The sequence below is a fragment of the Halomonas caseinilytica genome (assembly GCF_001662305.1).
Taxonomy (GTDB): domain Bacteria; phylum Pseudomonadota; class Gammaproteobacteria; order Pseudomonadales; family Halomonadaceae; genus Halomonas; species Halomonas caseinilytica.
On sequence record NZ_BDEP01000016.1, the window covers coordinates 229,553 to 342,137 of the forward strand.

Consider the following 112,585-nt stretch of genomic DNA (forward strand, 5'->3'; position numbering starts at 1 on the left):
CGCGAGCACCCTGAGGTTCGCTGGCTGTTCGGGCCGGTGACCATTCCCAACCTGATGCCGCCTCTGGCCAAGGAGCTGCTGGTGGGCTATTACCAGCACTACCATGGCGACGGCGACACCCGGATTCGGCCTCGGGCTCCTTTCCGACTGTCGCGAGCCGGACAGCAGGAAGTGGAGCGGTTGCTGCGGGGTGACGATGCCAAGGAGGATTTCCGGCGTCTGCGCCATGCCCTTCATGCAATGGGCGCCGGCGTGCCGGCGCTCTACAAGCAGTATATCGACGTCGTCGAACCCGGCGGGGCGCGCTTTCTGGCTTTCGGCGTGGATGCCGGCTTCGGCTACTGTACCGACGGACTGGTGGTGGTGGACGTCACGCGCTTGAAACCTGAGAAGCGTGCGCGCTATATCGGCGAGATGGCAGGGCGCGATGCAGGGCGAAACGTGGCGGCTGCCGAACCGGCGGTTCCCGTGTCGTCCGCACTCGGTGACTAAGGCGTGTCGAGCAGGGTCATGCGGCCCTTGAGTCGGGCATTGAGAGGCTCGAGATCTCGTTCCATGTCGCTTGGCCAGCCCAGGGTCAGGATCACGCCATCGGCCTGATAGTCGGCGTGCTCGATGGGGATGTCATGCTCGCCGCACCAGGCGCGGGCCCCGGCTTCGCCAGCGAAGTCGACCCTGAGGGTCAGGGGCCTGCGCTCGATGACCTCGCGCCTGGGCAGGGTGTCGAGGGCCTCGCTGACGGCTTGTGCGTAGGCCCGCGCCAGGCCTCCCGTGCCAAGCTTGATGCCGCCGAAGTAGCGGATGACCACGCAGCCGACTTGCCCGAGTCCGGCGCCTTCCAGCACCTGGAACATGGGGCGGCCAGCGGTGCCGCCGGGTTCGCCGTCGTCGGAGAAGCCGATGGCGTTCTGTTCTCCGGGAGGGCCGGCGATGAAGGCGCTGCAATGGTGACTGGCGCCGGAATGGGTGCGACGAGCCTCGGCCAGCAGGGCCTCGAAGGCCGGCGAGTCCGGGATGTGGGCGGTCCAGGTGATGAACCGGCTGCGCTCGATTTCCAGCTCGGTTTCGTGCCAGGCGCCGTCGGCGATGTCGGGGACAGCGTAACGCATCAGGCGGCGAGGTCCGGTTGGCGCACCACACCCATCACCATGCCCAGTACCTGGATATCGCTGTTGTGCAGGTAGATGGGGGCCATCGACTCATTGGCCGGCTGCAGGCGCACGCCGGACTTCTCGATGTAGAACTTCTTCAGGGTAACCTCCTGATCGTTGATCATCACCACCGCGGTCTCACCGTTCTCGGCGCTCTCGCGACGCTCGATGATAATCACATCCCCATCGAAGATGTTGCAATCGATCATGGAGTTGCCGTGCACACGCAGGGCGTAGGTGTTGCGCCTGACCATGCGCGAAGGCACCTCGATGCTGCCGGCGTCGAGGCAGGCTTCGATGGGCATGCCTGCCGAGACACGGCCAAGCAGGGGAATCTCCACCAGATCCTCGGCGTCGATGGGCGACCAGGAGGCAGCCAGGGGCAGGTTGGGCTGACGGAACAGGTACTGTGCTGTGGAAGTTGGCATGGCGCGACGTCTCTCCGTTGGCGATGACTGTCGATTCATACAGTACTTTGCCAGCATAGCAGGAGACAGGAATCTGGCAAGGGCATTCCGAAAGGCCAGTAATCTGCAAAGTGTGCTCATTTTGATGGCACTTTTGTATACTGGATATGCAAATCTTTTGCGTGTACAGTTTCGGCCAGATTCCCCGGTTCGGAGTACGCCTTGAGCCTCTGCCTGGAAGCCCGAAAGCTGGCCTGTGAACGGGATGATCGTTGGCTGTTTCGCGATCTCGAACTGGTCATCCGCGGTGGCGAGGTCCTGCGTGTCGAAGGGCCCAATGGCAGCGGCAAGACCACTCTGCTCAAGATCCTCTCCGGCCAACTGACAGATTACCGGGGGGAGCTCTTCTGGCAGGAGGAGCCGTTGCACAAGGCGCGCCGGGACTTTCTCGCCAATCTGCTCTATCTCGGCCACGCTCCAGGCGTCAAGGCGGCCTTGACGCCACTCGAGAATCTGGCCTGGTATCAGGCCCTGGCGGGTGCCGGGAGCGCCGAGGCGGATCGAATGTCGGCCCTGGAGGCGGTAGGGTTGGCAGGGTTCGAAGATCTTCCAGCCGGCCAGCTTTCTGCCGGCCAGCAGCGTCGGGTGGCGTTGGCGCGCCTCGAGCTGACGCCGCGCCCGCTCTGGATCCTCGACGAGCCCTTCACTGCCATCGACCGCGAGGGTGTTGCCGATCTGGAAGCACGCCTGGCAGCGCATGTGCAGGCAGGAGGAAGCGTGGTGCTGACCACGCATCAGGCGCTGCATGTACCGGTACCGATGCGCCGCATACGGCTGGGCGAGGGGCATGGCCATGTCGCGTCCTGAGGCCCGTTCGGCTATCGTGAGCCCTGATCGGGCACGAGGCGTCGACGCCAGCCTCACGTCGGCGCTGTACGCGACCATGCGGCGAGACCTGATACTGCTGCTGAGGCGTCCTGGTGCCGTGCTCAATCCCCTGGCGTTCTTTGCCCTGGTGATCACCCTGTTCCCGATCGGCATCTCGCCGGATCCGGAACTGCTGGCGATCATCGCGCCGGGCCTGCTATGGGTGGCGGCGTTGCTCGCGGCCTTGTTGTCGCTGGATGGCCTGTTTCGCGAGGATGCTGAAGATGGGGCCCTCGAGCAGTTGCTGCTGGCTCCCCATCCCTTGCCGGCATTGGCGTTGGCCAAGGTGGCGGTGCACTGGCTGACGACCGGTCTGCCATTGGCACTGATGGCCCCAGTGCTGGGCGTCATGCTTTCGCTGCCACTCGGCAGCTACGGGGTGCTGGCGTTGTCGCTGGCGCTGGGCAGCGCCACGCTGAGCGTGATCGGCGCCATCGGCGCGGCCTTGACCGTTGGCGTCTCCCGGGGTGGGGTGCTGCTGTCGTTGCTGGTCCTGCCGCTCTATGTCCCCGTGCTGATCTTCGGTGCCGGCGCCGTTCAGGCAGCGATTGCAGGCAGCGGCGTGGCAGCGCACCTGGCCTTGCTTGGCGCCTTGCTGGCGGCAGCCCTGGTGTTTGCGCCCTGGGCAATCGCGGCGTCGCTGCGTATCAGTCTCAACGGTTGAGGTATCGTCACGTCAATGTGGGCCTTCATTCACAAGCTCGGTTCCCCGAAAGTGTTCTATGCCCTCAGCGCGCGTCTGTCGCCCTGGTTCTGGACGGCGGCCGCCGTGCTGATCGGGACCGGGGGCGTCTGGGGGCTGGCCTTCGCACCGGCCGACTATCAGCAGGGTGACAGCTTTCGCATCATCTATGTTCATGTGCCGGCGGCCTTCCTGGCTCAGTCGATCTTCGTCGTCATGGCTCTGGCCGGACTGGTGTTCATGGTCTGGAAGATCAAGCTGGCTGACATGGCGGCCACGGCGATGGCTCCGCTGGGCGCCGGCATGACCTTCGTGGCGCTGTTGTCCGGTGCGGTGTGGGGAGTGCCGACCTGGGGAACCTGGTGGCAGTGGGATGCCCGCCTGACCTCGATGCTGATCCTGTTCTTCTTGTACATCGGCGTGATCGCCCTGCGCGGGGCCTTCGGCAGTCGCGACGCTGGCTCGCGGGCGGCCTCGGTGCTGACCATGGTCGGGGTGATCAATATTCCGATCATCAAGTACTCGGTGGACTGGTGGTACACCCTGCACCAGCCCGCCACCTTTTCCATTACCTCGCGCCCGGCGATGCCCACCGAGATGTGGTTGCCGTTGTTGATCATGGTGCTGGGCTTCTATAGCTTCTTCATCGCCGTGACCTTGACGCGAACACGCAACGAAATCCTGCGTCGCGAGTCTTCCAAGCGTTGGGTGCGCGACCTGGTCGGGGAGGCTGGCTGATGGCTTTCGATTCGCTCGCCGCCTTTTTATCCATGGGCGGTTACGCACCCTATGTCTGGCCCGCCTACGGCGCCACCCTGCTGTTGCTGCTCGGTGTGGTATGCCACCTGAGCCTGGAGCGTCGACGGCTGTGGCGCGAGCTGCGTCGCCGCGCGAGACGCGAGCGGCACCAGTCGCGAGACGGAGGAACGACGCCATGAGAGCCAGACGCAAGCAGAGGTTGCTCGTCATTCTTGGCCTGGTCGCCCTGGTGGCGATTGCCGTGGGGCTGACGCTCTATGCCTTGCGCAGCAATATCAACCTGTTCTTCAGTCCGGTGCAGATCGTGGCTGGGGAAGCGCCACTGGAACGCCAGATTCGTGCCGGTGGCATGGTCAAGGAAGGTTCCGTGACGCGCGATCCGGAAAGCCTGGACGTGACCTTCAGCGTTACCGATTACGTCGAAGAGGTTCGCGTGCACTACAACGGCATCCTGCCTGATCTGTTCCGCGAGGGGCAGGGCGTGGTGGTGGTCGGTCGGCTGCAACCCGAGGGCTGGGTACGCGCCGACAAGGTGCTGGCCAAGCACGACGAGAACTACATGCCGCCTGAGGTGGCTGAGGCCCTGGAGGAGGCCGGCTATGCGCCGGAGGACTATCAGGACAAGGCCGCCGAGGTGGGAGAACGGCTGGACGCCGAGCGGCGTGCCGGCCAGGAGTGATGCGGAGTCGCCATGCTGATCGAGATGATCCCCGAGATTGGCCATTTCGCCTTGGTCATCGCCCTGCTGATGGCGGTGGTGCAGGCGTTTGTGCCGCTGGCCGGGGCGGCAACGCGTCGGCCGTTGTGGATGGCCTATGCCCGCCCCATGGCGACCGGCCAGTTCGCCTTTTTGATCGTGGCCTACGCCTGCCTGACGGCCAGCTATCTGCTGGATGACTTCAGCGTGGCCACGGTGGCCAACAACTCGAACTCGATGCTGCCCTGGTACTACAAGTTCAGCGCTGTCTGGGGCAACCACGAGGGTTCGGTGCTGTTGTGGAGCCTGATCCTCGGCGCCTGGACCTATGCCGTCTCGCATTTTTCCCGGGAGCTGCCCCGGGACATGCTGGCCCGGGTACTGGGCGTGATGGGGCTGATCAGCACGGGTTTCTTGACGTTCGTGCTGGTGACTTCCAACCCCTTCGCGCGGCTGTTGCCCAATGTGCCGACCGATGGTGCCGACCTGAACCCGCTGCTGCAGGATATCGGCCTGATCATCCACCCGCCGATGCTCTACATGGGGTATGTCGGCTTCTCGGTGGTCTTCTCCTTCGCCATCGCGGCCCTGATGGGCGGCCGTCTGGACGCGGCTTGGACACGCTGGGCGCGACCCTGGACCAATGTGGCCTGGGCCTTTCTCACCGTAGGAATCGCACTGGGTAGCTGGTGGGCCTACTACGAGCTCGGCTGGGGCGGCTGGTGGTTCTGGGACCCGGTGGAGAATGCCTCGCTGCTGCCCTGGCTGGCTGGCACTGCGCTCATCCACTCCCTGGCGGTGACCGAGAAGCGGGGTGCCTTCAAGAGCTGGACGGTGCTGCTGGCCATTTCGACCTTCTCGCTGTCGTTGCTGGGCACCTTCCTGGTGCGTTCAGGCGTGCTCACCTCGGTGCATGCCTTCGCCAACGATCCATCGCGGGGGCTCTTCATCCTGGTGCTGCTGGGTATCACCGTGGGGGCGTCCTTGCTGCTGTTCGCGTTGCGCGCTCCAAGAGTCGGCCATCGGGTGGGCTTTACCTGGCTGTCTCGCGATGCCTTGTTGCTGATCAACAACATCCTGCTGGTGGTCATGACGATCACGGTACTGCTGGGGACCCTCTACCCGTTGCTGCTCGATGCCTTCGGGCTCGGCAAGATCAGCGTGGGGCCGCCTTACTTCAATGCCCTCTTCGTGCCGCTGACGGTGCTTCTCTGCATCTTCATGGGCCTGGGGCCGCTGGCGCAGTGGAAGCGCATGAGCGTTCGCGTCCTCTGGCGTCGCACCTGGCTGGCCGGTGGCATGGCCCTGGTCATTGCCGGAGCCGTTCCACTGCTGTACGACGGCGAGTGGAATCTGCAGGTTTCGCTGGGGCTGGTGGCGGCGTTGTGGATCGTACTGCCGATGCTGCGTGGGCTGCTGGACAAGACGCGCCGCGGGCCCTCGCGGATGGCTGCCCTGCGCAAGCTGTCGCTGGCCTACTGGGGCATGCTGCTGGCGCATCTGGGCGTGGCCGTGACCATTGTCGGGGTCAGCGTGGTGGCCAACTACTCCATCGAGCGCAATGTCCGCATGGGCGTCGGCGATACGGCCAGTCTGGCCGGCTATACCTTTACCTTGACCGAGCTCGCCGAGCGCCGCGGACCCAATTTCGTCGCCGATACGGCGCGCCTCGAGGTGCAACGAGGCGATAATGACCGGCATTTCGTGATGATGCCGGAGAAGCGCCTGTATCTCGCCACCGGCATGCCGATGACCGATGTAGCCCTGCGCCCGGGGCCACTGCGTGACCTCTACGTGGCCATGGGCGAGAAGCTGGAAGATGGTAGCTGGGCCTTGCGGCTCCAGTACAAGCCCCTGGTACGCTGGCTGTGGTTGGGTGGCCTGTTGATGGCGATCGGCGGGCTGCTGGCGGTGATCGATCGTCGCTATCGTCGTGCGGTGACGGCCCGTGACCCGGAGCGTGCTGCCCTCGAGGACTCGCGGGAGGTCAGTGCATGAAGCGTCGAGTGCTACTGTTGTTGCCGTTGTTGGGATTTCTCGTGCTGGGCGCTGTCTTGTATCGCGGTTTGTCGATGGACCCATCGAACCGTGATTCGGCCATGGTGGCCCGGGATTTCCCCGAATTCGAATTGACCACCCTGGCCGACCCCGAGCGCCGGGTGGATGCCTCGTTGCTGAAGGGGGAGGTGACCCTGGTCAATGTCTGGGGAGAATGGTGCCCGACCTGCAAGCAGGAAATGCCCCAGCTGCTCGAGCTGGCCGAGCGTGGCGTACGGCTGGTGGGGGTCGACTACAAGGATACCCGAGCCAAGGGGCGCGCCTTTCTGGACGAGTTCGGCGATCCCTTCGAGGTCAACATCTTCGATCCGGAAGGTAGCCTGGGCTTCGATCTCGGCGTCTATGGCGCGCCGGAGACCTTCCTGGTCGACGCCGAGGGGGTGATCCGCTATCACCATACTGGCTATATCGCTCCTGACGATGTCTCCCGCGTGATCATGCCGGAGGTGGAAAAATGGCGCGACTGAATGTCTGGCTGTTGATCCTGCTGGCGGCGCTGTCGCTGCCGACCCTGGCCGCCGTCGAGGTGCGCCAGTTCGACGACCCGGTCATGGAGCAGCGCTATCGCGACCTCACCGCGACGCTGCGTTGCCCCAAGTGCCAGAATCAGTCGATCGGCGATTCCGATTCTCCCATCGCCGGCGACATGCGAGAGCGCGTCTACCAGCAGTTGCAGCAGGGGCGGTCGGACAAGGAAATTCTCGACTTCATGGTGCACCGCTTCGGTGACTATGTGCTTTATAATCCACGCCTGGAGGGACGTACCCTCTTGCTGTGGGGCTTGCCCGCAGCCCTGGTGCTGCTCGGCGTCGTGCTGGTGCTCATGCTGGTGCGGGCCCGGCGCCACGTTGCGGCGCGCGGGCTCAGCGAGGCGGAGCGTGCCCGACTCGATGCCCTGGTTCACCGCCAGGGCGTGGATCGAGACACCCATCAAGACACCGTTCACGATAAGAGGAACGAATGACCCAGCTCTGGTTCGCCTTCGCCCTGCTGTTGCTGCCGGCCTTGTGGTTGTTGATCCTTCCGCTCCGTCGGGCGGAGGGGGTGCGGGCAGCCCAGCAGGTCGCCGAGGCGAACGAACTCGATGTCGAGCAGAATCTCGCGATCTATCGTCGCCGCCTGGCATCGCTGGAAGCGGCGAGGGAGCGGGGAGACATCGGCGACGAGCGCTTCGAGGAAGACCGGCTGGAGCTGGAGCGCAGTCTGCTCGAGGATACCGAACGGGCGAACCGCCGCCCCTTGAAGTCGGCCTTGTCGGGCCGTCTGCTGGTGCCGATCGCGATGATCTTCCTGGTGGTGGCCAGCGTGTTCTGGTACCGCCAACAAGGGGCCGAGGGCGACCTGGCGTTGCGTGCCGCGCAGCAGCAGGTCCTGCAGCAACCCGATGCCTCGGTGAGCGAGCTGGTCGAGGCACTCGAGCAACAGGCTGCACGCCAGCCGGAGAATGCCAATGTCTGGCGCTCGCTGTTCCCCCTCTATCGTGACACCGGACGGGTCGCGGAGGCCGAGTCGGCCCTGCACCGCTTGATCGAACTGGAAGGCCGGCAGCCCGCGCTGCTGGCCGAGCTGGCGCAGTTGCGCTACTTCGCCGAGGGCCGCACGCTGGGCGAGGATACCCAGGCACTGGTCGACGAGGTGCTCGCCGAGGCGCCCGACCAGCCCACGATATTGGGCATGCTGGGTATCGAGGCGTTCGAGAACGGCGAGTACCGGCTGGCCATCGATCGCTGGCGCCGGGCCATTGCCGGCATGAGCGACAACCGTTCCGCCGAGGCCCTGCGCCAGGGCATCGAGACCGCCCAGCGTCGGCTGGCGGCTGCCGGGGAAGCGAGCGACGAGGAACGACGCAACATGACATCGGGGAAGAACGAGTCGCCCGATGCCGTCATCGACAAGGTAGTCGAATAATTCATGCGCCTGACATCCATTCGCCTGGCTGGCTTCAAGTCCTTCGTCGATCCCATCAGCGTTCCCTTCGATGGCAACATGACGGCCATCGTCGGGCCCAACGGCTGTGGCAAGTCCAACATCATCGATGCCGTGCGCTGGGTCATGGGGGAATCCTCGGCCAAGACCCTGCGTGGCGAGTCGATGGCCGACGTCATCTTCAATGGCTCCACCGGCCGTAAGCCGGTGGGCCAGGCCTCCATCGAGCTGATGTTCGACAACCGTGACGGCTCCATGGGCGGTCCCTACGCCCAGTATGCCGAGATCTCGGTGAAGCGTCAGGTCACCCGTGAGGGGCAGTCCAGCTACTTCTTCAATGGTCAGAAGTGTCGGCGTCGGGACATCGCTGACCTGTTTCTCGGCACCGGCCTGGGGCCGCGCTCCTATGCCATCATCGGGCAGGGCATGATCTCGCGGTTGATCGAATCGCGTCCGGAGGAATTGCGCGCGACCCTCGAGGAAGCGGCCGGCATCTCCAAATACAAGGAGCGTCGTCGCGAGACCGAGAATCGCATGCGTCGTACCCAGGAGAATCTCGAGCGCCTGGAGGACATCCGCGAAGAACTGGACAAGCAGCTGGAGAAGCTCAAGCGCCAGGCCGACGCGGCGCGACGCTACCAGACGCTCAAGCAGGAAGAGTACCAGCTCAAGGGAGAGCTGGCGCTGCTGCGCGGCCGTGCCCTGAAAGCCAGTCAGGACGAGGAGCAAGCACGGGTCGGTGAGCTCGAGACCGCCGTGGAGCGTGAAGTGCTGGGCCTTCGCCAATGCGAGACGCGTCTGGAAGAGGCCCGGGCGGAACATGATCGCCTGGCGTCCGAACTCGAGGGATACCAGGCGCGCTTTCATGAAACCACCACCGCGATCGCTCGTCTGGAGCAGGATCTCGAACATACCCGCGCCCGAGACCAGCAACTGGCCCGCGACCTGGAAAGCGCCCGCCGTGAACTGCATGACCTGAAGCAGGTGGGCGAGGACGACGGTGAACGTCTGGCCCGGCTCGACGAGCGTCTCGAGACCCTGGGGCCCGAGCAGGAAGAGGTGGCCGAGCAGCTTGCCGAGTTGGAAGCCGCCCTTGAGGAAGCCGAACCCCTTGCCGAGGAGGCCGATGCTGCCTGGGAAGCCTTCGGCGAGCGCTGGCAGGAGGATAGCCGTGAGGCCGAGCGCGCCCAGGACCGCCTGCGCGAGCAGGAGTCGCGGCTCGAGCGCATCGAGGAGGACGCGCGCAAGCGCCGCCAGCAGCGCGAGGAACTTCCCGACATTGCAGCACTCGAAGCCCAGCGAAGCGAGGTCACGGAACGCCTGGCCGAGCTCGAGGAGCGGCTGGCGTCCAGCGAGGAGCGACGCGAGACCTGGCAGGAGAGCCGCGATGCCGCCCGTGAGCGGGTTCGCGACGCCGAAGAGGCACGGGAGCTCGAACGCCAGCGGCGCAGTACCTTGCAGGGCGAGCTGGCTTCCCTCGAGGCCCTGATTCAGGCAGCGCTCGCCGATCATGATGAGCACCTGGATGCCCACCTGGCCGAGCATGGCCTGGAAGGCAGCGCTCGGCTCGGCGAGCGGCTCGATGTCACGCCGGGCTGGGAAGATGCGGTCTCCTGGGTGCTGGCGCCCTGGCTCAAGGCGCGCGTGGCCTCGCCGGACGATGGCGCCCGTGTTCTCGCCCCCGAACTGAACGCCGAACTGGGGTTGCTGTCAGGAGAGGAGCGTTTGGCGCCGCCCGGCAGCCTCGCCGCCGAGGTGTCGGGGGCCGGGGCGGCAACCCAGTGGCTGGCGACGATTCGCTGCGCTGCCTCGCGGGAGGAAGCCTGGGCCGGCCAGGCATCTCTGGCGCCCGGCGAGAGCCTGATCACTGCCGATGGCCTCTGGGTGGGCGACGGCTGGGCCCGGCATCGAGGCGGTGAGGAGGGCCCCGATGCCTTGCTGGTCAGCCGCCGTCGCGAGGCCGAGGTACGCGAGGAGCTGGCGGCGGTGGAAGCACGGCTCGACGCGCTGGAGGCTCGGCTCGCCGAGGCCAACGAGGAGGTCGAGCGGGCCGAATCCGGTCTGGAGGAGGTCCGTATCGAGCAGCGTGACCTGGATCAGCAGCGTCAGCAGCTGGCCGTCCAGGACAGCGGGCTGGCCAGTCGTCTCGAACATCTCCAGGGCCGAGCCGCCGAGCTTGCCGAGGAAGTCGAGGGGCTGGAGGCGTCCGCCGAGGAAACGCGCCTGGCCATCGAGGAAACGCGGGAACACTGGCAGGCCGCGATGGCTCGGCTCGAGGAAGGTGCCGAAACGCGCGAGCGTCTGGAGCGGGAGCGCCGCGAGGCGCGCGAACGGCTGACATCGTTGCGGTCGCGACAGCGTCCTCTCGCCGAGCAGTCCCAGCGCCTGGCGCTGGAGCATCAACGCCTGACCACCGAACGTGCGGGTCTGGCGGAACAGCAGGGACGTTCCGGCGAGGCCCGCCAGCGTCTCGAGCAGCGCTGCGCCGAACTGGAAGAGGAACGCGAAGGACTGCATGAGCCCGATGAGGAACGCCGTGAACGGCTCGACGAGTTGTTGCATCGTCGCGAGCGCGAGGAGCGAGAGCTCAACGAGGCCCGCTCTCGTGCGGCCTCCCTGGTCGAACGGCTACGCGAGGATGAACAGGCGCGCCAGACCCATGAACGCCAGCTCGAGGGCATTCGCGAACGCCTGCAGGAATCGCGCATGCAGGTCCAGGCCCTGGCCCTCAAGGCCGAGGCCCAGGACGAGCAGCTAGGTGAGTTGGGACACGATGCCGCTGCCCTGGCCGAGTCGCTGGACCCGAATGCCACCGAATCCGCCTGGCAGACGCGGCTGGAGGAGGTCGGCGAGCGTATCCGCCGGCTCGGCGCGATCAACCTCGCGGCCATCGAGGAATACGACCAGCAGGCCGAGCGGCGCGATTATCTCGAGGCCCAGCATGTTGAACTCAGCGAGGCGCTGGAGACCCTGGATCGGGCGATCCGGCGTATCGATCAGGAAACCCGGACGCGTTTTCGCGATACCTTCGAGCGAGTCAATACGGGTCTGCAGACACTTTTTCCCAAGATCTTCGGCGGCGGGACCGCATGGTTGACCTTGACCGGCGACGATTTGCTGGAGACCGGGGTCGCCATCATGGCCAGGCCACCGGGCAAGAAGAACAGCACCATTCATCTGCTCTCCGGGGGAGAAAAGGCACTGACTGCGTTGGCCATGGTTTTTGCTATCTTCCAACTCAATCCGGCACCCTTCTGCATGCTGGATGAAGTGGATGCACCATTGGATGATGCCAATGTGGGACGCTATGCCAAGCTGGTTAAGGAAATGTCGGAGTCGGTCCAGTTCATCTATATCACCCACAACAAGATTGCCATGGAAGCGTCGGAGCGACTGATGGGGGTGACCATGCAGGAGCCCGGGGTCTCACGTCTGGTTTCGGTGGGCGTCGAGGAGGCGGCGGCCCTTGCCGAGGCGTGATGAGGCTTGAACGATAATGGTGAAAGGGTTTACAAGGAAGGTAACAATGTTGCATTGCAGGTACGTACAGGGATTGATGAAGGGCGATTGCGCAGGGCCTTGTCGACACTCGGTGAAAAAAATCCGAGCTTGACAAACAAAAAAAGTGGTCCTTTTTCGGGCAATCGCGCTATGCTGTTGTCGAACAACCTTCAGGCATGGCGCCTTAGCAAAAGGCATGACGACCCATGGAACTTAGAGAGTGGCTGATCATTCTTGGGCTAGCATTGGTGACCCTCATCGTGATCGATGGGGTGCGCCGCCTCCAGCGCCAACGTCAGGTGCCGCGTCTTGACCGGGCCGGTTCAGAGCCGGCGGACGGTATGACGGCGGATTCCGATGAAGACCCAGAGGCGGCGGCGCGCGAGGCCGAGCTGAGCTGGGAACTGCCCAACGGAGGGGCGCGTGTCGTCAGGCCGGCTGAGCAGGCGGCGGTGCAGCCCAAGCCGAAATTGCAACGACAGGATCACCCGGGCCCCTCCAGGGTGCTTTCCGAGTTCCGGCGTCAGCGTCGGGATGACGATGACGTGGCCCCGGAGGTCGGAGACGTGTCGGCTCGCCCGGCATCGAGCGTTGCTGCCGATCCCGGCCCCCGTGACGCCGAACCGCAAGCGGAGGCACACGAGGAGGTTGCCACGCCGCATGCCGATGTGGCGGCGAAGCGTGAAGCGCGCAGCGACGATGGGGCGCGGCGCGAGCCCGCGCTTGGCCTCGAGGATGGAGCCAGGGATGAGCGGACTTCGGAGAACGATCGCCAGCCGGCTGAAAGCATGTCCGAGCCTCTGGCGGCCGATCCCGACGATCACGAGACCTATCACGACGATGACGAACGATATCGTCTGGTCGATCTCGAGGGCATGGGCGATTCGCTGAAGAGCGGTTCGCGGCGAGTGGGCGCTTCCATGCATCGGTTCGGTTCCTCCTTGCAGAAGACCCTCGCCGAACGTCGCGACCAGAAGCGCCAGGAGAGAGAGCGCAAGGAACAGGAACGCGCGGAACGCAAGCAGCGTGAGCAGGCCGAACGCGAGGAACAGGCGCGTCGCGAGCGCGAGGAGGCCGAGGCCAGTGCGGCTCGCGAGGCAGAACGTCGTCGCTTCGAGGCCGAAACCGCCGAACATCATGATCCCTTGTTCGGTGATGACGCCGCAGCCTCACGCTATCACGACGAGGACGCACCAGCCTCGACCGAAACGGCGGAAGTGCCGCAGGACGATGATGTGGTCAAGGCGCATCCGGTGCTGGAAAAGGCCATGCGCCACGACGTGAGCGCCGAGCATGCCCGCCAGGCCCTGAGTCACGCCGAGGAGATCATCGTCATCAGCGTGATGTCGCGCGAGGAGCGGGGATTCTCCGGGGCGGCCCTGCTGGACCTGATGCTGGCCTGCGGTCTGCGTTACGGCCGCGACATGGGCATCTTCCATCGCTTCGAGACCGAGGATGCCGAGAGTCCGCTGCAATTCTCCATGGTCAATGTGGTCAAGCCGGGGACCTTCCCCATCCATTCCATGGATGACTTTCACACGCCGGGCGTTACCCTGTTGATGCCTCTGCCGAGCGCCACCGACACCTCAGCGGCCTTCGAGGCGATGGTCGAGACGGCCATGGTCATCGTCCGTCACCTGGGCGGCGAATTGAAGGACGAGAACATGAGCGTGATGACGGCGCAGACGGTGGAATTCGCCCGACAGCGTGTGCAGGAGTTCGAACGCCGCAATCGACTGCATCGTTATCAGGTAAACTAACGACCGGGCTGCGCCCGGAGCTGCAAGCTTGACGCTTGGAGCTGGAAGAAGACCACCTCCGTAGCCTTGCTACGGAGGTGGTTTGGTTTACGCTGCCTTTCGAGCTTCGAGCTTCGAGCTTCGAGCTTCGAGCTTCGAGCTTCGAGCTTCGAGCTTCGAGCTTCGAGCTTCGAGCTTCGAGCTTCGAGCTTCGAGCTTCGAGCTTCGAGCTTCGAATCCCTCGCCAAGGACCGAGAAACGGAATGTCATGACCCAGCCCGATCCCACGATTCAGGACGAGGCGAAGCGCCTGCGCGCCGAACTCGATGATGCCAATCACCGCTATTATGTGCTCGACGAACCCCGCCTGACCGATGCCGACTATGACCGCAAACTGCGGCGTCTGCAGGAGATCGAGGCAGAGCATCCCGAGCTGGTGACGCCCGACTCGCCCACTCAGCGGGTCGGCGCCGCCCCTGCCGATGGGTTTCCCGAGATCGAGCACGCCGTGCCGATGCTGTCTCTGGATAACGCCTTCGACGAGGAGGAACTGGCTGCCTTCGTCAAGCGTGTCGCCGACCGACTCGAGGTCGATGGCGAGTCGCTCGCCTTCTGTTGCGAGCCCAAGCTGGACGGCGCGGCCGTGTCCCTGGTCTATGAGCATGGCGCGCTCGTTGCTGGCGTGACCCGCGGCGACGGCCGCACCGGCGAGGGCATCACCTCGAACCTCAAGACCCTGAAGTCGATACCGCTGAAGCTGCGTGGCCGGGAGTGGCCGGACTTGCTGGAAGTGCGTGGTGAGGTGACGATGCGCCACGCCGACTTCGAGGCCATGAACGACAAGGCCCGGGAAGAAGGCGGCAAGGTCTTCGCCAATCCGCGCAATGCCGCGGCGGGTAGCCTGCGCCAGCTCGACCCGCGCATCACCGACAAGCGCCCCCTGGAGTTCAGCGCCTACCAGGCGGCCCGCATCGAGCCGGATGCCGGCGATGCCAGCCATAGTGCCCTGATGGCCCGTCTGAGAGAGTTCGGGTTTCGCACCAGTGCCGAGCTCCAGGTCGTCCTCGGGGCCGAGGGCGTGATCGAGTACTGTAGGACGCTTGGCGAGAAGCGTGATTCGCTGGGGTATGACATCGACGGTGTGGTGATCAAGGTCGATGACCTGCGCCTGCAGCGTGAGCTGGGCTTCGTGGCGCGGGCGCCGCGCTGGGCCATCGCCTTCAAGTTTCCCGCCCAGGAGCAGACGACGCGCCTCAACGACGTGGAGTTCCAGGTCGGCCGAACCGGTGCCATCACGCCCGTGGCAAGGCTCGAGCCGGTCTCGGTGGCCGGGGTCACGGTCTCCAATGCAACCCTGCACAATGCCGACGAGATCGACCGGCTCGGAGTCATGATCGGCGATACCGTGGCGATCCGGCGTGCCGGTGACGTCATTCCTCAGGTGGTGCGCGTACAGGAAGAATATCGACCCGACGATGCCCGGCAGATCGTTTTCCCCGAGCGGTGTCCGGTCTGCGATTCCCAGATAGAGCGGCTCGAGGACGAGGCCGTGGCGCGCTGTTCTGGTGGGCTGTACTGTGCCGCACAGCGCAAGGAGGCCCTCAAGCATTTCGCCAGCCGTCGCGCCCTGGACATCGAGGGCCTGGGTGAAAAGCTGATCGACCAGCTCGTCGAACTCGACTGGATACAGACACCGGCCGACCTGTTCGCGCTCGAGGCGGAGCGCCTGGCGACGCTGCCGCGCATGGGCGAGAAATCCTCGCAGAATCTGGTGGCGGCCCTGGAGAAGGCCAAGGCGACGACGCTGCCGCGTTTCATCTTCGCCCTGGGAATACGTGAGGTGGGTGAAGCCACCGCGGCCAACCTGGCGCGCCACTTCGGCACCCTGGAGGCGCTGATGGAGGCCGGGCGCGATGCCCTGGAGAAGGTGGAGGACGTTGGTCCCATCGTCGCGGCCCATGTGCATACCTTCTTCCAGCAGCCCCATAACCGCGAGACGATCCAGTCGCTGATCGATGTCGGACTGCGCTGGGAGGAAACCGAGGTCGAGGCCGGTCCGACGCCGCTGGAAGGCCAGACCTGGGTGCTCACCGGCACCATGGAGAGCATGACCCGAGACGAAGGCAAGGCCCGCCTGCAGGCGTTGGGTGCCAAGGTGGCCGGTAGTGTCTCGAAGAAGACCGCTTGTCTGGTGGCCGGCGAAGCCGCCGGCAGCAAGCTGACCCGAGCCGAACAACTCGGCGTGGAGGTCATCGACGAGTCGACGTTCCTCGAACGCCTGGAGGCCTGGGAGAAGGGAGATGCACAGAATGGGTGATCGCTTCATCGAAGTGCCGTACCGGATGCTGCCGGCCGACACCCTGGATGCCCTGCTGGAGGCTTTCGTGACCCGCCAGGGGTACGACACCAGTGACACCGAACAGGGCATGACCGGCTGGACGACCCAGCTCAAGCGTCAGTTGGAAGAGGGTGAACTATTGATCGCCCACGACCTTGAGACCGAGACCACCGAGGTCATGACGCTGGCGCAGTGGCGTGCCTTCGGGCGTGATCTGGCCGACGGCGAGGAAGAGGGCTAGGCGTCTCTGCGCCTGTGCAGGGCGAGGCTTGGCCGCTGCGGGAGCGCGTTGTCTTCAGCCACCGCGAATCAAATCGCGGATCAGTCGTCGTCCCGGGTGCAGGTGATCGACCAGCGGCGCTTCCAGGGGCATCGGCTCGTCACAGATGCGCGAGGCGATGACCTCGGCGCACAAGGGCGCGCTGGCCAGTCCTCGGGAGCCATGGGCGGTGCTGATCCACAACCCAGGATGATGCTGTCCGGCAATGTCGGGAATACGGGTGGCGTCCTTGGCCAGCACCGCATAGGCCTCGCGCCAGGCGGCGGCGTCTGGAACGGGGCCGGCGTAGGGTGTCTTGTCGGGGCTTGCCGCACGCACCGCGGCGCGCCCTTCGAGCGTTGTGGCGTCGAGCGAGGCGCCCGATGCTTCCAGGGCCGCGGCATAGCCGGGAAGGGTGCGGGTCAGCTCGTCGCGATTGGTCCGGTGGTCGGCGTCGCTCACCCGGGCATCCGTCTCGTTGGGCCTGAAGGTGGCGCCGAAGGTCAACTGTCCCTCCAGAGGAGGCGCCACATAGCCGCCCGCGCAGATCACTCGGTTCGGCGCGGGGGCGCCTTCGGGCAGCGTCAGGCTGGAGACTTGTCCACGCACCGGCTGGAGCGGCAATTCGGCGGTCTGGGCGAAGCCATTGGCCAGGCTTGCCGTGGCGATCACCACCTGGTCGGCCTCGAGTTCGCTCGCTCCTTCGTCGACCGTCATCGACAGTCGCCACCCTTCGGGCGTGGCGGTGATGTCGTGCACCTCGCCACGCTGGAGGGTCACACCGGGCGTGGCAGCGAGGCGTCGACACAGCGCATCCGGACGTACCCAGCCGGCAAGTGGGTATTCGAGTCCGTCGCTTTCGACCGGGATACCGGCGAGCTGGCTGGCCTGAGCGGACGAGATGGCGCGGACCACACTCTCGGGCAGTGGATGGTTGTCGAGAAAGCGTGCCTGGCGCTTTGCCTCGCGTGGGCCGGTGGCGAGTTGCAACACACCGCAGGGATGCCACAGGGTGCCATCCGGGTCCAGTGCATCGAGCCAACGTCGGCTGTGCAGCAGGCCGGCCAGATAGCAGCGACTCTGGTCGTTGGTCTCGGCGGCAAGCTTGACGTAAAGCATGCCCTGGCGATTGCCGGAGGCACCGGCACCGGGGGCTTCACGGTCGATCAGCGTGACCGGCACGCCGCGCCGAGCCAGGGCGGCGGCCACGCTGGTGCCGGCGATACCGCCACCGATGACCGCGACCCGCTGCCCCGGGCCGGGAGCGGGAGGCGTGAACCAGGGCGTGGCGCGGCGCCGTTCGTCCGCCGGGGGATCGAGGATCTCGCCGGCGAGCATTTCGCGCTTGCGGCCGAAGCCGGGCACCTTGCGCCAGGCGAAGCCGGCGGCCGCGAGACCGCGCTTGACCACGCCGGCACAGGTGAAGGTGGCAAAGGTCGCGCCGGGACGCGAGCGCGCCGCCATGGCGGCAAACAGCGTCGGTTGCCACATGTCGGGGTTACGAGCCGGCGCGAAGCCATCCAGGAACCAGGCGTCGACACGGCCGTCGAGGCATCGCAGACGCTCGGTCGTGTCGCCGAAGTGCAGATCCAGGGTCACGCGCTTGTCGAGCCACAGGCGATGCACGCCGCTCACCGGCTCGGGCCATTGTGCCAGCAGAGCCGCCGCGCGGCCGGCCAGGTCCGGCCAGGCCTCGAGGGCACGGGCCAGGTCCCGGCGCTCGAGCGGGTAGAGTTCCGTGGAGACCAGATGCAACCTGGCATGGTCGGGTGCGTGGGCATCGAAACAGGCCCAGGCGCAGAGCATGTTCAAGCCGGTGCCGAAGCCGGTCTCGCCGATGACGAAGGGACGACCCTCCGGCCAGGCCCGAAAACGCTCGGGCAAGCGATTGGCCTCGAGGAAGACGTGCTCGGTCTCGGCACGCCCGTCGTGGCGGGAGAAGTAGACATCGTCGAACGCGCTGGAATGCGGTGCACTCATCCCGCCGTCGTCGGACCGCCAGTCGAGGTGGGCCCGGGGCAGGCCGGCAAGCGGCGGCAACGGATCGTGGGCGGGCAAGGCGTAACTCCGCATCTGTTGGTCAAAGTTTGATCGATGTCAGCGTAGCGGCATGAGGACCGGCCCGGAGAGATGCGTCCGCGGCGTTTCAACAATGTTATCCACAGCAACTGTGGGAAACCCGCGGTGGATAACTCAGGGTCGGGATCAGGGCAGTACGCGCTTGAAGGGCTTCACGGTCACCTTGGCGTAGACACCGGCAATGACGAAGGGGTCGGCGTCGGCCCAGGCCTGCGCGCTTGCCAGGTCGTCGAATTCGGCAACCACCAGGCTCCCGCTGAAGCCCGCGTCGCCCGGCGATTCGCTGTCGATGGCAGGGTGCGGGCCGGCCAGTACCAGGCGGCCTTCGTCGCGCAGTGCCTCCAGGCGGGCCAGGTGATCGGGACGTGCGGCCAGGCGCCGCTCCAGACTGTTGTTCACATCTTCACTGATGATGGCGTAGAGCATCACGAATGGTCCTCGGTAAAGCGGCTGGCGCCGCGTGAACGAGAGGGCTCGGCATTGACCCCCATGGGTCGCGCGAGCACCATGGACGTTATTCTGACAAAGACACCTGCCGGCGTCATGCCAATGAATGCACTTCCCGAGCGTTTCGAGGGCGAGGCGCTCGCCATCGACCTTCACATGCACTCCACCGCCTCCGATGGTGCCCTGTCGCCCGAGGCGCTCGTCGAGGCGTGCGCGGCGCGTGGCTTGACCCACATGGCGCTGACCGATCATGACACCGTCGCTGGTGTCGAGCGGGCGCGGGTTGCGGGCGAGCGTCACGGTGTGGTGGTGCTGCCTGCCACCGAGCTGTCCTGCCAGTGGCGGGGCATCAACATTCATGTGGTGGGGTTGCTGCCGTCGGGCGCCCAGGGCGAGCTGGCATCGGGGCTGGAGCGCCAGGCCGAGGCGCGTGAACGCCGCGCCATGCAGATCGCCGAGCGGATGGAGCGGGTCGGCCTCGAGGATGCGCTCGCTCGCGCTAGGGAAGAGGCCGGTTCGGATCGTCCCCTGGGGCGTCCGGACTTCGCGCGGGCCTTGGTGGCGGCGGAGCTGGTGCCCGACATGGCCACCGCCTTTCGACGCCACCTGGGCAATGGCAAGGCTGGCGATATCAAGGCCCACTGGCCTTCTCTCGCCACGGTGGTGGCCTGGGTGCTCGATGCCGGTGGCGTGGCGGCGCTGGCGCACCCGTTGCGCTACGGCCTGACTCGTCGCAAGCGCGGACAACTGCTCGACGACTTCCATGCCGCTGGAGGTCAGGCGGTGGAGCTGGTCAGTGGCTTCCAGAACCCTGATGTCACGCGTGACCTGGCGCGCCAGCTGGCCGAGCGAGACCTGCTGGCCTCGCTCGGCAGCGATTTTCATTTCCCCGGCGGCCACCTGGCGCCGGGGAGCATGACGCCGGTACCGCGAACGTCGGTGGCGCCGGTCTGGACTCATCCAGGTATTGCGGCCGTATTCGGCCACTCCGTGCCGGCGGCCTGAGCCGGCGAATGTCCTCGACAATGCCAATGAACAGGGAGCGCCCATGAGCCAGTTCTTCCAGATTCATCCGGAAACCCCCCAGAAGCGACTCATTGATCAGGCGGTCCGTATCATCCGCGATGGCGGTGTGGTCGCCTATCCTACCGACTCCGGTTATGCCCTGGGCTGCCATCTCGGCGACAAGAAGGCCATCGAGCGCATCAAGTGGTTGCGCTCCCTGGACGACAAGCACAACTTCACCCTAGTGTGCTCGGATCTGTCCGAGATCGGTACCTACGCCAAGGTGGACAATGCCGTCTTTCGTCTGCTCAAGGCGCATACGCCCGGTGCCTATACCTTCATCCTCCAGGCCACCAGTGAAGTGCCTCGGCTGTTGCTGCATCCCAAGCGACGTTCCATCGGCGTGCGGGTGCCGGACCATCCGATTCCCCGGGCGTTGCTCGATGAGCTGGGCGAGCCCCTGATGAGCGTGACGCTGATTCCGGTGGGCGAGGAACTGCCGATGACCGATGCCGAGGAAATCCGCGAGCGCTTCGGTGCACACCTGGATCTGGTCATCGATGGTGGTGCCTGCCACCTGGAGCCGACCAGTGTCGTCGATCTGCGCGAGCTCCCGCCCCGGGTGGTACGCGAGGGGCGAGGGGATATCGCACCCTTCACAGAATGATCCGCCTCTGGCCCGACCCCGTGTCGGGCCTGTCACGATGCTTGGCGACGCGCTCCGCCCTTGAAGCGCAACACGATCAAGCCGATACCGGCGATCACCAGGCCGCCCCCGATCAGCTTGTGGGGGCCCAGCGTGTCGCCAAGTATCAAGACGCCGAGCCCCACGGCCAGCACCGGGACCAGCAGCGTCAATGGCACCACACGATTGACGGGGTGGCGACGCAGCAGGCCATACCAGGCGCCATAGGCGACGATCGAGGACATCACTGCTGTGTAGAAGACGGCTCCCCAACCGACCCAGCCGGCCGCGCCGAGGGCGGCCAACTGATCCCGCTCGAACCACCAGGAGCCCAGTGCGACCTGGGGAATGGCGAACAACGCTACCCAACCGGCCAGGGCCAGGGGGGACACATTGGGACCGCGCTTGATCAGTAACTGAGAGATGGCCCAGCCGAGCGCGCTGGTGAGCAGCAGGGCGGTAGGCAGGGGAGCGGGCAGTGTCGGGCCGCCGGCCAGTACCACCATCCCGCCGAAGGAGAGGATCAGGCCGATGAGGCGCCGCAGTCCCAGGCGTTCCTTGAGTACGATCACCGCCAGCAGGGTGGCGAAGGGCGTGCCCATCTGCACCAGCAAGGCGCCGGTACCCGCTTCGGCCTGGCCGAGCCCGATGAACAGCAGGGCGAAGTGCAGCGTGCCGAAGGTCAACGACAGCAAGGCCAGAAAAGGGAGCTGGTGGCGGGCGACCGGGTGGAAGGGCACGAGCAGCAAGGCCACCAGGGCAAAGCGCAGGGTGGTCAGCAGCAAGGGCGGCATGTCGGTCACCCCGACCTTGATGACGATGATGTTCAGCGCCCAGATGACGATGACACCCAGGCCGATGGACAGGTCACGTAGCGGCACGAGACTTCCTTGGTCGATGGTTAGCAGGAAGTCGTCAGCATATCAGACCCGGTGCCGGGCGTGAGGTGAAGGAACCGCCTCGCTGAGCCCCCATGGCGGCCCTGGGCCGCCATGAAGCCTCCCGCCGATGCTTTCCGAGGCAGGCCGGGCCTTGCACGAAAGGTCGACGAGCGCCGGCACGTGTCGCCCAGAGCCTAGAAGGTCCAGCGGATCATGGCCTGCGGGAAGGACTCGTCGGTGTCCGCCAGGCCGAACTTGTTTTCCCAATGCTGGTACTCCATGCCGATGCCGAGATGCTCGGTGGCATGCCAGACCAGTTGTGGCTGGGTCAGCAACTGGGCTTCCAGGTCGCCTTCCTCGGTGATGTAGTCAACGAACCCCTCGAAGGTGAAGTCTGCACCGCCCAGTGTGAAGGGCAGGTTCCAGACTGCCGTGTACTGCTCGGAACTGCCGCGGGCGGCACTGCTCTCGTCGTTGCGATACATGGCGTAGAGCTTGAAGAACTGGAAGCCCGGGATCTCCAGGTCGGCGGACAGCCCTGCCATGTGGATGGTCTTGCGTACCGAGGAGTTACGGTCGATATCCAGCTGCCCGGTGACGTAGAGATCGCTGACTGGTCCAGCGGAGAGATCGCGGCCGGTAAGCTCGCCGATATTGCCGCGCAGGTTCCACTCTGCGTGCACGCTGCCAAAGTCGTTCTCGCCTTCGCTGCCGTGATCGAGGTTGGTGACATCGGCGAAGAAGAAGCTGTCGCCGTAGGTCCAGCCCGTGGCATTGGCCAGTGTCAGGATGGCGTGTTCCTCGTTGTCGATGGGAAAGCCGGCCCCTGCCTGGTCCTCGTAATTCCAGCCGTACAGGGCTTCCACCTTGGTGGTGCTGAAAAGGGCCGCATTGGCGCTCTGGGCCACGCATAGCGACGTGGCGGCGGCCAGGGCGAGTCGGGTCTTGTTGAGCATCATGGTTCTCCATTGTCGGCTGTTGTCGTTGGAGTGGGCCGATGCCTCGGGCGCCCAGCCGTCGGGCAATCCGGCACTGTCGGTGGCAAGGTGCGCCACGGAGCGGCTGAGAGACGCGGTCGAAGCTTGTTATTGTTTTCATCGCTTGTGAACAAGCGAGGCGATGGTGTGTGACAGTGCTTGTATACAGTTATAAGTTTTAGAGGATTCCTTATCAACGATTTTTGTGTACATAAGTGTTCATCGAAATATGCCGACGCCGCTTGAGGGCCCCCTTGTGGGGAGCCGTGTCTTGCATGCATATTGAAAGGCCGTGAACAACGGAGAACCCCGAGATCAGGGAGCATCGAGCAGGACCGATGACCCGGCCGATGCAACGAGCTGCTGACAGGCCAGGGAGCGTGGCGATGCTCTGGACGGACGGCTCGGGGTTTCCGTCGTGTCTTTTGATAATCAATAACCACGACGCGGACACCAAGGACTCGCCATGCCAACGACCCGCCCCCTCGCAAGATTCGCCGCCACCCTGGCCGGCGCCGCCCTCCTGACGTCGGCGTTGACCGTCCAGGCCCGGGAGCTTTCCGTTTCCACCGTCTTGTCCGATGCCTTCCCGTGGGGACAGGCTGCGCAGAAATGGGCCGAGCTGGTGGAAGAACGCTCTGACGGCGAGTTGACGCTGCGCGTCTATCCCAATGCCCAGCTGGTCAGCGGTGACCAGACTCAGGAATTCTCGGCCATGCGCTCCGGCTTGATCGACCTGGCAGTCGGCTCGACCATCAACTGGTCGCCCCAGGTGCCGGCGCTCAACCTGTTCTCGTTGCCCTTTTTGTTGCCTGATGAGGAAGCCGTCGATGCGGTGACCGGTGGTGAGGCCGGGCAGATGATCTTCTCCGCCATCGAGGACAAGGGTGTTGTGCCGCTGGCCTGGGGGGAGAACGGCTTCCGCCAGCTTTCCAACTCCAGCGGTGCCATCGACGAGCCAGTCGACCTCGAGGGCCTCAAGATTCGCGTGGTGGGCTCGCCACTGTTCCAGGACACCTTTTCTGCCCTGGGCGCCAACCCGACCCAGATGAGCTGGGCCGATGCCAAGCCGGCACTGACCACCGGTGCGGTGGATGGTCAGGAAAACCCTCTGTCGGTGTTCGATGTGGCACGCATCGACCAGGTGGGGCAGACGCACCTGACCCTGTGGAACTACATGAACGACCCGCTGGTGTTCGCCGCCAACCGACAGGTGTGGGGCTCGCTCTCCGAGTCGCAGCGCGAGATGCTGCGCGAGACGGCCGTCGAGGCCGGTGCCTGGGAGATCGCCAAGACGCGCGAGGAAGAAGCGGCGCGGCTGGAGGCGATCCGCGAGCGCGGGGTGAAAGTCGCTGAGCTTTCCGAGGCACAGCATCAGGCCTTCGTCGAGGCCACCGAGAGGGTTCATGAAAAATGGGTGCCGCGAATCGGCGAGGCCATCGTGGAGGCGGCCCGCCGCGACATCGACGCGGAGTGATGCCTTGAATGCGTCCGGTCGTGGTACCGGGCGTTCCCTTATCCGTCAAGAATACCTGTCATGAAACGTCCGGACGCAAGACTCGAGCGTGTGCTCGCGACCCTGGCCATCCTGATCATCGGCCTGATCAGCCTGGCCAACGTGGTGGTGCGCTATGTCACCGATGCTTCCTTTGCCTTCACCGAGGAATTTTCGGTCTTCCTGCTGGTGCTGTTGACCTTCGCCGGTGCGTCGGTGGCGCTGCGTCGCCACCGCCATATTCGCATCGGTCTGCTGGAGCGGGCCTTGCCGGACGCCGTGCGTCCTGCCCTGATCCTCTTCCAGGGCCTTTGTGGCCTCGTCGTATTGGGGCTGATCGTCTGGTTTGGTGCCAAGCTGGCCTGGCAGGAGTACCAGTGGGAAACTCGCTCGCCTGGTCTCGGGCTGCCCCAGTGGTGGTATCTGGTCTGGCTGCCGCTGCTTGCCATACTGATGCTGTGGCGCCAGTGCCAGCAGACCCTCGACCGCCTGCGTGGGGAGCTCGATGATGAGTCCTGACCTCTGGATGCTGCTGGCCTTCGCCGGCCTGCTGATCGCCGGGGTGCCGGTGGCTTTCTCGCTGGGCCTGTCCGGAGCGGTGGGCATCGTCGCCGGGTTGTCTCCTTCGATGCTGGCGACCCTGGGCACCAATACCTACAACAGTGTCGCCAAGTATCCCTTGATCGCCATCCCGCTGTTCATCCTCACTGGCTTGATCTTCGAACGTGCGGGAGTGGCGGCACGACTGGTGCGCTTTGCCCAGGCGCTGATCGGCCCTCGTCATGGCGGGCTGGCACTGGTGGCGGTGCTGGTGTGCATGATCATGGGCGGCATGAGCGGCTCGGGGCCTGCCGATGCGGCGGCCGTTGCCATGGTGATGCTGCCCAGCATGACGCGGGCCGGCTACCCGCGCCCCTTTTCGGCGACGCTGATCGCCGCCTCGGCATCCACGGCGATCCTGATCCCGCCTTCGGTGGCGCTGATCCTGTACTCCATCGTGGTGCCGGGGGTGGATCTGCGGGCATTGTTCGCTGCCGGTCTCTTCCCGGGGATGCTGGCCGGTGCGGCACTGTTGGTGCCGGCCTGGTGGCTGGCGCGCCGCTATCGCTGGGAGGCACCGGAAGACGCCGAGCGTCCCCCGCTCGGCGAGAGCTTTCGTCAGGCCATTCCGGCGCTTTTCGCACCGGTGCTGATCCTCGGCGGGTTGCGCAGTGGCCTGTTCACGCCCACCGAGGCGGCGGTGGTGGCCGTCACCTATGGCGTGGTGGTGGGGCTCTGGCTGACCCGCGAACTCGGTTGGCGCGACCTGTGGGAGCTATTCGGCGAAGCCGCCGTGATCTCCGGCGTGGTGATGCTGATCATTGCCCTGGCCGGCATCTTTGCCTGGGCCGGCACCACCCTGGGCACCTTCCGGCACCTGGCGGAGTGGGTGATCGGTCTTTCCGACAACGGGACGCTATTGCTGGTGCTGATCATGCTGGCGGTGCTGGTGGCCGGTATGTTGTTCGATGCCATCTCGATCTATCTGATCCTGATGCCGATCCTGATACCGGTCATGCAGCATTTCGACTGGAATCCGGTGTGGTTCGGCATCCTGCTGGCGATGAACATTGCCATTGGCCAGTTCACGCCGCCCGTGGCGGTCAATCTGATGGTCACTACCGAGGTGGCCCGCGTACGCCTGGAACAGACCGTTGGCTGGGCGATGGTCTTCGTGGTGGCCATGGCGAGCGCCCTGGCGCTGGTGGCCATCTTCCCCGGCATCGCACTGTGGTTGCCCGAGGTGCTCGGCTATAACGTCTAGCCCCGGCTCCGCTCCTGGCCTCCATTCCCGGGTTTCGTGGCCTGTGCTGCGAAGCGCGTGTCCGCTTGCCGCTAGTTGCTGACCAGGGTGTCGAGCCACTGCTGGTGCAACGCGCGGCTGGCGTTGTCGAACAGCACGAAGCGAACCCGCCGAACGGCCGGGCAGTCTGGTAGGGTGGCCAATACCGTGGACAGGGCGATGCGTGCCGCTTCGGAGGCCGGATAACCGAAGGCGCCGGTGGACAGCGCCGGAAAGGCCAGTCGCCCGATATCGTACTGTTGGGCCAGGTGAAGGGCGTTGCGGTAAGCGTCGGCCAACAGGGTATCGGAGGGTTCGTCGATGCCGTAGACCGGCCCCAGGCAGTGGATGACATAGTGGTTGGGCAGCGCGAAGGCCTCGGTGATCACCGCCTGGCCGGGCTGGATAGGCGCCAAGGGGCGGCAGGCTTCGGCGAGCGCCGGGCCGGCGGCGCGATGCAGGGCGCCTGCCACGCCGCCGCCACTGCGCAGGGCAGCGTTGGCGGCGTTGACCACCGCCTCCATGTCGTCCTGGCGCGCAATGTCCCCTTGTGTGCATTCGATGAGCGGGTCGGGAGCCTGCATGTCGATTTCCTCGTCCGGGGCTATGCTTTATCAGTCTGGGATCAGTGAGACATGACGGCAACCGCCGTGCCGAGACACGCTGTTGCGCCGTCGGCCGTCAGACATGAAAATTAACGAACGCTAAACGTTGTGGCCGGCTAGACTGTCACGGCAAAGACAGCCAAGATGCCGCACCATGTTGCTGCAGTTTCCGCTAAAGTAGGAAGGGGCGGTCAATCCGCCGACGATCGTCGACAGGAGATCGCCGATCGAACGCTTCGACCATAACGTCACAATGAGGTGTGTCCATGAAACGCCATGTTTTCTCCGCCGCCACTTTTTCCGGCGCCTTGCTCGGGGCTGCGATGTTCGCATCGCCGGCCATGGCGCAGGAAGAAGAGCAGTTCATCACCATCGGTACCGGTGGTCAGACCGGCGTCTATTACGTGGTCGGTCAGTCGGTGTGTCGCTTGGTGAACCGGCTGGAAGACGCCAACATCAAGTGCAACGCTCCCTCCACCGGCGGCTCGGTGGCCAACATCAATGGCATCCGCAGCGGTGAGCTGAACATGGGGGTCGCCCAGTCCGACGTTCAGTACCAGGCTTACAATGGCACCGGCAACTTCGAGGGCGATGCCTACGAAGACCTGCGGGCGGTGTTCCGCGTCCATGGCGAGCCGCTGACCCTGCTGGCCCGCGCCGATTCCGGCGTCGAAACCCTCGACGACCTGGAAGGCAAGCGTGTCAACATCGGCAATCCGGGGTCCGGGCAGCGCAACACCATGGAAGTGGTGATGGATGCCAAGGGCTGGACCGAAGATACCTTCTCCCTGGCTTCCGAGCTGGATGCCGCCGAGATGGCTTCCGCTCTCGCCGACAACAACATCGATGTCATGGCATATGTGGTCGGCCATCCCAACGGGGCCATTCAGGAAGCCACCACCACCGTCGATTCCCGCCTGGTCCCGCTCAATGACGAGACCATCCAGGGACTGGTCGAAGAGTATCCCTATTATTCCATGTCGACCATTCCGGGCGGCCTGTACAAGGGCAATCCGGATGACGTCGAGACCTTCGGTGTGGCGGCTACCTTCGTGTCCTCCACCGACACCGATCCCGACGTCGTCTATCAGACTGTCAAGGCAGTGTTCGACAACTTCGATCGCTTCAAGCAACTGCACCCGGCCTTCGCCAACCTCAACCCCGAGGACATGGTTTCCGAAGGGCTGTCTGCACCGCTGCACGAAGGGGCGGCGCGCTACTATCGCGAGCAGGGCTGGATCGAGTGATCGGGACTGGATGAGATCGCGTATCTCATGGAAGAATGCGCGGCCCCTTGTCGAGGGGCCGCGCTTTACGTTGGTGGTGCCGGTCGGTCGCCGGCGACGCACGGGAAGTGTCAACCGATTCAGAGCAGGACATACATATGACTGAGGATAACAAGAGAGGGCCAGGCGCCGAGGTCGATCTCGAGGATATGGTTGCCTCGAGTGACTCGGGTGCCCGCAAGCCAGCGGGAATGCCGGGCAAGCTGCTGGTGGGCATTGCTGCGGCATGGTCGCTCTTTCAACTGTGGATCGCCTCTCCGCTGCCGTTCATCCTGGGCTTCGGGGTCTTCAACGCCACCGAGGCGCGTTCGATTCACCTGGCCTTTGCCTTGCTCCTGGCGTACATGGCTTACCCGGCGTTGAAGCGCTCGCCGCGTAACCGTATTCCATTGATGGATTGGGGGCTGGCCATTCTGGCGGCGGCTGCCGCGGCCTATACGTTCGTGTTCTACGATCAACTGTCCCAGCGACCCGGGGCGCCGATCCTGCAGGACGTCATCGTCGGGGTGATCGGTCTGCTGCTGTTGCTCGAGGCCACGCGACGCGCCCTGGGGCCGCCGCTGACGATCATTGCCAGCATCTTCATCATCTATTCCCTGGCGGGCCCCTGGATGCCCGGCATCCTGGCTCACCGCGGCGTGAGCCTCGATGGCTTGATCAACCACCAGTGGTTGACCGGCCAGGGGGTGTTCGGCATCGCTCTGGGGGTGTCGACGAGTTTCGTGTTCCTGTTCGTGCTGTTCGGTGCCTTGCTGGATAAGGCCGGCGCCGGCAACTATTTCATCAAGGTGGCCTTCTCGCTGCTGGGGCACTACAAGGGTGGCCCGGCCAAGGCCGCTGTGGTGGCGTCCGGCATGACCGGCCTGATATCCGGGTCGTCGATCGCCAATACCGTGACGACCGGTACCTTCACTATCCCGATGATGAGGCGGGTCGGGTTTTCCGCGGAGAAAGCCGGCGCCGTCGAGGTGTCCTCGTCGGTCAATGGCCAGATCATGCCTCCCGTGATGGGGGCGGCGGCCTTCCTGATGGTCGAGTATGTGGGCATTTCCTATGTCGAGGTCATCAAGCACGCTTTCCTGCCGGCGTTGATCTCCTATATCGCCCTGATCTACATCGTGCACCTCGAGGCGCTCAAGGCGAACATGCAGGGGCTGGAGAGCAGCAATCCGGCCAAGCCGCTGGCGCGCAAGGTGATCGGCTTCCTTGGTGGCCTGTTGCTGATGATGGTGACCGCGCTGGTGGTCTATTACGGGCTGGGATGGCTCAAGCCGGTGCTCGGGGATGCCACGCCCTGGGTCGTGGCCCTGGCCTTGGCGGCGATCTACGTGGCCCTGCTCAAGCTGGCCTCGGGCTATCCCGAGCTTGAGCTCGACGACCCCAACGAACCGATCTACAAGCTGCCGCAGACACGCCCCACGGTGATGGTCGGCCTGCAGTACATCCTGCCGGTGATCGTGCTGATCTGGTGCTTGATGGTGGAGCGTCTGTCGCCGGGGCTGTCGGCCTTCTGGGCCACCGTCTTCATGATCTTCATCATGCTGACCCAGCGTCCCATCACAGCATTGTTCCGCCATCGCAGCAATGTCGGTGCCGATATCCGCGAAGGCTTTCTGGACCTGTGGAACGGCCTGGTGACCGGCGCTCGCAACATGATCGGCATCGGTATCGCGACGGCTACCGCCGGTATCATCGTCGGGGCCGTCTCCCAGACCGGCGTGGGCCTGGTGCTGGCCGATGTGGTCGAGATCCTGTCGATGGGCAACCTGCTGCTGATCCTGCTGTTCACCGCAGTGCTCAGCTTGATCCTCGGCATGGGGCTTCCCACCACGGCCAACTATATCGTGGTATCGGCCCTGCTGGCGCCGGTGATCGTGACGCTCGGCGAGCAGAATGGCCTGCTGGTGCCGCTGATCGCGGTGCATCTGTTCGTCTTCTACTTCGGCATCATGGCCGATGTCACACCGCCGGTGGGGCTGGCGTCGTTCGCCGCTGCGGCGGTGTCGGGGGGCGACCCCATCCGCACCGGCTTCCAGGCTTTCTACTACAGCCTGCGTACCGCTGCGCTGCCTTTCCTGTTCATCTTCAACACCGACCTGCTGTTGATCGATGTCTCGCCCCTTCAGGGCGTGTTGATCTTCGTGGTGGCGACGGTGGCGATGCTGATCTTCGCGGCGGCGACTCAGGGCTTCATGATCACCCGCAATCGCTGGTACGAGTCGATCCTGCTGCTGCTGGTGGCGTTCACGCTGTTCCGTCCCGGTTTCTGGATGGACATGATCCATGACCCGTACCGTTCTATCCCGCCGACGCAATTCGTCGAGGCGCTGGGCAATGTCGACGAGGACAGCACCTTGCGCTTGCAGATTCGAGGGGAGGGGCCCTACGGCGACCCGTTGACGACCTACATGACCCTGCCGGTGCCGGATGGCGACAGTGGCGAGGAGCGGATGACCAACCTCGGACTCGAGCTGCGCACGGAGGGTGACCGAGCCGTGGTCGACATGGTGACCTTCGGTAGCCAGGCGAAGGAGCTCGGCTTCGACTTCGATCAGGAGATCATCGAGGTACAGGCACCCGTAGAGCGTTGGACGAAGGAATGGATGTGGATACCGGCGTTCCTGGTCTTTGCCCTGGTGGTATTGCTGCAGCGTCGGCGCCGGGATCGCGGTCGCGACCCGGTAGCGGCCTGAGGAGGTAAGCCATGTACAACAAGATCCTGTTGCCGGTGGACCTCAACGAGGAGGCCTCCTGGTCCAAGGCGCTGCCCACGGCACTGACGTTGTGCCGTAGTTTCGGTGCGTCCCTGCATGTGGTCACCGTACTGCCTGATGTCCAGATGCCCTTGGTCGGCGGGTTCTTCCCCGCGGGATTCGCCGACAAGGCGCGCAAGGCGGTAAGCGATGCACAGCATGCGTTCATCCGTGACCATGTGCCGGAGGATGTTCAGGTCCAGAGCGTGATCGTCGAGGGCTCGCCCTGGGAGGCGATCATCAAGGCATCCAAGAAAGTCGAGGCCGATCTGATCGTCATGGCCTCACACACCAAGCGAAAGTTTGCCGATTATGTCCTCGGTCCCAATGCTGAGCATGTGGTGCATCACAGCAAGGTGTCGGTGATGATCGTGCGCTGACCGGTGCGCAGGCCGGCCGCCGTGCCCCGGACGCTGCGGGCGTCCCGGGGCATTGTGTGACGAGACTGTCACTGCATGTGGCACGTGAATCGCGTAGGCTTGTCGACATGATCGGCAATCGAGATGTCTCCCATGTCTGTGCTTGCGATGATCGTTGGCCTGGTGGTGGCGACCATGGGTACCGCCGTCCAGGCAATGCCCTTGCCATCGCCAAGCGGTGAGGTGGTCCTCACGATCCGGGGCGATATCGAGCATCCCAATGTCGGCGATGAAGCTCGCTTCGATCGTGCCATGCTCGATCGCCTGCCATCTCGCACCATCGTCACGAGAACGCCCTGGCAACCCGGCACGGGCCGCTTCGAGGGCCCGCTCTTCTCGGCCCTGCTGGAGGCTGTGGGGGCCAACGGCGATGAAGTGAGAGTCAGGGCCTTGAACGGTTTCGAGGCCGACATCCCGGTCAGCGATTTCGAACGCTACGACGTCATCCTGGCCATGCGTCGTAATGGCGAGCCGATGACGATCCGCAACTTCGGGCCCTTGTTCGTGGTGTATCCCTTCGAGGAGCATCCCGAACTCATGACCGAAGCCATCCGCTTTCGCTCGGTATGGCAGGTGCATCACATCTTCGTGTATTGATCCCCGTGGGAGAAATCGGTGCTGCAGCAATACCCTCTGCGTCTCAAGCTCGGCGCCATTTCCGCGCTGGTGCTGTTTGCCGGCGCCTTGCTGGTGGTGGGGCTGGTGGCCTGGCGACAGGACAGCCTGATCTGGCGCGTGGGCGAGGATGCCACCTGGCATGCCTACAAGCTGGATCGCGATGTCGTGCAACTGCGCAATTTCCTGGCGGTGCAGGAACCCGGCGAGGGCGCGCTCGAGGATGTCCGGCTGCGCTTCGAGCTCCTCTATAGCCGACTCACGCTGCTGAAGGGCGGCGAGATCGCCGATCTCATCGCGGCCATTCCGCTGGCCGAGCAATTGTCCGGCAAGATCGAGCAACATCTCGAAGCGCTCGATGCCATCCTGAGCGAGGCCGATACCCTGGATGCCGCGACACGCGCCAGGATGAGCCGTCAACTGGTGGCCCTGAGCGAACCTACCGAACGCTTGATCGTGACCATCAATGGCCATCTGGCAGAGGCCTCGACCCGCGAGCGCGGGCGCCTGAAATGGCTGTATGGCCTACTGCTGGTGTTGATTCTGGCGATGAGCGTGTCGGCGATGATGGTGGTGACCTTCCTGATTCGCGAATCCCGCGACAATGCCGCCGCTCGTCGTGCCCTGGAAGCGCTCAGCGACGAGCTGGAGGTCACGGCGCGCCGGGCCGAATCGGCCAGCCAGGCCAAGTCGGAATTTCTCGCCACCGTCAGCCACGAGATCCGCACCCCCCTCAATGGCGTGATCGGCATGAGCGAATTGCTGGTGGAGCATCGCTTGCCGGAGGGCGCCCGACACTATGCCGACACCATCCACGACAGTGCTCAACGTCTGCTCGAGCTGATCAACGACATCCTGGATTTCTCCAAGATCGAGGCGGGGCGGCTGGACCTGGAAACCCGCTCGTTGTCGCTTGCCGAACTGGTGAATGGGGCGCTGTCGCTCTTCGCGCCCCGTGCCGAAGCCCAGGGGGTTCGGCTGGTGGCATGGATCGATCCTGCCTTGCCGACGCATGTCGTCAGCGATCCCGGTCGCCTGCGCCAGATCCTGTTGAACCTGCTGTCGAATGCCATCAAGTTCACCGCGCAAGGCGAGGTGCGCGTGGAGGCGTTCGTCACCGACGAGGGCGAGCTGGGCATCGATGTCATCGATTCGGGTTGCGGTATCGATGAGCAGCGCCAGTCGAAGCTGTTCGAGCCCTTTCAGCAGGGTGATCCCTCCACTGCCCGGCGCTTCGGCGGCACGGGGCTGGGGCTGGCGATCTGCAAGCGGTTGACGGAGGCCATGGGCGGACGTATCGGCATGGAAAGTCAGTTGCATGTCGGCAGTCGCTGCTGGGTTCGCTTGCCGCTGGTGGTGGGCGCCGAGGATACGGCCCTTCCGGAGAGTGGTGCCCGCCGAGAGGATGACGACCTTTTGAGTGGTGCCAGGTTGCTGGTCGTGGAGGACAACCCCGTCAATCAACAGGTGGCCACCGCCATGTTGAACAAGCTGGGGTGTCGTGTCGGCCTGGCCAGTTCCGGCCACGAGGCGCTGGAGCGTCTCGAGACGGAGCGTTTCGATCTCGTCTTCATGGATGTCCAGATGCCCGACATGGATGGCCTGGAGGTGACGCGCCAGATTCGCGAGCGTGGTGGCTGGATGGCGGAGGTGCCGATCGTCGCCATGACGGCCGGCGGCCCCGGTGGCGACCAGGCCCGATGTCTGGCCGCTGGAATGAATGGCTATCTGGTCAAGCCGTTGTTCCAGGATGCCCTGCAGGCGATGTTGCGCCGCCATCTTCATCGGGGCACGGATGAGGTGGGGACAACGAGCGTTTCGCCGGGGGCGGAGCAGTGGCTGGATGAGGAGGTCATCGGTGCCCTGAGGGAAAGCCTCGGCGATGATGATCTGGCGGCCCTGCTGGCGCGCTACCGTGATCAGTCCCGTGAGCATCTGGCGGCATTGCGGGACGCCGTGACGCGCCGCGATGGCGAGGCGATGCGACAACAGGCCCATCAACTCAAGGGGGAGTCTGCCAGTCTGGGAGCGGTGAAGGTCGCCGAAGCGGCCTTGCGCCTGGAACGTGCCGGCAAGGAGGCCGCCCTGGATAACGCGGAAGCCGAAGTACGGCACCTGGAGACGCTTCTGGCGCGCACCCTGCAAGCGTTCGACGACTTGCTGCCGCGATGATGAATCACGGGTCGGGTGGCTGGCGCGTCAGGCGCGGGCTCCTCGCCGCCGGCTCGGGGATGCGGTGCGTCGATGCAGGGTTCGGCTGATGACATGATGGCCGGGGCGGTAGTCGCCGCTGGCCGCCGACTCGGCGCAGGCCAGGGTGGTGGCGGCGATGCGGGCATGGTCCTGGACCGCCGAGTCCACCGCCAGGGGCAGAAAGTCCAGCAGTCGGTTATCGCCGAAGGTCGCCAGGCGAAGATCATCGGGCAGCCGGCCCTCTGCCAGCAGGACGTCGAAGACACCATCCAGCAGCGTGTAGGATGCGGTGATGAGCACGTCGGGCAGTCCATGTCGATCGAGCAGTTCGCGCATCAGCTCGGCGCCGGCGGCGCGATCGTAACGTTTCGCGCTGTGCAGGCTGGCCGCCACATCGTGCCGGGCCAGGGCGTCCTGAAAGCCAGCGCGGCGTTCGCGGCTGATCGAGAGCTCGGGTACCGCATCGAACCAGGCAACGCGCTCTACCGGAGCGTCCAGCGCCGCGAGAGTGAGCCGCTCGGCGGCATCCCGGTCATTGCTGACCACGCTGGTGAAATGCGCCGGGTCCAGGCCTCTGTCCATGGCCACCACCGGTAATCCGCTTTCCATCAGATCCCGGTAGAAGGGTGCCTCCATCGGCAGGCAACTGGCGGTGATCAGCGCATCGCATCCCTGGGCCCTCAGTGCCAGGGCCAGTTCGCGTTCACCGGCCATGTCGTCATCCGAGCCGGCGATCAGCAGGTGATAGCCGCGTTGTCGGGCGCCTTGTTCCAGCAACTTGGCCAGGCGCGCGTAGCTGGCATTTTCCAAGTCAGGAACGATCAGTCCGAGCAGCCGGCTGGAGCCGCGACGCAAGGCGGCGGCCTGGGCATCGACCCGGTAGTGGTAGCGACCCACCACGGCCATGACACGGTCGACAGTGTCCTGACTGATGCGGCGTTCCCGGGCCTTGCCGTTGATGACATAGCTGGCGGTGGTACGAGAAACCCCGGCCAGTCGGGCGATTTCAGCGAGCGTCATGGGTCCATCCGATGCAAGTGAGGCGGTGATGTCGACGATGCCGCGCTTGGTTTCTGCCAAAGTCGTAGACGTTTTAGCTTGCCATACAGTATGAATCGATCCAGCATTGATATCATCAAGGTGACACGATTCAGCATAAAAGCTATCCCTGTCGCGTCACCATCGAACAGGAGAGACGCATGCTGACGCTACGCGAGAGCGACATTCTGCTCGGCTGCCGGGCCGAGGACTGGCGTTCGGCCCTGGACCTGGCCGCCGAATCCCTCGCTGGGGCGGGACTGACCGAACCGGCATACCGGGAGGGACTGCTTTCCCGGGAGACGCAATCTTCCACCTATCTGGGCAATGCCATCGCGATTCCCCATGGCACGCCCGAGAGTCGTACCCATGTGCTGCGCACCGGCGTCAGGGTGCTGCAGTTCCCTCAGGGGGTTGAATGGCATGACGGTCAGCGGGTGCATGTACTGGTGACCATCGCCGCCCAGAACGACGAGCATCTGGACATCCTGCGCCAGTTGACGCACGTGCTGGACCGCGACGATGTCGCCGATCGTCTGGCCCGTGCCGATGATGCCGAAGAGGTGGTGACACTGTTGTCGCGAGTTCCCGCCAAGGCACGGCTCGACACCGAAACCCTGTGCCTGGGGGTGCCCGCCCGCGACATCCGGGAACTGGCGCTGGCGGGAGCGGCTCGGTTGCGCCAGGCCGGCTGCGTCGAAGATGGCTTCATCGCCGAGATGGCGGGGATGGCTCCGCGACGTCTGGGCCAGGGAACCTGGCTGGCCATGGCCGAGCGCAATGTCTCGGTGCCGGCCTTGTCGTTGGCGACTCCTGCCACGCCCTTCGAGGTGCAAGGCGAGAGCGTGAATGGCGTGTTCTGTCTGGCGGCGCGCGATGACGCTCACCTGGAACTGCTGGAGCGACTTGCCGCCTTGCTGGAAGAGGGTGGCATCGAGACGCTGCGGCATGGTGATGCCGAGACGGTGCTGGCCCGACTGGCGGGTGAAGGGGCTGCGGCGCATACCCAGCGCGTGCGGGTGCTCAATGCCCATGGCCTGCATGCGCGTCCGGCCAAGCAGCTCGTTCAGGTGGCACGGGAGCAGGCCGTGCCGATCCGGGTTCGGTTGGCGGAAGGCGGTGCCGAGCCGGTGTCGGCCACCAGCCTGACCAAGGTCATCGGGCTCGGCGCACGCCGCGGCCAGTGGCTGGTGTTTTCCGCCGAGGGTGAGGGCGCCGAACAGGCGCTGTCGACCATCGGTGAGGCCGTCGTCGACGGGCTTGGCGAAGCCGTGGAACCCTTCGACGACAGCCACGAATCCGTGCCGGCGGCTGCGACGACCGACGAGGAAGGCGCGCCTCAGCCCTTGCCGGAAGACACCGCTTATCAGGCGGTGGCCGCCTCGCCGGGCCTGGCCATTGCGCCTGTGTTCGTGATGCGCATGCCGCGCTTCGATTACCCACAGCGTGCCGATGATCCCGCCGCCGAGACGCAGCGACTCGAAGCGGCGGTCCGCGAGGGTGGCGAGCAGCTCGCGGCACTGGCGCGCAGCGCGCGGGGCGGAGAGGTCGCCGAGATTCTCTCCATGCATGAGGAAATGCTCGACGACCCGGAATTGCTGCAGGCTGCCCGTGAAGGCATCCAGGAAGGGTATTCCGCCGAGGCTGCCTGGTGGGATGCCATCGACGCAGCCGCTCGGGCCCAGGAGATGCTGGCCGACCGGCTGCTCGCCGAGCGGGCCGCCGACCTGCGCGACGTGGGGCGGCGCGTGCTGGGGAGACTTTGCGACGTGGCCTTGCCCGAGCCGCCGGCACATCCCTATATCCTGGTGATGGACGATATCGGCCCCTCGGACGTGGCGCGCCTCGACACCGAGCGCGTGCGCGGCCTGTTGACCGCCAGGGGCGGTGCCACGGCCCACAGCGCCATCCTCGCTCGGGCCCTGGGCATTCCCGCCGTGGTGGGCGCCGGCGAGCGAATCCTGTCACTGGAAAACGAGACCCCCCTGATTCTCGATGGCGAGCGGGGCCGGATCGTGCCCGCGCCGGGCGAGGCGCGTCGTCAGCGTGCCGAGCGGCAGCTGGCCGATCGCGAACGCCGCGAGCACGAGGCTTGGGAAGCCCGTTTCGCGCCGGCCACCACCCGCGATGGGCATCGTGTCGAGGTGGCGGCCAACCTGGGCAATACGGCCCATGCCGCCGATGCAGTGTCGCGAGGCGCCGAAGGCGTCGGCCTGCTGCGGACCGAGTTCCTGTTCATGGCCCACGCCGAGGCACCGGATCTCGAGACCCAGATGGCGGAGTACCGCGAGGCGCTGGATGCGCTGGATGGGCGTCCTCTGGTGGCGCGCACGCTGGACGTGGGGGGCGACAAGCCCTTGCCGTACTGGCCGGTGCCCCAGGAAGACAACCCCTTCCTCGGCTTGCGCGGCATTCGCCTGGCGCTGACGCGCCCCGACGTCCTGGCCACGCAGCTGGAAGCCCTGCTGAGGGCGGCCGTCGGCAGGCCGTTGCGCATCATGCTGCCGATGGTCAAGGATGTGGCCGAGCTGCGTACGGCCCGGGGAATGCTCGATCGACTGCTCGCCGACATTCCGGGCGACGAGCGTGCCACCGATGTGCAACTGGGCGTGATGATCGAAGTGCCCTCCAGCGCCTTGCTGGCGGCCAGCCTGGCTGTGGAGGCGGATTTCTTCTCGGTGGGTACCAATGACCTGACCCAGTACGCCCTGGCCATCGACCGTGGCCATCCCGAACTTTCTGCCCAGGCCGACGGCTTGCATCCGGCCGTGCTTAGGCTGATCCAGATGACCGTCGAGGCCGCCCATGCCCAAGGCAAGTGGGTCGGGGTCTGCGGGGAACTGGCCTCGGATGCCATGGCGGTGCCGGTGCTGGTGGGACTCGGGGTTGACGAGCTATCGGTGAGTGCCCGCCAGGTGCCGATGGTCAAGGCGCGATTGCGCGAGTTCGACCTGGCAAGTGCCCAGGAGCAAGCGCGGCGAGCGCTATCCCGGGCGACCGCCGACGAGGTGCGTGACGCCCTGGAGGAGGCATGATGGCAGCGGTTCTGGTCTTGAGCCTCAATCCAGCACTCGACCTGTCGGTCGACCTCGAACGCCTGTCGCCCGGTCGCGTCAACCGAACCCGCGCGACGCATCTGGAGGCCGCCGGCAAGGGGGTCAACGTGGCCAGGGTGCTGGTGGCGCTGGGACACGAGGTGGCCGTGTCGGGCTTTCTCGGTGCCGACAACGACGGTGCTTTCCGCCGTACCTTCGAGACCCTGGGCATCGAGGATGCCTGTCTGCGCGTACCCGGCGAGACCCGCACCAACGTCAAGCTGGCCGAGGACGACGGACGTGTCACCGATATCAATGGTCCTGGCGTGACCATCGACGCCAATGCCTGGCAGCGGTTGATCGACGAGCTGGAGCGGCGGCTCGCGGCATCGCGCCATTGCCCCGGGGCGGTCGTGATCGCCGGCAGCCTGCCGCCCGGCGTGACGCCTGATCGGCTCGGCGAGCTGGTGGCCCGAGGGCGTGCAGCGGGCTTGCCGGTATGGGTGGATACCAGTGGCCCGGCGCTCGATGCCGCCATCGTGGCAGGGGCCACGGCGGTCAAGCCCAATGAACATGAACTTGCCGCCTGGGCCGGCCAAGCGGCGCTGGATGACGCGGGGCGGCGCGCGGCGGCACGCCGGCTGCGCGATGCCGGCGTCGAGGAGGCGGTGGTTTCCGCCGGTGCCGAAGGGGTGCTGTGGCTTGGCCGTCGTGGTGCCTGGGAGGCCAGGCCGCCTCGAGTGGAAGCGGTCAATACCGTGGGGGCCGGCGACACCTTGGTCGCGGCGTTGTTGCACGGTGTGCTCGAGGAAACATCGTCCGAGGATACGCTGCGCCTGGCCACGGCCCTGTCTGCCGAAGCCGTGCGGCATATCGGCGTGGGACGCCCGGGTGCCGATGATTTTTCCGAACTCCAACGACAGACTCGCGTGTATCGCCTGGACGCCGGCGATGCCGCAGAGGGAGCGCTTGCATGAATGTGATCCTGATCACCGCCTGCCCGAGTGGCATGGCCACGACCTACCTTGCCGCGCGTCGCCTTCAGAGCGCCGCCGAACGCCTGGGCTGGAAGGTGACGGTCGAGGCGCACGGCGAGGCGCGAGCCGTCACGCCGGTCGACGAAGCGACCCTGGAAGCCGCCGAGCTGGTCGTGGTGGCGGCCGATCGAATCCCCGACGCTGCGCGCTTTGCCGGCAAGCGTGTCTTCCAGGGATCGATCGACCAGGCATTGCCTGATCCCGAGACCTTCCTAGCGCGCGCCGAGCGTGATGCCGACGTCTTCACGCCCGAGGAGGAGGCGGACGAGACGCCAGCGAGTGAGGCCGGGGGGCAGCGCATCGTCGCCGTGACCGCCTGCCCGACGGGCGTGGCGCATACCTTCATGGCGGCCGAGGCACTCGCTGAGGCGGGACGCTCGATGGGGCACGAGATCCGGGTGGAAACCCAGGGCTCGGTAGGGGCTCAGGATGCCCTTACCGCCGATGAGATCGCCGCCGCCGAGGTGGTTATCCTGGCCTGCGACATCGAGGTGGATCCCACGCGTTTTGCCGGCAAGCGGACCTATCGCACCTCGACCGGCAATGCGCTCAAGAAGCCGCGGCCGACCATCGAGGCGGCCCTGGCGGATGCCGAGGTGGAACGCGAGGGGGCGGCCTCCAGCGGCGGCGACGCCAAGAAGAGCATCAAGGAGAAGGGCGTCTACAAGCACCTGCTGACCGGCGTCTCCTTCATGCTGCCGATGGTGGTAGCCGGCGGTCTGCTGATCGCTCTGTCGTTCGTGTTCGGCATCGAGGCCTTCAAGGAAGAGGGCACGTTGCCCGCCGCTCTGATGCAGATCGGCGGGGAGACGGCATTCGCGCTGATGATTCCAGTACTGGCCGGCTATATCGCCTATTCCATCGCCGACCGGCCCGGCATTGCACCGGGGATGATCGGGGGCATGCTGGCATCCAGCATCGGGGCCGGCTTCATCGGCGGCATCCTGGCGGGTTTCCTGGCCGGCTACACGGCCTGGGCGGTGACCCGGTACATCAAGCTGCCGGCCAGCGTCGAGTCGCTCAAGCCGATCCTGATCATCCCGCTGCTGGCCAGCTTGGTCACCGGTCTGGTGATGATCTATGTGGTGGGCGAGCCGGTAGCTGCCATTCTTGCCGCCCTGACGGCCTTTCTCGAGGACATGGGCTCGGCCAATGCGGTGCTGCTGGGTGCCTTGCTCGGCGCCATGATGTGCTTCGACCTGGGCGGGCCGGTCAACAAGGCATCCTATACCTTCGGTGTGGGGCTTCTGGCCTCGGAGAGCTATGCGCCGATGGCGGCGATCATGGCCGCCGGCATGGTGCCGGCCATCGGCATGGGCATCGCCAGCTTCGTTGCCGGCGGCAAATTTTCCGAGCCGGAGCGAGAGGCCGGCAAGGCATCTTTCGTGCTCGGCCTGTGCTTCATCACCGAAGGCGCCATACCCTTCGCCGCCAAGGACCCGCTGAGGGTGATTCCCGCCAGCATGGTCGGAGGAGCCCTGACCGGCGCGCTGGCGATGCTCTTCGGTGCCAAGCTGATGGCGCCTCATGGCGGCATCTTCGTGCTGATGATTCCCAATGCCATCACCCCGGTATTGCCCTACCTGCTGGCCATCGTGGCCGGTTCGCTGGTCACCGGGCTGGGCTATGCGCTGATCAAGCGCGGCGACAAGGCGGTGTCGGTAGCCGCGGAAGGCTGACGCGGGGGCCGTCGGTACTGGAGGGAATCCCCCGGCTGGTGTATTTTCTGCTTCCCTGTCACGGAGGCCCCTACCCGGGCCGACGTCTTGTCGGCGACCCCCTACCCCGGTCGCCGAATCGCGAGGAGATACACGATGTCCACCGCCCCCGTTACCCTGATGGTAGCGCGCCGCGTGGCACGCGGGCGCTACCGATCCTTCACGGCCTGGCTCGATGAGGGCCGCGAACTCGCCGCCGATTTCCCGGGTTATCTGGGCTCCGGCATCCTGGCGCCGCCACCCGGCGACGACGAATATCAGGTCATCTTCCGCTTCCGGGATGCCGAGACCCTGGCGGCCTGGGAGCACTCCGCGTCCCGGCGTGCCTGGCTGGCACGCGGCCGGCGACTGTTCGAATCCCCTCATGAGCATCGTGCCACCGGGCTGGATAGCTGGTTTCACGAGGCTCCGGGGCAGAAGACGCCGCCACGCTGGAAGCAGGCCGTGGCGATCTGGCTGGCCTTCTTTCCCGTCTCCCTGGGGCATCAGGCCATGTTCGGCGAGACGCTGGCCGCCTTGCCGCTGGTCTTGAGGGTGCTGGTCGGCACCTTGATGCTCACGCCGGTGATGGTGTTCGTGTTCATTCCACTGTCGACTCGCCTGCTGGCGCCCTGGCTGCATGGCAGAGGGGCCCCCCTGGCGCGTCTTTGGCGCCTGTGGCACCAGCGTAGGGCGTAGGCGCTACGTCCGTTTCGACGCTTCCAGGGGCTGTCCTGCCAAAGGCGTATGTTCCACTGGCGCCACATGACCAAGACTGAGGGTTGCCATTCATCACTGCCAACCTGCGGAGTCATGCCATGATCTACGCCAACCCCGGAACCCCTGGTGCCCTGGTCGAGTTCGCCACGCGCTACGGCAACTATATCGGGGGTGAGTTCGTGCCGCCGGTGAAGGGGCGCTATTTCGACAACGTCAGCCCGGTCAACGGCCAGGTGATCTGCGAGATCCCTCGTTCCGATGTCGAGGACATCGACAAGGCCCTGGATGCGGCCCACGCCGCGGCTCCCGCCTGGGGGAAGACGGCCGTCGCCGAGCGTGCCAACCTGCTGCTGAAGATCGCCCAGCGTATCGAGGACAACCTCGAGATGCTGGCCGTCGCCGAGACCTGGGACAACGGCAAGGCGGTGCGCGAGACGCTCAACGCCGATCTTCCCCTGGCCGTCGATCACTTCCGCTATTTCGCGGGCTGTATTCGCGCTCAGGAAGGAGCCACGGCCGATATCGACGCCAACACCGTGGCCTATCATTTCCATGAGCCGCTGGGCGTGGTCGGGCAGATCATTCCATGGAACTTCCCGCTGTTGATGGCCACCTGGAAGCTGGCCCCGGCACTGGCCGCCGGCAACTGCGTGGTCCTCAAGCCCGCCGAACAGACGCCAGCCTCGATCCTGGTGCTGATGGAGCTGATCGGCGATCTGCTGCCGGCCGGCGTGATCAACGTGGTCAACGGCTACGGTGCCGAGGCCGGCGAGGCGCTGGCGACCAGCAAGCGCATCGCCAAGATTGCCTTCACCGGCTCGACCCCGGTGGGCTCGCACATCCTCGAATGCGCCGCGGCGAACATCATTCCGTCCACCGTGGAACTGGGGGGCAAGTCGCCGAACATCTACTTCGCCGACATCATGAATGCCGAGCCCGAGTTCATCGACAAGGCCGTCGAAGGACTGGTGCTGGCCTTCCTCAATCAGGGCGAGGTCTGTACCTGCCCGAGCCGGGCGTTGATCCAGGAGTCGATGTACGACGATTTCATGGGCAGGGTGGTCGAGCGGACCCGGGCGATCAAGCGCGGCAACCCGCTGGATACCGAGGTCCAGGTGGGCGCCCAGGCCAGCCAGGAGCAGTTCGACAAGATCATGTCCTACATGGACATCGCCCGTGAGGAAGGCGCCGAATTCCTCACCGGCGGTGAGCGTGAAAGCTTCGACCCGGCCTATGATGGGGGCTTCTACATCCAGCCGACCCTGCTCAAGGGCAACAACCGGATGCGCGTCTTCCAGGAGGAAATCTTCGGCCCGGTGGTGGGGGTGACCACCTTCAAGGATGAGGCCGAGGCGCTGGCCATTGCCAACGATACCGAGTTCGGCCTGGGTGCCGGGATATGGAGTCGCGACATCAACGTGGCCTTCCGCATGGGGCGTGGCATCCAGGCCGGACGAGTGTGGACCAACTGCTACCACCAGTACCCGGCGCATGCCGCCTTCGGGGGCTACAAGAAATCTGGCGTCGGACGCGAGACTCACAAGGTGGCGCTGGAACACTACCAGCAGACCAAGAACCTGCTGGTCAGCTATGACACCAATCCCATGGGCTTCTTCTGATCGCCAAGGAAAGGCAATCGATAGCGAGGGGCGCGACACCGGTCGCGCCCCTCGTATTTGCGTGCTCGCTCAGGCGTTGAAGGCGCTGAGGTCGAGGGGATGGCTATGGCCGAGCCACATCGCGCCCTGGGTATGGTCGAACAGGTCATCGTCGGTGCCCAGGTGCACGAAGACGTCCAGGTCGCCGCGATTGAGCGCCAGCCAGGGCACGAGTTCGGCGAAGACCGCCGGGGCGAAGGACAGCTGACAGCTCCATAACGGATGGGGTCCCACCGGGCGCTCGTGAAAGCGCCCCACCTGGATGTCGAAGCGCTCGGCGGCCGCCTCAGCGACCCGCTGCGCCTCGGCCAGGCCGGCGGCATCACGGTAGTAGAGATGGGCATGGTAGTAGCGAATATGGGGGGTATCGAGGGAGCTGGAGTCGGGCATGGGAGCCTCCTGGGCTGAGATACTCCCCAGCCTACCCGACCCGGACCTCATCTTCACTGGGGCATGAACGACGACGGCGACCCAAGGGTCGCCGTCGTGACGAGCGTCAGTCTCAGGCCGGCGAGGCCTCTTCGGGCGGCTCGCCCACCGAGCCGGGCATGGCCTGTACGTTGCCGGTCTTGCCGGCCAGCGCCAGGAAGTGCAGATGGCGTTCGTACTCGGCGAGCACATCACCGATCACCTGACCTCGGGTATAGCCATTGAGGTCCTTGTCCGCGCCGCCTTCCGTCAGATAGACATCGAGGCGCACATAGTAGTCGTCATCCACCGGCAAGAAGCTCGGTGTGCGCAAGCGGTGGGCCCGAACCTGATAGACGAAGCTGGCGGCGTCGTCGAACTCCACCTGCAGCGTCAGATGGGGCAAGGGTTCGCCGTCGACCGTTTCCTCGTTCACCGTCGCCGTTTGGCCTCGACTCTCGAGTTCCTCGGCGAACTGGTGCAGGGCCGGGCGAATGGCATGTTCGATAGTGGCGGCAGCACCGGCGCGGTTGGAAGTGTCCAGAGCTCGGTCCAGACGTTCGCGCCAGTCGCCGCCTGGTGCGGCACCGCTGACATGCTGGCGCGCGTCGGCCTTGGTGCTTTCCAGTTTCAGGGCCCGTGTCATGCCGGCCATGATGGCAAAGATCACCAGCGAGAAGGGCACGGCGGTAATCACCACGGCACTCTGCAGGGCCGACAGGCCGCCGGCCATCAGCAGGGCCACGGTGACCAGGCCGATCGCCACCGACCAGAAGATGCGCAGGCGGATCGGGGCATCGTGGTTCACATCGGACAGGATCGACGTGAAGTTCGCCAGTACCAGGGCGCCGGAGTCGGCTGAGGTGACGAAGAACACGATGCCGAGCAGGGTGACCACCGAGGCGGTGATACCGATGTACGGATACTGCTCGAGGAAGGTGTAGATGGTGGTCTGCGGCGAGTTGAGCGCCTCCTGGCCGAGTTCCGCGAGTCCCTGATTGGCCACCATCTCGATGCCGCTGTTACCGAAGATCGACATCCAGGCCATCATGAAGCCGAGCGGGATCAGCAGGGCGCCGATGACGAATTCGCGAATGGTGCGACCACGCGAGATACGGGCCAGGAAGAGGCCGACGAAGGGCGTCCAGGCAATCCACCAGCCCCAGAAGAAGATGGTCCACCAGCCCTTCCACTGCTGGGCATCGGGCCCGGCGAAGGCATAGGTATCGAAGCTCTTGCCGACGAAACCGCTCAGGTAGTCGCCGGCGTTGAGCACCAGGGCATCGAGCAGGTGCAGCGTATCGCCCTGAAAGAGCACGAACAGCAGCAGCAGGGCGGCCAGTCCCATGTTGAACTCGGAAAGACGGCGGATGCCCTTCTCCACGCCGGTGACCACCGAGATGGTAGCCAGGATCACTACCAGCACGATCAGCACCACCTGGGTGGAAAGGCTCTCAGGCACGCCGAACATGAAGGTCAGCCCGTAGTTGAGCTGCATCACGCCGATACCCAGGCTGGTGGCGATGCCGAAGACCGTGGAGATCACGGCGGTGATATCGACGGCGCTGCCGATGGGGCCGTGGATGCGTTTGCCGAGCAACGGGAAAAGGGCGCTACGGATGGCCAGCGGCAGGCGATGACGGTAGCTGAAATAGGCCAGTGCCATACCCATCAGCACATACATGCCCCAGCCGGTCAGCCCCCAGTGAAGGAAGGTCTGGGGAACGGCGGCGCGCATCGCCGCGGCGCTCTCCGGTGCCATGTCGGGTGGTGCCAGGTAGTGGGACAGCGGCTCGGCAACGCAGAAGAACAGCAGGTCGATGCCGATGCCGGCGGCGAACAGCATCGAGGCCCAGGAGACCAGCGAGAACTCGGGCCGGGAATGGTCGGGCCCCAGGCGGATGTTGCCGACGCGGGAGCAACCGATGACGATCACGAAGACCAGATAGACCACGGCGGCCAGCATGTAGTACCAGCCGAAGGTATCGTTCACCCAGGCCAGGCCGGCGTCGAAAAAGGCGCCGGCCTCCTCGGTAAACGTCATGGTCAGGATCAAGAAGACCAGGATCCCGGCCACACTGCCGTGAAAGACCGTGGGGTTGATCCGGTCGCGCCTCTCGGGAATGGCATGGTTATCCGACATTCAACATATCCTCCTGCTGTTTTGGTAGCTCTTTTTTGAATGAATGTTCAAATAAAATACGCACATCCTTCGTTGACTGCAAGTCGAATGGCGGAATCGACCGGGTGACGGGGGCTGCAGGAAAAATGTCGGTGTCATGACGCAAGACGCCCGGCACGGGGCCGGGCGTCTTGTGAAGCGTATCGAGCAGTGCGGGAAGGGGAAATCAGCCGTCCATGGGCTCGGGGGGCTTGGGACCGTGGCCATGGTCATGCGGTCGACCGGGGCCATGACCTTCGGGGCGCATGGCGTTGCCAAGCGCCTTCATCTGTTCGTCGTTCAGGTACTCGGACAGTGCTTCATGATGCGACTGGAAGAGGTCTTTCCAGGCTTCGCGGCGCTCCTCGGGACCCTCGAATTCCTGTGCTTTCAGGGCTTTGGCTTGAGTCCGGAATTCATCATGCTGCTTTGCCAGGGCGTCGCGGGTCGCGTCGGAGAGTTCCCACTCGTCGAACAGGGCCTTGACGCGTGCTTCGCGTGCCTGTTGCCGCTCGGCGTGATGTTCTTCACGCACCTGTTGCTTGGCCTTTTCGAGGGCGGCCTTGCCATCGTCCCCGAGGATCTCATCGACCTGTTGGCGGTGTTCGGTACGGAGCTCGTCCATCGACTGGTGATAGGCTTCGCGGGCTTCCTTGAGTTCATCGCGGGTCTGCTGGTCGATACCGGCTCGCTCGAACACTTCCTGACGGATGTCATCGCGGTGATCGCCCGGGTGAGGCGCATGATCGGGAGCGGCATGGGCCGCGAGCGACAGCGGCGCGACGAGAGCGGCCAGTACGGCGGGCATCAGCAGCTTGCGGGAAAGCGATGTGGTCATGAACAGACTCCTTGTGTCCTGAAGTGACACGGTCAGTATTGTCCGCTGGCGTGCAAGGTCGGTGTATCAAGCGTGCAAACACAGAGGAGGCAGGAGGGCAATGATGTTCAATACCCACCCGCAGGGTGTGCGTATCCTTGCCTGGCATTGTCCCGCGAAACAGGAGAGGCGCGATGACGCTCAGCTTGCTGCTTTCCATGTCGGCCTTCGCCCTGGCCGCATCGATATCGCCGGGACCGGTGAACATCGTGGCCCTGTCCGCCGGAACCCGTCACGGTCTGCGCGCCAGCCTGCGGCATGTCGCAGGTGCCTCCCTGGGCTTCACCCTGCTGTTGGTGCTGATAGGGCTTGGCCTGCATGAGCTGCTGACTCGCTGGCCGGGCATCATCGAGGGCGTTCGCTGGGCTGGGGTGGCCTTTCTCGGCTACATGGCGATCAAGCTCGGCATCGACGATGGCCGGCTCGGGGATGACGACAACGCTCGTGGGCCTTCCATGCTGCAGGGGGCGATCATGCAATGGCTCAACCCCAAGGCCTGGCTGGCTTCGCTGGCGGGGATGGGAGCCTATGCCGCCAGTGGCGAGGTCGACCTGATCTTGCGCTTCGCGTTGCTGTATCTGGTGATCTGTTATCTGTCGATCGCCTGTTGGGCCGTGGCCGGCGCCTTTCTGCGGCACTGGCTACGTGATGCGTCCCAGGTACGCCTGGTCAATCGCGTCCTGGCATTGCTGCTGGTGGTCAGTGCCGGTTATCTGGTGGTGGCGGCGAGGTAATGGCCCGGCGTGGTGGCCCGCAGGCGCTTGAAGGTGCGCTGGAAGTGCGCCTGGTCGGCGAAGCCGCAATCGAGCGCGACCTCGGCAATGGGGTGGCCGGCCCGTAGCCTGGCACAGCCGAGCTGAATGCGACGGTTGATGAGGAAGGCGTGCGGGGTCATGCCGTAATGGGCCTTGAAGCGGCGCACCAGGTAGGAGCGCGATAGGCCTGCTGCCTGACAGACATCGTCAAGGCCGATGGCCTCTGTGCAGTGGGCATCGATGTACTCCGCCGCGCGTTGCAGACCGAGAGGATGCGCCTCGAGGGGCTGCAGCCGGGGAGCGAGTCGACGCTGCATCTCGACGACCAGTTCGGTGGCCCGGGTTTCCCGGGCCAGGCGTGTGGTATCGGGGGCGAACAGGGTGTCGCAGAGCTTGACGAGCCGTCGATACAGTACCGGATGCCGGCTCGAGCGGGCGGAGAATGCCTGGAAGTCGAGGTGCGCGGGTGCGCCGAGCTCATGCTGCAGGCCGGCCAGCCAGTCGCGGTCGAGATAAAGCATGTCATACGACCAGGGGCGGTCGTCGATGGGGTTGCAGGCATGAACCGCTTCGGGGTTCATGACCACGACCGTACCCGGGGTGACGGTTTCCGTGTGGCCCTGATTCCAGTAGGTGCTGCGCCCTCCGGTGATGGCGCCGATCGAAAAGGTCTCGTGGCTGTGCTTGGCATAGCAGACGCGACGCCCGTCCGTGACCCGGCGTGCCTCGAGAAATGGCAGAGTGGGGTCACGCCAGAAGCGCATGACGTCCCGATGGCGTTCCATATCGCTTTCCCTCGTCTGGAATCTTCAGACTAGCCTCCGGAAAGGACTGGCGCCATTCGTCACTCTTCGGGTTGATACTTGTAGCCCACGCCGTAGACCGAGCGAATGATCTCGCGGTCCGGCCAGATATCGGCGATCTTCTTGCGCAGCTTCTTGACGTGGCTGTCCACGGTGCGTTCGGAGACGATGCGGTGGTCACGGTACATGTGATCCATCAACTGTTCGCGAGAGAAGATGCGGCCGGGTGAGTGCATCATCACCCGCAGAAGCTGGAACTCTACCGCGGTCAGCGCCAGGTCGTGCCCATCGGCCATGGCACACCAGCCATCATCGTCGAGCACCAGGTCGTCGGTACCCGTGTGCCGGTCGGCGTCGGCCGCCCGGCTGCGGCGCAGCACGGCGCGGGCGCGGGCGACCACTTCGCGGGGGCTAAAGGGTTTGCAGATGTAGTCGTCGGCACCGAGCTCCAGCCCCAGCAGGCGATCGACCTCCTCGACCCGGGCGGTAAGCATGATGATGGCCACCCTGGGCCAGCGCTGGCGGATCTCGCGGCACAGGGTCAGGCCATCGGTGCCCGGCAGCATCAGGTCCAGCAGGACCAGCTCGGGCGGTGCCTCCTGGGACTCGAACCAGGGCAGTACCGTATCGCCGTGATCGAGGTGGTGCGTGGCATAGCCGCTGCCTTCCAGGTAATCGGCCACCAGGCGAGCGATCTTGGGTTCATCTTCGACGATCAGGACGCTGTCGGTGGTGATGTGGCTCATGTGTCAGTCCCTCTGAGCTGGTGATCGGTGATGGCCGGAAAGGTCAGCGTCCAGCATAACCCGCCCAGTGCCGAAACGCTGGGTATCATCTCGGCACCATGGGCCCGGGCCAGTGCCATGGCGATGGACAGTCCCAGGCCGCTGCCGCCACTGGCTCGGCTGCGCGACCCCTCGACCCGGTAGAGACGCTCGGTGAGGCGTGGCAGTTCGGCCTCCGACACGCCGGGCGAGCTGTCCTCCCAGCAAAGTTGCCAGGACTCGTCCTGCCGTGCGAGCGTGACCCGCAGGCGGCCGGGCGAGCTGGTATAGGCACAGGTGTTGTCCAGCAGGTTGGTCCAGAGTTGGCGCAGGCGCTGGGTATCGCCGCGAATCCAGGCCGGGCCGTCGATGTCGGTATCGAGCGAGATGTCTTCGTCGGCGAGCCAGCCTTCGGCCTCACCGAGGCGTGATGCGAGGCTGTCGGCCAGATCGAGTGGCGCCAGCTGGACTTCGAGGGCACCGGCATCGCTCTGGGAGAGCAGCCTCAGGTCGGAGACCAGGCGCTCGAGCTGGCCGACCTCCTGGGCCAGCGAGCCCAGGCTGTCCAGGTTCAAGGGACGCACGCCGTCCTGCATGGCCTCGATCTCGCCGCGCAGCACGGCGAGCGGGGTGCGCAGTTCATGGGCGATGTCCGAGACCCAGCGGCTGCGGGCCTCACGGCTGGCTTCCAGCGTGGCGGCCAGGACGTTGAAGTCGTGCGCCAGGTGCGACAGCTCGTCGCCGCCGCGTTCAGTCAGGCGGGTGCTGTAGTCGCCCTCGGTGAGACGTCGAGTGGCCAGCGTCATGCCGCCGGTGCGGCGCCCCAACCACCACGACAGCCCGCCGGCGAGCAGCAGCGACGCCAGGCCCAGAGCGGCGACGATGATCGCCAGGTTGCGGCGTTGCTGGGAGAGGAAGATGCGGTCCATGCGCGCCATGAGCTGCTGAGGCGGCCGGTAGCCCAGGGTACCGACCTGTTCGCCATTGTTGATGATCGGCAGCCAGCGCAGCTCGGCGGCATCCCGGTCGTTGTCCGGGGGCAGGCCGATCACCGGCAGGCCGCGGGCGTCATGCAGCACGAAGTCCCGGGGATCGCCGAGTCGACGTTCGATGCCTTCCGGTGGTGGAGCGTCGCCGGGCCATAGCTGATGGCGAACCAGGTGATGCCAGGCGCGTGGCGACTGTCGCAGCCATTGCCAGTCGCCGCGCCGCGACCACTCGTCGGCGAGACCTTCGGCCAGTGTCTCGGCGCGGCGGGTCTGGGTGCGGTCGAGGTATTCGATGAAGCCCTGGTCGAGGCTGCGCGATACGGCGATGAACACCAGCCCCGCGATAGCCACGTTGACCACCAGAATGATCACGAACAGCTTGATGCCGAGTCGCGAGAAGGAGGGGCGGAAGGAGCGCATACGCGGGGATTCCTCGGGCAGGGAGCATCGCCTCAGGATACCGTCACGGGGAGCCGGCATCGTGCAATCCCGGTGAAAGTCGTCGGCTGATCAGGGACAACTGTCGCCGACGACCAGCTCGGTGTGCAGCAATTGGGCTCGGGGTGTCTCCAGTCCGAGGATCATGCGGGCCGCGACACGCCCTTTCTCGACGCTGTCCTGGCGCATGGTGGTCAGGCGTGGGGATCGGTACTGGCCTTCGGCGATGCCGTCGAAACCGGTCAGGCGAAGGTCCTCGGGAACGCGCAGGCCGCGTTGTTCGGCCAGGGTCAGGGCGGTGAGCGCGATGCGGTCGGACATGCACAGCAGTAGATCCGGCCGCTCGTCATCGGGAAGATCGAGGATGGAGGCGATCACCGGGGCGCAGACGTCATGGGTATTCTCCTCGATATTCCACATCGGCACCGAGGTCGGATCGATGCCGTGCTCGTCGAGGGCACGATGAAAGCCGGTGAGCCGCGAACGCGTGATGGTGCGATCGGCCGGAAGCAGTTCCTGGTCGGGGGCGACGCGATCGTTACAGGGGTGCTTGGTGAGCCGCAGGTTGATGATGCCGGGACGCCGCGACGATGTCTTCAAGGCATGGCTGGCGATGGCATAGCCGGCCGGTTCGTTGTCGATATGCACCGTCGGGTAGCCCTCGAGGCTGAAGTCCACTGCCACCAGGGGGCGCTGGTCCGGCAGCGGCAGGTCGTCGAGCAGCATCAGGCTCGGCATCAGGCCGTAGACGATGAAGCCGTCCGCGATACTCGACGAGCCGGGGACCTGAGAGGCATTTTTGCGGCCCGAGAGCAGCAGCATGGTATGGCCGTGCGCGTCGAGCACCTCGGCGATGCCCGACAGCAGCTCGCTGGCCACCGCATCGTTCAGGCTGTAGGTCAGGCTTTCTGCCAGAATCACCGCAATGATCCGCGAACGACCGGTGCGCAGGCTGCGTGCCTTGGCGTCGGGGCCGCGATAGCCCAGCTGCTTGGCTTCGTTGAGGATGCGTTCGCGCAGCAGCGGCGAAAGCTGGTCGGGGCGGTTGAAGGCGTTGGAGACGGTCGCCGTGGAAACGCCGAGCTTGGCGGCCAGCTCCTTCAAGGTGATGCGGCGGGGCAGTGAGGACACTTTCGTTTCCCTGCTAAGTGCTTCGTTGTCTAGGATACCGGTCTTCCGTTCCCCGGGACAGTGTGGCCATTCCAGCCGGGGCTTGATCTGCCGGGCGAGCAGTGATCGATACACGTCTCGCCCGACTGAGGCCCTGGGAGCGTGTCGTCCGTGGGGGGCCTGACAGCGGGGATGACGGCAGCCCCGGCCGAAGATGCACCGACCGGGCGAGGGACATGACCTTACCAGCCGCGGCGACCGAGACGCTCGAGTTCACGACCCAGTTGGCGGACGGCAGTGGCACCGTCCAGCTCGCCGGAGAGCACCCGGTGAGTATGGTTGAAGAAAGCGTTGGAGACTCGCGCATAGGCGTCGCCGGTCACGGTGGCGGGTCGCGCTACGCCATTGGTCAGGGTCTCGTAGATATCGCTCATGGAAGGGTTGCTGGCCAGCACCTGCTCGTCCTGGTAGAGCGACTCGATGGTCGGGTTGCGGCCCATTTGGACGGCGTGGGCCTTCTGCTGCTCCTGAGAGGTGATGAAAGCGACCAGCTCGGCGGCCAGTTCGGGATGCTCGGAATAGCGCGAGACGGCGAAGTTCCAGCCGCCCAGCGTTGCCTTCGACTCGCCCTCGGGACCGTGAGGTAGCGGCGCCATTCCGACCTTGCCGGCCACCTCGCTGCCGTCGCCGTTGGCCAGCGACCAGACGTAGGGCCAATTGCGCAGGAACAGGGCGTTGCCGGACTGGAAGATACCGCGGGTCTCTTCCTCGGTGTGGTTCAGCGCGCCTTCCGGCGAGATGGTGCCGATCCAGGAGGCGGCCAGGTCCAGGGCCGCGGCGGCACGGGGATTGTCGATGGTCACTTCGCCCTTTGCGTCGACGAGGGTGCCGCCGCCGTGGCTCGCCACCCATTCCAGGGCGTTGCAGGTCAGCCCCTCGTAGGCCCGGCCCTGGAAGCTGAAGCCCCAGAAGTCGTCGTTGCCGGCCTCGCGCTCGGCGGCCTGAATGTCGGTGGCGGTATCGGTCAGCTCCTGCCAGGTCTCGGGAACCTCGTGGCCGTATTTCGCGAGCAGGTCCTTGCGATAGTAGAGCACGCCGGCGTCGGTGTACCAGGGCATGGCCACCAGGCGGTCGTCGATGGTGTTGTTGTCGATCAGCGCCGGGAAGAAGTCGTCGGCGATGTCATCCGGCAGGTACTCGGAGAGGTCCACCAGATGGTCGTCGAGCATGCCCGGCCAGACGATGTCGACCATCAGCACGTCGACATCGCTGGACTCGCTACCCAGCAGTTGCTGGTAGAGCGAGAGTTTTTCGGTGGGGCTGTTTGGCGTGGAGACGACCTTCACGGTATTGCCGGTCTGTTCGGCCCACTGCTGGGCGGCGATCGGACAGTAGTCGGAGGTGTCGCCGGCGCCGCAGGCGATGGCGATCTCCGCTGCCAGAGCATTCTGGGCGATCAGAGTCGAGCCGCCCAACAGAAGCCCGGCGAGCAGGCGATGGTGGGCAGGCGAAAGGTGAAACGATGTTTTCATGGGCTACCTCATCTTGTTTGTCGTTGTTGGGGCTTCCATCCCGCCTCCAGTGCGTATCGGGTAGGTGTCGAACGTGTCGCGGCCCGGCAACCGCCGTGTACGGGGCAGGGCCGGCGGTATTGGTGGAATCAGGCCGCCTGGCGTTGCCTGGCGAGGCCGAGGGCCTGGTCGGCGGTGTCAAACAGGTGAACGTGCTCGAGTTCGGGCACCAATGCCACCCGCTGGCCGATCTCCCAGCGGCTGGGGGCTTCGCTGCGATGGATCAACAAGGTGTCGCCGGCCTTGGGCTCCAGATAGACGTAGACCTCGTTGCCCAGGTACTCGACGTTGACGATCTCGAAGGCGTTGTCTCCCTGGGCCTCGGCCAGGCTCAGGTGCTCGGGACGCACGCCAAGGCTCAGGCCAGTGCCGCGGGACTGGCCACCGGCATCCTGGGGCAGGGTCAGCTCGCCGAGGCCCGGTGCCTTGATCCTGCAGCCCTCGTCATCGCCGCCGAGGAGTTCGGCCGGCATGAAATTCATGGTCGGCGAGCCGATGAAACCGGCGACAAATCGCGTGGCCGGCCGCTGGTAGAGCTCCTGGGGGCTGCCGACCTGCTCGACGCGGCCATCGCGCAGCACCACGATCTTGTCGGCCAGCGTCATGGCTTCGACCTGATCGTGGGTGACGTAGACCATGGTGGAGCCCAACCGGTGGTGCAGGCGGGCGATCTCATTGCGCATCTGTACGCGCAGCGAAGCGTCGAGGTTGGATAGCGGCTCGTCGAACAGCAAGATGCGCGGTTCACGGGCCATTGCCCGGCCCATGGCCACCCGCTGGCGCTGGCCGCCGGAGAGTTCCTTGGGCTTGCGATGCAGCAGTTCCTCGAGTTGCAGGATACGGGCGGTGGCCATCACCCGATCCTCGACGGTCTCGTTGGCCATCTTGGCCAGCTTGAGGCCGAAGGCCATGTTCTCGTAGACCGACATGTGCGGGTAGAGCGCATAGGACTGGAACACCATGCCCACACCGCGCTCGCGGGGCGGCAGGTCGTTGACCACGTCATCGGCGATCCTGAGTTCGCCGTCGGTGATCGACTCGAGTCCGGCGATCAGCCGCAGCAGAGTCGACTTGCCGCAGCCCGAGGGACCGACGAAGACCACGAATTCGCCATCGCCGATCCGAAGGTCGACATCCTTGATGATGTGGGTATGACCGAAGACCTTGTTGAGCTTGTCGAGCGTCACGCTTGCCATCTGGCGACTCCTCGCCGGCCCATCGGGGGCCGGCCTGCTTGGTGTTGTGTTATCGATCGATCTGGATAAAGGCGGCCTGGTAGGGCGGCAACTGCAGCATCGTGCCCTCCAGGGTGGTAGTGAAACCGTGGCCGTCGAGCGGTGTGCCGGTTTGCGGCAAGGTGGCCTGCCGGGTATCGCCGTCGAGGTTGAACACGCAGAGGAGCCGCTCATTGCCCTTCTCGCGGATAAAACCGAGCAGTTCCTTGCCGACGTCGACCAGTTCGAGATCGCCGTCGAACAGGGCTGGATGGGCGCGGCGAAAGGTCAGCAGACGGCGAGTGGCGGCCAGAACCGAAGTGCTGTCGTCCTGTTGGCGTGACACGGCGCACGGCAGGTGACTCGCTTCGACCGGCAGCCAGGGGTCCACTCCCTCGGCGGTGAAGCCGCCATGCTCCGTTTGCTCCCAGGGCAACGGTGTGCGACAGCCGTCGCGACCCTTGAACTCCGGCCACAGTACCTTGCCGTAGGGGTCCTGAAGACGTTCGAAGGGCACCTCGGCTTCGGGCAGGCCGAGCTCCTCGCCCTGATAGAGGCAGACACTGCCGCGCAGCGACAACAGCATCGCCAGGGCCACCTTGGGATAGGCGACCGGATCCTTGCCGGCTCCCCAGCGGGTGGCGCTTCTTACCACGTCGTGATTGGAGAGTGCCCAGCACGGCCAGGCATCGCCGGCCAGCCGCTGGAAGCGTTCGAGCACCTCGCGGATGTAGGCAGGCGAATGGGCCGTGTTGAGCAGGTCGAAGGTGTAGGCCATATGCAGCTTGTTGCCGCCGGCGGTGTATTCGGCCATGCGCTCGAGCGGATTGTCGTCACCGATCTCGCCGACGGTGGTGGTGCCGGGAAACTCGTCCATCAGTACGCGCAACTCGCGCAGGAAGTCGAGGTTTTCCGGGCGACTCAGGTCATGGACGTGGCGCTGCCAGGTATAGGGGTTGCTGTCCGGCGCGCCGAGCGTCTTGGCCTCGCCGGCGGGCACTGGCGGGTTGTCGCGCAGTTCGGCGTCGTGAAAGTAGAAGTTGACGGTGTCCAGGCGGAAGCCGTCGACGCCGAGCTCCAGCCAGAAGCGCATGTTGTCGAGCTGGGCTCGGCGAACCTCGGGATGGTGGAAGTTGAGGTCCGGCTGGCTGGCCAGGAAGTTGTGCAGGTAGTACTGCTGGCGACGCGAGTCGAAGGTCCAGGCCGAGCCGCCGAAGATCGACAGCCAGTTGTTGGGTGGCGTACCGTCGGGCTTGGGGTCGGCCCAGACGTACCAGTCGGCGCGGGCGTTGGTGCGATTGGCGCGACTCGCCTGGAACCAGGGATGCGCCTCCGAAGTATGGCTGATCACCTGGTCGATCATCACCTTGAGGCCCAGCTCATGGGCGCGGGCCAGCAGTGCCTTGAAGTCGTCGAGGGTGCCGAACATCGGGTCGACGTCGCGGTAGTCGCTGACGTCGTAGCCGAAGTCGGCCATCGGTGAAGTAAAGAAGGGCGACAGCCAGATACCGTCGACGCCGAGGCTTGCCACATAGTCGAGCTTGCCGGTGATGCCAGGCAGGTCGCCGATGCCGTCGCCGTTGGCATCCATGAAACTGCGTGGATAGATCTGGTAGATGACGCCGCCGCGCCACCAGGTCAGGTTGTCTTGCATGGTCTTGTTCATCGATGGCATGTGGCTTATCCCTTGACGGCGCCGGCCGTGAGACCGGAGACGATGCGTTTCTGGAAGATCATCACCAGGATGACCAGCGGCACGGTGACGGTGACCGAGGCGGCCATGATCGGGCCCCAGGGCAGCTCGTGCTGGCTGCCGCCGGAGATCAGGGCGATGGCGACCGGTACGGTGCGCTGGTCGTCGGTGAGGGTGAAGGTCAGGGCGAACAGGAACTCGTTCCAGGCGGCGATAAAGGCCAATAGCCCCGTCGTGGCCATGGCCGGCCACATCAACGGCAGAAACACCTTGGTGATGGTGATCCAGGGCGTGGCGCCGTCCATGATCGCCGCCTCTTCCAGTTCCATGGGTAGCTGTCGCATGAAGGTCGTCAGCACCCAGACGGTGAAGGGCAGAGTGAAGATGGTGTAGCTCAGTATCAGCCCGCCTGGGTTGTTGTAGAGGTTCAGCGTTCGTATGACCTCGAACAGTCCGGAGAGCACCGCCACCTGGGGAAACATCGACACGCCGAGGATTGTCAGCATCACCGTGGTGCGGCCGCGGAAGCGCACCCGGCCCAGGGCATAGGAGGCGGTGATGCCCAGCAGCAACGCAATGGCCACCACCGACAGCGAGACGACGATGGAGTTGAAGACGGCGCGTACGAAGCTCTTCTGGGTGAAGATCTGCACATAGTTGCTGAAGTCCAGTGAGGACAGCCAGAAATCGACGCGAAACAGCTCGCTGGAGGGTTTCAGCGAGGTGATTACTGCGTAGTAGAAGGGGAAGATGGCGTAGACCAGTACGATCGCGATCAGGGCGTAGAGGCCGACGCGCTTGGCGAGCTTTATCAGTTGATACTGGTTCATTGATCGACTCCCAGTTGACGGCGGCCCAGGTAGAGGTAGATGACCACGGCCAGGGCGATGATCAGGAACAGCAGGGTGGAAGCGGCGCTGCCGTAGCCCACGTCCTGAAACTCCACCAACTGCTGGCGGGCATAGATCGACATGGTCATGGTGCTGGTGGAATTGGAAGTCAGCACATAGATCACGTCGAACACGCGCAGGGCGTCGAGCAGGCGAAAGATCACCGCTACCAGCAGCGCCGGGGTGATCAGTGGCAGAGTCACGCGGAAGAACACCTTGACCGGATGGATGCCATCGACCTCGGCAGCCTCGTAGCAGTCCCTGGGCAGCATCTGCAGGGCGGCCAGCACCAGCAGGGCGACGAAGGGGATGGTCTTCCAGACGTCGACCATGATCACCGCCCACATGGAGAGGTCGGCATCGGCGGTCCAGGCCAGGGGCGCGTCGATCAGCCCCAGAGCCATCAGGACGTGGTTGATGATCCCGAACTGGTCGTTGAGCATCCAGGCCCACATCTTGGCCGAGACGATGGTCGGGATGGCCCAGGGAATCAGCACCGCCGCCCGCACCAGCATGCGGCCCTTGAATTCAGCGTTGAGCAGCAGGGCGACGATGATGCCGAACACCACCTCCAGCGAGACCGATACCAGGCTGAAGTAGACGGTATTCCACACCGAGTTCCACCACACCGGGTCGGTGAGCAGGCCATACCAGGCGCCGTCGTCGTAGACCAGATAGTTCTCGAAGCCGATCAGCGCCGCGCCGGCGGTATCCGATAGCGAGGCATCGGTGAGACTCAGATAGAAGGTGCGCAGAAGTGGCCAGCCGGCGACCAGGGCCAGCGCGACCAGCATCGGTGCGAGAAAGGTCCAGGCGGCGCGGACTCGCTGACGACGCACCTTGGTGCCGCGGTAGCCCGCCGGGTTGCGCCGCGCTGCCTGGGGTGCCTGTTCGGTGACGGGAGTCGACATGGAGATCTCCTGAGTTACCAGCGACGACGCTTGATGCGCGAGAGCTCGCTGTCCAGATCGGAGACAGCCTCGGCGCCGCTCTGGTTGCCGGACAACACCTCATGCACGGCGTTGAAGAAGCCGTTGCTGACCCGGCCGTAGTTGTCGCCGGTGACGGCGGAGGGGCGAGCCACGGCGTTGGTGAAGGTGTCGTAGAGGGTGCCGAAGAAGGGCACCGCTTCGAGCACCTCCTCGTCCTTGTAGAGCGACGTGAGGGTGGGGTTGTAGGCCGCCTCGATGGCGCGTCGTTTCTGTTCGGCCTCACCGGTCAGGAAGGCCACCAGCTCGGCGGCGAGATCGGGATGCTCGCTGTACCTGGAGACGGCCAGGTTCCAGCCGCCCAGGGCAGCGGCGCTGTCGCCATCCGGCCCGTGGGGCAACTTGACCACGCCGACCTTGCCGGCCACCTCGCTGTCCTCGCTCTGGGCCAGTGACCAGGCGTAGGGCCAGTTGCGCATGAATACGGCATTGCCGGACTGGAAGATGCCGCGGGCCTCCTCCTCGGTGTAGTTGAGTACGCCCTGCGGGGCGATCTCGCCGATCCAGCTCGCGGCCAGGTCCAGCGCCGCGGCGGCATTCTCGTTGTCGATGGTGATCTCGCCGTCAGCGTCGACGAGGGTGCCGCCGCCCTGGCTGGCCACCCACTCGAGGGCATTGCAGGTCAGTCCTTCGTAAGCGCGGCCCTGGAAGACGTAGCCCCACATCTTGTCGTTGCCGGCCTCGCGCTCGGCGGACTGGATCTCGGTGGCGATGTCAGTCAGTTGCTGCCAGGTCTCGGGTGGCTCGACACCATGCTGCTCGAGAAGGTCCTTGCGGTAGTAGAGCACGCCGGCGTCGGTGAACCAGGGCATCGCCACCAGCCGGCCGTCGACGGTGTTGTTGGCGACGATGGTCTCGAAGTGACCGGCGGCGGCGTCCTTGCCGAGCGTTTCCTGGAGGTCGAGCAGGTGGTTGGCCAGCAGTCCTGGCCAGACCACGTCGATCTGCAGCACGTCGATATCGTCGGAGCGTGCCGACAGGATCTGCTGGTAGAGTGACAGCCGTTCGGTGGAGGAATTGGGCGTGGAGACGATCTCCACCTCATGGCCGGTTTCGGCCTCCCAGGCCTCGACGCCCTGCTCGCAGAGCGCAAGTTCGGCGCCTACCGCGCCACAGGAGATGGTCAGGTCAGCCGACAGGGCCGGGGTAGCACTCACGGCGCCCAGCAGAGCGAGGCCGGAGGCGATCAGGGGCTGGCGTTGCATGGCATTACCTCAGTCGCTTGTTGTTGTAGCGCTTGTTGTAGAGCATCGTCTTAAACGATTAAGACATGATGTTCAGTTAAGCGATGCAGGAACGGCTCCGCAACCTAGACTTTCGTCGCGAATACCGGGCAGATAAATGTACGATCTTGTTTGTTTACTATTTTTTCTGCTCATTCTTTATGGTTTAGACGTAAGTCGTGTTTTTTTTACGTCATGTTGTGACTAGTGTCTGAAACGATTAAGTCTCGATGTGCGCCATATCGATCGTCTTCGTGCCGGCAAGCCTGGCAGGCGTCACCGGACGAAATCCTTCGCGACAACAACAAAGGCATTATCACGATGACATTTCCGACCCCACGCCCGCGCAAGTCACTGCTCGTCATGGCCGTCGCCACTGCCATGAGCACCAGTGGCATGGTCAGTGCTCAGACGACCAGCGATCTCGAGGCTCGGCTGGCCGAGCTGGAACAACGCATCATTGCCGCCGAGCAGCGTGCTGCGGCTGCCGAACGACGTGCCGACCAGGCCGAGCAGGAGGTGGCTCAGGAGCAGGCTGCCGGTGCTTCAACCGACAGCCGGGACATCGAGTCACGGCTCGCCAAGGTGGAGCGACACGCCAGTGGTGAAGAAGGCTTCTCCTTCAACGCCTATGCCCGTTCGGGGCTGCTGATCGGTGAGAACGGCAAGAGCACCGAGGGTGGCCCCTACTTGACGCCTGCTGGGCAGCAGGGCGGTGCCGTGGGACGTCTGGGCAACGAGCCGGATACGTACGCCGAGGCGGTTCTCAACTACAAGATGCGCTTCGATAACGGCGCCAAGGCGAAGTACACCACCATGATCGCCGATGGCGTCACCACCAGTAATGACTGGACATCCGACGAATCGAGTCTCAACGTGCGTCAGGTCTATGCCGAGTTCAGCGATCTGCCAAGCTTTACCGGTGCCTTCGAGAATGCCTCCATCTGGGCAGGCAAGCGCTTCGACCGCGACAATTTCGATATTCACTGGCTCGATAGCGATTTCATCTTCCTGGCCGGTACCGGTGGCGGTATCTACGACATGCAGCTTGCCGACAACTGGAAGTCGAATCTGTCCGTTTATGGCCGCAGCTTCACCGACTTTCCGGTCGATAGCCATAATCCAGCCGAAGAGTCCGGCAGTACCGACAACTTGATCCTCACGACCAATAATTACTTCGGTAACTGGCAGTGGATGCTCAGCGGCATGAATGCCACCGACAACGATGAGCGTCTGACCGAAGGCAACATCAGCGCCGCGGATAATGGCGTACACACCATGGTGGCCTATCATGGCGACAGTTTCTTCGGCCTGGGTGACGGTAACTTCAAGGCGGCGGTGATGCATGGCCAGGGGCTGGGTGCCGAGACCAAGAGCATCGGTTCCAACGGCAACTTGAGCGAGGATGCCACCGCGACACGCCTGGGCCTTTATGGCACCACCTACCTGGCGCCCAACTGGCGCGTGGCGCCGGCGATTCTGGCTGAAACCAGCGAAGACCGTTACGTCGAGGGTGACCAGTATGACTGGGCAACGTTCAATGTTCGCCTGGCCAATGAGCTGACCGAAAATTTCGAGATGCAGTATGAAGGCAGCTACCAGTGGATGGATATCTCGCCCGAAGGCTTCGGCGGCAACAATGCCGTGGAAGGGGATTACACCAAGCTGACCATCGCACCGACCTTCAAGCCGGAGGTGGGAGGCTTCTGGAAGCGTCCGGAGATCCGGGTGTTCGCCTCCTGGAGCGACTGGGACGAAGCACTCAACGACTACTCGGCGGACGATGCCTTCGGTAGCGACGGCTTCACCGGCGGCGAGTGGGCCTTCGGTGTGCAGTCGGAAGTCTGGTTCTAGGAACTTGATCCGTTTGGTTGTGATGCCTTGCCCGCGCCTTGCGCGGGCTTTTTGTCTTAGAGCGTCAGCAGAAACAGGATCAACGGCGGCGAGAGCAGCGAGAGGATGAAGCCGCTGACCACGGCGACCGGCACGCAGGCAACACCGCCGTGCTGCTGGATCACCGGGAGAGTGAAGTCCATGGAGGTGGCACCACCATAGCCGATGGCCAGGGCGGCATGACGTTGGATGACCAGCGGAATCAGCACGAAGGCGACGAGTTCACGGAACAGGTCGTTGAGAAAGGCGATGCCGCCGAGCAGCGGCCCGAGCTGGTCGCCGATCAGGATGCCGGACAGCGAATACCAGCCGAAGCCGGCCGCCATGGCCAGCCCCTCGCTCCAGCGCAGGTCGAGCAGCGGGGCGGCCAGTAGTCCGCCGATCAGCGAGCTTGCCGCCAAGACGCTGGCGATGGCCAGGCCGAAGCGGTTGAGCAGGATCTGCCTGAGCGGCATGCCGGAGTTCCTGAGCTGGCAACCGATCAGGGCGAGCAGGGCGTAGAGCACCCATTCGGACAGCGTCTCGGCCCAGGCGAACAAGGGCTCGCCCAGTGGTCCTCCGGCGACCAGGCCGAGGATGACGCCGGCCAGCACCATGCCGATCAGCGACAGCGAGCCTGCCATGGCGGCCAGCTTGCTGGTGGGGGCGTCCGCCACTGCCCGGGAGGCATCGACCTCGAGACGTAGGCGACGCGACAGCCAGGCCAGGGCCGTCAGGTTGCAGGCCGAGATCACGGCGCACAGCAACAGCGATTGGCCGCCCAGTTGCGCCAGCTTGCCACCCAGGTCGTCGAGGCCGGCCAGGCTGATGCCCATCAGCAGCAGGATCACGTAGATGGAAACGTTGACGCCCCGGTTGATCCCGGCCATGAGCCCCGTGTGGCGAACGCGCACCAGATAGCCGAGCACCAGGGGGAGCAGGACGATCAACAGGCCACTCAACATCGCGATTTTCCTTCCTTGGATAGATACGCCGCCGGCCTCGAGTCTGCCGGCAAATCTCCCACTCTAGGCGTTTTCGTTACCTGGCGGAAGGCCGCGGGTCAGGGAGCGTTTAGGTGGGTGAGCGTCAGGTGGCTGCGCCGCTCGCCATCGCGGTAGTAGCCCATGGACAGCAGCAGGCCCGGCATTCGGGGGAGGAAGTCGAAGACCAGGCGACGATCCGGCTCGCCCGGCTCGGTCACCTCCACGCGCAGCGCCTCGAACCGACCTGCGGGGAGTTCCAGCATCTCGCGTCCCGTCACCCGGTAATCGACGCGCTCCTCGTGCCCGCGATGGTCGAGATAATGCACTCGGCACTCCGAGGTGCAGTCCCCGTCGATGGCCTGCCGCGACAGGGCGAACAGGGCGCTCTGGCGGTCCGGCCAGGTCTGCAGGGCGTCGCGTTCGAGTCGATAGGAGCGCTGGATGCCCAGCAGCGAGTAGCCGGAGGCGTAGTAGAGCGATTGAACCTGGCCGTCCTCGTCGAGACGGAAGCGGCCCATCTCATGACCGCTGATGCCCGGCAGCTTGGTACTCATCTCGCTCTGCCAGCCGATGCCGGTGCGCTGCAGCTGATGCTGAATGTCGGCGTCGGGCCAGCCTGCCACCTGCAGGTGATAGCGGGCATCGAAGGGCTGCGGTGGCGTTGCGGCCGTGGCGGAACCGGCAAGCAGCAGGAGCAATGGCAGCAGCCACGAGGGGCGTAGCGGCAAGGCAGGCATGAAAGGTCCTCTCGGTGTCGACAGCCCTGGGAACGCGAAGGGAGACGCGGGGTTCCCGAGGATAGGTAGAACCGGCGGCCATGGCCAGCTTCATGCGGTTCGCCTGGCTGCGCTCGTCGCCTCGGCGAACATGACCTATGCTGGCGGCAGTAGCGCCACTCCAATCACTCAGGAGGTTCATCCCCATGGCCAGGTTACTGCTCATCGCCGGCGATTTCGTCGAGGACTACGAGATCATGGTGCCCTTCCAGGCCTTGCAGGCCATGGGCCACACGGTCGACGCCGTGTGTCCGGACAAGCGCGAGGGCGACCGGATCCGTACCGCCATTCACGATTTCGAAGGTGATCAGACCTATACCGAGAAGCCCGGACATGACTTCATTCTCAATGCTACCTTCTCCGAGGTGTCGGCGGCCGACTACGACGGCCTGGTGATTCCCGGCGGGCGTGCCCCGGAGTACCTGCGCCTGGACGAGCGTGTCCTCGAAGCGGTGCGTCACTTCTTCGAGCATGACAAGCCAGTGGCCGCCATCTGCCATGGCGCCCAGCTGCTGGCCGCCGCCATCTCCCTGTCGGGATTTCGTGTCTCGGCCTACCCGGCCTGCGCACCGGAGGTGTCCCTAGCCGGTGGCGACTATGCCCAGATCGAGGTCGATCAGGCCATCACCAGCGGCAAGCTGGTGACCGCCCCGGCCTGGCCTGCACATCCGGCCTGGCTGGCGCGCTTCAACGAACTGCTGTAAGCCGCCGGTTCCGATGGCCCCGGTCGTTCGGCTCAGCGCCGGGCCGAGAGGGCCTCGCTGAGCGTTACCGGGTAATTTCCGTCGCCTGGGGCAAGCTGGGTCAGGCTTTCCGGAAGGCGCTGCCGGGTCTGTGCCACGCGTTCCCGGGCGGACTCCGCCAGTGCCATGGTCTGAGGATCGGGTTGGCCCTGCGTCACGCTGCGCACCAGCAGTGGTGAGCCATCGAGTTGCTCGTCGCGGCCGGCGATGGTGTCGCCAGCGAGGCGCCCGGCGGCGTCGACGTGGCGATAGACCTGCTTGCGCCCCGGCAGGTTGGCCTTGCCCGGCGAGTGCTTGATGCGCGGCTCGCCGGCGTATTCGACCAGCTTGTAGGAGAGATCGATGACCGGGGCATCGGCCGAGGCGCCCAGCTGGGTGCCGACGCCGAAGGCATCGATAGGGACGTCGGCGGCGAGCAGGGCATCGATGGCGTGCTCGTCCAGGCCACTGCTGGCGACGATCTTCACGTCGTCGAGGCCGGCCTCATCGAGCAGTTGGCGGGCGCTGCGCGCCAGTTCCTCGAGGTGGCCCGAATCGAGCCGGATGGCGCCGATGCTCAGGTCGGGTTCCTCGTGCAGCAGGGCGATGACCTCGCGTACGCCCGCCAGGGTGTCATGGGTATCCACCAGCAGGGTGGTGCCCGGCATGTGGCGGGCAAAGGCCCGAAAGGCCTCGCGTTCGCTGTCGTGGGCGAGGATATAGCTATGCGCCATGGTGCCGTTGAGGGGCAGGTCGTGGCGCAGGCCGCCGAGAACGTTGCTGGTGCCGGCCAGCCCGGCGGTGCGATAGGCACGCACGCCACGCACCGCGGCATCCACGCCGTGCATGCGACGCAGGCCGAAGTCGACCACCGGTCGGCCGCGGGCGGCCATGACCAGCCGTATCGCCTTGGAGGCCAGCACCGTCTCCAGCTGCACCAGGTTCATGATCAGGCTCTCGAGTAGCTGGGCCTGGGCGATGGGCGCATCGACTTCCAGCAAGGGCTCGTTGGCGAAGACTGGCGTGCCTTCCGGGAGGGTCCAGATGTCGCCCTCGAAGCGCCAGTTGGCCAGCCAGTCGAGGAAGGCGTCATCGAAGCGTCCGGTCTCGGCCAGCCGCGCGATGGCGCGCTTGCCGAAGCGTAGCCGGCTGACGAGTTCGGCGGCGTGCTGCTGGCCACAGGCGAGCATGAAGCGCCGTTCGGCCGGCAGGCGACGGAAGAACAGGCTGAAGGTCGCCTGATCGTCCATGCCTTCGCGCCAGTAGGCCTGGGTCATGGTCAACTGGTAGAGATCGGTGAGCAGCGCCAGCTCGTCTTCTTCCACCGTCAGTGGGGCGGTCATCGGCATAGTTCGGCACCGGCATCGGAGAGGGTCTCGCGGCAGGCCTCGATGGCATCGGGGTCCACGGCCGCGCTCAAGTCTTCGAGAAGGCGCGTGGCGAAGCCCTCGCGCAGTGCATCGAGGGTCGTGGCCTTGACGCAGACATCCAGTGCCAAGCCACAGACCGTGACGCGTTCGACCCCGCGCTCGCGCAGGTAGTCGCCGAGCCCGGTGTCGTCGAAGGCAGAATAGGCGTCGCGATCGAAGGCGGTGGCCTTGCTGACGCGAATGGTCGTGTCGGGTAGCGCCAGCTCGGCGTGGAAGGCGGCGCCGGGCGTGTCCTGCACGCAGTGCACCGGCCAGGGGCCGCCTCGATGGGCGAAGCTGACGTGGTCCACCGGATGCCAGTCCCGGGAGGCGACGATCAGGGCGCCGGCCCGCCGGGCCTCGGCCATCTCAGCGTTGATGCCCGGGACCAGGGCGTTACCGCCGGCCACGGCCAGGGCGCCGCCCGGGCAGAAGTCATTCTGCATGTCGACCACCAGCAGTGCGTCGCGGCGATCATAGTCTTGAGTGACCTGAGACATCGCGCACCTCCTTCACGGGGAGTCGGTGGGTGACACCTGCGAAGGCGTCGGTATCGCTTTCGCTATTCATCAGCGTACCGCTTGCGGGGGCATTCGTGTAGGTCGTGGCCTCAGTAGCCGGCGTCCGGATCGATGGTCGGCTGGGGCGTGCCGCTTTCGAAGGCCCGGATGGCTTCGGCGACCTGGTCGACGGCATCGCCCAGTGGGGTGGGGCCGGCCATGTGCGGTGTGATCAGGATGCGGGGGTGCCGCCACAGCGGGCTGTCCTCGGGGAGAGGTTCCACCGGGAAGGCGTCGAGCAGGGCTCCACGCAGTTGTCCCGCGTCCAGCGCTTCGAGCAGGGCGTGTTCGTCGATCAGCGAGCCACGCCCGGGATTGATCAGGCTGGCGCCTTCGGGCAGCAGCGCCAGGGTGCGCGCGTCGATGAGGTGTCGGGTCGCGGCGGTGCCGGGCAGCAGCAGTACCAGGCTGCGTATCTGGCCAAGCAGGGTATCGAGCCCTTCGTCGCCATGGTGGCAGGTCACGTCGTCGAGCTGCTTGGGCGAACGGCTCCAGCCATGCACCGGAAAGCCGTCGGCGGCCAGGGTCGTGGCGACCTTGGCGCCAATGGCGCCGAGCCCCAGCACGCCGACCGGCCAGTCCGCCTTGTCCGTCATGGGTCGTTCGCGCCATTCCGTGGCGGCTTGCTGGCGGGCGTAGCGATCGAAGTCGCGCTGGAAATGCAGCACTCCGTAGCGGACGTAGTCGGCAATCGGGCCGGCCATGCCGGCGTCGCGCAGCTTGACGATGGGGATGTCGCGGGGCAGGGCGGGGTTGTTCAGCAAGGCATCGACGCCGGCGCCGAGGTTGATGATGCCCTTGAGCCGGTCGAGTTCGGCGAGCAGCTCGGCGGGAGGCTGCCAGGCCGCCAGGTAGTCGATGTCCCGGTGCTGTCCCACGCCTGCTTCGCTGGTCAGGATCTCGGCATCGGGCAGGCGTCGGGCGAGGGCGTCGCACCATTCGTCGGCACGGTCGTGATGGACGAGTACGCGCGTCATGTCCTGCTCCTGCTGGCTAGTAGACGAATTGCATCATGGGGGGTGGCGCCTCGTCGAGCAAGGTGACCAGGCGCTGGAGACCTTCCTCGAAGCGCTCGATGTCGGGCTCGGCACCGACGCTCAGGCGTACCCGCCGCGGGGCCGCCGTCTGTTCCACCATGAAGGGCACGGCGGTGGTGATGGCCACGCCTTCCTGTTCGGCCTGTTGCTGGAGTTCCTCGGTGCGCCAGGCAGTAGGCAAGGCCAGCCAGACATGCAGGCTGGTGGGGCGGGCGGTGTGTTCGTGACCGCTCAACAGGCGAGTGGCCAGTCGCTGGCGTTCGGCGAGCAGCTCGCGCTGTTCGCGGGCCAGGCTTTCCAGGGTGTCGTCGGCGATCCAGGCGTCGGCGATCTCGAAGATCAGTGGCGTGGCCATCCAGGTGGTGGCGCGCATGCGGGGCAGGGTGTGGTGCAGCTGCCCCCGGGGCACGCTGAGATATCCGGCTCGCAGCCCCGGCACCGCCGCCTTGGTCAGGCTGGTGACGTGAAAGCCCAGGTGCGGCACGCGTGCGGTGAGAGGCGTCAGGCCGGGAGGCTCGAGCAAGGCATGCACATCGTCCTCGATGAGCCAGACACCATGACGCTCCAGTACCTCGGCGACGGCATCGCGGCGTTCTTCGTTCATGGTGGCGCCGGTGGGATTGAGCTGTGTCGGCGTCAGGCAGACGGCGCGGGGCTTGAAGCGTCGGCAGGCGATGTCCAGGGCCTCGGGCAGCACGCCCTGGTCGTCGAGGGCCACGCCGCGCAGCTGGAAACCCAGGGTGCGGGACAGGGCAATCAGGCCATGGTCGGTCAGGGCTTCGGTCAGCACCAGGTCACCGTGCTGGACGATCGTGGAAATCGCCAGCAGCAGGCCGTGGGCGGCGCCATTGCAGAGGATTCGATCATCCGCGTCGCCGGGGACGCCGAGGCGCCGAGACAGCCATTCGCTGGCCCGTTCGCGTTGATGGGGGAGCCCGGCGATCGGGCGGCTGGCGGTGACCACCTCGGGACTGGCCTGTTCGGCGAGCTGGGCCAGGGTCTCGCGAAAGCGCAGGTGATGACCCGGCGGGCAGACCGGGTGGGCGATGGACAGGTCGATCAACGCCCCCTCGTGGCGCGGTTCGGGGTTGCGCAGATAGGCGGATTCCCGGGTATCGTCGAGGGCATTGATCCAGGTACCGCTGCCGGTACGTGCCTGGACCAGCCCCATCTTTTCGGCCTGGGCGTAGGCGCGGGAGACGGTCTGGACGCTGACGCCCAGTGTGTCGGCCAGTTGACGATGTGGCGGCAGTCGGGTGCCTGGCGTCAGCTCGCCCTGACGTATCGCCTCGGACAATGCCCGGGCGATGGCGAGGTACTTGGGGCCCGTATGGGAAAGATAGGGCGTCAGATCAATTGTCATGATTCAATAAAGCCTTTGACCGCCCGCCAATGGATGGTGATAGTATCCGATTAGCGATATTGACCGGTAATTGTCATGAGACATGTTAACAAATGTCATGACAATGACCATGGCCTCCAATGCGGTCGGCAAGTTTGCGCTATGCCCCGGTGCCTCGGGAAAAGAGGCAGTCGGATATTGGTGACATGATCGTTTGGCGAGCGATTTCATGATTCAGGTTTCATTACCCTTCACCCGTGAGGAATACGCTGGCCGGCTATGGAAGGTACGCACCGAAATGGCGAGCCGGGGTATCGACGTACTGATCATCAGCGACCCGTCCAACATGGCGTGGTTGACCGGTTACGATGGCTGGTCGTTCTATGTGCATCAGTGCGTGCTGCTCGGCCTCGAGGGCGAGCCGGTCTGGTATGGACGACGCATGGATGCCAATGGGGCGCTGCGCACCTGCTGGATAGATCCGGACAACATCACCTATTACCCGGATCACTATGTCCAGAATCCGGACATGCATCCCATGGACTACCTGGCCCAGACGATCCTGCCCGATCGCGGCTGGCACAAGGGTGTCGTGGGCATGGAAATGGACAACTATTACTTCTCGGCCAAGGCCTATCAGTGCCTGCTGAGGGAACTGCCCCATGCGCGTTTCATGGACGCCAACTCGCTCGTCAACTGGTGTCGTGCCATCAAGTCGCCCCAGGAAATCGAGTACATGCGCGTCGCCGGCAAGATCGTCGCCGGCATGCACTCGCGTATTCTCGAGGTCATAGAGCCGGGGCTGCCCAAGAGCAAGCTGGTGTCGGAGATCTACCGGGTCGGCATCGAAGGCTGGACGTCGCCCGAGGGCCAGGTATTCGGTGGCGACTATCCGGCCATCGTGCCGATGCTGCCCACCGGGCAGGATGCGGCGGCGCCTCATCTGACCTGGGACGATTCGCCGTTTCGCGAGGGCGAGGGGACCTTCTTCGAGATCGCCGGCGTCTACAAGCGCTATCACGCGCCGATGTCGCGCACCGTCTACCTGGGGCGTCCGCCGTCGGAGTTCGTGCGCGCCGAGTCGGCCCTGCTCGAGGGGATCGAGAGTGGACTGGAAGTGGCCAGGCCCGGCAATCGTACGGCCGATATCGCCATGGCATTGGGTGCGGCCATGGACAAGTACGGCTTCGACCGGGGCGGCGCACGCTGCGGCTATCCCATCGGCATCAGTTATCCGCCGGACTGGGGCGAGCGCACCATGAGCCTTCGCCCTTCCGACGAGACGATCCTCGAGCCGGGAATGACGTTTCATTTCATGCCCGGCCTGTGGGTCGAGGACTGGGGCCTCGAGATCACCGAAAGTATTCTGATCACCGAAAACGGTTGCGAGACGCTGGCCGATTTCCCGCGCCAGCTGTTCGTCAAGTAAGGAGCCCCCATGAGCAAGCAACCCGGCCCGCAACGGCCCAGCCCGATTTCCGCCACCGTCGACTTCGAGGCCGACGGTGTCCAGCATGGCTTTCTCAAGCTGCCGATTTCCAATGACGAGTCCGCCTGGGGTGCGGTAATGATTCCCGTCACCGTGGTCAAGCGTGGCGAAGGCCCCACCGCGTTGCTGACCGGCGGCAATCACGGCGACGAGTACGAGGGCATCACGGCCCTGCAGAAGCTGTCCAGCCGACTGAGGGCGGAGGATGTCCAGGGGCGGGTGATCATCGTGCCGATGATGAACACGCCCGCCTGCACGGCCGGTCGCCGGACCTCGCCGATGGATGGCGGCAACCTCAATCGCAGCTTCCCGGGAGACCCGGACGGCTCCGTCACCGAGAAGATCGCCGACTACTTCACCCGGGTGCTGGTACCGATGAGCGATGTTGTGCTCGACCTGCACTCCGGGGGGCGGACGCTGGACATCATTCCGTTCGCTGCCTCCCACGTGCTCGATGATGCCGACCAGCAGCGCCGTGCCCTGGAAGGGGCCAAGGCCTTCGGGGCGCCCTATGCCATCATGATGTTCGAGCTTGATGCCGAGGCGCTGTTCGATACTGCCGTGGAGCGCCAGGGCAAGATCTTCGTGGCCACCGAGCTGGGTGGCGGCGGCACCTCGACGCCCGAGAGCCTGGCCATCACCGAGCGCGGCATCGATAACTTCCTGGTGCACTACGGCCTGGTCGAAGGCGAGCTACAGCTGCCCGATGCGCCCCAGGTCTACCTCGACATGCCCGATGCCAGTTGCTACGTGCAGAGCGAGCACACCGGCCTGCTCGAGCTGACCGTGGCACTGGGCGAGGCGGTGACGCAGGGGCAGGTCATTGCCCGGGTCTATGACATGACCCGCAGCGGCGTGGCGCCCATCGAGTATCGCGCCGGGCGTGACGGCGTGCTGGCCGCACGGCGTTTCCCGGCCAGTGTCAACATGGGTGATACCATTGCGGTGATCGCCGAGGTCGTCGAGTCGCTCGGCTGAATACGGACAATCAGGTAGCCCCATGAAGCTCGATCGCTATGATCTGAAGATCCTCGAGATCCTGTCTCGGGACGGTCGTATCACCAAGTCGAAGCTGGCCGAGGCCATCAATCTCTCGGTCAGCCCCTGCTGGGAGCGTGTGCGACGCCTGGAAAAGGCCGGTGTCATCGAAGGCTATGGTGCCCGGCTCAATACCGACGTCCTGGTCAAGCGCACCCCGGTCTGGGTCCAGATCGAACTCAAGGCCCACAATGCCGAGAGTTTCGCGCGCTTCGAGGCGCTGGTACACGACACGCCGGAGGTGACCGAATGCGTGGCCGTCGGCGGCGGGCTCGATTATCTGGTCAAGATCGAGGCGGCCTCCATCGACACCTATCAGCGCCTGATCGACGATTGGCTGACCTCGGATGTCGGCATCGAGCGTTATTTCACCTACATCATCACCAAGACCGTCAAGCGCCCGTCGGCGGGCATTTCCGCCGATGACATCGCGACATGAGACGCCACGACGTCGTGCAGAAAAAACACCAAGTCAGTCGCTCGGGAAAAAAAATCCTCATGCCTCAGGCGGCTTGCTTCGAAAAGTCCTGAACCGTCATCTCCCTTACCATGGAGGCATCACACGGCCAGCGCCGTGGTTGTCTTCATGGTCGGCGTCGCCTGGGCGTCGGCATGTCAGGGGAGGTGCTTATGACGCTGTCCAACCAACTCAGCGATCTGCGACTGTTCCGTCAGTATGCCTATATCGACGGCAAGTGGACTCACGGCGATAACGGCCGTGAGGAAGCTGTCTTCGATCCGGCCACCGGTGAGGCCATCGGCCATATCCCGGTGCTGGAATCCGAGCAGATCCGGGGCGCGGTGGACGCCGCCGAGGCGGCTTTCGTGCAATGGCGCGCGCTGCGCGCCGACGAGCGCTGCGAGCGCCTGCTGGCCTGGTATGACCTGTTGCAGGCCAACCGCGAAGATCTGGCTACCATCATGACCCTGGAGCAGGGCAAGCCCCTGCCCGACGCCCGTGGCGAGGTCGAGTACGGAGCCAGCTTCGTGCGCTGGTTCGCCGAGGAGGGCAAGCGTACCTTCGGTGATACCATCCCCAGCCATATTCCCAATGCCGCCCTCGGTACCATCAAGGAACCGGTGGGCATCGCCGCGCTGATCACGCCTTGGAACTTCCCGCTGGCGATGATCACCCGCAAGGCCGCCGCCGCCATGGCCGCCGGTTGCCCGGTGATCGTCAAGCCGGCCCACGAGACTCCTTACTCGGCGCTGGCACTGGCCGAACTGGCCGAGCGCGCCGGTATTCCCGCCGGGGTCTTCAACGTGGTGCTGGGTGATGCCCCCGAGGTGTCGAAGCTGCTGTGCGATGACGAGCGCATCAAGGCGCTGTCCTTCACCGGCTCCACCCGGGTCGGCCGTCTGCTGCTGGAGCAGAGTGCGAACACCGTCAAGCGCGTGTCGCTCGAGCTCGGCGGCAATGCCCCCTTCATCGTGGGGCCGGACATGGATCCTCGGGAAGCGGCCTTCGCGGCGGTGGCGGCCAAGTTCCAGACTGCCGGCCAGGACTGCCTGGCGGCCAACCGCATCCTGGTTCACGAGTCGATCCATGACGAGTTCGTGGCACAGTTCGCCGAGCGCATGGCGGCGTTGACCGTGGGCAACGGCCTGGAAAGCGAAGTGGACCTGGGGCCGCTGATCCACCGCCAGGCGGTCGAGAAAGCCTCGGCCATCGTCGACGATGCGCTGTCTCGCGGGGCTACCCTGGTGGCGGGCGACCAGCGCGAGGCGCCCGGTCCGAATTTCTTCATGCCGACCCTGCTCACCGGCGTGACGCCGCAGATGCAGGTGTGGCGCGAGGAGAACTTCGCACCGGTGGCGGGCATCACGTCCTATCGCGACGACGACGACGTCATCGAGATGGCCAACGATACCGAGTACGGCCTGGCGGCCTATGTCTACACCCACGACATCCGCCGCATCTGGAAGCTGCTGCGGGCGCTGGAGTACGGCATGGTCTCGGTCAACTCGGTGAAGATGACCGGCCCCCCGGTGCCCTTTGGCGGCGTCAAGCAGTCGGGGCTGGGTCGCGAGGGCGGTGTGACCGGTATCGATGAGTATCTGGAGACGAAGTATTACTGCTTGGGTGCCCTGGGCTCCGTTTCCGGGAGCTGAGCATGCGGCGCTCGGTCAGGCGGTGTTAAAAATTGGCTCAAGCTGCTCATTTACTCAATGTAAACTCCGCTTTTTCGCCGATTTTTGCCTTGCCTGACCATCGCTCCTCGCAGAGCTCTTTCGCCTGGAGTACTGCGTAACCTGCTGCCGAATCGCCGATCCCAGGAATCGCCGGGACAAACCGAATTCGATGAACCTTCTCTCCGGCGGAGCCGGGGGGCCTTACTGGAGAAGCGCATGACCACGCACAAGGATCTGATCGATCGCGATCGCAAGGTAACCTTCCACGCCTCCACGCACCTGCGCGACTTCGCCCAGGGCGACGCACCGGGCCGCGTGATCACCGGCGGCAAGGGCATCAAGATCGTCGACAAGGACGGCCGCGAGTTCATCGACGGCTTTGCCGGCCTGTACTGCGTCAACATCGGCTATGGCCGCAGCGAGGTCGCCGAGGCGATCTACCAGCAGGCCCTGGAAATGTCCTATTACCATACCTATGTGGGGCACTCCAACGAGCCGCAGATCGCGCTTTCCGAGAAGATCCTCGAGCTGGCCGGTCCCGGCATGTCCAAGGTCTACTACGGCATGTCCGGCAGCGATGCCAACGAGACCCAGCTCAAGATCGTGCGCTACTACAACAACGTGCTCGGCCGCCCGCAGAAGAAGAAGGTCATCTCGCGGATGCGCGGCTATCACGGCTCCGGCATCGCCTCTGGCTCGCTGACCGGGCTGAAGGCATTCCACGATCATTTCGATCTGCCGATCGAGACGATCCGCCACACCGAGGCGCCGTACTACTATCATCGCGCCGCGGAGCAGGAAGGCATGACCGAGCGGGAGTTCTCCAAGCATTGTGCCGCCAAGCTGGAGGAGATGATCCTGTCCGAAGGACCGGACACCGTGGCCGCCTTCATCGGCGAGCCGGTACTCGGCACCGGTGGCATCGTGCCGCCGCCCGAAGGGTACTGGGACGAGATCCAGGCGGTGCTGGCCAAGTATGACGTGCTGCTGATCGCCGACGAGGTGGTGTGCGGCTTCGGTCGCACGGGCAGCGACTTCGGCAGCCATCACTACGGTATCAAGCCAGACCTGATCACCATCGCCAAGGGCCTGACCAGCGCCTATCAGCCGCTTTCCGGCGTGATCGTCGGCGACCGTGTATGGGAAGTGCTCGAGCAGGGAACCGGCGAGTACGGCCCGATCGGTCACGGCTGGACCTACTCCGGCCATGCCCTGGGCTGTGCCGCCGGGCTGGCCAACCTGGCGATCATCGAGCGCGAGGGCCTCACCGCCAACGCCGCTGAGACCGGCGCTTACCTGCAGGAGCGCATGAAGGCCACCTTCGCCGATCATCCGGTCGTCGGCCAGGTGCGTGGCGTGGGCATGATGGCGGCGCTGGAGTTCTCCGCCGACCCGGCGGCGCGTCGTCACTTCGATCCGTCCCTCAAGGTCGGGCCGCGCATGTCCGCCGCCGCCCTAGAGGAAGATCTGATCGCACGTGCCATGCCGCAGGGCGACATCCTCGGCTTTGCGCCGCCGCTGACCACCACGCGCGAGGAAGTCGACGAGATCGTCGCGCGCACCGAGCGGGCGGTGAACAAGGTGACCGATGCGCTGACGCGGGAAGGTGCCATCCAGGCCGCCTGAAGCTGTTGCAAGCGTTGAAGGTCACTGCGATGTGACGATAATCGCCGTAGGGTTTTCCCTGCGGCGATTGTGTCTTGGTGTTGCATGACCCTCGAGGAGAGAGGAGAGGTGAGATGTCGCAGCCATCGCATGGCGTGACGCTGGCCGGGATCTACGCGGCGCGTCGGCGCATCGCCGGGCAGGCGGTACGCACGCCGCTGGTGTGCGCCGAGACCCTATCGCGGCGCTTCGAGGCCGAGATCCTGCTCAAGCTGGAGACCCTGCAACCCACCGGCGCCTTCAAGCTGCGTGGCGTCGCCAACATGATCGCGGCCTTGCTGGAACGCCACGGCCGCGAGGCGCTGACGGCAGGCGTGACCACCGCATCCACCGGCAATCATGGCCGGGCGGTGGCCTATGCCGCCTCGTGGCTAGGCGTGCCAGCGGTGATCTGCCTGTCGCGGCGGGTGCCCGACAATAAGGTTGCGGCCATCGAGGCCCTGGGCGCCGAGGTGCGGCGCGTCGGCGACAGCCAGGACGAAGCCTCCGACGAAGTCGCGCGACTGGTGGCCGAGAGTGGCATGGTCGCGATTCCTCCTTTCGACGATCCCTTGATCGCCGCCGGTCAGGGGACCATTGGCCTGGAACTGATGGAGGACGCGCCGGATCTCGACCACGTTCTGGTGGGGCTTTCCGGCGGCGGCCTGCTGGGCGGCATCGGCGCAGCCCTCAAGGCGATCCGTCCGTCGCTGGAAGTGACCGGTGTGAGTCTGTCGCAAGGCGCGGCGATGCATGACAGCCTGCTGGCCGGCCATCCGGTGGCAGTCGAGGAGGTCGAAAGCCTCGGCGATTCGCTGGGCGGTGGCATCGGGCTGGACAATCGCTGCACCTTCGCGTTGGTACGCGAGGTCATGGATTCACACTGGCGAGTCTCGGAACGCGCCATTGCCACGGCCATGGTCGAATTGCTCGAACACGAGAAACTGCTCGTCGAGGGTGCCGCCGCCGTGGGATTGGCGGCCCTGAATGAACATGACCTGGACGTGCGGGGGCGCAAGGTAGCGCTGGTGCTCTCCGGTAACGCCGTGTCGCTGGAGGCGCTTGATCGTGCCCGTGCCCTGGCGGGACGATGAGCGTCGGCGTTGTGCCATTCGTTCTTCACGCTTCCCGGGAGGTTTTCCATGCAGCTCTATCAGCGCGATGCCATTGCCCGAGCCGTCACCCTCGATCGTGATGCGCTGGCGGCGGTGGAGGCTGGGTTTGCCGCTCTTGGCCGGGGCGAGGTGGTGCAGCCGCCGATCCTGTCCATGGCCATCGAGGAGGCCAACGGTGAGGTCGACGTCAAGACGGCGCACATTCGTGGCGCCGAGCGCTTTGCCATCAAGGTCAGCCCGGGATTCTTCGACAATCCCAGGCTCGGCCTGCCAAGCCTCAATGGCCTGATGATGGTGTTCTCCGCCAGGACAGGCCTGGTGGAGGCGGTGCTCTTCGACGAAGGCTATCTGACCATGATCCGGACCGCTCTGGCCGGTGCCATCGCCGCCAAGCACCTGGCCAGGGAGAACAGCCATCGCGTGGCCGTGCTCGGTGCCGGCGAGCAGGCAGAGCGACAGGTGGAAGCCTTGCGGCTGGTGCGTGACATCCGAGTCGTCGATGTCTGGGCTCGGCGTCGGGAAGCCGCCGAGGCGTATGCCGAGGCGCTGCGCGGTCGTGGTCTGGAGGTCAATGTGCACACGGATGTGCCGGCGGCCTGCGAACGGGCCGACATCATCGTCACCACCACGCCGTCTCGGGAGCCGCTGCTGCAGGCTCGAGACCTGCCGGAGGGCGTGCACGTCACGGCGATGGGTTCCGACAGTCCCGGCAAGCGCGAACTGGACACGTCCTTGCTGACTCGTGCCGATGCCTTCGTCTGCGATACACGGGCTCAGAGCGAGGCCAATGGCGAACTCAAGGCCTTCGCCGGCCATGAAACGCCTTTCAAGGTTCACGAGCTGGGACAGGTGATCGCGGCTCGCGAGATGCTGCGGCTGTCGGACGCCACCATCACGGTCTGCGACCTCACCGGCACCGGCGTGCAGGATACGGCCATCGCCGATTACGCCTTGTCCCGGCTGTCGGGCTAGGGGCGCTCGGGCTTGCCGACGATGGGCAAAGGGACCAATCTTGAAGCCGAGGATGTCTGCATCAACCCCTTGTCGAGGAGAGCGTGATGAGCCGACGCGTACTGGCCTTCGATGTCTATGGCACCCTGATCGATACGCATGGCGTGGTCGCCGAGTTGCAGACCCGCCTGGGGGATCCGTCCACGGCGATGGAGTTCTCGCGGCGCTGGCGCGACAAGCAGCTGGAGTACAGCTTCCGACGCGGGCTGATGGGCGCTTACGTGGACTTCGCGCGCTGTACCCGGGAGGCGCTGGACTTCATCGACCGGGCGCTGGGCGTCGGCTTGTCCGATACCGACAAGGAACATCTGATGGGCGCCTATGCGAGCCTGCCGGCCTTCGCCGATGCGAGAACGGCACTGGCCCGTCTCGCCGAGACCGGCATCACTTGCGTGGCCTTTTCCAACGGCAGTCGGCAGGCGGTGGCCGGGCTGCTCGAAGGTGCCGGGCTGAGCGAGTACTTCGCTGATATCGTCAGCGTCGAGGAGGTCAGACGCTTCAAGCCGGACCCGGCGGTCTATGCCTACCTGCGCCAGCGTCTCGAAGTCGAGCCCGGTGATACCTGGTTGATTTCCAGCAATGCCTTCGATGTCATCGGCGCGCGCCATGCCGGGCTGCATGCCGCCTGGGTCCGTCGCAGTCCGGAGGCCCCCTTCGATTCCTGGGGCATCGATCCCGACATCACGGTTTCCGATCTCGAGGGATTGGCCGACTACCTGAACTAGATGAGGCGGGCCTTGGCGTGAGGCCGCCATTCAGTGTCGAGGGGCGTCGTCGGTCGTCCGGTCTTCCGTCGGCGGCTCGAAGCGTCGCCCCGCGTGGTGCAACAACTCGAACTGGCGATCACACTCGCGGCAGGCGCTGCACATCGTCAGGTGAAAGCGTAGCGAGAAGCGCTCGCGAAGTGTCAGGGGACGATCCCGCTTCATTGACATCAGTCGGGTCGCGTCCTTGCACATCAGCATGGGTGAGTCTCCTTCAACCAGCCACTTTCGATGCAGGTGCGCAGTCTCAGTCGAGCGCGGTGCAGCATCACCCAGCAGTTGCTTTCCCGGATGCCGACTTCGCGGCAGATGTCGCGGGTGGAGAGTCCCATCAGTTCACGCAGCGAGAAGACGCGTGCGAGGTTGTCCGGCAAGCCGATCATGCAGGCATCGAAGACCTGCCAGAAGGCTTCGTTCTCGAAGGTTGCCTCGGGCTCTCCCCAGGCGCTTGGACGGGCGTGTTGCTCCCACCGCCCGTTCCGCTGGAAGAGCCGATCGACGACCTCGTCGCTGGCCTCGTTCTCCATGGGCTGCCACTGTCCGCTTTGCTGCTGGGCCCGCAGGGCGTCGAGCAGCTTGTGCTTGAGGATGCCGAACACCCAGGTTTCGTAGCCGGAGCGTCCGGAGAAGGCGTCGCTCTTTTCCATGGCGGTCACCAGGGTGTCCTGGACGGTATCCTCGGCCTGGGTCTTGTCGCGCAGATGCAGCAGGGCGAAGGACACCAGACGGGGCCGCACGGCCTCGAGGCGTCGGCGATAGCGTGTCGCATCGGCAAGGCTCTCGGTGCTGTCGTTCACGTGTCTCCCCCTGTCGCGGGTTGTCATCGGGCCGTTCGGCCTTGTCTTCCCTGCATCGACAAGGGTATATGAATCCTGTCTTCAACGCCGATGGGCTGCTTCGGTCAGCCAGGCGTTCACCAGCCAGTCCAGGGACAGGCGACCCGGGCCGCGTAGTATCAGGGTCAGCAGGCTGCCGGCCCAGAGGCCGTGGGTGATCCAGGCGTCGGGATAGACGAAGGTCTGGATCACCAGCGTCATGAACAGCAGCCCCGTGGCGGTGAGGCGGGTAGCGAGACCGCCCCACAACGCCAGTGACAGGCTGAACTCGGCAAGCGTGGCCAGATAGGCCGCCAGGGCCGGGGGAATCAGTGGCAGATCGTATTCGTTTTCGAACAGAAAGAAGGTGCTTTGCGTGATGCCGCTGGCATCCACCTTGGTCAGGGCGGAAAGGAAGAAGACGCTGCCAAGGACGACACGCATCAGCAGCAGCACGGCATCCAGGGAGCGACGATCCAGCCATGGGACCAGGTGGTGATAATAGCCCCTCAGGGGCTTGAGCAGGGGCGATGTCATGGCGTGACCTCCTCGTGGCGGGACAACGTCAAGGCACCGAGGCCGAGCAGGGTGCCAAGCGCTTCGCCGGCTTCCTCCGGGTCGTGGCGTCGGCCGCAGTCTGTCAGGGCATCGCCGAGCGTCACTCGTGTCGCGAGCGCGTGATAGAGCGCTCCACAGGCCGGTGTGACCGACTGGATGTCAACGTTTCGGCCACGCCGCACCAACAGCCAGTGCCATCTGCCCGGCGCCCCGACGCCGGCTCTCGCTTCGCCGCGCTCCAGGGCCCGCCACAAGCCGAGCACATCGTGGCAGCCGATCAGGTGGCGGGTGGCAGGACAAGGCGAGCACGCAAGGGCACCGGGATCGGGCGAGCGGGCCAGTGCCTCGGCGTCCAGCGGCGTGGCATCGGCGGCATGGCTGACATCGAGCCGAGCGCGTTCGAGGCGGCAGATGTCGATGACATACGGGTAGTCGGCCAGCGTCGGCAGGCTGTCGAGCATGTCGGCAAAGTGGTTCCCGTAGTGGACCAGGCGGGGCTCGTCGGGAAGGTGTCGACGCACGTAGTCGCTTGCCACGGCGGTGAAGAAGCGTTCGCCCAGCAGTGTCCGGGTATGCGGAAAGGTGCTGGACAGCGCCTCGATCAGGCTTTTCCGGACGTTGTTGCGATAGACGTCGAGCCCCGGCTGCGGGCCAAGGTCGGGATCCGTGGCGTCGGGGGCGTGCAGGGCCTCGGCGAAGCGATGCTGCCAGTCGGCCAGGGAGATCGTCATGATATCTCCTCCATCGTGGTGGCCAGCGGGCGATGCGCGGGATGATGATGGCGCGCCAGGTCGACCTCCTCGAGCCAGCGGGACAAGGAGGGGAGGCGGGTGTCCCACTCGATCAGGGTCGGGACGTTCGGCAACCAGCGCGATAGCTGGGCATAGCGTTGCCATACGGCATCGCAGACGGGACTGCCGTGATCGTCGATGCGCAGCGGTGGAACGGCCTCGGTGTCGAGATGGTGGCCGGCGAGGTGGAATTCCCCCACGGCGGATAGCGGCAAGGCGTCCAGGTAGGCATCGAGGTCGCGCCCGAGGTTCTGGGCGCTGATGTAGGCGTTGTTGATGTCCAGCAACAGTCCGCAGCCGGTGCGTTCGACGAGCTCGGCAAGAAATTCCGCCTCGCCCAGCGTGTTGTCGAGATGCACGTAGAGACTGGGATTCTCGACCAGCAGCCGGCGGCCGAGCGCCTGTTGTGTTGCGTCGACGTGTCGAGTCACCACGGCCAGGCTCTCGCGCGTCAACGGCAGCGGCAGAAGGTCGTTGTAGACGTCTCCCTGGAGGCGACTCCAGGCGAGATGTTCCGAGACCAGTGGCGGGCGCAGCTCGTCGACCAGTTGGACGAGCCGGTGGAGGTGGGCGGTATCCAGCGGTTCGGCACTGCCCAGCGACAAGCCGACGCCATGCACCGAAAGCGGGTAGCGTTCGGTAATGGCGGCGAGGTCGTCGCGAAATGGACCGCCCGCACTCATGTGGTTCTCGGCATGCAGCTCCAGGAAATCGACGTCGGCGTGCCGGGACAGGAGTTCCGGAACGTGGCGGTGCTTGAGCCCGATGCCCTGGGCGCCGGTTGGCAGCGTGGTGGTATCCATCGGCATGTGAACCTCCTCTCGGCGACCACCATGGCCCGCGGATGCGGGCCATGAACCTTGTCATTCCGTGTCAGGGACGGTCGATCTCGGTCAGGCTGCCGTTACCGTGAGGTGTCTCGATGCTGGTGCAGGTGCCCTCCGGCACCAGCTTCCAGGCATTGCCCTGGTAGTCGACGGTGGACGTGCCGGCGCAGGTGGTGCCGGGGCCTGCCTTGCAATCGTTCTGGCCTGCCAGGGCAACGCCATAGCACTTCTCCATGGCCTGCTTGTCGGATTCCTCTTCGTCGGCGTAGGTGGTCGCCATGGCCCCGGCCTGGGCAATGGCGGTGGTAATGACGGCGGCCATCAGCATGGAATGTTTCATGGTCTGTCTCCGTGCGCGTTGTTGTGATGTGCCATCTCGCATTGCGTCGATACGTCGATGGACATCCTTTGGTCGAGACAGCCCTTCAGTCCTTACACACGTCATGCCGAAAATCGGCGATCAGGGGCTTTCACAGTTCGATGATCGGCCCGCCGGCCGCCTCGGCATCGGCACGATCATGGGTCACCATCAGAGTCGGCAGGCCATCCCGATGCACGCGTGCGAACACCAGGCGTCGCATCTCGTCGCGCAGGCCGGTGTCGAGCTTGGAGAAGGGCTCGTCCAGCAGCATGGCGCGGGGCCGGGCGAGCAGCACTCGCATCAGGGCGACCCGGGCGCGCTGGCCGCCCGAAAGGGTCGCCGGGTCGCGTTCGGCAAAGCCCGCCAGCCCGATGTCGTCGAGCGCCGTGGCCACTTCTTCTCGACGTTGCCGGCGCGAGCCGCCCGCCGGCATGCCGAAGGCCAGGTTGCCGCCTACGTCGAGGTGCGGAAACAGCAGCGGGTCCTGGAACAGCAGGCCGAGTCGCCGCTGCTCGGGCGGCAGACAGCCGAGGTCGGAGTCGCCCAGCAGGATGTGCCCCGAGGCCCGGAAGCCGAGCGGCAAAAAGCCGGCGACATGGGCCAGCAGGGTCGACTTGCCGACGCCGGACGGCCCCATCAGTGTGAGGACCTCGCCTGGGGCGACACTGGCCGAGACCTCGATCAGTGGGTGGCCGTCATGCGTGATGACGATCTCTTCCAGGCGCAGGGTGGCAGTGCTCATGCGGTGTCTCCGGACAGCATCTGGCGGCGATGTCGCCACCACAGTCGGGGCAGGGTCATGGCCAGAGTGAAGCCAATGGCGGGCAGGGCGAGCTGGAACAGGGCATAGACGGCGGTGAGGCGTCGATCGCCGCCGCTGGCCAGGTTCACCGCCTCGGTGGTCAGGGTCGTCAGGCGACCGCCGCCGAGCAGCACCGTGGGCAGATATTGGCCGACGCTGACGGCGAAGCCCACGGCACCGGCGACGAGGATCGGCGCGGTGAGCATGGGCAGGCGGATACGGAGAAAGACGTTGGCGGGCGAGGCGCCCAGGGAGGCGGCGACCTGGCGCCAGCGGGGATCCTGTCGTCGATAGCTTTCCGCCAGGGAGAGGAAGGTGTAGGGCAGCACGAACAGGGCATGGCCCAGCATCACCGCCGGCCAGCCGGCCGTCAGCCCGATCTGGGCTTGCCACTGCACGAGGCCCTGCAGGAAGGCCACCTGAGGGACCAGCAAGGGCAGGTAGAGAATCAGCTGAGCGCCGGCGCCCAGTGGGCGGCGACGATGTGTTTCGGCTTCCAGGCAGCCGAGGGTCAGCACCAGGGCGATGGCGGTGGCGGCCAGCCCGATGGTGACGGTGCTCGAAAGGGGATCGCCGAGGCCCGTGGCAGCCTGCTGCCAGGCATGCAGCGTCAGCGGCGCGGGCCAGGCTTCCGGGAAGGGCCAGTAACCGGCCAGCGACCAGAGGATGAGGCCTGCCAGGGCGGCGACCAGTACCCCGATGGCGAGCCAGGTCGTCAGGCTGCCAATGCCTCGCCCCAGGCGTTCGCCGCGCAGCCGGTGTCCATCGCGCAGCCAGCCGGCTGCCAGTCGCGAGACCAGGCGCTCGCCCAGCCACCAGATCAGCAGGGCGCCGGCGGTGACGCCGAGCTGCAGCAGTGCTCCCGCGGCGGCCTGGAAGCGCATCGCGAGGTCGGGATCGCCCAGCCAGCGCACCACGGCCACGGCCAGGGGTGGCGGCGTCGAGGGACCGAGAATCATGGCCACCTCGATGTTGGCGGTGGCGAAGACGATGACCGCGTAAAGGGGCAGACGAATCAGTGGGTAGAGGGCCGGCAACACGCCCTTGAGAAAGGCATTGATCCGCCCATAACCCAGCGCGCGTGCCATCATCAGGCGTTCGCCGGCGCGGCACTGGGGCAGGGCGGCTAGGCTCATCAGCAGCAGGAAGGGGATCTCCTTGAGCGTCAGCCCGAGTGCCAGGGCCAGGCCGAGCGAGTCCCCCGGAAACAGGTAGTCGGGCGGATAGACCCAGCCGCTGAGCCAGGGCGAGACCAGGCGACTGGCCAGGCCCGAGGGCGTCAGCAGAAAGGCCAGCCCGATGGCGGCGGCGGCGTGAGGCACCGCCAGCAGTGGCGACAGCAGGCGCCGTATCGCACCGAACGCGCGTGTCTCGAGAAAGGTGGCCAGGCACAGCGCCACGATGCCGAATGTCGCCAGGGCGCTGGCCAGTCCGGTGAACAGGCTCAGGCGAATCATGTCGACGAGGCCGGGCGTGTTGCCGAGCGCCTGCCAGTGGGCCAGAGTCCAGGTCTCGCCGCCCAGTGCCGGGTGCCAGCCGAAGGCCGGGGCGACGACGCCGGCCAGCCCCAGGAGTACCGGCAGGATCAGCAACGCCAGGGCAACGGTGGGCGCGGTGCGTATCGCGGTCACGAAGCTTGGCATCAGGGGCGCGCCCTATCGTCAGCTATCGCCATAACGTACTTGCCACTGTGCTTCCAGGGCCTCGACCCAGCTCGGATGGGGTTCGGGCAGGACGCGTTGCAATGCGTCGGGCGGTGGACTGGCGGGATGGCGGTCGCCCTCGAAGGCCTCGCGCTCGGCGGCCTCGAGGCGTCGCATGTCGAGGACGCTGGGATCGCCCCAGACATCGATATCCAGTTTGCGGGCCTGGGCCTCGGGCGACAGCAGGAAGTTGGCCAGCACCATGGCGCCGGCCTTGTGGCGCGCGTTGAAGGGAATCGCCACGAAATGGACATTGCCCAGGGTGCCACCTTCCAGCACATAGCTGCGAGTGCTGGGCGGCAACTGATGATCGGTCACGGCGGCGGCCGGCTCGGCCGGATTGAAGGTGAAGGCCAGCGACAGCTCGCCATCGCCCATCAGGCGCTTGAGTTCGGGGCCGCCGGAGGGAAAGTGTCGCCCCTGGCGCCAGAGATGAGGATGCAGGGCATCGAGATAGTCCCAGAGCGGTGCCATCACGGCGTCGACGTCGTGACGCGAGGCCGGTTCGGCCAGCACTGACGGTGCTTCGACCTGCGAGAGCAGTACCTGCTTGAGGAAGGTGGTGCCAAGGAAATCGGGCACCAGGGGGTAGGTGAAGCGACCGGGATGTTCGCGGGCCCAGGACAACAGCTCCGACATGTTGCGTGGCGGCGTCTCGAGCCGTTCAGCGTCGTAGTAGAAGGTCAACTGCGCCTTGCCCCAGGGCGACTCGTAGCCTTCGGTTGGCAGGGTGAAGTCGGTGAGCACCTCGGGGTTGTCGTCGGGAGCCGTCAGCGAGAAGTTCGGCAACCGGCGCGCGAAGGGGCCGAAAAGCAGGTCGCGTTCCTTCATGGCGGCGAAATTCTCGCCATTGATCCACAGCAGGTCGACGTTGCCCGCGTCGTCGTTGCCGGCGGCGCGCTCGGCCACGATCCGGGATATCGTCGTGGCGATGTCGTCCACCTTGACGTGCACGACGTCCAGGCCGTAACGCTCGTCCAGTCGTTCGGCCACCCAGCCGATGTAGCGATTGATGGCAGGATCGCCTCCCCAGGCGCTCCAGTAGACGGTCTGGCCGCGGGCCTTGCGCTCGATGGCGGACCAGGGTGCTTCCAGCAGCGATTGGGCGTCGGCGGCCAGGCTCGGGATGGGGGCGATCGAGGCGGTGGCCAGGGCGAGGGCAAGGACGAAACGGCGTGACATCGGCGGCATCCAGGTCGAAGGCATCCCCTGATGGTAACCGTTGCTACGCAAAGAAAAAGGGCGTCACCGCGACCGGGACGCCAAACGAGCCAGCATGCCAGGCATGCAGGGATGAGGCGGCCATGGGCCGCCACGAGAGAGCGGGTTGGCACGAGGGGCCCTTGCCACCGGGTGCCTGGAGATGCGCCTCAGGCCAGGCGCTGTCCCGAGACACTGGGATGAAACAATGGCTGGATGGTGTTGCCGTCCGGGTCCTTGCAGTAGAGGCTGCGCCCACCGTCGGCATGGTCGTGAGGGCCGCGCACCACCTCGACGCCCTGCGCCACCAGATAGTCGTGCCAGGCGTCGACATCGTCGCGCTCGTCGACGACGAAGCCGAGGTGATCGAGGCGTTGCGGATCGCCGCCGGTCTCCTGTTTGGCGCGGGCCAGGGAGAGATTGTCGTTGCCGAGCGTTAGGTAGACCAGGTCGTCGTGGGCGCGGCGCAGGATGTCCATGCCCAGGACGTCGACGTAGAAGCGCTCGCATGCCTCGAGATCCTGAACCTGCAGGGCGATATGACGCATGCCGTTGAACGGAGCGGGGCGTTGCATGAGGCCTCCTTGTGCGCGATCAGGGTTGAAACGTATAGTGGAAAATATTTTCACAGATAGAGTTGTTCCACAACCCCAAGGAGATCCTCATGTACTGCATCATCGTCCAGACGCGGCTCAAGCCCGGCACCCGGGAGCGCTTTCTCGAGGCCATGCTGCCCAATGCCGAAGCCTCGGTACGCGAGGAGCCCGGCTGCCATGCCTTCGATGTGATCGAGGATCGCGACGAACCGGACCTCATTCATCTCTATGAGATCTACACTGATCAACAGGCCCTGGTGGCCCACAAGGAAACGTCCCACTACAAGGAGAGCCGTGCGGTCGTCAATGAATTGATCGCCGAGCAAAAGGTGATTCGTGCCGATGTCCTGGCGATGAATCCCCGGCGCTGAACATGCCGATGGATCGGCGGGACGTGCTAGGTTGTCTCCCGTTTCGAGGTGAGGCGCATGTATCGCGAGCCGAGGCAGCATCCGCGGCGTTCCGTCATCTGGCTGTGCCTGGCCTGCCTGCTGCTGGCGGGTGCCCTGCTGGCGTGGCAGGCCGTGGCCCAGCAGGCGGAGCGCGGGCAGGAGAGAGACTCGGCGCTGGTGATGACTCTCGAGGGAGCCATCGGACCCGCCACCAGCGATTACTTCCAGCGCGGCCTTTCCATGGCCGAGCAGGAGGGCGCCAAGCTGGTGGTGGTGCGTCTCGATACACCGGGCGGCCTGGATGCCTCGATGCGCGACATGATCAGTGCCATGCTTGCCGCCAACGTGCCGGTGGCCTTCCATGTCGCGCCCGCCGGTGCCAGAGCCGCCAGTGCCGGCACCTACTTGCTCTATGCCAGCCATGTGGCAGCCATGGCGCCGGCGACCCACATGGGCTCGGCCACGCCGGTCCAGCTCGGAGGCGGCGGCGTGCCAGGCATTGGCGGTGAACCCGAAACGCCGGACGAAAATGAGGGCGCCGGCGATGATGCCGGTGGCGCCGAGTCGGAGGAGACGACCGACACGCCGGACGCCTCGGAAAAGCGTCGTGGCGAGACGGCCATGGAGCGCAAGGTGCTGGAGGATGCCGTCGCCTATATTCGCTCCCTGGCCGAGCGACACGGGCGCAATGCCGACTGGGCCGAGTCCGCGGTGCGCGAGGCGAGCAATCTCACCGCCGGGCAGGCGCTGGAGCGGAACGTCATCGATGTGGTGGCCACTGACCTCGATGATCTACTCGCCCAGGTCGACGGTCGCGAGGTGGTCATGGCCGACGGGCAGCGCGCTCTCTCCACCAAGGAGCTGGCCATCCAGCGCTTCGCCCCGGACTGGCGCACCCGGCTGCTGGCGGTGATCACCAACCCCAATGTCGCCTATTTCCTGATGATCATCGGCTTCTATGGCCTGATCTTCGAACTTTCCAACCCCGGCAGCCTGGTGCCCGGTACCGTGGGCATCATCTCATTGCTGCTGGCGTTGTTCGCCTTTCAGGTGCTACCCATCAACTATGCCGGTCTGGCGTTGATCCTGGTCGGGCTGGGGCTGATCGTCGGCGAGGCGCTGATGCCCAGCTTCGGGATTCTCGGCATGGGCGGCATCGTGGCCTTCGTGATCGGATCGGTGATGCTGATGGATGCGGATACATTGAACATCTCGCTTCCCCTGATCGGCGGTGTGGCCCTGGTGGCAGCGGGCCTGATGCTGTGGGTGGTGACGCGCTTCATGGGACTGCGTCGGCGCCCCGCACGCACCGGACCGGAAGAGCTGCTGGGCAGCGAGGCCCGCGTGCTCGAGGGCTTTCGCGGCGAGGGTCATGTGCGCCTGCACGGCGAGCGATGGAATGCCCGCAGCGAGGTATTCCTCGAATCTGGCCAGGTCGTACGGGTGGTCGACATGGACGGTCTCACGGTCGTGGTCGAACCCACCGATGCCACTGCCACAGGCGTCAACGATGAGGAGAATGCGTCATGATGCTTTCCTATCTCGTGCCGGCCGTCCTGGTGCTGCTGTTGCTGGCGGCCTCGATTCGTATTTTGCCGGAGTACAAGCGCGGCGTGGTGTTCTTCCTGGGACGCTTCCAGTCCGTCAAGGGGCCGGGGCTGGTCATCGTCATCCCTGCCATCCAGAAGATGCAGGTGGTCGATCTGCGGGTGATCACCATGGATGTGCCCGAGCAGGACGTGATCTCTCAGGACAACGTCACCGTCAAGGTCAACGCGGTGCTCTATTTCCGGGTCGTGGACCCGGAGAAGGCCATCATCCAGGTAGAGCACTTCGTCAACGCCACCAGCCAGCTTGCCCAGACGACCCTGCGTTCGGTGCTGGGCAAGCACGATCTCGACGAGATGCTCTCCGAGCGCGACAAGCTCAATGACGACATTCAGGAGATCATCGATGCCTCGGCCGAGGGCTGGGGCATCAAGGTTGCCAACGTGGAGATCAAGCACGTCGACCTGGACGAGAGCATGATCCGCGCCATCGCCCGCCAGGCCGAGGCCGAACGCGAGCGGCGTGCCAAGGTGATCCATGCCGAGGGCGAACTCCAGGCCTCGAAGAAGCTGGTCGAAGCCGCCAATATCATGTCGGAGAATTCGGCCGCCCTGCAGCTGCGCTACCTGCAGACTATGAGTGACATGAGCAACAAGAACGCCTCCACCATTGTGGTGCCGTTGCCCATCGACATCATGGAAGCCTTTCAGCAGGCCAGGGGCGGAAGTGCCAAAGCGTCCGGCAAGGCGTCGACAACGGATGATACGCCCGAGTCGTGAAGGCGCCGCGGTTGCTTTCGATAGGAGGTGCTCTCACGGGGGTGGGTGCGCCTCGTGATGAACTCTGATAACATGCGCCGCTCTCGCCGGGTGGTGCAGCGATGCCGGTCGAGGCACTACCGTCAAACCAGAGCAAGGATCGAACCACCGTGATGACGCCTCTGGCAGGGCTGGCCACGCCGCCCTAGCGCTTTCCCCTCCCCAAGCCGCGAGCATGCTGTTCCGCGGTGTCATGGATATCGCTCCGATATCCCGGGTGCCCCTGCATCCGTCCTGGCGATTTTCGCCTGCTTTCGATCGATGACGACAACACCGCCAAGTTGGCTGGGCAAGGTGCGCTTGTGACACGCTCCGGCGCCCCTGTGACACGATCCTCCATTCCTGACTGGACCGTAGCATGTACGAAAAAATGAAACTGAGTTGGTTCTCCAACCTCAAGGGTGACACTCTCTCGGGCATCGTCGTTGCCCTGGCGCTGATTCCCGAGGCCATCGCCTTCTCGATCATCGCCGGTGTCGACCCCAAGGTCGGCCTCTATGCCTCCTTTGCCATCTGCGTGATCATCGCCTTCGCCGGTGGACGTTCGGGAATGATCTCGGCGGCCACCGGTGCCATGGCGCTGCTGATGGTGACGCTGGTCAAGGAACATGGTCTGCAGTACCTGCTGGCCGCCACGCTGCTCACCGGCGTGCTGCAGATCATCGCCGGGTATCTGCGCCTGGCCGACCTGATGCGCTTCGTGTCACGGTCGGTGGTCACCGGCTTCGTCAACGCCCTGGCGATCCTGATCTTCATGGCGCAGCTTCCCGAGCTCACCGATGTGACCTGGCACGTCTATGCCATGACCGCGGCGGGGCTCGGCATCATCTATCTCTTCCCTTATGTACCGGTGATCGGCAAGACGCTGCCGTCACCGCTGGTCTGCATCCTGGTGCTGACCGGGGTATACCTGGCCACCGGCATGGAGATCCGTACCGTGGGCGACATGGGGGAACTGCCGGACAGCCTGCCGATATTCCTGTGGCCGGACGTGCCGCTCAACCTCGAGACGCTGGCGATCATTTTCCCCTATTCCGTGATGCTGGCCGTGGTGGGGCTGCTCGAATCGATGATGACCGCCACCATCGTCGATGAACTGACCGATACCGGCAGCAACAAGAACCGCGAGTGCAAGGGCCAGGGCATCGCCAACATCGGTGCCGGGCTGCTCGGCGGCATGGCGGGCTGCGCGATGATTGGCCAGTCGGTGATCAACATCAAGTCGGGCGGGCGTCGTCGCCTGTCGACGCTGATCGCGGGCGTCACGTTGCTGATGATGGTGGTGTTTCTCGCCGACTGGGTCTCGCAGATTCCCATGGCCGCCCTGGTGGCGGTGATGATCATGGTGTCTATCGGGACCTTCAGCTGGACCTCGATCCGGGATCTCAAGAAGCACCCGCTCTCCACCAACATCGTGATGCTGGCCACGGTGGCCGTCACGGTCAGCACCCACAACCTGGCCATCGGCGTTTTCGTCGGGGTGCTGCTGGCGGCGCTGTTCTTCGCCAACAAGGTCGGCAATATCCTCTATGTCGGCGTCGAGGATGGCGAGAGCGAGCACAGCCGGGTCTACAAGGTAGTCGGCCAAGTGTTCTTCGCCTCCTCCGAACGCTTCGCCGCGGCCTTCGATTTCAAGGAGAGTGTCGAGAAGGTCATCATTGATCTGTCCCGGGCGCACTTCTGGGATATCACCGCCGTGCAGGCACTGGATCGCGCAGTGATCAAGTTCCGCCGCGAAGGGACCGAGGTGGAGCTGATCGGCCTGAACGAGGCCAGCGCTACCATCGTCGATCGCTATGCCATCCACGACGACCCGGAAGCCGTCGAGAAGCTCATGGGCGGACACTGAGGACTTCCTGCGGCCGCCCCTGTGACGGGGCGGCTGCGATGGTGTAGAACGTGAGTAACGAGACAATACACGCCAGCTTCAGGACAGACAGATGACAGAACAGGTGATGGCCGCCATCGACGGCTCGCAATTTTCCGAGGGGGTCTGCGACTACGCGGCCTGGGCCAGCTTGGCGCTCGAGGCACCGCTGACCTTTCTGCATGTGGTGGACAACCACCCTCAGACCGCCGAGGCGGATCTTTCCGGCAATATCGGCCTTGGGTCGCGGGAACATCTCCTCGAAGAGCTTTCGCACCTGGATGAGGAGCGTGCCAAGGTCGCCCAGGAACGCGGACGGCTGATGCTCAAGGCTGCCAGCGAGCGCGCCATGGAGGATGGTGTCGCTGAACCCGCGACGCGCCAGCGCAACGGGACCCTCGTCGAGACCCTGGACGAGCTGGAAGCGGAGATACGCCTGCTGGTAATCGGCAAGCGCGGCGAGACGGCGCATCAGGCCAGTGAGCATCTCGGCTCCAACCTGGAGCGTGTGGTGCGGGGCCTGCATCGCCCGATCCTGATGGTACCGGAGGCCTTCAAGCGGCCCGAGCGGGTGATGATCGCCTTCGATGGCAGCAAGACAACCCGCAAGGGCGTGGAGATGCTGGCCAGCAGCCCACTGTTCCAGGGCATCCCGGTGCATGTGGTGATCGTCGGTGCCGAGACCGGCGACAATCGCTCCCAGCTCGACTGGGCATTGAAGACGCTGCGCGACGCCGGCCACGAGGCGGAGGGTGCCATTCGTGCCGGCGAGGTCGAGGAGACCCTGCGGGCCTACAAGGATGAGCAGGATATCGACCTGCTGGTCATGGGCGCCTACGGCCATTCGCGCATTCGCCACCTGCTGGTGGGCAGCACCACCACGGCCATGTTGCGGCGCGCCAGCCTCCCCGTACTGCTGCTGCGTTGACGGCGAGGGGCGCGTGTCAGCTGCCCCGGGCTTCCGGGGTAGCCAGCACGGGCTGGGCGATGGCCCAACCGCTGGCCAGCAGGATCAGCATGCCGACCAGCACCTGAGTGAAGGACGCGCCGAGATCCAGGGCCACGCCGAGGATCGCGGGAGCAATGCCGGTGGAGAAAACCATGCAGGCGGTCAGTGTGGCGCGCAGCGTGCCCAGATGGTCGGCGCCCCAGACCCTCACCAGCAGGCTGGTGGCGATGGATTCCTGCGCCCCCATGGCAAGCCCGCCACCGACCATCAAGGCCCAGACGCCAGCGTTGCCACCGTGAAGAATGGCGATCAGCAGCGCCACTACATAGGGCAGGAGATACAGCCTCGCCATTCGTGCCGGGCCCAGGCGGTCGACCCACCGCCCCCCGAGCAGCGCACCGGGTAACTTGGCGATGCCCATGCCGGTCAGCGCCAGGGCATAGATCGCCAGGCTGCTGTTTAGGTCCTCGGTCATCCGTGCCTGATAGATGAACAGGCCCGTCATGGTGACCGGCAGAATCATCAGCAAGGGCAGCAGTTGCCAGAAGCGACGTTCGCGAAAAGGGCGGGGGCCGTCGTGGCGTCGGGTACGGTCCGGCCGCTTGCCCGGCGCCTGGGGCCAGTTGCCGCGCCACAGCAGTGGCATCCACAGCCCGGCCAGCAACAGGCAGAACAGCCACCACAGCTCGCGCCAGCCGAGCCACACCAGCAGTGCCGCGATCACCGGGGGCAGCAGGGTCTCGCCCAGCATGATGCCCATTCCCGCGAGCCCGAGGGCGCGGCCGCGCATGGTCGTGAATTCGCGTCCGGCCAGGGTATTGCCCAGATGGGACATCATGCCCTGGCCGCATAACCGCACCAGGCCAAGGCCCAGCAGCCCGATGCCCCACCAGGGCGACAGCGTCAGCAACAGCACGCCGAGCAACAGTGCGGCAAGGATGGTCAGGGCGAATCGGCGCGGCGATATCCAGTCGATGCTGGGACCGAGACGCAGCATGGCAAAGCCGGCGATCAAGGTGACGAGCGAGTAGGCGGTACCGAACTGGCCCGCGCTGAGAGCCAAGCGTTCTGAGATCGGCGCCTGGAAGAGGCCGACGAAGTAGCTCTGGCCAAGACTCGAGGAAAACAGGGCCAGAAAGGCGATGCTCAGCAGACCATGGTGGTCGCGCAGGAGGGTGCGGTACCCCATGACGTTCCTCCCTGAAACGGCGAATGCGATATCGGCAGCGAGATGGCAGGATGACAGATGTGTCCCCGATCGCCAGACCATGCAGGATATCATTCATCGGGCGAGAGGCTGGACGCGGCATATCAGCCGGAGACGATCATGAACCACCCCGAACTGGAGATGGCGGCCGTCGAGGCGCGGCTGCATGAGCTGAGAGCCGATTTGCAGGCGCAGAGCGAGGCCAGCCAGGAGTCGCGCGACACCGTGATGCTGGACCAGACCTCGGTGGGGCGCCTTTCGCGCATGGATGCCCTGCAGGGCCAGGCCATGGCCAAGGCCGAGGAAGAGCGACGCCAGCTCTCCTTGCGCCGGATCACCGCCGCCTTCGCACGAATCGAGCGTGGTGAGTACGGCGAATGCATCGAGTGTGGCGAGTGGATCGGGGCCAAGCGTCTGACGTGGGACCCGTTGGCATTGAAGTGTATCGAATGTGCCGATTGATCTGGTGCGTCTCGCTGCTTTTTCACGATTGCCTGGGGTAACATGCCTTGTTATCCATCATTGCCAGGAGAAACGTGAATGAGTATCCAGCGCCATGACACCAAGGCACGCATGAGCCGTGCCGTCATCCACAATGACGTCGCCTACCTGTGTGGCCAGGTGGCCGGCCCCGAGGCACGCCACGGTGACATCACCGTCCAGACCGAGAGCATGCTGTCCCGCGTCGACGACTTGCTTGCCGAGATCGGCTCCGACCGCGAGCACCTGCTCACGGCCACCATCTACCTCAAGGAAGGCAGTGACTTCGCCGCCATGAACGCCGTCTGGGACGCCTGGGTGCCCGAAGGGCACGCCCCGGCGCGTACCTGCGTCTGTGCCCCGATGCCGGCCGACGAGCTGAAGGTGGAGATCACCGTCACTGCCTTGGTGAAGGGCAAGCAGTGAGGTATCGCTGCGCTCCGGCGGCAGCAGGCCACTCCCTCAACGCTTGTGACATGAAGCGGCGCCTCCCGGGACTATACACCTAATCCATGCCCGGCACGTCCAACGGTGCTTCCTTCGGTCTGAACCGTCGCGACAGCGCATCCACGGCGATATTGAGCGCGGCGGTCACCAGCAGCAGGAAGAAGGCGATGTCGAACATCAGGTACTGGAAGTTCTCGTCGATGTAATAGCCTAGGGTGGCCACGCCCAGCATGCCCAGTATCGCCGTCTCGCGCAGGATCACTTCGGCGCGGTAGTAGAGCAGCGCCAGCAGGCTCGGGTAGAGGCGTGGAAGCAGCTCGTAGGCCAGGCGGCCCGAGACGGGCAGGTTGGGCATGCCGGGTGTCAGGCTGTCGGCATGGCGGGCGATGAGAAAGGCGATCAGCGCGCCGTTGTGCAGGGCGAGCGCCAGCCAGGCCGGAAGCATCGAGGGGCCCAGCAGCAGCAGGAAGATGAACGCCAGCATCAGCTCTGGGGTGGAGCGCAGCAGAACCAGTAGCCCGCTGCCCGCCAGGCGCGAGACGCGATTGCCGAAGTGACGGCTGGCCAGGGGCCACATGGCGAGGGCCACCAGCAGACTACCCACCGTACCCAGCAGGCCGAGCAGCAGGGTGTTGCCGATGGCCGGGGCCAGATCGGGAATTCGCGTCAACCAGCTGGCGAGTCCCGGCCAGTCCCATTCGAGCAGTGGCCGCGGCCAGATGTCCTGGCTGACGAAGCGCCACAGCAAGGCGCCATCCACCGAGGGCCAGGGGCCGAGCAGAAAGGCGCCGCCGATGGCCAGCACCGGCAACAGCCGCCGGTGGCTCCACCAGGGCAAGCTGGCGATCAGCAGATAGAATAGCCAGAGCAGGGCGCCAGCCTCGTGGTAGCGACCTTCGCGAAAGGCCGTCTCAAGCTGGAATCCAAGGGTCGGCAGGCCGACGAAGCCCAGCAGCACACTGGCGCGCAGGCCACATTCGAAGCGGTAGCGGGTATAGGCGACCAGTCGCGGCCAGGCCAGCGGCAACTCGGTGTAGACGAAGCGCACGAGCCGGCTGCCTCCGGGAGGCAAGGCATCGACGGGTGCCCTGGGCGTCTGTTCGAGGATCTCGGCATAGACCTTGGCGAAGATGCCGGCATAGGGAATGGCCAGGGCGGCCAGGGCCGTCAGGGCCGAGAGCCCGAATACCTGCAGGAACAGCAGGGCCCAGAACAGTTCATGGATGGCGCGCAGGAAGGCGCAGCCTGAGCGGATCAACCGGGATCTATGGAAGAGCAACGCCAGGGGAAAGCCGAGCACCACGCCGGCCAGGGTTCCCCAGAGGGCAACCGATATGGTCAGTCCCAGGGCATGAAAGGGCGATTCCACGGCGCCCCAGGCCGGCCAGGCAAGCCCCTGGGCCATTCGGGCGAGTTCCGCCCATGGGTCCCGGGTGACGATCGACAGGTCCGCCAGGGGCAGCAGAAGCAGCGCCAGCGCCACCAGTGTCAGGGTGTGGCGGGCCAGTCGGGGCCCCAGGGCGTCGCCGGTGAACCACAAGGGGCGAGCGGGTGGCGTCACGGTCACGCTTGCCCCCGATAACAGGGCAGTGGACGGGGCTGTGATGCCGCCGCCAGCGTGTCGGAAGCGGCGCTTGCCCCGGCATCGGGGTAGAGAGCGTCGAGGTCGTCGAGCGTCAACTCGGCGGTGGTGGCGTCGAGCACCAGGTGGCCATCCCGCAGTCCCCAGACCCGGTCGAAATGCGACAGTGCCAGCTCGCGCTGATGCAGGGCGACGACGCAGGTGTCGTGCTGTGCATCGATTAGCGACAACAGGCGCAGCGCCTGGTGGGGATCGACGCTGGCCACCGGCTCGTCGCCGAGGAACAGGCGGCGCCTCTGGTAAAGGGCGCGGCCGATGGCGGTACGCTGGCGCTGGCCGCCGGACAGTTGCCCCACCGGACGCCGCATCAGCTCATCGATGCCGAGTTGCCCGCAGAGTTCGGCGATTTCCCGCCAGGGCCCACGCAAGGGGCGCACCAGGTTCCACAGGTTGGCCAGGGCCGAATGCTCGGCCAGACGCCCCATGTAGATGTTGTGGTACACCGCCAGCCCCGGCACCAGGCCGTGGTGCTGAGGGCACCAGGCGACGTCATCGCCCAGCCGGGCGCGCAGGGCCGCCAGCAGCGTCGACTTGCCGGCGCCGCTGGGACCGAGCAGGGCGACGCGCTCGCCAGGATGCAGCACCAGGCTCAGGCGTGGCAGCACCACCCGGTCCCCATGACCGAGGTCGGCGCCTTCCAGGGCCAGTAGCGGGGCATGGCGTTCCGACATGTCAGCGCAGCAGGCCGAGCGATTCCGCCACCTGCTCGATGGGTGCGTACATGGCGTTGTCGGCCGGGATGAAGGCCGAGCGCGGGAAACTCTGCAGCAGCTCGGGGTCGTCCATCGCCAGAAGGGCATCGCGAACCCGGTTGCCGAAGCCCTCGCCGAAACGTTCGTCGGCATCGCCGCGCAGGGTCCACTGGTAGTCAGGGTAACTGGGGGTCGACCAGATCACCTCGACCTTGTCGGTATCGACGCGGTCATCCTCGACGGCCGCCTCCCAGACGGCGTAGTTGACCGCGCCGAGCTCGTAGGTGCCGGACTCGACGAGGGCGATGGTGCGCGAATGGTCGCCGGAGAAGCCGACCCGCGAGAAGATCGCTTCGGGCGGCTCGTCGAAGCGCTGGCGCAGGAAGTGCTCCGGCATCAGCCGGCCGGACGTCGAGGTCTTCGAGCCAAAGGTGAAGCTCAGGTCGCGAATGTCGCTCGGCAGCTCGTCGGTGGCTTCCAGGCCGGTGGAGCGGTGGGCGATGAAGTAGCTCTTGAACTCGGCGTCCTCCTTGCCCTGGGCGAGTGCCCGGGAATCCGGGACGAGGCGACGGGCCTGAACGCCGGAGAGGCCGCCGAACCAGGCGAGCTGCACCTGATCGTTGCGAAAGGCCGTGACCGCGGCGCCGTAGGATTTCACCGGCACGTACTCCACCTCGACGTCCAGTTGCGCCTCGAGATAGTCGGCGACCTTCGAGAAACGCTCGATCAGACGCGACTGGTCCTCGTCGGGAATGGCGGTGAAGCGGAAGGTCTCGTTGGCCTGAACCCCTTGGGCGAGCAGGGCCAGGGCGGCGGCAGTCGCGGCGATCCAGCGCATCGGCGGTCTCCTGATGGGAAAGAGGCCGCCATTGTTGTGGCTCGCCGGCGACTTGGCAAGCGGCGCCCCATCAGCGAGAAGCCGGGTAGCGGGTTTCCTTCAGGCTGTCCTTGATCTTCTTCAGGTGGGGCAGGAAGTCCTCGCCGCGCCTCAGGGTGACGCCGGTGGCCAGGACGTCGATCAGCGCCAGCTGGATCATGCGCGAGGTCATCGGCATGTAGTGGTCGGTGTCTTCCGGGGCGCTCACGGCGAGGATTTCGGTACACTGGTCGGCCAGCGGTGAGTTCGGGTCGGTGATGCCCAGCACGATGGCACCGTTGTTGCGGGCCTGGGCCGCAATGTCGACCAGCTCGCGGGTGCGGCCGGTGTAGGAGAGCACGACCACGACATCGCCGGTATGACAGGCGGCGGCGACCATGCGTTGCATCAGGACATCGATATAGGCCGAGACGGGGATGTTGAAGCGGAAGAACTTGTGCTGGGCATCCTGGGCCACGGCCCCCGAGGCGCCGAGGCCGAAGAAGTGCAACTGCTTGGCCTGGGTGAGATAGTCGACGACGCGCTCGACGCGAGCCGAATCGGTTTCGCGTCTCGCCAGGTCGAGCGCGGCGATGGTGGCGCCGAAAATCTTGCTGGTATAACCCTCGGCACTGTCGCCGGGCTCCACAGCCTGGCTGACGTAAGGGGTGCCGCCAGCGAGGCTCTGTGCCAGCTTGATCTTGAAGTCGGGATAGCCCTTGGCATCGAAGCTGCGGCAGAACCGGTTGACCGTGGGCTCGCTGACCGAGGCGGCGTGCGCCAGACTGGCAATGCTCATGCTGGTGGCGGAGCCTGGATCGGCGAGGATGACGTCGGCGACCTTGCGCTCGGAGCGGTTGAGTTCGTCGAGTCGGCGGCGGATGCGGTCCAGCAGATCGTGACTGACCATGGGCAAGGTTGTCTCCATGATGGCGGGCCAATGCCCTGACTTGAGGAAGCACTGCACGAATGCCTCCGCGTCCATGCCTGACACCGCTCGGCGATCTATGCAGTACTTTCCAGGTGGTGATTTAACTACATGATGGTCGGTATCCTAGCGCGGGAGCCTCAGGGGAGGCCATAGTCAGTGGCGGGGCGTTCACTGAGCGTTTTGCCTTTAGTAGTAAATTTACAGAATATTTTGGTGATTGGCGCTCGCTTGCGCTAATATTTTGGTAAGTTAACCAGATGGGGGCGGACATGAGTCAAGACACGCGGTCCCGGTCGGCGCGGTCCTCCGATGCCGTCGGAACGGAGGTCGATTTCGTGCTGTTCGGCGCGCTGGGCGACCTGTCGCAGCGCAAGCTGTACCCCGCGCTGTATCAGCTCGACCGGGAAAACCTCCTGGCCAAGGGCACGCGGCTGCTCGGTGCGGGACGACAGGAGGTGGACCTCGAGGGCTTCAGGTCTCGCGTGGAGGCGGCGCTCAAGGAGTACGTCGATGCCGAGGAGCTGGATCGCTCGGTGCTCAAGCGCTTTCTGGCCCGGCTCGATTATCGCTGTGTGGACGCTACCCAGCCCGAAGGTTATGCCGGCATCCGCGAATGGCGACAGGATGCGGGCGAGCGCCCCATGGTCGTCTACCTGGCGGTGGGCGCCAGCCTCTATGGCGATATCTGCCGCTATCTCCAGGAAAGTGGCAGTCTTGACGAGCACAGCCGCGTGGTGGTCGAGAAACCCATCGGCTATGACCTCGAGTCCTCTGCCGAGATCAATGACGCCATCGGTGCGGTCTTCCCCGAATCGCGCATCTATCGCATCGATCACTACCTGGGCAAGGAGACCGTCCAGAACCTGATTGCCCTGCGTTTTGCCAATCCGCTGTTCGGCACCCAGTGGAACCAGAACCATATCTCGCACGTGGAAATCACCGTGGCCGAGAAGGTCGGCATCGAAGGGCGCTGGGGATATTTCGATCAGGCTGGCCAACTGCGCGACATGGTGCAGAATCATCTGCTGCAGCTGGTCTGCCTCATTGCCATGGATCCGCCCGCGAACCTCGATGCCGACGCCATTCGCGACGAGAAGGTCAAGGTGCTCAAGGCGCTCAAGCCGTTCACCGACGACATGCTCGGTCGCGACGTGGTGCGTGGCCAGTATATCGCCGGCACCAGCGATGGCGTTCGCGTGCCGGGGTATCTCGAGGAGCCCGACGCCAATACCGAGAGCCACACCGAGACCTTCGTGGCGATGAAGACCGAGGTGGCCAACTGGCGCTGGGCCGGCGTGCCCTTCTATCTGCGTACCGGCAAGCGCATGCCCGAGAAGCTCTCGCAGATCGTCATTCACTTCCGCCAGCAGCCGCATTACATCTTCGACCCCGATCAGCGTGCCCTGGCCGCCAACAAGCTGGTGATCCGTCTGCAGCCGGATGAAGGAATCGCCCTGCAGGTACTGACCAAGGATAGCGGCCTGGACAAGGGCATGCGGCTGCGCCCGGGGCCGCTGCACCTGGATTTCCATAGTGCCTTTGCCAAGACGCGGATTCCCGATGCCTATGAGCGTCTACTGCTGGAAGTGATGAAGGGACAGCAATACCTGTTCGTGCGTCGCGACGAGGTCGAGCATGCCTGGCAGTGGTGCGACAGCCTGATCAATGCCTGGCAGTCGCGAGAGGAATTGCCGCGACGCTATCCTGCCGGCTCCTGGGGGCCGGTGGCCTCGATCGCCATGATCACCCAGGATGGTCGTAGCTGGTATGAGGATTACTGATATGACACGCGATCAGGCGCCACGCGAGCGACTCTCGCTACAGCTTGCCGAAGCCGTGGCCGAGGCGCTGAGAACCGATCTGGCGCAGCGGGAGCGAGTGCTGCTGGTGGTGTCCGGCGGTTCGACGCCGGTCCCTTTCCTGCGCGCCCTGTCGGAGATGCCGCTGCCCTGGTCTCGCGTCGAGGTGACCCTGGCCGACGAACGCTGGGTGGCCGAGAGCGATGACGACAGCAATGCGCGGCTGGTACGCGAGCATCTCCTGCGCAGCGAAGCGCACCGGGCGTGCTTCGTGCCCCTGACCAGCGATGCCGCCACGCCCGAGGAGGGCGCGGCCGAGGTGGCCGAACGTGTCGGTGGCCTGGCATGGCCGGCCAGTGCCGTGGTGCTGGGCATGGGCGGCGACGGTCATACCGCCTCGCTGTTTCCGGACAGTCGCGAGCTGGATCTGGCGCTTTCCACCACCGAGCCTGTGGTGGCGGTGCGCACGCCCAGCCAGCCGCAACCGCGTATCAGTCTGAGTGCCGATAGGCTGCATCAGGCGTATCGACACTTCCTGCACATCACCGGCGAGGCGAAGCGCGATGTTCTGGGCAAAGCGCTCGCCGGCGATGACACCCGGGCGCTGCCGATTCGTGCCTTCCTGGCCAGCCCGCTGGGTATCTACTGGGCCCCTTGAGTCAACCCGTCACCGGCCCCGCATCACGGAGAATTACATGACCATCGATAAGCAACTGCCATCCACGCGGACCACCGAACTCGACAGCATCTGCCTCAAGGCCGAGGTGATTCCGGTGCTGGCTATCCGGCGCGTGGAAGATGCCGTACCGCTGGCGACAGCCCTGGTCGAAGGGGGGCTAAGCGTGCTCGAGGTCACCCTGCGCACCGACTGTGCCCTGGAAGCCACGCAACGCATCAAGGAGGCGCTTCCCCAGGCCAGCGTCGGCATCGGCACCGTGCTGACGCCCGCGCAGTATCGTCAGGCCGAGCAGGTTGGCGCCGACTTCGTGGTGACGCCGGGGACCACCGAGGCGTTGTATCGCCACGGCGTGAGCAGCCCGGTCCCGATGTTGCCCGGTGTGGCCACCGTGTCCGAACTGATGATCGGCTGGCAGTTCGGCTATCGCCGCTTCAAGTTCTTCCCCGCCGAGGCCAGTGGCGGCGTCAAGGCGCTCAAGGCATTTGCAGGGCCGATTCCCGAGGCGCGCTTCTGCCCCACCGGAGGGATCACCCTGGAGAACGCTGATGACTACCTGGCGCTCAAGAACGTGATGTGCGTGGGCGGCTCCTGGCTGACGCCGGCACCGCTGGTCGAGGCCGAGGACTGGAACAGCATCCGTGAACTGGCCAAGGAAGCGGCCCAACGTTTTCACCACTGAGCCATGCTCGGTGGTTACCTGCTCTCTCTCGGCAGCCTGATGCTGTCTTTTTCTCGCCGGCCCACAGGGCCGGCTTTTTTTTGCTCATGGCGTGGCGATCAACTCGAGACTCGGGGCCGATGGGCCTTGGAAGGAGCGAGGCCAGATGCCGGCCTTCGAGCCGGCTGGCTCAATCGAGGTCGTTGCGGGTCGGCAGGGCCGAGTAGGCGCCGGGGCGGGCCACCGCATGGGCGCCGCAGCGGCAGGCGAACGCCAGGGCGTCCTCCAGCAGGGCGGTGTCGCGATGCCAGTCGTCGTGGTAGTGCTCGGCGAGCCGGGTCAGCAGGCCACCGATGAAGGCGTCGCCGCCGGCCGTGGTATCCACTGCCTGGACCGGCGGCGGGGCGAGGCGCATTTCGGTGTCCCGTTGCCTGAGGCGTGCCTCGCCGGGCCCGTCGGTGATGACGATGACCTTGACGCCGGCCGCCAGCCGTTCGGCCAGCCAGTCGTCTTCGGGGTGTTCGGCTCGCAGGTAATCGAGTTCATCGGTGGAAAGCTTGAGCAGGTCGGCGCTATCCAGGAGCCGAGTGACCAGGCTGATCTCCGCCTCGCCGCTTGCCCAGAGATTGTGACGCAGGTTGGCATCGACGCTGACCAGGCAGTCGGCACGTCGGGCCATGCTGGCCATGGCCAGGGTGGTGTCGGCGATGGTCGGCTCGGTCAGGCTGTTGCTGCACAGGTGGAGCAGGGCAGGCTCGCCAAAGATGCCGGCGGGAAGGTGGTCGAGGCGATACAGCAGGTCGGCGGCGGGCGGACGATAGAAATCGAAGGTGCGCTCGCCGTCGGCATCGCGCGAGACGAAGGCCAGTGCCGTGCGTGCCTCGCGGGTACGGCGCACGCCGGAGACATCGACGCCGTGGGCGGCCAGTTCACGAGCCAGGAAGTCGCCGAAGTAATCCTCGCCGAGCATGCCGAGGAATTGGCTCGGCAGGCCGAGGCGGGCGCAGGCCACGGCGACGTTGGCCGGAGCGCCGCCGGCGTAGGGCGTGAAGGTCTCCGGCCCCTCGTGGGCATCGCCCAGTCGGCTGGAAAGCATGTCGACCAGGGCCTCGCCGAAGGCGATCAGTCGGTGCATCGGACGCATCCCTCTTGGTTGTGGTTGTTGGTGGCGAGTGTCTGACGATCCTGCGGCCTAGGGCGAAGGCCGGCGCGGTCAGCTCGCTCGTGACAGGGTCGTGCCCAGCAGGTGCTGGGCACCGGGCACCAGCCAGACCGGGTCGAGCCGGGTGTTGGCCGATTCGACGCACAAAAAGCGCCGTGCGGCCGCCAGCGAGGTATCGGCGGGTGGTGTGTCGCCCGGATTCCATACCACCACGGAGTCGCTGCCCTGGCGGGCGATGCGCAGGCGCCGCTGGCCGTCGTCGAGCCATGTCTCCGCGTTGCTGTGGTAGATACGGTCGATGCCGCTGCGCACGCCGAGTTCGCCTTGCTGCTCGCTCTCGGCGAAGTCTTGGAGCTTGTCGAGGTAGCGGGCGCCCGCCAGGCCTTCGACACGGCAGGCGAAGGCATCGTCTACCGCCAGATAGCTGTGCAGGGCGCCGGTGATCTTCACCGGTGTCTCGCCGGTGTGTTCGGTGATCAGTTCGACATGCAGGCGCTGGGCGTTGGCCTGGATCACTGCACGAGGCATGAGTTGGCTGTGCAGGCGTTCGAGCGGGCTGAGGTGCAGCTCCACGCCTTCCTCGTGCTCGTCCACGGCGTCGAGGCGCCAGTCAGCCTTGCGTGCGGGGCCGTGCATGGGTCCCGAGCGGTCGGAGGACTCGTCGGCGGTGTGTTCGTCGGCGAACCAGGGCCAGCACAACGGAATGCCGCCGCGGATCGCGCCGGGTCGCTCCTGAGGCGTTGGGGTGACCCACAACCAGCCGCCGGGCACCAGGGCGTCTTCGCGCTGGTCCGGGCTTGAGGTGGTGGCGTGTGCTTGCGTGGCTTCGGGCGCCCAAGGCTGATAGTGCAGGACCTGGGCCCCTTGAAGCGAAACGGCGAGCTCACCCCAGGCCTCGTTGGCCAGCCAGACCTCGCGACCGGCCCATTCGGCGCGGCGTTGACCCTGGGTGGCGTCCAGCAGGGCGCGCAGCGTTTCGGGAATCATTCGACCTCCTCGAGGGTCATTCGACCTCTGGATTGTGCAGGGCCTCGGCGGCGCCCAGCAGGCCCGTCCAGGGGGCGGTTACCACATGCACCGGGATATCCGCGGTGTAGTCGCTCATCCGGCCTTTGGCGGCGAAGGCTTCCAGAAAGCGGCTATCCGGCAACCAGTCCAGCAGGCGTGGCAAGATGCCGCCACACAGGTAGACACCGCCACGTGCTCCGATGGTGAGCGCGGCATCGCCGCTGACGTCGCCGAGGATCTTCAGGAAACGCAGCAGGGTATCACGTGCCACGGGGTCGTCGCGCCTGGCCGCTTCCGTGACCTCGGCAGGGGCCTGGTAGCGCGGATGGGCACCCTTCAGCGAGCAGTGGGCGGCATACAGGTCCAGCAGCCCCTGGCCGCAGAGCAGGCGTTCCACCGAGATCCGGCCATAGCGGTTGCGGAAGTAGCGCAGCAGGTTCTGCTCACGCTCGTCGGTGGGGGCGAAGGTCACGTGACCGCCTTCGGTAGGCAGCGGGATCCAGGCTTGGCGGCCGGGGAAGACCCCGGCCACGCCGAGCCCGGTGCCGGGACCGATAACCAGCCGTGTGGCGTGTGGCGCCGTCGTGCCTTCCTGCAGGGTCACCAGTTCGTCGTCATCGACGTGGGGAACCCCCAGTGCCTGGGCCATGAAGTCGTTGATGACCTTGAACAGGTCGAGGTTCAGGGCTTCGCGAACTGCTGTCTTGGTGAAGTCCCAGTGGTTGTTGGTCATCACCACCCGTTCGCCGTGGACCGGGCAGGCGAAGGCCAGGCAGGCCTCGCGGGGCGCGAGGTCTCCGGTGGCGCCGACGCGGTTCAGGTAGTCGCGCGCTGCCTCGACGACGCCGGGGTAGTCGGCGCAGGGCAGGCTCTGGATGTCGTGGGGCGCAAAGGCGCCCGGCGTGACCAACGCGAAGCGGGCGTTGGTGCCGCCGATGTCGCCGATAAGTGCGGGTCGGGTCATCGTGAACTCGTATCGTCAGGTCGTCGCGCGCGAGTGGGGCGGTACCGCCGTTCGCCACAAGGTCCTCCGACGGACGCGGGCCGGGGCATCGTGGAAGTGTCCTTTCCGCCACTCGATGCGGGTCGGGTCATGGGGCATCTCAGGCGTCTTCGTCGTGGATCTGGCCCTGCTGGCGGGCGAGGTCGTCGGCCTCGAAGCCACCGAAGACCCCGGCACCTTCCTCACCGCGCATGGCCAGATGGCGGAAGCCGGAGAACAGCTCGCGACCGAGGCCTACGTGGTAATGGTCCAGCTCGGCGACATGCTTCTCGCGTTCGGCCCAGACATGGGCGTCCACCTTGGCCTCCAGGGTGCCGGCGTTGGCGTCCAGGCGCACGATGTCGCCGTCGCGCAGCTTCGACAACGGACCGCCGTCCAGTGCCTCGGGGCTCATGTGGATAGCTGCCGGGACCTTGCCGGAGGCGCCGGACATGCGCCCGTCGGTGACGAGTGCCACCTTGTAGCCGCGGTCCTGCAGCACGCCGAGATAGGGCGTCAGCTTGTGCAGCTCGGGCATGCCGTTGGCCTTGGGGCCCTGGAAGCGCACCACGGCGATCACGTCGCGGTCCAGCTCGCCGGCGTCGAAGGCTGCCTTCATCTCGTTCTGGTCCTCGAAGATCCGCACCGGAGCTTCGACCACGCGGTGCTCCTCTTCCACCGCCGAGACCTTGATCACGCCGCGCCCCAGGTTGCCGTCGAGCACGGTGAGGCCGCCGGTGGGCGTGAAGGGATTGGCCACCGGACGCAGGATTGCCTCGTCCAGGCTCTTCTCCGGCCCTTCCCGCCAGACCAGCTTGCCGTCTTCCAGGAAGGGTTCCTGGGTATAGGCGGTCATGTCGGTGCCGAACACCGAGGGGATGTCGGTGTGGATCAGGCCGGCGCCGATCAGCTCGCGGAACAGGTAGCTCATGCCTCCGGCGGCCTGGAAGTGGTTGATGTCGGCCTGGCCGTTGGGATAGACCTTCATCAGGCTGGGCGTCACTGCCGAGAGGTCGGTGAAGTCTTCCCACGTCAGGGTGAGGCCCGCCGCCGCGGCCATGGCCACCAGGTGCAGGGTATGATTGGTGGAGCCGCCGGAGGCCAGCAGGCCTACCACGGCATTGACGATGGCGCGCTCGTCGATCTGCCGGTAGAAGGGGCGATAGTCGCCGCCGGGCTCGGTGTTGCGGATCGCCTGCTCGGTGGCGAAGCGGGTCAGCGCCTCGCGCATCTCGGTGCCCGGGTTGACGAAGGAGGTGCCCGGCAGGTGAAGGCCCATCATCTCCATCATCAACTGGTTGGAGTTGGCGGTGCCGTAGAAGGTGCAGGTGCCAGGGCTGTGATAGGACTGGGACTCCGCTTCCAGCAGGTCTTCACGGCTTGCCTTGCCTTCGGCGAACAACTGGCGGATGCGAGCCTTTTCCTTGTTGGGCAGGCCGCTGGGCATGGGGCCGGCGGGCACGAACATCGCCGGCAGGTGGCCAAAGCGCGCCGCGGCGATGAACAGCCCCGGGACGATCTTGTCGCACACGCCGAGATACAGGGCGGCATCGAACATGTTGTGGGAGAGACCCACGGCGGTGGCCATGGCGATGACGTCGCGGGAAAACAGCGACAGCTCCATGCCCGGTTGTCCTTGGGTCACGCCATCGCACATGGCTGGTACGCCGCCGGCGAACTGGGCGGTGGAGCCCATGGCACGGGCCGCCGACTTGATGGTCTCGGGGAAGGTCTCCAGCGGTTGGTGAGCGGAGAGCATGTCGTTGTAGGCGGAGATGATGCCCAGGTTGGCACTGTTCAGCATCTTCAGCGCGTTCTTGTCCTCGGTGCCGCAGGCGGCGAAACCGTGGGCCAGGTTGCCGCAGGAAAGCTCGGCACGGTGCACGCCGCGTCGATGCTGATCGTCCATGCGCTGTTCATAGAGGGCGCGGCGTTCACGCGAGCGCTCATGGATGCGCTCGGTGACTTGCTGGACGGTGGCGTTGAGGGGCGTGGGGGCTTGGGCCATGGGGCACCTCGGCAGCGTTATAAAGAAATTTTGGTAAATTTAACAAAAATATCGCGAGTCACTTGGCCATGATAGGGCTTTTTTGGCTGTTTTTGTAATTATTCTACCCAAAAGGATGAGGTTATTGATGCCGCTTCCCGATAGCCGGCGGGGTGGCGAGTGAGGACGGGGCTACGCACAATGTAGGCGTTGCGTCGGTTGCTTGTCAGCCGCCCCGCCCCATGCCTGGAGACGCCATGACCCGATTATGCCTTGGAGAACCATCCCCCATCGAGGCGATACCGGCAGCGGCCTGGAACGCCCTGGCAGGCGATGACGATCCCTTCCTGCGCCACGAGTTCCTTTCTGCCCTCGAGGATACCGGGGCCGTGACGCCGGAGACCGGCTGGGTGCCCCGCCACCTGACGTTGTGGCGAGGGGAAGAACTGGTTGGCGCCTTGCCTCATTATCTCAAGTATCACTCGTTTGGCGAGTATGTCTTCGATTGGGCGTGGGCGGAGGCCTGGGAGCGTGCCGGAGGGCGTTACTATCCCAAGGCCCTCAGCGCCATTCCCTTCACGCCGGTGCCGGGGTCTCGCCTGCTGCTGGCCGACGACGTCGATCCGTTGCAGGCGCGGTGTCGGCTGGCGGCAGCCTGGGAGGAGGGCGATGTCTCGAGCTGGCATTTACTGTTCGCCGAGCAGGCCGAGGTCGATGCCTGGCGACAGGCGTGCCCGACGTTGCTTCCTCGTCATGGGGTGCAGTTCCAGTGGCGGGATCGCGGATTCGGTGACTTCGATGGATTCCTGGCGACCCTGACGTCCAAGCGTCGCAAGGCCATTCGCCGTGAACGCCGACGGGTTGCCGAACAAGGCTTTACCCTGCATCGCCTCGAGGGCCACGAGATCGGCGACGAGGATCTGGCTCACTTCTTCCAGTGCTACCAGATCACCTATCTGGAACGGGGGCAGCGGGGCTATCTCGGAGAAGCCTTCTTCGACCGGCTGCGTCGTGACCTGCCCGAATCCCTGTTGCTGGTCCAGGCTCGTCTGGAGGGGCGGCGCGTGGCGGCCGCATTGTGCCTGCAAGGGCCCCGGACCCTCTATGGGCGTTACTGGGGCAGCGAGGTGGTGGCGGATAGCCTGCATTTCGAGACGTGCTATTACCAGGGCATCGAGCATTGCCTGACAACGGGGCGGACCCTGTTTGATCCCGGCACTCAGGGAGAGCACAAGTTGACGAGAGGATTCGCCCCACGCCGCCTGACATCGCTGCACCATATAGCGGATCCTCGTCTGCGGGATGGCGTGGCGCGCTTCTGCGAAGAAGAAAGCGCCCATGTGGTGGCCTACCATGAGGCGGCAGAGCGTGCCTTGCCGTTTCGTGGGTGAGGCCGGCGGGGGAAGATGGCATAATGCCGCCATTGCAATCTGTTGACGGAATTCTCGCATGCTCAAGTGGTTGGCCGTCGTGCTCGTGGCACTGCTGGTACTGCTGCAGTATCGCCTGTGGCTGGGCGAAGGCAGTGTGCGCGAGCTCGCCGAGGTAGGGCAGCGCGTGGAGCGCCTGGAGGCCGAGAATGCGCCCTTGAGGGCGCGCAACGAACGCCTGGCGGCCGAGGTGGTGGACCTCAAGACCGGTCTAGACGCCATCGAGGAGCGTGCGCGCAATGAAGTGGGCATGGTGCGCAGCGACGAGCAGTTCTTCTGGGTGCCCGATGCGGGCGATGGGGAGGCGGCTCAGTGACGCCGACGCTCTGGCTGGTGGTGCCCGCCGCGGGGTGCGGACGTCGCATGGGCGCCGATCGGCCCAAGCAGTATCTGACGCTGGGCGGGCGAACCGTCCTTTCGCATACGCTGTCTCGCCTTCACGCCGCCTTTCCCGAGGCGCGTCTGTGTCTCTGCCTGGATGCCGATGACAGCCACTTCAATCCCGCCTGGGTGCCGTTCCGCGATTGGCGCCGAGTCGACGGCGGCGTGGAACGTGTCGACTCGGTGATCAATGCCCTGGAGGCCATCGTGGCCGAGGAGGGCGATGAGCAGGCACTCGTCCTGGTGCATGATGTCGCGCGACCCTGCGTGGATGCCGGTGATCTGGCCCGTTTGTTTGCCGTGGTGGATGACGACCCCGTCGGCGGCCTGCTGGCCGCGCCGGTGGCCGATACCATGAAGCGGGACGATGGTGCCGGCCGGGTGGCACGGACCGAGGATCGCGCGGGCATGTGGCACGCCTTGACGCCCCAGGGGTTTCGGTTGGGGGTGCTGCGTCGTGCCCTGACACGAGTCCGGGCCGAGGGCGTGACCGTGACCGACGAGGCCTCGGCGGTGGAGGCCCTGGGGCTGGCGCCGCGACTGGTCCCCGGACGGCGCGACAATCTCAAGATCACCCATCCCGAAGATCTGGCCCTGGCCGGCCGTATCCTGGCCGCCCAGGCATCGGATGAGCGTTCAATCGGCCATGAGGAGTGCCGCTGACACCATGATGCGAATTGGCCACGGTTTCGATGTACACCGCTTCGGCGAAGGCGACCACCTCAAGATCGGCGGCGTCGCCATTCCCCATACGCATGGCTTCGTTGCCCATTCCGATGGCGACGTCCTGCTGCATGCGGTCTGCGATGCGCTGCTCGGTGCCTGCGCCCTGGGGGACATCGGTCACCATTTCCCCGATGACGATCCAGCCTGGGCTGGCGCCGACAGCCGCAGGCTGTTGCGCCATGTGGTGGCGCTGATCGCCGAGCAGGGCTGGCGAGTGGGCAACCTGGATGCCACGGTGATCGCCCAGGTGCCGCGCATGGCGCCGCATATTGCTGCCATGACCGCCAATATCGCCGAGGACCTGGGCGTCGAGCGTTCCTCGGTCAACGTCAAGGCGACCACCACCGAGCGTCTCGGCTTTACTGGTCGCGGAGAAGGCGTGGCCGCCGAGGCGGTGGTCCTGCTGATGGGGCGTGCGAATGACTGAGACGCCTCCCGTCTGGCCACCCCATTGGCCTCGGGTGCTCGATGCCCGTTTCGGCCCGCCCCGCCCCGGTGCTTACCGGGCCTGCCCCGAGGATTTCCAGGTGGAGGAAATCCTCGGTTTCTCGCCGGAAGGGGAGGGGGAACATCTCTGGCTGTGGATCGAGAAGCGCGGCATGACCAGCGACATGGTGGCGCGTGCGCTGGCACGAGCCTGCGAGGTGTCGCCGCGGTCGGTCGGCTATGCCGGGCTGAAGGATCGGATCGCCGTGACGCGGCAATGGTTCTCGGTGCATTTGCCAGGTCGCGCCACACCGGATGACCTGCCGTCCCGCCTGGCGGGGCAGTCCCTCGCGCTGCTGGAGACCCGTCGCCATCCGCGAAAGCTGAAGCGCGGCGTGCATCGCGGCAACCGCTTTCACCTGCGGTTGACCGGTGATGTCACGGTCATGCCCGGACTGGATGAACGCTGGTCATGGCTGTGCCGACACGGGGTACCCAACTACTTCGGCCCCCAGCGATTCGGTCCGGATGGCCGCAATCTGCATCGTGCGGCTTCGTTGCTGGCGCGAGGATGGCGGAAGCGTGACGATCCCCAGGGGATGCTGCTCTCGGCGGCACGCAGCTATCTCTTCAACGTCCAGTTGGCCGCACGTATCGAGCAGGGCACCTGGGACTCGCCGCTCGAGGGCGAGGCCGTGATCCTGGATGGTTCGAGCAGCCAGTTCGTCATCGAGCGGCTCGACGATGAGCTCCGCGACAGGGCCGCGCGTCTGGATATCCATCCCAGTGGCGTGTTGTGGGGCCGTGGCGAGTCGGTGGCCTGCCAAGAGGCCCTGGCGTCCGAGCGCGATCCGTTGGCAGCGCACCAGCCGCTATGCGAGGGACTGGTGCGTGCCGGTGCTCGTCTTGCGCGGCGGCCGTTGCGACTGCGTCTGGCCGCCCCCGGTCTCGAGCGCGATGCCGAGGGTGCGGTATGGCTGTCGTTCGAGTTGCCGCCGGGGGCCTATGCCACCTCGGTGCTGCGCGAACTGATCGATCACCCGACCCTGAATTTCCAGCCGTCCCCGTCCGGGGACGATGAACGAGGAGCTCCGGATGCGCCGACTGCTGCTGTCCAATGACGATGGTGTCCATGCCCCCGGCCTGCAGGCATTGTACGATGCGCTGCTCCCGCATGCCCGTTTGCGGGTGGTGGCGCCCGACCGCGACAAGAGCGGTGCCAGCAACTCGCTGACACTGACGCGACCGCTGGCGTTGTCGGCCCTGGAGAACGGCTTCTACAGCGTCGACGGGACACCGGCGGATTGCGTCTACCTGGGGGTCAACGGTGTCTGGGAGGAGCGGCCCGACCTGGTCATCTCCGGGATCAACCATGGCGGCAACCTCGGCGATGACGTGCTGTATTCCGGCACCGTCGCGGCAGCCATGGAGGGGCGCAACCTGGGCATGACCGCCATCGCCATGTCACTGGTGGGCCGGCATCATTTCGAAACGGCCGGTCGTGTGGCGGCGAGTCTCGTGGGGGCTGCCGATCAGCTGTCGTTGCCGCCGCGCAGCCTGCTGAACGTCAATGTGCCCGATCTGGCCTGGGAGGAGCTACGTGGCTTTCGGGTGACCCGGATGGGTTACCGAGGGCCGGCGGCGCGTCCTCTGGAGGTGCAGGACCCGCGTGGCCAAAAGCGGTACTGGATTGCACCGGTGGGCGAGAATGCCGATGATGGCCCGGACACCGACTTCGCCGCCGTGGAAGCCGGTTTCGTTTCTATCACGCCGCTGCAGACCGACCTGACCCGGCATGCAGCGCGCGACGACGTGCAGGATTGGCTGAATGCACTCACCTGACCTTCGCGGTGTCGGCATGACATCGCAACGGACCCGAGATCGCATGGTGGAGCGTCTGGCCCGGCAGGGCATTCGCGATCGACGCGTGCTGGAAGTGATGGCTCGTGAGCCTCGCCATCTCTTTCTCGATGAGGCACTGTCGCATCGTGCCTACGAGGACACCTCCCTGCCCATCGGGCACGGCCAGACCTTGTCGCGCCCGTGGATCGTGGCGCGCATGAGCGAGCTGGTCGTCCAGGCCGGGCCGTCCCGGGTGCTCGAGATCGGTACCGGCTCCGGCTACCAGACATTGGTACTGGCTCGCTTGGTCGCGGAACTCTGGTCGGTGGAGAGGATCAATGCACTGCACCGCCGCGCCGGCGATCGGCTGCGCTGGCTGGAGGCGGACAACGTCCAGTTGCGACTGGCCGATGGCGGACACGGGTGGCCCGAGGCGGCCCCCTTCGAGGTTATCCTGCTCACCGCCTGCGCCAGCGAGATGCCCATGCCGCTGCTGGCCCAGTTGACCGATGGGGGCGTCATGATCGCCCCGGTGGCGGACAAGGGGGGGCGCCAGTGGCTCGTTCGGGTCCGTCGCAATGGCGATCAGTTCGAGCGAGAGCGTTTGGAGCCGGTGCGTTTCGTGCCGTTGCTGGAAGGAGTCATTCGTTGAAGCGTCATCTTGGCCTCTTGCTCAAGGGTGCCGGCATGGGAGCCGCCGATGCGGTGCCTGGGGTTTCCGGAGGCACCATCGCCTTTGTCACCGGCATCTATGAAGAGCTGATTCATACCATCGAACGCTTCGGTCCCGAGGCCTTCGGCGTCTGGCGTCGGCAGGGACTGGCCGGACTGGTCGAGTATCTCAACCTGCGTTTCCTGGTGCCCCTGCTGGCAGGTATCGCGATCAGCCTGGTCAGCGTCGCCCATCTGGTGGTGTGGTTGATGGAAGTGCAGCCCCTGCTGCTCGATGGCCTCTTCTTCGGCCTGGTGGCCGCTTCGGCGCTGGTGGTCTGGCGTCATCCCGTGGAGTGGCGATGGTGGTACCTGATGCCACTGGTCCTCGGGTTGCTGCTGGCGCAATGGTTGCCTGACCTGATGCCCTGGGTGTCACAATTGGGCAGTACCCATCTGGTGCTGGCAACGGCAGGGGCCATCGCCATCAGCGCCCTGTTGCTGCCGGGCGTTTCCGGTAGTTTTCTGCTGCTGACCATGGGACTTTATGGCACCGTGATGGAAGGCGTTCGGAGCTTCGATCTGGGCTTGCTTGCCGTGTTCGGAGGTGGTTGCCTGGTCGGCCTGTTCGTTTTTTCGCGTCTGCTGTCCTGGCTGCTCAGGCACTGCCATGGCGCCACGCTGCAGATGCTGGTGGGGTTCATCGTGGGCTCATTGCCGACCCTCTGGCCCTGGCGCCAGCTGGCGTCTTACCAGATCGGGGAGGACGGGCAGATGATCCCGCTCGATTACCATTACCTGACCCCGGGAGATTTCGGTGTCGTCACCGGTGATTCCGCCCAGCTACCGGCCGTGCTGGCATTGATGCTGGTCGGTGCCGGCCTGGTGCTGTGCGTTGACCGTCTCAACCGCGGCCCTGATACACCGCAGGCCGGTTAGCATGATAGCGTAGACAAGGACAAGGAGGAGGGTTCCAATGCATAAGGGGCTGCTGATCTCGGGGCTTGCGCTGGTACTGGCCGGTTGCGCCACCTCGCAGAGCGAGGCGCCGCCGGTACAGGTCGAGGACCTGTCGACCGGCCGGGCGGCATCCGTACCCGCCGAGTATACCGTCAAGTCCGGTGACACCCTGTACGGGATCGCCTGGCGACACGACATGGATTATCGTGACCTGGCCGAGATGAACAACATCGCGCCGCCCTACAATATTCAGCCCGGTCAGCGGCTGGTGCTGGGTGGCGACGATGGCTCGGCTCGCCAGGCGTCGACCGGAGCCGATAGCGGCACCGGACGCGACGGTGGCGAAGGCGCCGTCGCCACTGGCGTGGCGGCGGCCGGTGCCGTGGCCAGTGGCACCCAGAGCGGTGGTTCGAGTGGCGACGAGGATGGCTCGCTGGACTGGTTGCTGCCCGAGGATGCTGCTGCCGACGGCGCGTCGAGTGATGAGGCGAGCGCCGGTGTGCCCGGCCCGGTCTACGAGGATGAAGATAAGCCCGCCTCCGCCGAGGAAGAAGCGGCAGCCGACGAGTCGGATGACAGCGACGCGGCCGATGAGGAACGCGAGAGCAACGACGACGGCGAGACCGCCGAGGCGTCGGCCGACGAGGACGCCGGTTCATCATCGACCGAGACCGCCGATGCCTCTGAGGCGCAGGAATCCTCGGCTGCACAGGATACGCAGGACGAAGGGCCGCGACGCTACACGCCGGTGGACGACGTTCCCTGGCAATGGCCGACCGACGGTAGTGTCGTGGGGGGCTATGGAGAAGGCGACAGCATCACTGCCGGCATTGATATCGGTGGTCAAAAGGGGCAACCTATCAAGGCAGCCGGGCCTGGCATCGTGGTGTATGCCGGCAGTGGGGTACGCGGCTATGGCAAGCTGATCCTGCTCAAGCACAACGATCAGTACCTGAGTGCCTATGCCCACAACGACACCCTGCGCGTGAAGGAGAATGACGTGGTCCGGGCCGGCGAAGTGATCGCCACCATGGGCGACAGCGATGCCCAGGATGTCAGGCTGCATTTCGAGGTTCGCAAGGATGGCCAGCCTCAGGATCCCCTGGAGTATCTGCCCGCACGTTGAATGGCGTGTCCAACGAGCCTCTCCCGAGTCACTGTCGGAACGTCATACAATAATAACCTCGGGCATTGATCGTGATCAGCATGACGAACGATGTCCAGCCGCAACCATGGGGTAGCAATCGATGAGCATGCTTGAACGGGACCTTCAGGATGTGAATCTGGAGTCGGCCGCGGAGGCGGACGACGACGCCGTCGAGACCGTCGAGATCGAGGCCGGCGCGGTCGATGACAGTAGTGACGAAGCCTTCGAGAAGGCGCTCAGCCGCGAGGATCGTCATCACCACCACAGCCTGGACGCCACGCAGATCTACCTCAACGAGATCGGTTTCTCGCCGTTGCTGACGCCCGAGGAGGAAGTCCACTATGGGCGTCTTGCTCGCCAGGGCGATCCGCAGGGGCGTTCGCGAATGATCGAGTCCAACCTGCGACTGGTGGTCAAGATCGCGCGACGCTATCTCAACCGGGGGCTGACCCTGCTCGACCTGATAGAGGAAGGCAACCTGGGGTTGATCCGCGCCGTCGAGAAGTTCGATCCCGAGCGTGGTTTCCGCTTTTCCACCTATGCCACCTGGTGGATTCGCCAGACCATCGAGCGGGCGCTGATGAATCAGAC

Annotated in this window: 106 protein-coding genes (2 of these 106 cut by a window edge); 60 read left to right on the forward strand and 46 right to left on the reverse strand. The window is 65.3% G+C overall.

Annotated features, from left to right (window positions below):
* Window positions 1–492, forward strand: the 3' portion of a protein-coding gene (olsF, locus tag A9O65_RS11045) for a bifunctional ornithine lipid synthase OlsF (protein WP_064702133.1). It extends 1,296 nt beyond the left edge of the window; only the last 492 of its 1,788 coding nucleotides appear in the window; its start codon lies off the left edge, out of view; its stop codon occupies window positions 490–492.
* Here olsF and A9O65_RS11050 read toward each other — a convergent pair.
* Window positions 489–1,109, reverse strand: coding sequence for an IMPACT family protein (locus A9O65_RS11050; protein WP_064699585.1), 621 nt, complete (start codon window positions 1,107–1,109; stop codon window positions 489–491). The genes olsF and A9O65_RS11050 overlap by 4 nt on opposite strands.
* Entirely contained in the window at window positions 1,109–1,579 is a 471-nt protein-coding gene (gene lexA / locus A9O65_RS11055; RefSeq protein WP_064699584.1) for a transcriptional repressor LexA, read from the reverse strand. Before lexA ends, A9O65_RS11050 begins: the two co-directional genes overlap by 1 nt.
* A 201-nt stretch (window positions 1,580–1,780) precedes the next feature.
* On the opposite strand from lexA, the gene ccmA reads away from it, so the two are divergent.
* From ccmA to A9O65_RS11120, 13 genes are all read left to right on the forward strand, one after another.
* On the forward strand, window positions 1,781–2,425 hold the full coding sequence (gene ccmA, locus A9O65_RS11060; protein ID WP_064702134.1) for a cytochrome c biogenesis heme-transporting ATPase CcmA: 645 nt from the start codon (window positions 1,781–1,783) through the stop codon (window positions 2,423–2,425).
* Window positions 2,412–3,149 (forward strand): heme exporter protein CcmB, encoded by a 738-nt coding sequence (ccmB, locus tag A9O65_RS11065; RefSeq protein WP_082920012.1) that lies wholly within the window; start codon window positions 2,412–2,414, stop codon window positions 3,147–3,149. Before ccmA ends, ccmB begins: the two co-directional genes overlap by 14 nt.
* 15 nt (window positions 3,150–3,164) lie before the next feature.
* Window positions 3,165–3,905: a heme ABC transporter permease gene (locus A9O65_RS11070; protein ID WP_064702135.1), complete on the forward strand. Its 741-nt coding sequence runs from the start codon at window positions 3,165–3,167 to the stop codon at window positions 3,903–3,905.
* Complete coding sequence (ccmD, locus tag A9O65_RS11075; protein WP_064699581.1) at window positions 3,905–4,105, forward strand: heme exporter protein CcmD; 201 nt, start codon at window positions 3,905–3,907, stop codon at window positions 4,103–4,105. Before A9O65_RS11070 ends, ccmD begins: the two co-directional genes overlap by 1 nt.
* Window positions 4,102–4,605: a cytochrome c maturation protein CcmE gene (gene ccmE, locus A9O65_RS11080; RefSeq protein ID WP_064699580.1), complete on the forward strand. Its 504-nt coding sequence runs from the start codon at window positions 4,102–4,104 to the stop codon at window positions 4,603–4,605. Before ccmD ends, ccmE begins: the two co-directional genes overlap by 4 nt.
* Window positions 4,606–4,617: 12 nt before the next feature.
* The gene (locus tag A9O65_RS11085) at window positions 4,618–6,621 is read left to right on the forward strand and encodes a heme lyase CcmF/NrfE family subunit (protein ID WP_064702136.1); all 2,004 of its coding nucleotides are present in this window, start codon (window positions 4,618–4,620) and stop codon (window positions 6,619–6,621) included.
* On the forward strand, window positions 6,618–7,148 hold the full coding sequence (locus tag A9O65_RS11090) for a DsbE family thiol:disulfide interchange protein (protein ID WP_064699578.1): 531 nt from the start codon (window positions 6,618–6,620) through the stop codon (window positions 7,146–7,148). Before A9O65_RS11085 ends, A9O65_RS11090 begins: the two co-directional genes overlap by 4 nt.
* The gene (locus A9O65_RS11095; RefSeq protein ID WP_064699577.1) at window positions 7,136–7,645 is read left to right on the forward strand and encodes a cytochrome c-type biogenesis protein; all 510 of its coding nucleotides are present in this window, start codon (window positions 7,136–7,138) and stop codon (window positions 7,643–7,645) included. Before A9O65_RS11090 ends, A9O65_RS11095 begins: the two co-directional genes overlap by 13 nt.
* A complete protein-coding gene (gene ccmI, locus A9O65_RS11100) occupies window positions 7,642–8,589 on the forward strand; it encodes a c-type cytochrome biogenesis protein CcmI (protein ID WP_064699576.1) in 948 nt (315 codons plus the stop codon). Before A9O65_RS11095 ends, ccmI begins: the two co-directional genes overlap by 4 nt.
* A 3-nt stretch (window positions 8,590–8,592) precedes the next feature.
* Window positions 8,593–12,087, forward strand: a complete 3,495-nt coding sequence (smc, locus tag A9O65_RS11105) for a chromosome segregation protein SMC (RefSeq protein WP_064702137.1) — start codon at window positions 8,593–8,595, stop codon at window positions 12,085–12,087.
* A 227-nt stretch (window positions 12,088–12,314) separates the two neighbouring features.
* Complete coding sequence (gene zipA / locus A9O65_RS11110) at window positions 12,315–13,868, forward strand: cell division protein ZipA (RefSeq protein WP_064699574.1); 1,554 nt, start codon at window positions 12,315–12,317, stop codon at window positions 13,866–13,868.
* Between the two features lie 247 nt (window positions 13,869–14,115).
* Window positions 14,116–16,164 carry an NAD-dependent DNA ligase LigA gene (gene ligA, locus A9O65_RS11115; protein ID WP_064702138.1) on the forward strand — a complete coding sequence of 683 codons (2,049 nt, stop codon included), beginning with the start codon at window positions 14,116–14,118 and terminating at the stop codon, window positions 16,162–16,164.
* Window positions 16,157–16,426, forward strand: a complete 270-nt coding sequence (locus A9O65_RS11120; RefSeq protein ID WP_064702139.1) for a YheU family protein — start codon at window positions 16,157–16,159, stop codon at window positions 16,424–16,426. Before ligA ends, A9O65_RS11120 begins: the two co-directional genes overlap by 8 nt.
* 54 nt (window positions 16,427–16,480) lie before the next feature.
* On the opposite strand, the gene mnmC is transcribed toward A9O65_RS11120, so the two are convergent.
* On the reverse strand, window positions 16,481–18,502 hold the full coding sequence (gene mnmC, locus A9O65_RS11125) for a bifunctional tRNA (5-methylaminomethyl-2-thiouridine)(34)-methyltransferase MnmC2/FAD-dependent 5-carboxymethylaminomethyl-2-thiouridine(34) oxidoreductase MnmC1 (protein ID WP_254783075.1): 2,022 nt from the start codon (window positions 18,500–18,502) through the stop codon (window positions 16,481–16,483).
* Window positions 18,503–18,649: 147 nt separating this feature from the next.
* Window positions 18,650–18,949, reverse strand: a complete 300-nt coding sequence (locus A9O65_RS11130; protein WP_064699570.1) for a YciI family protein — start codon at window positions 18,947–18,949, stop codon at window positions 18,650–18,652.
* A gap of 117 nt (window positions 18,950–19,066) precedes the next feature.
* On the opposite strand from A9O65_RS11130, the gene A9O65_RS11135 reads away from it, so the two are divergent.
* Complete coding sequence (locus tag A9O65_RS11135) at window positions 19,067–19,975, forward strand: PHP domain-containing protein (protein ID WP_064702198.1); 909 nt, start codon at window positions 19,067–19,069, stop codon at window positions 19,973–19,975.
* Window positions 19,976–20,018: 43 nt separating this feature from the next.
* Window positions 20,019–20,642 (forward strand): L-threonylcarbamoyladenylate synthase, encoded by a 624-nt coding sequence (locus A9O65_RS11140; RefSeq protein ID WP_064699569.1) that lies wholly within the window; start codon window positions 20,019–20,021, stop codon window positions 20,640–20,642.
* 32 nt (window positions 20,643–20,674) lie between these two features.
* Here the strand turns inward: A9O65_RS11140 and A9O65_RS11145 are convergent, their stop codons facing one another.
* Together A9O65_RS11145 and A9O65_RS11150 are read right to left on the reverse strand one after the other, a co-directional pair.
* Complete coding sequence (locus A9O65_RS11145) at window positions 20,675–21,541, reverse strand: DMT family transporter (RefSeq protein WP_064699568.1); 867 nt, start codon at window positions 21,539–21,541, stop codon at window positions 20,675–20,677.
* 194 nt (window positions 21,542–21,735) lie between these two features.
* Window positions 21,736–22,500, reverse strand: a complete 765-nt coding sequence (locus A9O65_RS11150; RefSeq protein WP_082920004.1) for an outer membrane protein OmpK — start codon at window positions 22,498–22,500, stop codon at window positions 21,736–21,738.
* A gap of 484 nt (window positions 22,501–22,984) precedes the next feature.
* Here A9O65_RS11150 and A9O65_RS11155 point away from each other — a divergent pair, with 484 nt between their 5' ends.
* From A9O65_RS11155 to A9O65_RS11165, 3 genes are read left to right on the forward strand one after another with little or no spacing between them, the layout of a single operon-like run.
* Window positions 22,985–23,995, forward strand: a complete 1,011-nt coding sequence (locus A9O65_RS11155) for a DctP family TRAP transporter solute-binding subunit (protein ID WP_064702141.1) — start codon at window positions 22,985–22,987, stop codon at window positions 23,993–23,995.
* A gap of 60 nt (window positions 23,996–24,055) precedes the next feature.
* A complete protein-coding gene (locus A9O65_RS11160; protein ID WP_064702142.1) occupies window positions 24,056–24,532 on the forward strand; it encodes a TRAP transporter small permease in 477 nt (158 codons plus the stop codon).
* Window positions 24,522–25,817, forward strand: a complete 1,296-nt coding sequence (locus A9O65_RS11165; RefSeq protein WP_064702143.1) for a TRAP transporter large permease — start codon at window positions 24,522–24,524, stop codon at window positions 25,815–25,817. Before A9O65_RS11160 ends, A9O65_RS11165 begins: the two co-directional genes overlap by 11 nt.
* Window positions 25,818–25,888: 71 nt before the next feature.
* Here the strand turns inward: A9O65_RS11165 and A9O65_RS11170 are convergent, their stop codons facing one another.
* Complete coding sequence (locus tag A9O65_RS11170; RefSeq protein ID WP_139180632.1) at window positions 25,889–26,419, reverse strand: macro domain-containing protein; 531 nt, start codon at window positions 26,417–26,419, stop codon at window positions 25,889–25,891.
* 287 nt (window positions 26,420–26,706) lie between these two features.
* Between A9O65_RS11170 and A9O65_RS11175 the strand changes: the two genes are divergently transcribed.
* The 5 genes from A9O65_RS11175 (at window position 26,707) to A9O65_RS11195 (ending at window position 33,685) form a co-directional block, all read left to right on the forward strand.
* Window positions 26,707–27,687: a TAXI family TRAP transporter solute-binding subunit gene (locus A9O65_RS11175; protein WP_064699562.1), complete on the forward strand. Its 981-nt coding sequence runs from the start codon at window positions 26,707–26,709 to the stop codon at window positions 27,685–27,687.
* A 137-nt stretch (window positions 27,688–27,824) separates the two neighbouring features.
* Window positions 27,825–30,419, forward strand: coding sequence for a TRAP transporter permease (locus A9O65_RS11180; protein WP_064699561.1), 2,595 nt, complete (start codon window positions 27,825–27,827; stop codon window positions 30,417–30,419).
* An 11-nt stretch (window positions 30,420–30,430) separates the two neighbouring features.
* Window positions 30,431–30,859, forward strand: a complete 429-nt coding sequence (locus tag A9O65_RS11185) for a universal stress protein (protein ID WP_064699560.1) — start codon at window positions 30,431–30,433, stop codon at window positions 30,857–30,859.
* A gap of 132 nt (window positions 30,860–30,991) precedes the next feature.
* On the forward strand, window positions 30,992–31,495 hold the full coding sequence (locus A9O65_RS11190) for a putative pterin-binding protein (RefSeq protein WP_342039353.1): 504 nt from the start codon (window positions 30,992–30,994) through the stop codon (window positions 31,493–31,495).
* Between the two features lie 18 nt (window positions 31,496–31,513).
* Window positions 31,514–33,685 (forward strand): response regulator, encoded by a 2,172-nt coding sequence (locus A9O65_RS11195; protein WP_064702145.1) that lies wholly within the window; start codon window positions 31,514–31,516, stop codon window positions 33,683–33,685.
* Window positions 33,686–33,712: 27 nt separating this feature from the next.
* Here the strand turns inward: A9O65_RS11195 and cra are convergent, their stop codons facing one another.
* Window positions 33,713–34,726: a catabolite repressor/activator gene (gene cra, locus A9O65_RS11200; RefSeq protein ID WP_064699784.1), complete on the reverse strand. Its 1,014-nt coding sequence runs from the start codon at window positions 34,724–34,726 to the stop codon at window positions 33,713–33,715.
* A 179-nt stretch (window positions 34,727–34,905) separates the two neighbouring features.
* Between cra and ptsP the strand changes: the two genes are divergently transcribed.
* From ptsP to exaC, 5 genes are all read left to right on the forward strand, one after another.
* Window positions 34,906–37,779: a phosphoenolpyruvate--protein phosphotransferase gene (gene ptsP / locus A9O65_RS11205; protein WP_064702146.1), complete on the forward strand. Its 2,874-nt coding sequence runs from the start codon at window positions 34,906–34,908 to the stop codon at window positions 37,777–37,779.
* On the forward strand, window positions 37,779–38,756 hold the full coding sequence (gene pfkB, locus A9O65_RS11210; RefSeq protein WP_064702147.1) for a 1-phosphofructokinase: 978 nt from the start codon (window positions 37,779–37,781) through the stop codon (window positions 38,754–38,756). The genes ptsP and pfkB overlap by 1 nt, the downstream gene beginning before the upstream one ends.
* Complete coding sequence (locus tag A9O65_RS11215) at window positions 38,753–40,495, forward strand: PTS fructose-like transporter subunit IIB (RefSeq protein ID WP_064702148.1); 1,743 nt, start codon at window positions 38,753–38,755, stop codon at window positions 40,493–40,495. The genes pfkB and A9O65_RS11215 overlap by 4 nt, the downstream gene beginning before the upstream one ends.
* Before the next feature lie 135 nt (window positions 40,496–40,630).
* On the forward strand, window positions 40,631–41,212 hold the full coding sequence (locus A9O65_RS11220; protein ID WP_170862759.1) for an antibiotic biosynthesis monooxygenase: 582 nt from the start codon (window positions 40,631–40,633) through the stop codon (window positions 41,210–41,212).
* 119 nt (window positions 41,213–41,331) lie between these two features.
* Window positions 41,332–42,852, forward strand: coding sequence for an acetaldehyde dehydrogenase ExaC (gene exaC, locus A9O65_RS11225; protein WP_064699554.1), 1,521 nt, complete (start codon window positions 41,332–41,334; stop codon window positions 42,850–42,852).
* A 69-nt stretch (window positions 42,853–42,921) separates the two neighbouring features.
* Here exaC and A9O65_RS11230 read toward each other — a convergent pair whose 3' ends face one another.
* From A9O65_RS11230 to A9O65_RS11240, 3 genes are all read right to left on the reverse strand, one after another.
* Entirely contained in the window at window positions 42,922–43,281 is a 360-nt protein-coding gene (locus A9O65_RS11230; protein WP_064702149.1) for a DOPA 4,5-dioxygenase family protein, read from the reverse strand.
* Window positions 43,282–43,393: 112 nt separating this feature from the next.
* Window positions 43,394–45,442, reverse strand: coding sequence for a choline BCCT transporter BetT (gene betT / locus A9O65_RS11235; protein WP_064699552.1), 2,049 nt, complete (start codon window positions 45,440–45,442; stop codon window positions 43,394–43,396).
* 205 nt (window positions 45,443–45,647) lie between these two features.
* A complete protein-coding gene (locus A9O65_RS11240) occupies window positions 45,648–46,298 on the reverse strand; it encodes a hypothetical protein (protein ID WP_064702150.1) in 651 nt (216 codons plus the stop codon).
* A 173-nt stretch (window positions 46,299–46,471) separates the two neighbouring features.
* Here A9O65_RS11240 and A9O65_RS11245 point away from each other — a divergent pair, with 173 nt between their 5' ends.
* Window positions 46,472–47,071 (forward strand): LysE family translocator, encoded by a 600-nt coding sequence (locus A9O65_RS11245; RefSeq protein WP_064699550.1) that lies wholly within the window; start codon window positions 46,472–46,474, stop codon window positions 47,069–47,071.
* On the opposite strand, the gene A9O65_RS11250 is transcribed toward A9O65_RS11245, so the two are convergent.
* The 10 genes from A9O65_RS11250 to A9O65_RS11295 form a co-directional block, all read right to left on the reverse strand.
* On the reverse strand, window positions 47,047–47,877 hold the full coding sequence (locus tag A9O65_RS11250; RefSeq protein WP_064702151.1) for an AraC family transcriptional regulator: 831 nt from the start codon (window positions 47,875–47,877) through the stop codon (window positions 47,047–47,049). The genes A9O65_RS11245 and A9O65_RS11250 overlap by 25 nt on opposite strands.
* 59 nt (window positions 47,878–47,936) lie before the next feature.
* Window positions 47,937–48,641, reverse strand: a complete 705-nt coding sequence (locus tag A9O65_RS11255; protein WP_064699548.1) for a response regulator — start codon at window positions 48,639–48,641, stop codon at window positions 47,937–47,939.
* The gene (locus A9O65_RS11260) at window positions 48,638–50,068 is read right to left on the reverse strand and encodes an ATP-binding protein (RefSeq protein WP_064699547.1); all 1,431 of its coding nucleotides are present in this window, start codon (window positions 50,066–50,068) and stop codon (window positions 48,638–48,640) included. Before A9O65_RS11260 ends, A9O65_RS11255 begins: the two co-directional genes overlap by 4 nt.
* Window positions 50,069–50,158: 90 nt before the next feature.
* The gene (locus A9O65_RS11265) at window positions 50,159–51,217 is read right to left on the reverse strand and encodes a LacI family DNA-binding transcriptional regulator (protein WP_244534433.1); all 1,059 of its coding nucleotides are present in this window, start codon (window positions 51,215–51,217) and stop codon (window positions 50,159–50,161) included.
* A gap of 221 nt (window positions 51,218–51,438) precedes the next feature.
* A complete protein-coding gene (locus A9O65_RS11270) occupies window positions 51,439–52,728 on the reverse strand; it encodes an ABC transporter substrate-binding protein (RefSeq protein ID WP_082920166.1) in 1,290 nt (429 codons plus the stop codon).
* 128 nt (window positions 52,729–52,856) lie between these two features.
* Window positions 52,857–53,963 carry an ABC transporter ATP-binding protein gene (locus tag A9O65_RS11275; RefSeq protein ID WP_064699546.1) on the reverse strand — a complete coding sequence of 369 codons (1,107 nt, stop codon included), beginning with the start codon at window positions 53,961–53,963 and terminating at the stop codon, window positions 52,857–52,859.
* Window positions 53,964–54,012: 49 nt separating this feature from the next.
* The gene (locus tag A9O65_RS11280; protein WP_064702200.1) at window positions 54,013–55,635 is read right to left on the reverse strand and encodes an alpha-glucosidase; all 1,623 of its coding nucleotides are present in this window, start codon (window positions 55,633–55,635) and stop codon (window positions 54,013–54,015) included.
* 26 nt (window positions 55,636–55,661) lie between these two features.
* Entirely contained in the window at window positions 55,662–56,504 is an 843-nt protein-coding gene (locus A9O65_RS11285) for a carbohydrate ABC transporter permease (RefSeq protein ID WP_064699545.1), read from the reverse strand.
* Window positions 56,501–57,475: a carbohydrate ABC transporter permease gene (locus A9O65_RS11290; RefSeq protein ID WP_064699544.1), complete on the reverse strand. Its 975-nt coding sequence runs from the start codon at window positions 57,473–57,475 to the stop codon at window positions 56,501–56,503. Before A9O65_RS11290 ends, A9O65_RS11285 begins: the two co-directional genes overlap by 4 nt.
* Before the next feature lie 14 nt (window positions 57,476–57,489).
* A complete protein-coding gene (locus A9O65_RS11295; protein WP_064702152.1) occupies window positions 57,490–58,758 on the reverse strand; it encodes an ABC transporter substrate-binding protein in 1,269 nt (422 codons plus the stop codon).
* Between the two features lie 339 nt (window positions 58,759–59,097).
* Here A9O65_RS11295 and A9O65_RS11300 point away from each other — a divergent pair, with 339 nt between their 5' ends.
* Window positions 59,098–60,630 (forward strand): carbohydrate porin, encoded by a 1,533-nt coding sequence (locus A9O65_RS11300; RefSeq protein WP_074749274.1) that lies wholly within the window; start codon window positions 59,098–59,100, stop codon window positions 60,628–60,630.
* Between the two features lie 56 nt (window positions 60,631–60,686).
* Here A9O65_RS11300 and A9O65_RS11305 read toward each other — a convergent pair whose 3' ends face one another.
* Both A9O65_RS11305 and A9O65_RS11310 read right to left on the reverse strand, forming a co-directional pair.
* Window positions 60,687–61,613, reverse strand: coding sequence for a LysO family transporter (locus A9O65_RS11305; RefSeq protein ID WP_064702153.1), 927 nt, complete (start codon window positions 61,611–61,613; stop codon window positions 60,687–60,689).
* Between the two features lie 98 nt (window positions 61,614–61,711).
* A complete protein-coding gene (locus A9O65_RS11310; protein WP_064702154.1) occupies window positions 61,712–62,371 on the reverse strand; it encodes a hypothetical protein in 660 nt (219 codons plus the stop codon).
* Between the two features lie 185 nt (window positions 62,372–62,556).
* Here A9O65_RS11310 and A9O65_RS11315 point away from each other — a divergent pair, with 185 nt between their 5' ends.
* Entirely contained in the window at window positions 62,557–63,114 is a 558-nt protein-coding gene (locus tag A9O65_RS11315) for a DJ-1/PfpI family protein (protein WP_064699540.1), read from the forward strand.
* A 32-nt stretch (window positions 63,115–63,146) separates the two neighbouring features.
* Here the strand turns inward: A9O65_RS11315 and A9O65_RS11320 are convergent, their stop codons facing one another.
* The 4 genes from A9O65_RS11320 to ehuR all read right to left on the reverse strand — a co-directional run bounded on the left by A9O65_RS11320 (window position 63,147) and on the right by ehuR (window position 67,501).
* Complete coding sequence (locus A9O65_RS11320) at window positions 63,147–64,475, reverse strand: nicotinate phosphoribosyltransferase (protein WP_244534434.1); 1,329 nt, start codon at window positions 64,473–64,475, stop codon at window positions 63,147–63,149.
* Window positions 64,472–65,041 (reverse strand): nicotinamidase, encoded by a 570-nt coding sequence (locus tag A9O65_RS11325; RefSeq protein WP_064702155.1) that lies wholly within the window; start codon window positions 65,039–65,041, stop codon window positions 64,472–64,474. Before A9O65_RS11325 ends, A9O65_RS11320 begins: the two co-directional genes overlap by 4 nt.
* A gap of 110 nt (window positions 65,042–65,151) precedes the next feature.
* Complete coding sequence (locus A9O65_RS11330) at window positions 65,152–66,078, reverse strand: 2-hydroxyacid dehydrogenase (RefSeq protein ID WP_064702156.1); 927 nt, start codon at window positions 66,076–66,078, stop codon at window positions 65,152–65,154.
* Window positions 66,079–66,094: 16 nt separating this feature from the next.
* Window positions 66,095–67,501: a MocR-like ectoine utilization transcription factor EhuR gene (ehuR, locus tag A9O65_RS11335; RefSeq protein ID WP_064699536.1), complete on the reverse strand. Its 1,407-nt coding sequence runs from the start codon at window positions 67,499–67,501 to the stop codon at window positions 66,095–66,097.
* A 208-nt stretch (window positions 67,502–67,709) separates the two neighbouring features.
* Here ehuR and doeA point away from each other — a divergent pair, with 208 nt between their 5' ends.
* The 8 genes from doeA (at window position 67,710) to A9O65_RS11375 (ending at window position 76,635) form a co-directional block, all read left to right on the forward strand.
* Window positions 67,710–68,909, forward strand: coding sequence for an ectoine hydrolase DoeA (gene doeA, locus A9O65_RS11340; protein WP_064699535.1), 1,200 nt, complete (start codon window positions 67,710–67,712; stop codon window positions 68,907–68,909).
* 9 nt (window positions 68,910–68,918) lie between these two features.
* Window positions 68,919–69,947 carry a N(2)-acetyl-L-2,4-diaminobutanoate deacetylase DoeB gene (gene doeB / locus A9O65_RS11345; RefSeq protein ID WP_064699534.1) on the forward strand — a complete coding sequence of 343 codons (1,029 nt, stop codon included), beginning with the start codon at window positions 68,919–68,921 and terminating at the stop codon, window positions 69,945–69,947.
* Between the two features lie 22 nt (window positions 69,948–69,969).
* Window positions 69,970–70,446 carry an Lrp/AsnC family transcriptional regulator gene (locus tag A9O65_RS11350; RefSeq protein ID WP_064699533.1) on the forward strand — a complete coding sequence of 159 codons (477 nt, stop codon included), beginning with the start codon at window positions 69,970–69,972 and terminating at the stop codon, window positions 70,444–70,446.
* Window positions 70,447–70,637: 191 nt separating this feature from the next.
* Complete coding sequence (locus tag A9O65_RS11355) at window positions 70,638–72,119, forward strand: NAD-dependent succinate-semialdehyde dehydrogenase (RefSeq protein WP_064699532.1); 1,482 nt, start codon at window positions 70,638–70,640, stop codon at window positions 72,117–72,119.
* Window positions 72,120–72,356: 237 nt separating this feature from the next.
* Complete coding sequence (locus A9O65_RS11360; RefSeq protein ID WP_064699531.1) at window positions 72,357–73,766, forward strand: aspartate aminotransferase family protein; 1,410 nt, start codon at window positions 72,357–72,359, stop codon at window positions 73,764–73,766.
* A 113-nt stretch (window positions 73,767–73,879) separates the two neighbouring features.
* Entirely contained in the window at window positions 73,880–74,878 is a 999-nt protein-coding gene (eutB, locus tag A9O65_RS11365; RefSeq protein WP_064699530.1) for a hydroxyectoine utilization dehydratase EutB, read from the forward strand.
* A 48-nt stretch (window positions 74,879–74,926) separates the two neighbouring features.
* Window positions 74,927–75,871, forward strand: coding sequence for a cyclodeaminase (locus tag A9O65_RS11370; RefSeq protein ID WP_064699529.1), 945 nt, complete (start codon window positions 74,927–74,929; stop codon window positions 75,869–75,871).
* 86 nt (window positions 75,872–75,957) lie between these two features.
* Entirely contained in the window at window positions 75,958–76,635 is a 678-nt protein-coding gene (locus A9O65_RS11375; RefSeq protein WP_064702157.1) for a haloacid dehalogenase type II, read from the forward strand.
* A gap of 30 nt (window positions 76,636–76,665) precedes the next feature.
* Here A9O65_RS11375 and A9O65_RS11380 read toward each other — a convergent pair whose 3' ends face one another.
* The 10 genes from A9O65_RS11380 to A9O65_RS11425 form a co-directional block, all read right to left on the reverse strand.
* A complete protein-coding gene (locus A9O65_RS11380; protein ID WP_064699527.1) occupies window positions 76,666–76,875 on the reverse strand; it encodes a zf-HC2 domain-containing protein in 210 nt (69 codons plus the stop codon).
* Window positions 76,869–77,471, reverse strand: a complete 603-nt coding sequence (locus A9O65_RS11385; protein ID WP_064699526.1) for a sigma-70 family RNA polymerase sigma factor — start codon at window positions 77,469–77,471, stop codon at window positions 76,869–76,871. Before A9O65_RS11385 ends, A9O65_RS11380 begins: the two co-directional genes overlap by 7 nt.
* Window positions 77,472–77,552: 81 nt before the next feature.
* A complete protein-coding gene (locus A9O65_RS11390) occupies window positions 77,553–78,026 on the reverse strand; it encodes a DoxX family protein (protein ID WP_064702158.1) in 474 nt (157 codons plus the stop codon).
* A complete protein-coding gene (locus A9O65_RS11395; RefSeq protein WP_064702159.1) occupies window positions 78,023–78,778 on the reverse strand; it encodes an HvfC/BufC N-terminal domain-containing protein in 756 nt (251 codons plus the stop codon). The genes A9O65_RS11390 and A9O65_RS11395 overlap by 4 nt, the downstream gene beginning before the upstream one ends.
* Window positions 78,775–79,647, reverse strand: coding sequence for an MNIO family bufferin maturase (gene bufB / locus A9O65_RS11400; RefSeq protein WP_064699524.1), 873 nt, complete (start codon window positions 79,645–79,647; stop codon window positions 78,775–78,777). The genes A9O65_RS11395 and bufB overlap by 4 nt, the downstream gene beginning before the upstream one ends.
* A 64-nt stretch (window positions 79,648–79,711) precedes the next feature.
* Window positions 79,712–80,005, reverse strand: coding sequence for a BufA1 family periplasmic bufferin-type metallophore (locus A9O65_RS11405; RefSeq protein WP_064699523.1), 294 nt, complete (start codon window positions 80,003–80,005; stop codon window positions 79,712–79,714).
* A 130-nt stretch (window positions 80,006–80,135) separates the two neighbouring features.
* Complete coding sequence (locus A9O65_RS11410) at window positions 80,136–80,768, reverse strand: ATP-binding cassette domain-containing protein (protein WP_064699522.1); 633 nt, start codon at window positions 80,766–80,768, stop codon at window positions 80,136–80,138.
* Window positions 80,765–82,471: an ABC transporter permease gene (locus A9O65_RS11415; protein ID WP_064699521.1), complete on the reverse strand. Its 1,707-nt coding sequence runs from the start codon at window positions 82,469–82,471 to the stop codon at window positions 80,765–80,767. The genes A9O65_RS11410 and A9O65_RS11415 overlap by 4 nt, the downstream gene beginning before the upstream one ends.
* Window positions 82,472–82,489: 18 nt before the next feature.
* Window positions 82,490–83,713 (reverse strand): ABC transporter substrate-binding protein, encoded by a 1,224-nt coding sequence (locus A9O65_RS11420; RefSeq protein WP_064702160.1) that lies wholly within the window; start codon window positions 83,711–83,713, stop codon window positions 82,490–82,492.
* 188 nt (window positions 83,714–83,901) lie between these two features.
* Complete coding sequence (locus tag A9O65_RS11425) at window positions 83,902–84,306, reverse strand: VOC family protein (RefSeq protein WP_064702161.1); 405 nt, start codon at window positions 84,304–84,306, stop codon at window positions 83,902–83,904.
* An 89-nt stretch (window positions 84,307–84,395) separates the two neighbouring features.
* Between A9O65_RS11425 and A9O65_RS11430 the strand changes: the two genes are divergently transcribed.
* The 5 genes from A9O65_RS11430 to A9O65_RS11450 all read left to right on the forward strand — a co-directional run bounded on the left by A9O65_RS11430 (window position 84,396) and on the right by A9O65_RS11450 (window position 89,880).
* Window positions 84,396–84,698 (forward strand): putative quinol monooxygenase, encoded by a 303-nt coding sequence (locus A9O65_RS11430; protein ID WP_064699518.1) that lies wholly within the window; start codon window positions 84,396–84,398, stop codon window positions 84,696–84,698.
* A gap of 57 nt (window positions 84,699–84,755) precedes the next feature.
* Complete coding sequence (locus A9O65_RS11435) at window positions 84,756–86,249, forward strand: NfeD family protein (RefSeq protein ID WP_064702162.1); 1,494 nt, start codon at window positions 84,756–84,758, stop codon at window positions 86,247–86,249.
* Window positions 86,246–87,046 (forward strand): slipin family protein, encoded by an 801-nt coding sequence (locus A9O65_RS11440; RefSeq protein WP_064699516.1) that lies wholly within the window; start codon window positions 86,246–86,248, stop codon window positions 87,044–87,046. Before A9O65_RS11435 ends, A9O65_RS11440 begins: the two co-directional genes overlap by 4 nt.
* A 397-nt stretch (window positions 87,047–87,443) precedes the next feature.
* A complete protein-coding gene (locus A9O65_RS11445; protein WP_064699515.1) occupies window positions 87,444–88,934 on the forward strand; it encodes a SulP family inorganic anion transporter in 1,491 nt (496 codons plus the stop codon).
* A gap of 91 nt (window positions 88,935–89,025) precedes the next feature.
* A complete protein-coding gene (locus tag A9O65_RS11450) occupies window positions 89,026–89,880 on the forward strand; it encodes a universal stress protein (RefSeq protein WP_064699514.1) in 855 nt (284 codons plus the stop codon).
* Window positions 89,881–89,896: 16 nt separating this feature from the next.
* Here the strand turns inward: A9O65_RS11450 and A9O65_RS11455 are convergent, their stop codons facing one another.
* Window positions 89,897–91,090, reverse strand: coding sequence for an MFS transporter (locus tag A9O65_RS11455; protein WP_064702163.1), 1,194 nt, complete (start codon window positions 91,088–91,090; stop codon window positions 89,897–89,899).
* A gap of 138 nt (window positions 91,091–91,228) precedes the next feature.
* On the opposite strand from A9O65_RS11455, the gene A9O65_RS11460 reads away from it, so the two are divergent.
* Entirely contained in the window at window positions 91,229–91,570 is a 342-nt protein-coding gene (locus A9O65_RS11460) for a TraR/DksA family transcriptional regulator (RefSeq protein WP_064699512.1), read from the forward strand.
* Window positions 91,571–91,648: 78 nt separating this feature from the next.
* Entirely contained in the window at window positions 91,649–92,014 is a 366-nt protein-coding gene (locus A9O65_RS11465) for a RidA family protein (protein WP_064699511.1), read from the forward strand.
* A gap of 79 nt (window positions 92,015–92,093) precedes the next feature.
* Here the strand turns inward: A9O65_RS11465 and A9O65_RS11470 are convergent, their stop codons facing one another.
* The 4 genes from A9O65_RS11470 to hexR all read right to left on the reverse strand — a co-directional run bounded on the left by A9O65_RS11470 (window position 92,094) and on the right by hexR (window position 96,135).
* Entirely contained in the window at window positions 92,094–93,602 is a 1,509-nt protein-coding gene (locus A9O65_RS11470) for a PhnE/PtxC family ABC transporter permease (RefSeq protein WP_254783076.1), read from the reverse strand.
* Window positions 93,599–94,348, reverse strand: a complete 750-nt coding sequence (locus tag A9O65_RS11475) for an ATP-binding cassette domain-containing protein (RefSeq protein ID WP_064699510.1) — start codon at window positions 94,346–94,348, stop codon at window positions 93,599–93,601. The genes A9O65_RS11470 and A9O65_RS11475 overlap by 4 nt, the downstream gene beginning before the upstream one ends.
* A 1-nt stretch (window position 94,349) precedes the next feature.
* Window positions 94,350–95,207 carry a putative selenate ABC transporter substrate-binding protein gene (locus A9O65_RS11480; RefSeq protein WP_064702164.1) on the reverse strand — a complete coding sequence of 286 codons (858 nt, stop codon included), beginning with the start codon at window positions 95,205–95,207 and terminating at the stop codon, window positions 94,350–94,352.
* A 70-nt stretch (window positions 95,208–95,277) separates the two neighbouring features.
* Window positions 95,278–96,135: a transcriptional regulator HexR gene (gene hexR, locus A9O65_RS11485; RefSeq protein WP_064702203.1), complete on the reverse strand. Its 858-nt coding sequence runs from the start codon at window positions 96,133–96,135 to the stop codon at window positions 95,278–95,280.
* Between the two features lie 290 nt (window positions 96,136–96,425).
* Here hexR and zwf point away from each other — a divergent pair, with 290 nt between their 5' ends.
* From zwf to A9O65_RS11500, 3 genes are read left to right on the forward strand one after another with little or no spacing between them, the layout of a single operon-like run.
* Window positions 96,426–97,937, forward strand: coding sequence for a glucose-6-phosphate dehydrogenase (gene zwf / locus A9O65_RS11490; protein ID WP_064699508.1), 1,512 nt, complete (start codon window positions 96,426–96,428; stop codon window positions 97,935–97,937).
* Between the two features lies 1 nt (window position 97,938).
* A complete protein-coding gene (pgl, locus tag A9O65_RS11495) occupies window positions 97,939–98,613 on the forward strand; it encodes a 6-phosphogluconolactonase (RefSeq protein WP_064699507.1) in 675 nt (224 codons plus the stop codon).
* Between the two features lie 37 nt (window positions 98,614–98,650).
* The gene (locus A9O65_RS11500; protein WP_064699506.1) at window positions 98,651–99,313 is read left to right on the forward strand and encodes a bifunctional 4-hydroxy-2-oxoglutarate aldolase/2-dehydro-3-deoxy-phosphogluconate aldolase; all 663 of its coding nucleotides are present in this window, start codon (window positions 98,651–98,653) and stop codon (window positions 99,311–99,313) included.
* Window positions 99,314–99,482: 169 nt separating this feature from the next.
* Here the strand turns inward: A9O65_RS11500 and A9O65_RS11505 are convergent, their stop codons facing one another.
* The 4 genes from A9O65_RS11505 to edd form a co-directional block, all read right to left on the reverse strand.
* Window positions 99,483–100,427, reverse strand: a complete 945-nt coding sequence (locus tag A9O65_RS11505) for a carbohydrate kinase family protein (protein WP_064702165.1) — start codon at window positions 100,425–100,427, stop codon at window positions 99,483–99,485.
* A gap of 78 nt (window positions 100,428–100,505) precedes the next feature.
* Complete coding sequence (locus A9O65_RS11510) at window positions 100,506–101,441, reverse strand: D-hexose-6-phosphate mutarotase (RefSeq protein ID WP_064699504.1); 936 nt, start codon at window positions 101,439–101,441, stop codon at window positions 100,506–100,508.
* A 16-nt stretch (window positions 101,442–101,457) separates the two neighbouring features.
* Window positions 101,458–102,426: a glucokinase gene (gene glk / locus A9O65_RS11515; protein ID WP_064699503.1), complete on the reverse strand. Its 969-nt coding sequence runs from the start codon at window positions 102,424–102,426 to the stop codon at window positions 101,458–101,460.
* Between the two features lie 139 nt (window positions 102,427–102,565).
* Complete coding sequence (gene edd / locus A9O65_RS11520; protein ID WP_064702166.1) at window positions 102,566–104,452, reverse strand: phosphogluconate dehydratase; 1,887 nt, start codon at window positions 104,450–104,452, stop codon at window positions 102,566–102,568.
* Window positions 104,453–104,688: 236 nt separating this feature from the next.
* Between edd and A9O65_RS11525 the strand changes: the two genes are divergently transcribed.
* From A9O65_RS11525 to rpoS, 10 genes are all read left to right on the forward strand, one after another.
* Window positions 104,689–105,822, forward strand: coding sequence for a GNAT family N-acetyltransferase (locus tag A9O65_RS11525; RefSeq protein ID WP_082920000.1), 1,134 nt, complete (start codon window positions 104,689–104,691; stop codon window positions 105,820–105,822).
* A 58-nt stretch (window positions 105,823–105,880) separates the two neighbouring features.
* Window positions 105,881–106,177, forward strand: a complete 297-nt coding sequence (gene ftsB / locus A9O65_RS11530; protein WP_064699500.1) for a cell division protein FtsB — start codon at window positions 105,881–105,883, stop codon at window positions 106,175–106,177.
* Window positions 106,174–106,905: a 2-C-methyl-D-erythritol 4-phosphate cytidylyltransferase gene (ispD, locus tag A9O65_RS11535; RefSeq protein ID WP_073292084.1), complete on the forward strand. Its 732-nt coding sequence runs from the start codon at window positions 106,174–106,176 to the stop codon at window positions 106,903–106,905. Before ftsB ends, ispD begins: the two co-directional genes overlap by 4 nt.
* Before the next feature lie 7 nt (window positions 106,906–106,912).
* A complete protein-coding gene (gene ispF / locus A9O65_RS11540; protein ID WP_064702204.1) occupies window positions 106,913–107,395 on the forward strand; it encodes a 2-C-methyl-D-erythritol 2,4-cyclodiphosphate synthase in 483 nt (160 codons plus the stop codon).
* Window positions 107,388–108,515 carry a tRNA pseudouridine(13) synthase TruD gene (gene truD / locus A9O65_RS11545; protein ID WP_064702167.1) on the forward strand — a complete coding sequence of 376 codons (1,128 nt, stop codon included), beginning with the start codon at window positions 107,388–107,390 and terminating at the stop codon, window positions 108,513–108,515. Before ispF ends, truD begins: the two co-directional genes overlap by 8 nt.
* Window positions 108,490–109,236 (forward strand): 5'/3'-nucleotidase SurE, encoded by a 747-nt coding sequence (surE, locus tag A9O65_RS11550; protein WP_064699498.1) that lies wholly within the window; start codon window positions 108,490–108,492, stop codon window positions 109,234–109,236. Before truD ends, surE begins: the two co-directional genes overlap by 26 nt.
* A complete protein-coding gene (locus A9O65_RS11555) occupies window positions 109,223–109,888 on the forward strand; it encodes a protein-L-isoaspartate(D-aspartate) O-methyltransferase (RefSeq protein ID WP_064699497.1) in 666 nt (221 codons plus the stop codon). Before surE ends, A9O65_RS11555 begins: the two co-directional genes overlap by 14 nt.
* Window positions 109,885–110,826 (forward strand): DUF368 domain-containing protein, encoded by a 942-nt coding sequence (locus tag A9O65_RS11560; RefSeq protein ID WP_064699496.1) that lies wholly within the window; start codon window positions 109,885–109,887, stop codon window positions 110,824–110,826. Before A9O65_RS11555 ends, A9O65_RS11560 begins: the two co-directional genes overlap by 4 nt.
* Before the next feature lie 37 nt (window positions 110,827–110,863).
* Window positions 110,864–111,973, forward strand: coding sequence for a peptidoglycan DD-metalloendopeptidase family protein (locus tag A9O65_RS11565; RefSeq protein ID WP_064702168.1), 1,110 nt, complete (start codon window positions 110,864–110,866; stop codon window positions 111,971–111,973).
* A 121-nt stretch (window positions 111,974–112,094) separates the two neighbouring features.
* Window positions 112,095–112,585: the 5' portion of an RNA polymerase sigma factor RpoS gene (gene rpoS / locus A9O65_RS11570; protein WP_064699494.1), read on the forward strand. It continues 505 nt past the right edge of the window; only the first 491 of its 996 coding nucleotides appear in the window; it begins with the start codon at window positions 112,095–112,097; its stop codon lies off the right edge, out of view.

Excerpts from the sequence above, each read along its gene's own strand:
- A9O65_RS11525 (WP_082920000.1), top strand. The coding sequence starts at position 104,689 with ATGACCCGATTATGCCTTGGAGAACCATCCCCCATCGAGGCGATACCG.
- A9O65_RS11410 (WP_064699522.1), bottom strand. The coding sequence starts at position 80,768 with ATGAGCACTGCCACCCTGCGCCTGGAAGAGATCGTCATCACGCATGAC.
- A9O65_RS11185 (WP_064699560.1), top strand. The coding sequence starts at position 30,431 with ATGTACAACAAGATCCTGTTGCCGGTGGACCTCAACGAGGAGGCCTCC.
- A9O65_RS11405 (WP_064699523.1), bottom strand. The coding sequence starts at position 80,005 with ATGAAACATTCCATGCTGATGGCCGCCGTCATTACCACCGCCATTGCC.
- A9O65_RS11120 (WP_064702139.1), top strand. The coding sequence starts at position 16,157 with ATGGGTGATCGCTTCATCGAAGTGCCGTACCGGATGCTGCCGGCCGAC.
- A9O65_RS11505 (WP_064702165.1), bottom strand. The coding sequence starts at position 100,427 with ATGCACCGACTGATCGCCTTCGGCGAGGCCCTGGTCGACATGCTTTCC.
- A9O65_RS11555 (WP_064699497.1), top strand. The coding sequence starts at position 109,223 with ATGCACTCACCTGACCTTCGCGGTGTCGGCATGACATCGCAACGGACC.
- A9O65_RS11320 (WP_244534434.1), bottom strand. The coding sequence starts at position 64,475 with ATGACCGCCCCACTGACGGTGGAAGAAGACGAGCTGGCGCTGCTCACC.
- A9O65_RS11465 (WP_064699511.1), top strand. The coding sequence starts at position 91,649 with ATGAGTATCCAGCGCCATGACACCAAGGCACGCATGAGCCGTGCCGTC.
- ehuR (WP_064699536.1), bottom strand. The coding sequence starts at position 67,501 with ATGACAATTGATCTGACGCCCTATCTTTCCCATACGGGCCCCAAGTAC.
- A9O65_RS11370 (WP_064699529.1), top strand. The coding sequence starts at position 74,927 with ATGCAGCTCTATCAGCGCGATGCCATTGCCCGAGCCGTCACCCTCGAT.
- A9O65_RS11285 (WP_064699545.1), bottom strand. The coding sequence starts at position 56,504 with ATGAACCAGTATCAACTGATAAAGCTCGCCAAGCGCGTCGGCCTCTAC.
- doeA (WP_064699535.1), top strand. The coding sequence starts at position 67,710 with ATGATTCAGGTTTCATTACCCTTCACCCGTGAGGAATACGCTGGCCGG.
- A9O65_RS11230 (WP_064702149.1), bottom strand. The coding sequence starts at position 43,281 with ATGCCCGACTCCAGCTCCCTCGATACCCCCCATATTCGCTACTACCAT.
- glk (WP_064699503.1), bottom strand. The coding sequence starts at position 102,426 with ATGACCCGACCCGCACTTATCGGCGACATCGGCGGCACCAACGCCCGC.
- A9O65_RS11180 (WP_064699561.1), top strand. The coding sequence starts at position 27,825 with ATGACTGAGGATAACAAGAGAGGGCCAGGCGCCGAGGTCGATCTCGAG.
- ccmB (WP_082920012.1), top strand. The coding sequence starts at position 2,412 with ATGTCGCGTCCTGAGGCCCGTTCGGCTATCGTGAGCCCTGATCGGGCA.
- doeB (WP_064699534.1), top strand. The coding sequence starts at position 68,919 with ATGAGCAAGCAACCCGGCCCGCAACGGCCCAGCCCGATTTCCGCCACC.
- A9O65_RS11190 (WP_342039353.1), top strand. The coding sequence starts at position 30,992 with ATGTCTGTGCTTGCGATGATCGTTGGCCTGGTGGTGGCGACCATGGGT.
- zipA (WP_064699574.1), top strand. The coding sequence starts at position 12,315 with ATGGAACTTAGAGAGTGGCTGATCATTCTTGGGCTAGCATTGGTGACC.
- A9O65_RS11420 (WP_064702160.1), bottom strand. The coding sequence starts at position 83,713 with ATGTCACGCCGTTTCGTCCTTGCCCTCGCCCTGGCCACCGCCTCGATC.
- A9O65_RS11240 (WP_064702150.1), bottom strand. The coding sequence starts at position 46,298 with ATGACCACATCGCTTTCCCGCAAGCTGCTGATGCCCGCCGTACTGGCC.
- A9O65_RS11425 (WP_064702161.1), bottom strand. The coding sequence starts at position 84,306 with ATGCAACGCCCCGCTCCGTTCAACGGCATGCGTCATATCGCCCTGCAG.
- exaC (WP_064699554.1), top strand. The coding sequence starts at position 41,332 with ATGATCTACGCCAACCCCGGAACCCCTGGTGCCCTGGTCGAGTTCGCC.
- A9O65_RS11350 (WP_064699533.1), top strand. The coding sequence starts at position 69,970 with ATGAAGCTCGATCGCTATGATCTGAAGATCCTCGAGATCCTGTCTCGG.
- ptsP (WP_064702146.1), top strand. The coding sequence starts at position 34,906 with ATGCTGACGCTACGCGAGAGCGACATTCTGCTCGGCTGCCGGGCCGAG.
- A9O65_RS11445 (WP_064699515.1), top strand. The coding sequence starts at position 87,444 with ATGTACGAAAAAATGAAACTGAGTTGGTTCTCCAACCTCAAGGGTGAC.
- A9O65_RS11140 (WP_064699569.1), top strand. The coding sequence starts at position 20,019 with ATGAGCCAGTTCTTCCAGATTCATCCGGAAACCCCCCAGAAGCGACTC.
- edd (WP_064702166.1), bottom strand. The coding sequence starts at position 104,452 with ATGGCCCAAGCCCCCACGCCCCTCAACGCCACCGTCCAGCAAGTCACC.
- A9O65_RS11325 (WP_064702155.1), bottom strand. The coding sequence starts at position 65,041 with ATGTCTCAGGTCACTCAAGACTATGATCGCCGCGACGCACTGCTGGTG.
- A9O65_RS11290 (WP_064699544.1), bottom strand. The coding sequence starts at position 57,475 with ATGTCGACTCCCGTCACCGAACAGGCACCCCAGGCAGCGCGGCGCAAC.
- A9O65_RS11440 (WP_064699516.1), top strand. The coding sequence starts at position 86,246 with ATGATGCTTTCCTATCTCGTGCCGGCCGTCCTGGTGCTGCTGTTGCTG.
- A9O65_RS11085 (WP_064702136.1), top strand. The coding sequence starts at position 4,618 with ATGCTGATCGAGATGATCCCCGAGATTGGCCATTTCGCCTTGGTCATC.
- ccmI (WP_064699576.1), top strand. The coding sequence starts at position 7,642 with ATGACCCAGCTCTGGTTCGCCTTCGCCCTGCTGTTGCTGCCGGCCTTG.
- pfkB (WP_064702147.1), top strand. The coding sequence starts at position 37,779 with ATGGCAGCGGTTCTGGTCTTGAGCCTCAATCCAGCACTCGACCTGTCG.
- A9O65_RS11220 (WP_170862759.1), top strand. The coding sequence starts at position 40,631 with ATGTCCACCGCCCCCGTTACCCTGATGGTAGCGCGCCGCGTGGCACGC.
- A9O65_RS11315 (WP_064699540.1), top strand. The coding sequence starts at position 62,557 with ATGGCCAGGTTACTGCTCATCGCCGGCGATTTCGTCGAGGACTACGAG.
- A9O65_RS11415 (WP_064699521.1), bottom strand. The coding sequence starts at position 82,471 with ATGCCAAGCTTCGTGACCGCGATACGCACCGCGCCCACCGTTGCCCTG.
- A9O65_RS11565 (WP_064702168.1), top strand. The coding sequence starts at position 110,864 with ATGCATAAGGGGCTGCTGATCTCGGGGCTTGCGCTGGTACTGGCCGGT.
- A9O65_RS11395 (WP_064702159.1), bottom strand. The coding sequence starts at position 78,778 with ATGACGATCTCCCTGGCCGACTGGCAGCATCGCTTCGCCGAGGCCCTG.
- A9O65_RS11330 (WP_064702156.1), bottom strand. The coding sequence starts at position 66,078 with ATGACGCGCGTACTCGTCCATCACGACCGTGCCGACGAATGGTGCGAC.
- A9O65_RS11050 (WP_064699585.1), bottom strand. The coding sequence starts at position 1,109 with ATGCGTTACGCTGTCCCCGACATCGCCGACGGCGCCTGGCACGAAACC.
- A9O65_RS11130 (WP_064699570.1), bottom strand. The coding sequence starts at position 18,949 with ATGCTCTACGCCATCATCAGTGAAGATGTGAACAACAGTCTGGAGCGG.
- A9O65_RS11170 (WP_139180632.1), bottom strand. The coding sequence starts at position 26,419 with ATGCAGGCTCCCGACCCGCTCATCGAATGCACACAAGGGGACATTGCG.
- A9O65_RS11360 (WP_064699531.1), top strand. The coding sequence starts at position 72,357 with ATGACCACGCACAAGGATCTGATCGATCGCGATCGCAAGGTAACCTTC.
- A9O65_RS11295 (WP_064702152.1), bottom strand. The coding sequence starts at position 58,758 with ATGCAACGCCAGCCCCTGATCGCCTCCGGCCTCGCTCTGCTGGGCGCC.
- A9O65_RS11165 (WP_064702143.1), top strand. The coding sequence starts at position 24,522 with ATGAGTCCTGACCTCTGGATGCTGCTGGCCTTCGCCGGCCTGCTGATC.
- A9O65_RS11160 (WP_064702142.1), top strand. The coding sequence starts at position 24,056 with ATGAAACGTCCGGACGCAAGACTCGAGCGTGTGCTCGCGACCCTGGCC.
- ftsB (WP_064699500.1), top strand. The coding sequence starts at position 105,881 with ATGCTCAAGTGGTTGGCCGTCGTGCTCGTGGCACTGCTGGTACTGCTG.
- A9O65_RS11255 (WP_064699548.1), bottom strand. The coding sequence starts at position 48,641 with ATGAGCCACATCACCACCGACAGCGTCCTGATCGTCGAAGATGAACCC.
- eutB (WP_064699530.1), top strand. The coding sequence starts at position 73,880 with ATGTCGCAGCCATCGCATGGCGTGACGCTGGCCGGGATCTACGCGGCG.
- A9O65_RS11175 (WP_064699562.1), top strand. The coding sequence starts at position 26,707 with ATGAAACGCCATGTTTTCTCCGCCGCCACTTTTTCCGGCGCCTTGCTC.
- ispF (WP_064702204.1), top strand. The coding sequence starts at position 106,913 with ATGCGAATTGGCCACGGTTTCGATGTACACCGCTTCGGCGAAGGCGAC.
- A9O65_RS11475 (WP_064699510.1), bottom strand. The coding sequence starts at position 94,348 with ATGTCGGAACGCCATGCCCCGCTACTGGCCCTGGAAGGCGCCGACCTC.
- A9O65_RS11250 (WP_064702151.1), bottom strand. The coding sequence starts at position 47,877 with ATGGAACGCCATCGGGACGTCATGCGCTTCTGGCGTGACCCCACTCTG.
- betT (WP_064699552.1), bottom strand. The coding sequence starts at position 45,442 with ATGTCGGATAACCATGCCATTCCCGAGAGGCGCGACCGGATCAACCCC.
- A9O65_RS11260 (WP_064699547.1), bottom strand. The coding sequence starts at position 50,068 with ATGCGCTCCTTCCGCCCCTCCTTCTCGCGACTCGGCATCAAGCTGTTC.
- A9O65_RS11135 (WP_064702198.1), top strand. The coding sequence starts at position 19,067 with ATGCCAATGAATGCACTTCCCGAGCGTTTCGAGGGCGAGGCGCTCGCC.
- A9O65_RS11215 (WP_064702148.1), top strand. The coding sequence starts at position 38,753 with ATGAATGTGATCCTGATCACCGCCTGCCCGAGTGGCATGGCCACGACC.
- A9O65_RS11355 (WP_064699532.1), top strand. The coding sequence starts at position 70,638 with ATGACGCTGTCCAACCAACTCAGCGATCTGCGACTGTTCCGTCAGTAT.
- A9O65_RS11390 (WP_064702158.1), bottom strand. The coding sequence starts at position 78,026 with ATGACATCGCCCCTGCTCAAGCCCCTGAGGGGCTATTATCACCACCTG.
- A9O65_RS11435 (WP_064702162.1), top strand. The coding sequence starts at position 84,756 with ATGTATCGCGAGCCGAGGCAGCATCCGCGGCGTTCCGTCATCTGGCTG.
- zwf (WP_064699508.1), top strand. The coding sequence starts at position 96,426 with ATGAGTCAAGACACGCGGTCCCGGTCGGCGCGGTCCTCCGATGCCGTC.
- A9O65_RS11090 (WP_064699578.1), top strand. The coding sequence starts at position 6,618 with ATGAAGCGTCGAGTGCTACTGTTGTTGCCGTTGTTGGGATTTCTCGTG.
- ccmD (WP_064699581.1), top strand. The coding sequence starts at position 3,905 with ATGGCTTTCGATTCGCTCGCCGCCTTTTTATCCATGGGCGGTTACGCA.
- A9O65_RS11305 (WP_064702153.1), bottom strand. The coding sequence starts at position 61,613 with ATGTTGAGTGGCCTGTTGATCGTCCTGCTCCCCCTGGTGCTCGGCTAT.
- A9O65_RS11450 (WP_064699514.1), top strand. The coding sequence starts at position 89,026 with ATGACAGAACAGGTGATGGCCGCCATCGACGGCTCGCAATTTTCCGAG.
- A9O65_RS11095 (WP_064699577.1), top strand. The coding sequence starts at position 7,136 with ATGGCGCGACTGAATGTCTGGCTGTTGATCCTGCTGGCGGCGCTGTCG.
- cra (WP_064699784.1), bottom strand. The coding sequence starts at position 34,726 with ATGACGCTCGCTGAAATCGCCCGACTGGCCGGGGTTTCTCGTACCACC.
- A9O65_RS11510 (WP_064699504.1), bottom strand. The coding sequence starts at position 101,441 with ATGATTCCCGAAACGCTGCGCGCCCTGCTGGACGCCACCCAGGGTCAA.
- ligA (WP_064702138.1), top strand. The coding sequence starts at position 14,116 with ATGACCCAGCCCGATCCCACGATTCAGGACGAGGCGAAGCGCCTGCGC.
- A9O65_RS11275 (WP_064699546.1), bottom strand. The coding sequence starts at position 53,963 with ATGGCAAGCGTGACGCTCGACAAGCTCAACAAGGTCTTCGGTCATACC.
- A9O65_RS11460 (WP_064699512.1), top strand. The coding sequence starts at position 91,229 with ATGAACCACCCCGAACTGGAGATGGCGGCCGTCGAGGCGCGGCTGCAT.
- A9O65_RS11070 (WP_064702135.1), top strand. The coding sequence starts at position 3,165 with ATGTGGGCCTTCATTCACAAGCTCGGTTCCCCGAAAGTGTTCTATGCC.
- A9O65_RS11375 (WP_064702157.1), top strand. The coding sequence starts at position 75,958 with ATGAGCCGACGCGTACTGGCCTTCGATGTCTATGGCACCCTGATCGAT.
- truD (WP_064702167.1), top strand. The coding sequence starts at position 107,388 with ATGACTGAGACGCCTCCCGTCTGGCCACCCCATTGGCCTCGGGTGCTC.
- A9O65_RS11455 (WP_064702163.1), bottom strand. The coding sequence starts at position 91,090 with ATGGGGTACCGCACCCTCCTGCGCGACCACCATGGTCTGCTGAGCATC.
- surE (WP_064699498.1), top strand. The coding sequence starts at position 108,490 with ATGCGCCGACTGCTGCTGTCCAATGACGATGGTGTCCATGCCCCCGGC.
- A9O65_RS11155 (WP_064702141.1), top strand. The coding sequence starts at position 22,985 with ATGCCAACGACCCGCCCCCTCGCAAGATTCGCCGCCACCCTGGCCGGC.
- A9O65_RS11430 (WP_064699518.1), top strand. The coding sequence starts at position 84,396 with ATGTACTGCATCATCGTCCAGACGCGGCTCAAGCCCGGCACCCGGGAG.
- A9O65_RS11280 (WP_064702200.1), bottom strand. The coding sequence starts at position 55,635 with ATGCAAGACAACCTGACCTGGTGGCGCGGCGGCGTCATCTACCAGATC.
- A9O65_RS11150 (WP_082920004.1), bottom strand. The coding sequence starts at position 22,500 with ATGATGCTCAACAAGACCCGACTCGCCCTGGCCGCCGCCACGTCGCTA.
- A9O65_RS11380 (WP_064699527.1), bottom strand. The coding sequence starts at position 76,875 with ATGCTGATGTGCAAGGACGCGACCCGACTGATGTCAATGAAGCGGGAT.
- A9O65_RS11270 (WP_082920166.1), bottom strand. The coding sequence starts at position 52,728 with ATGAAAACATCGTTTCACCTTTCGCCTGCCCACCATCGCCTGCTCGCC.
- lexA (WP_064699584.1), bottom strand. The coding sequence starts at position 1,579 with ATGCCAACTTCCACAGCACAGTACCTGTTCCGTCAGCCCAACCTGCCC.
- A9O65_RS11245 (WP_064699550.1), top strand. The coding sequence starts at position 46,472 with ATGACGCTCAGCTTGCTGCTTTCCATGTCGGCCTTCGCCCTGGCCGCA.
- bufB (WP_064699524.1), bottom strand. The coding sequence starts at position 79,647 with ATGCCGATGGATACCACCACGCTGCCAACCGGCGCCCAGGGCATCGGG.
- A9O65_RS11310 (WP_064702154.1), bottom strand. The coding sequence starts at position 62,371 with ATGCCTGCCTTGCCGCTACGCCCCTCGTGGCTGCTGCCATTGCTCCTG.
- A9O65_RS11480 (WP_064702164.1), bottom strand. The coding sequence starts at position 95,207 with ATGCGCTGGATCGCCGCGACTGCCGCCGCCCTGGCCCTGCTCGCCCAA.
- A9O65_RS11500 (WP_064699506.1), top strand. The coding sequence starts at position 98,651 with ATGACCATCGATAAGCAACTGCCATCCACGCGGACCACCGAACTCGAC.
- A9O65_RS11300 (WP_074749274.1), top strand. The coding sequence starts at position 59,098 with ATGACATTTCCGACCCCACGCCCGCGCAAGTCACTGCTCGTCATGGCC.
- ccmE (WP_064699580.1), top strand. The coding sequence starts at position 4,102 with ATGAGAGCCAGACGCAAGCAGAGGTTGCTCGTCATTCTTGGCCTGGTC.
- hexR (WP_064702203.1), bottom strand. The coding sequence starts at position 96,135 with ATGGTCAGTCACGATCTGCTGGACCGCATCCGCCGCCGACTCGACGAA.
- smc (WP_064702137.1), top strand. The coding sequence starts at position 8,593 with ATGCGCCTGACATCCATTCGCCTGGCTGGCTTCAAGTCCTTCGTCGAT.
- pgl (WP_064699507.1), top strand. The coding sequence starts at position 97,939 with ATGACACGCGATCAGGCGCCACGCGAGCGACTCTCGCTACAGCTTGCC.